Source organism: Agarivorans albus, from assembly GCF_019670105.1.
In the GTDB taxonomy this organism is placed as follows: Bacteria; Pseudomonadota; Gammaproteobacteria; order Enterobacterales; family Celerinatantimonadaceae; genus Agarivorans; species Agarivorans albus.
This window is the reverse complement of the sequence record NZ_AP023032.1, coordinates 146110-261452: the sequence shown is the minus strand read 5'-3', so window position 1 is coordinate 261452 and position 115343 is coordinate 146110. Positions and strand designations below refer to the sequence as shown.

The window sequence follows — 115343 nt, the reverse complement described above, 5'->3', positions numbered from 1 at the left end:
TTAAATCTAGCGTCTCAAAGGAACTATTAGTCACCTACTTCCTCCAGCATTATTCTCCAGTAAGCCCCTTAAACATTAGCAATGAATCGCGCTAAGCTCATCATTTTTCGAAGAAGCTAGGCATTTACTGAGAATCAACACATAAACTGTGGCGGCAGGCACAAAAAAGCCGCTACTGCTTAGCGGCTTTTACGAATATAAGCGCTAAAACTAGTTAGTCGTCTAGGTCTTTGTCGTACCAACCTCGGCTACAATCAACCGCACGTTTCCAACCTTTGTATAAACGTTCTCGTTTCGCCTCATCGCCATCAGGAGAGAAGCAACGATCTGGAGTATTGCTCTCGGCCAAGCTTTCTACGCTATCCCAGTAACCCACTGCTAAGCCAGCTAAGTAAGCAGCGCCTAAGGCGGTAGACTCGATCAGCGAAGGGCGTACCACTTCGGTACCCAGCGCATCAGCCTGAAACTGTAACAAGAAATCATTGGCTACTGCGCCGCCGTCTACTCGTAATTGTTTTAGCGAAATCCCAGCATCGGCTTGCATGGCTTCTAATAAGTCTCGGCTTTGATAAGCAATCGATTCAAGCGCAGCACGAATAATATGGTTACGGTTAGCGCCACGGGTTAACCCTACAATAGTCCCGCGTGCATAAGGGTCCCAGTAGGGAGCTCCTAAACCCACAAAAGCAGGTACTAAGTATACGCCGTTGGTATCGTCTACCTTAGAGGCAAAATATTGGGTATCGGAGGCATCGCGAATCAATCCCATCTCGTCGCGCAACCATTGAATGGTAGCACCGCCCATAAATACACTACCTTCTAGGGCGTAATTAACCTTGCCATCTAAAGAAAAAGCGATAGTGGTGAGCAAACCATGGGTTGATTTAACCGGTACTTCGCCAGTATTCATCAATAAAAAACAGCCGGTGCCGTAGGTGTTTTTTGCCATACCTTTGCGATAACACTGCTGACCAAATAGCGCCGCTTGTTGGTCGCCAGCAATACCGGCGATAGGAATACGCGTTCCACCTTTACCGCCAATATTGGTTTGGCCGTAGATTTCCGAACAGGCTTTCACTTCTGGCAGCATTTGTTTAGGCACACCCAGCATATCTAACAACTTGTCATCCCATTGCAAGGTATGAATGTTAAACATCATGGTGCGAGAGGCATTGGTATAGTCGGTAACATGCACTCTCCCGTTAGTAAGCTTCCAAACTAACCAGCTATCTACCGTGCCAAACAGCAAGTCACCCGCTTCGGCTTTTTCGCGTGCGCCTTCTACATTATCTAAAATCCACTTTAGCTTTGAGCCAGAAAAGTAGGCATCTAAGATTAGGCCTGTAGTATCTTGAATATACTCTTCCCAGCCTTGCTCTTTTAGCTCTTCACATAATTTGGTGGTGCGGCGACATTGCCAGACAATGGCATTATAAATAGGTTGGCCAGTGTTTTTATCCCAGACAATGGTGGTTTCTCGCTGGTTGGTAATGCCAATCGCGGCAATTTGATCACTACGGATACCGGTTTTTGCCAAAACCTCGGTTAAAGATGCACTTTGGCTAGCCCATATCTCCATGGGATTGTGCTCTACCCAACCTGATTTTGGGAAAAACTGGCTAAATTCGCGTTGTACGCTGCCAACAATTTCAGAGTCTTGGTTAAAAATAATCGCTCTTGAGCTTGTTGTGCCCTGATCAAGGGCAACTATATATCGTGCGGTGTCCATTGATATTACGGTTCCAGATTAGCATTTATGTCTATTATGCTCGAAAACGAACATTTTAGAACATTTTTTTAACCAAAGCGTGACAAAACTTTAATTTCATTTCAGCAATTTCTCTAAAAAGCTGCGATGCAGTTTGCGGTATCGCTTTGTTAACCGTGACAAAAACTGCATTTTAAGTAGACTTATGACTGCGCTATAAAATGTATACCAATAAGAGAAACCCAGTTGTGAAGCAGACTCAACGCCATCAACAAATCTTGCAGGTGATTAAAACCCAAGGCTTTGTGGCTACCGAAGAATTAGTAGAATCACTTAATGTAAGCCCGCAAACCATTCGCCGCGACCTTAATGTATTGGCCGAACAGAAGCTGATTCACCGCCACCATGGTGGTGCTTCGTTACTATCAAGTAGCGTAGTGAACGACTCTTATTCCAGTCGAAAGATTAAACAACATCTTGAAAAAGAAAGCATTGCTCAGAAAATTGCAGAGCAGATCCCCAATGGCGCATCGCTGTTTTTGGATATTGGTACCACCGCCGAAACGATTGCAAGAGCCTTATTGGAGCACCGCGATTTACGCATTATCACCAACAATATTCATGTTGCATCACTACTGATGGTTAAAGACGACTTTAATGTGATTATGGCCGGCGGCGCGTTGCGTAATAAAGATGGCGGCATAGTGGGTGAAGCCACCATCGACTTCATAAAACAATTTCGCCTAGATTATGGGGTAGTCACGGTTAGCGGCATTGATTTAGATGGTTCGCTACTAGACTTTGACTACCATGAAGTAAGAGTGACTCAGGCCATTATTGCCAGTTCTCGCAACGTTATTCTTGCCGCAGACCACAGTAAGTTTGGCCGTAATGCGATGATTAACATTGGCAATATTGCGCAGATTGACCATTTGTACACCGACCGGCCAGTGCCACAAGACATCAGCGAAATCCTTAAACAACAAGATGTACAGTTAACACTTTGCCCTACTCAGTTAAGCAGTTAAGCGTTTGCGCAGCAGTTCACCAAGAAAACCTTTATAGCTGGTAGCCTGTTCAGGACATAGTTGCTGCAACTGTTGGAGTTCTGCTTGGCTAATCTTGCCGCCCTCGCCATGAGCCAATAAGTAATTTTCAACTTGTAGCTGGCTAAACCTTTCAATTGAGCTTCGATATTGACGAGGACTGCTGATCGGAAAGGGACAAATCAGCTTTCCTTTGACCCGCAATATACAGTCGGCCACATACAAGGTTTTAGTCGCAGGGTGATAAAGCGATAAGTCACGGTCGGTATGGCCCGGAGTAAACAACACTTGCCAGTCTTCAAAGCCTGGTAGGGTTTGGCCGTCTTTTAGTCGGTGCGTAAATTTGAGTGTTGGCGAATACCATAAGTTAGCTTTAGCGCGCTGATGACGCCTAGCCACATAATGAGCCAAGGCTAAATCCATTAAGTGATTACACCTTCCAGCAATACCTTGATACCACTCGCCGGGGTGCTCTGCACCTGCAATAGAAAGCTGGTAGCGACGCTGCAAATAACTAGCCCCACCGGCATGATCTGGGTGCATATGGGTTACCATCACCAGTTCTAGTTGGCTAAGTGATCGTGCTAACTGTTCACAGATAAAACGCTTAAGCATTGCAACATCAGCGCGGCAACAGCCATCCAGCAAGAGTAATTTGTTCGGATACTCAATCAAAAAAATATTCTGAATATAGCCTTCCAGCTGATGGATCTTCATAGCTTACCGCAAACAATTGTTAACAAGATGTAACAGTTTAGAGCAAATGCTCCATGCAGACAAATCTAGTCGGCAAGCTTAAAAGCGCGTTTTGCACATTTTTTTTACATCGGTAATTGTTTTTTGATCACAAAATGCTCTATTATGCTCGATATCGAAACAAAACGAACTTTACTGAAAGGATCGCTCAACATGGCACAAATAAATGACCCGCATAACTTCGACCTAATCGTCATTGGTGGTGGTATAAACGGCGTGGGCATAGCGGCAGATGCCGCTGGCCGAGGGCAACGCGTTGCTTTGTTTGAGCAAAACGACTTAGCCAGCGCAACCTCTTCTGCTAGTTCGAAACTGATCCATGGTGGCCTGCGTTATTTAGAGCATTATGAGTTTCGTTTAGTGAGCGAAGCCCTCAAAGAGCGTGAAGTATTGCTTAACATGGCTCCTCACCTTGTTGAGCCGATGCGTTTTCGTTTGCCACATCGCCCCCACCTACGCCCTTGGATATTGATACGCATGGGGCTCTTTCTCTACGACAACCTAGCTAAACGCGGCACTCTTCCCGGATGTAAGGGCCTAAGCTTCGCTCAAAGTGATGTACTAAAAAGTGATATTACCAAAGGCTTTGAATACTCTGATTGTTGGGTGGATGATGCTCGACTTGTGATTAGCAATGCCTTGTTAGCAGCTAAACACGGCGCGTTTATTGCGCCACGCCAACAAGTAGTAGCAGCCAAACGCGAAGCCAAGCATTGGTTGGTAGATGTAAAAGACATGCAAACGGGTGTGCAACAACAGTATCGCTGCAACACTTTAGTTAACGCCGCTGGTCCATGGGTTCAGCAGTTCATTGAAGAGAACATGCAACAAACACCACCACGCACCATTCGCCTAGTAAAAGGCAGCCATATCGTGGTGCCAAAAATTCACAACGAACCGCAATCCTACATCTTACAAAACACCGATAAACGCATTGTGTTTGTTATCCCATATCAGCAGCAATACTCGTTAATTGGCACTACCGATGTGGAATATCAAGGCAACCCTTCAGAGGTGGCGATCTCCGACAAGGAAGTCAGTTACTTGTGCGATGTAGTAAACCAGCACTTTACTAAGCAAATAGCGCCAAGTGATGTGATTCATACTTTTTCTGGAGTACGACCACTTTGCCAAGATGAGTCGAACGATCCTTCGGCAGTTACTCGTGACTACACCTTAGAATTAAGTGATGAAGCAGAAGGGGCTCCGCTGTTATCGGTATTTGGCGGCAAGTTAACCACTTACCGAAAACTGGCCGAAGCGGCCTTAGAAATGTTGGCTCCCCGTATTAACGATCTTGGTCCAGCGTGGACTAAAGCCTCTTTCTTACCAGGCGGCGCTATTGGCGGAGATATTCACTCTTATATTAAGCGGCAACAAGCCAACAGCGATTTACCCACAGGGCTAGTAGCCCGCTGGTGCATGCACTACGGTAGCCAAGCCGAACAATTAATACACAATGCTAAACAGCAGGGTTTAGGTGAGCTATTTGGCGGAAACTTGTATCAATTAGAAGTCGACTACCTGTGTGAGCAAGAATGGGCTTACCGAAAAGAAGACATTTTGTGGCGCAGAACCAAACAAGGTTTAGCATTTACCGATGAACAGCAGCAGCGTTTGCAAGATTATTTGAATAACAAGCATCTTCAGCAGGAATCGTTAGAAAACACCGCTCAAGCAAGCTAGTTGGCATTAACCATACCAAGCCTGATTGCTCCGCTCTCAGGCTTGGTTGTCTAAACAAAAGCGCTTAACTTACACTTTTTAGCACTTCGTCAATATTGCACTGGTTATTCTGATAAACCGTTTCGGCTAAAGCTAGCGCTTCTTGTTTGCCACTTTCCTGCTCGACAGCATGTAAACCCATAGATGCCTCACCCAAACCGTAACCTAATACCGTTAGAAATGCTGATGATTCCCGACTTATTTGCTCATCTGGCATGTGCGCAACAATTTGCGCTAAGGCTTGTCGTTCATCTTTATCATGAATATAAGCATGCGCCGCCAAACAGCGCGCACTGCTATTGGCCATATCAACCGCCAGTTGCTTTTGCTCATTGCTTAATTGCCCAGCCGAAGCCGGTAAGGCCAGTACCAAGCTAGCGCTAGCAGCAGTCACCAATGTTAGAATCTTATTCATCACTAATACCCTATACGTTTATGAATTAAGCAGCGGAATCAAATTCAACTGCGTAAGGCTAAAGGCCTTAATGCGGGCATTGTTGCACAACAGCGAGTATTGATTAGCTAGCGAAAATGGTTTGCATCGTTGCATAAATTGGAACAAGCACACTAATTCAAGAAAGCACTTACAAAAAACACCGATATTTACCTAATCAGCACACAAGACCGACGTTTGAGCCTTTCAATAAACCCGCAGCACGGTTAGACTTCATCCACTTTGGTATAGATATGCTGACCGAGAGTCATGGAACAAACATTTTTACCCCTAAGTCGCCCAGCGATTGAACAACAAGAAATCGACGCAGTGGTTGAGGTACTCAAATCCGGTTGGATTACTACCGGTCCTAAAAACGCTGAGTTAGAAAACGCCATAAAAAGCTATACCGGTGCCGAACACGCCGTAGCGCTAAGTAGCGCCACCGCTGGTTTGCACCTCACTCTGGTAGCTTTGGGCATTGGCCCTGGCGATGAAGTGATTACCCCTTCAATGACTTGGGTTTCAACGGTTAACCTAATCACCTTAATGGGTGCAAAGCCAGTATTTGTTGATATTGATGCAGATACATTAATGACCACGGCAGAGCGCATTGAAGCGCAAATCACCAATAAAACCAAACTGATCATTCCGGTTCACTATGCCGGTGCCCCACTCGATTTAGATGCCATCTACGCCCTTGCGGAACAATACAATATTCCCGTGGTCGAAGATGCTGCACATGCTATTGGCTGCGAATATAAAGGTCGACCCATTGGCCAAACCGGTCACTGTATTTTCTCCTTACACGCGATAAAAAATGTAACCACAGCAGAGGGCGGCATTTTTACCACTAATGACGCCGAATTAGCTGAGCGGATTCGTCGCCTTAAGTTTCATGGCTTAGGCGTAGATGCCTTTGATAGAGAAACTCAGGGGCGAGCGCCACAAGCGGAAGTGATAGAGCCAGGCTACAAATACAACATGCCAGACATTTGTGCCGTATTAGGTTTAGGTCAAATGCAGCGCTTAGCCAACATCACAGCTCAGCGCCAAGCCTTAGTTGCGCATTATCGTAAACTGTTGAGCGATGTTGAGGGGATTAGCCCCATGAGCGTGCCATCTTATGTGCATACTCACTGTTGGCACTTAATGATAGTGAGAGTAGAGCCGAGTATTTGTGGTTTTGACCGCGACCAGCTCATTAGCATGCTAAAACAACAGGGCATTGGCGCTGGCATTCATTTTAAAGCCTGCCATAGTCAAAAGTATTATCGAGAGAATTATCAAACTAGGTTTGGTGAGATTAACCCAGATTTAAGTAATACCGAATTTAACAGCCAACGCATTTGTTCGCTGCCATTGTTTCCAGGCATGCAACTAAGTGATGTTGAACGTGTTGTTTCCGCAATCAAACAAAATATTGGACCTTCTCATGAGGCATAAGCAAGACATCAATTTTGTATCCATTGTGATACCGGTTTACAACGAAGCCGATAGCTTACAAGAGCTAATCACACGCACTTGTGCAGCTGCTGACACCATGGGTAAAGACTATGAGTTGCTGCTAGTTGACGATGGCAGTAAAGATAACAGCGCAGATCAAATTGAAGCAGCTGCTGCCCAAGAAGGCAGCCATGTTGTAGGCATTATTCTTAACCGCAACTATGGCCAGCATAACGCGATTATGGCGGGCTTTGAACATGTACGCGGCGACTTGATTGTGACCCTCGATGCCGATTTACAAAACCCACCAGAAGAGATCCCTAATTTGGTGGCGAAAGCCGAAGAAGGTTACGACTCGGTTGGTACGGTGCGCAAAAATCGCCAAGACAGTCGCTTACGCCGTTACCCTTCAATGCTGATCAACAAGATTGTAAAACGCTCCACGGGCGTAGAGATGAATGACTACGGCTGTATGTTACGCGCTTATCGTCGCCACGTAGTGGACGCGATGTTGCAGTGCCATGAGCGCAGTACCTTTATTCCTATTTTGGCTAATGGCTTTGCTCGCCACACCGTTGAAATAGATGTGGAACATAGCGAGCGCCAACAAGGCGAATCAAAATACAACATCATGGGTTTAATTAACCTAATGTTTGATTTACTGACCAGCATGACTACTGCCCCATTAAGAATGCTTAGCATCATGGGTGGTGCAATTGCCGCACTAGGTGGCCTATTTGGTTTAGTGTTACTTTTTATGCGCCTAATCTATGGCGCGGAATGGGGTGTTGACGGGGTATTCCCGCTATTTGCTCTATTGTTTATCTTTATTGGTGCTCAATTTGTTGGCCTAGGTTTATTAGGCGAATATATCGGCCGAATATACTCCGACGTAAGGGCAAGGCCACGCTACTACGTACAAGATGTGCTGGTTGGCGAAGCAACCAAACAGGCCCGTGACAACGACGTTAACGCTGATAACAACGATAACTAATTTACCTATTACAGTTAAGGAATAAGCCATGAAAGCAGTGGTGTTTGCCTATCACAACATTGGTTGTGCTGGTATTAAAAGTCTTCTCGATGCAGGTGTAGAAATCGCCGCAGTGTTTACCCATTTAGACGATGGCAACGAAAATGTCTTTTTTGAATCTGTAGCTAAGCTAGCGGCACGTAACGGTATTCCAGTATTTGCACCGGAAGACGTAAATCATCCATTGTGGATAGAAAAAATTAAGGCGATGCAGCCTGAGGTATTCTTCTCCTTCTACTACCGCTCAATGATCAGCCAAGCAGTACTAGAGCTAGCGCCAAAAGGCGGCTTTAACCTACATGGTTCACTTTTACCACGCTACCGTGGCCGCGCACCGGTAAATTGGGCGCTATTAAACGGCGAAACTGAAACAGGCGTAACCTTACATGCCATGACCAGCAAAGCTGATGCAGGCGACATTGTTGCTCAAGAAAAACTTAGCATTAATGCTGACGACACTGCGGCCACCTTGCATAGCCGCCTAACCGAGCTAAGCAGCCAGTTATTGGCAACTGCCTTACCGCAATTAATCGCCGGTACGCATAGCTTAAGTGCACAAGATGAAAGCCAAGCAACGGTATTTGGTCGCCGCACTCCCGCAGACGGTGAAATAAAATGGGCCGACAATGCGCAAACTATTTTCAACTTATGTCGCGCAGTGACCGAACCCTTCCCAGGCGCCTTTACCTTTTTAGGTGAGCGCAAGGTGATTTTTTGGAGCACTAGTGCCAGCGAGCAAGAGTTTGATGTAACGCCAGGTACTATTGTTGCCACCGCGCCGTTAACCATTGCTTGTACTCAAGGATCTCTGATTGTAAATGCAGGCCAAACCGAAAACGGTTTGTACTTAAATGGCGAACAACTAGCAGCTGAAATGCACTTAGTAGCGGGCATGCGCTTTGGTCCACAAGCCAGCGCTGTTATTGCTGCAAAACGCCGCCAAAAAGTGCTTATATTGGGTGCTAACGGCTTTATTGGGAACCACTTAACCAAGCGCTTACTAGACGACGGTAAATACGAAATTTACGCCATGGACATGAGTGCTAATCAAATTGAACAGCACTTAAGCCACCCAGATTTCCACTTTGTAGAAGGTGATATTACCATTCATAACGAATGGATCGAATACCACATTAAGAAGTGTGACATTGTATTGCCACTGGTAGCGATTGCGACTCCGATTGAATATACCCGTAATCCGTTACGTGTATTTGAATTAGATTTTGAAGAGAACTTAAAAATTGTTCGCGAGTGTGTAAAGTACAACAAGCGCATCATCTTCCCGTCTACCTCTGAAGTATACGGCATGTGTACCGATGATGAGTTTAATGAAGACACTTCACCGCTAATTACTGGTCCAATTAACCGCCAGCGCTGGATTTACTCGACCTCTAAACAGTTATTAGACCGAGTTATTTGGGCTTACGGCAAGAAAGACGGCCTTAAGTTTACCTTGTTCCGTCCATTTAACTGGATGGGCCCACGCTTAGACAGCTTGAACTCAGCACGAGTTGGCTCTAGTCGCGCGATTACTCAGCTAATTTTGAACCTAGTTGAAGGCACACCCATCAAGTTGATTGATGGCGGCGAGCAAAAACGTTGTTTCACTGATATTTCTGAGGCCATTGAAGCCTTGTTCCGGATTATTGAGAACAAAGACGGCTTATGTGATGGACAGATCATCAACATTGGCTCGCCAGACAACGAAGCCAGTATCAAGCAAATGGCTGAAACTTTGGTTGAGAAGTTTGATGCTCACCCACTGCGCGAAAAATTCCCACCGTTTGCCGGCTACCATTTGGTAGAGAGCAAAACCTTCTACGGTGACGGCTACCAAGACGTGCAGCATCGTCGCCCAAGCATTCGCAACGCCAAGCGTTTACTTGATTGGGAACCAAGCATTATGATGGAAGACACCATCGAGGAAACCCTCGACTTCTTCTTAAAAACAGCTGTTGATGAGTAATAATGAGTTCGAAAGACACCATTAAAGTTGGCCTTCGTATAGATGTTGATACTTTTCGTGGCACGCGCTTAGGCGTGCCCAAGTTATTAGACATCTTTCAACGCCACAATATTAAGTCGTCGTTCTTCTTCACCGTTGGACCCGACAACATGGGGCGCCATATTTGGCGCCTTTTGCGTCCTGCTTTCTTGAAGAAGATGCTCCGCTCAAAAGCGGCCAGCTTATACGGTTGGGATATTATCTTTCGAGGCACCTTTTGGCCTGGCCCCGTGATCGGTAAAAAGCTTGCTTCGGTGATTAAAGATACCGACCAAGCAGGTCATGAAATTGGCTTGCACGCTTGGGATCACCACAAGTGGCAGATGAAAACCGACAGCATGTCGCAAGCCGAACTGGGCAAGGAAATCCGTAAGGGTTATCAGCTGCTTGAAGAAATCACCGGAAAAGACGTGCAATGCAGCGCAGTAGCCGGTTGGCGCTGTACCGAAACCACCCTAGATGAAAAAGAAGCCTTTCCATTTCGCTACAACAGCGATTGCCGAGGTGAATCTATTTTTGTTCCCAAACCAGGAATGGCACCACAAATTCCGGTTACCTTGCCAACCTATGATGAATTAATTGGCCAAGACGGCGTAGACGAGAGCAACTACAACCAAGCCATTCTTGAGCGAATTAAAGCCGATGCCTTAAATGTTTACACCATTCACGCTGAGGTTGAAGGCATTGTTTGCGCAGAGATGTTTGAGCAGCTGATTATTAGCGCTAAACAGCAAGGCATTGAGTTTGTACCGCTGTGTGAGTTGTTAGATCAAGATTATGTCACTTGGCCACAAGACAGCATATTAAATATAGAAATGGATGGGCGCGAAGGCTGGTTAAGTCATCAAGCCTCGGTTGTTCGCCCTCATACCAGTTAAACCAGGAAGTACCATGCGCCACTTACGAATTAACCTAGCTACTTGGGTGCCGATATTCTTTATCATTTTGTACCTATTACCCTTGGGTCTGCGTGATCTATGGTCTCCCGATGAACTGCGTTACGCTGAAATCTCTCGCGAAATGGTAAGTAGTGGCGACTGGGTAGTTCCTCGTTTTAACGACTTGCGCTACTTCGAAAAGCCAGTAATGGGTTACTGGATGAACGCGGTCTCACAACTTGTTTTTGGCGAAACTAACTTTGCGGTGCGTGCTGCTTCAGCCTTTAGCGCTTTAGGGGCGGCTTTTTGCATATTTTTGCTGCTCGCGCGCTTTGCCTCTCGCCCGGTTGCTTGGTTAAGCTCTGGCATTTATTTGAGCATGTTTATGGTGTCTGGCGTGGGCACCTACAGCGTATTAGACAGCATGCTTAACCTATGGCTAACCGCCAGCTTTACCGCCTTTTACTTTGCCATTCGCAGCGAAGAGCTGCGGCAACGGGCCAAATATTATGGTTTGGCCGGTTTTTATTGTGGCTGCGCAGTACTTACCAAAGGCTTTTTAGCGCTAGCTTTACCTGTGTTAGTGGTTGTTCCCTATATGTTTTGGGATAAGCAATTTAAAACCATTTTGAAGTGGGGTTGGTGGGTAATGCTGCTGGCCGTTTTAGTTTGTCTGCCATGGGGCTTAGCCATTCATGCTGCAGAGCCAGACTACTGGCACTACTTCTTTTGGATTGAGCATATTCAGCGCTTTGCGGCAGACAACGCCCAGCACTCGGCGCCTGTTTGGTACTACCTGCCATTTTTAGCGGCTGGCGTTTTACCTTGGTTATTTTGGTCGCCCAGTGCAATTGGTCACTTAAAAGGCCAAATGCACTCACCATTGTTACGCTACGCCTTATTGTGGGCGATATTGCCGCTGCTATTCTTCTCCATGGCTAAGGGCAAACTAGCAACCTATATTTTGCCAATAATGGCACCGCTGGCGATCTTGTTTGCCTTTGGTATTCAACAGGCTTTTGCCAAATCCTGTAAGGGTTTAACCTGGGGAAGCTGGTTAAATGCAGTTTTATTTGGATTACTTGCCGTAACCACCTTGGTACTACATTACGCAGGCAAACTGCCATTAGACGCCGAAGAAGCTTACCGCCCATGGTTGCTATTTAGCATCTTTGCTTTTTGGTCGGCCATGGCCTTTATAGCCATTAAAGCCACCAGCTTAAACGGCAAAGTCGCTAGCTACATGCTGATGCCTTTGGGCTTATTCATGCTAGCTTGGGCAACCTTTCCAAATGTAAGTATCTACTCAAAAATGCCGGCTAAGTTTATGCAGCAAATCTCGCATTTAGTAGAGCCGAATACGGTGTTAGTAGCCGATTACCCCGATACTATGTCGGCGTTTAACTGGTACTTTAAGCGTGAAGACGTATACCTAGTCGGTCAAAAAGGCGAAGTGCGTTATGGCTTAGAATACCCAGATTCCCAACATCGCTTTATCGAAACCAAGCACTTAGCTGAGTTTATTGAGCAGCAACGCCAGCATGCGCCAGTAATGGTTTATTATCGCGATAAGCCGGATATGGATGGCACGCTGCCTGAAACCACCGAGCGTATCGATAAAGGCCGCTATACCATCCTTTATTATCAAGCAGCAGCTGACTAAATTATGCTTAATATAATGCTGATTGTGGCGTCTATTGGCTGTAGCTCGTTAAGTCAGTATTGGCAGAAACGTGCGGCTTTGCTGTTTGCCGCTCAACCAAATTTAAGCACGCTCGAGAAACTACTGTCTAAACCTTTATTATTAGGCATTATTTTCTTGGGCTTGGGCGCTATTTTTTGGCTAGGAGTATTAAGCCAGTGGGACGTATCGGTTGCTTACCCGCTGTTAAGCAGCAACTTTGTCATCATGTTGCTTATCTCTAAGTTTGCATTTAATGAAACGGTTACTCCGCGTCAGTGGTGTGGCGTGGGACTGATTGTATTAGGTGTTGCCTTTCTTGGTGGAGTGGAACAGTTTTTATGAAAAACCATCCGCAAAGTGTGGTGCTAGCCTTACTAAGTGTCGCCTTTATTTCGCTGGCTCAGTTAGCCATGAAATGGGGCATGACCCAATTAAGCCTGCAATTTACAAGCTTGCAGGAGCTTTGGCATGCAGCGCAATATAGTGCTTTAGTCTCAGGTTATTTACCTTACTACATTAGCGTAGTAGCTGGCTTAAGCTTTTATGCCTTATCAATGCTGTGCTGGGTTATGGCATTAAAACACCTGCCTCTTTCACTTGCTTACCCCATGCTTAGCTTAAGCTATGTTATCGTGTATGTAGCAGCCATTAGTTTACCTTGGATAGGCGAAGCATTTAGCTGGCCAAAGGCCCTAGGCATAGTGCTGATACTAGCAGGAATCTATCTGGTATTTCCGAGCAAAAAGGCCAAGCAAAGTTAAGCTCTGTGTTTGTTGCGCCTTTATGTAAAAGGGGTGAAGCCCGTGCTGTTAAATATGTGAATACTCAAGTATTGTTGGATAGATACGATAAGTTATTAATAAGTCGCATGGAGTTTGCGCCAATATGAAACGCTTTTTCGACCTGCTTGCCATTGTTTTTTTACTGTTGCTGGCAACTTCGGTCTTTTTCTTATTCTCTTTCCATCCAGATCGCTACAAAAGCGATTTTTTGCATTGGTTCAATCAGCAAAGCGACTGGCAACTTAACTACAACAATACGCAATGGTCACTCAACAAGCCTCTCAGCATAGAGGTATTTGACTTAGAGCTCGCTAAATCTGGCCAAGCAGCCATGCTCACTAAGCAAGCCAAGTTAAACTTTGCCTTGATGCCTTTGCTGCAGGGCAAAATTCAGATAGATAGCCTGCTACTAGAACAACCACAACTAGCGCTTACTCAACAACTGTTTAGCCAAACATCAGACAGCAGCGAGCCTAACGAAGCCAACAACATCAGCTGGTTAAACGCAGTTCAAATCAATCAGCTATTGCTCAAAGACGGCGACTTATTATGGCAAGACCAGCAACAGTCTTACCGACTAGAACGCTTTGAATTAGCGATAGAAGACTGGCAGATTGATCTTAACGAACCCGCGCCAAGCCATTGGCAATTCACCTTGCATAGTTCAGCTCAGCGACTTACAACCCCATGGCAAGACATCATGTTGCCACAGTTAAGCCTTGCCTATGGCCAGCAGCAGTTAGTGATAGAGCACATTGGTGCCGATCTATTACAAGGCTCGGTTTATGCTTCTGCCGAACTGAGCAATAAGCAACTCACCATACGAGAGCTCGCTTTAAACAACTTTAGACTAGAGCACTTTGCTCCAGAACCTAGTGCTCAAGAAAATCAAGCTGCAGCCCCATCAACCAGTGAGCAAGATTGGTTAAATAACTTACCTGAGCTTGCTTGGTTAAGCAGTATTCAAATTGACAATTTATTACTAAACCAACTTAGCTTAGCCACTCAGTTACAAGGCCACAATGTGGTGCTGAACAAACTAACGGCAGAGCTAGAAAACATAGCCAGCCCTTGGCCTTACCAAGCCAACAAACTGCGCGGCGAATATGCTTTTATTGCCGATGAGTTAGGTATTGACCACATTCAGTTCAGCGATCTTACCGCTAGCGGACAAATAAGCGATGGCCTATTTGCCGTAGATGCCTTACGTAGCCAGCTATTTAAAGGGCAGCTAGGTTTGTCGTTAAGTTATCAATGGCAACAGCAAGCGCTGACTCTCCATCAATTGCTGCTAAGCAATAATGAAATTCCGATCCAACCCAATTGGTTACCTGTAAGTGACAGCACTACAACAAGCAACCAAGAAAAAAGCGCTACTAAAGCCCCTGCACCACTACAACAGCTAAACATTGAACAACTTGAGTTGCAGCAAGTGAAGCTGCTGTCTTACGCTGATCAACTTCCCTTTTCAGCTACCGGTTTAAATGTTGAACTGCGTCAACTGCAAGTAATTCAAGATGGTCAGTGGCAAAGCATTGACCAACTTTGGCAGCCACAAAGCCAAGTGTTTATTGAAGCTCCAGAGCTGGCTTATCGCGGTATGCTACTCAGCCATGTCAGCTTCGACTTGGGTGCAGACCAAGAGATTGGTTATTTTAACTTGTATGGTGAGCTACCCTTAGGCCAATTTGAGTTACAGGGACAAGCCTTGTTAGATCAAGAGCACAAACCTTGGCAAGCTGAAATCTCAGGCCTATTGCTCGATATTAGCCCACTGGCGCGCTTAGCCAATAATCGCCAATTTAACTTAGTGGGAGACTTAGAGCTTGCGGGAAAGTTAAGGGGTAAGCTCAATGACTTTGGCTCAAGTATTGATGGCTCGATTGATTTTCACAGTCAGTTAATTCAACTGCCAGGTGCCGATTTAGAAGTGACCCTCGACCAAATTATTGAAAGCCCGCGGCAGTATTATGAAAAACCCAATCCTTTTATAGCCAGTGGCTGGCCGGTGTTTTGGCAAGATCCGCAAAGCTTGCCTAAAGGCATCACCCAATTTACTAACTTGGCGCTACGCGCAGAGTTAGAGCAAGGCAAACTAAGATTAGCTCCTCAAGAATTATCCGGACTACGTTATGGACTCACCCTAACGGGTGAAATTGACCTAGCGAAGCAACGCTACAATCAACTAAAGCTTGTAGTAGCCGACCAACCTTGCTGGCGTTTAGTTCACACGGTACATGGTGCTTGGAGCAAGCCCCAAGTAAGTTTTGATCACTACCTTTCGCCACGCCGCTTCTCAGTTGATCAGCAAGACTTTACCCGAGCTCCCAGCATACCGCAGTGTCGTTACCCGTTAACAGAAGAAAGCTTGCAGTAACAACGATTCACTCGCTTAACGTTGCCAAAGCTAGTGACATAGCATGTTCAATAAAGCAGTCGCGCAGCGGGTTTTGGCTACTGTCTTTGCGCCAAACAAAGTTGAAGCTTTTGCACAAATCTAAGCTACATAGTGTATTTAGAGCAATCAGCTCGCCCGCTCCACAATATCGTACGATTTATTCGTTTAGTGTGGCCAAAGCTAATGACATAGCATATTCGATAAAGCAGTCGCGCAGCGGGTTTTGGCTACTGTCTTTGCGCCAAACGAAGTTAAAGCTTCTGCGCATATCTAGATCTGGTGTATTTAAAGCAATCAGCTCGCCCGCTTTTATCGCCTGCTCCACACTACGTAAAGGTAAGCAACTCAGGTAAGCCCCGTCGGCTACTAAGGCTACTAAACTTGGCACATGGCTATACTCTCGCCATACTTTGAGCTTAGTGATTTTGCCATGAATGGCGCCGTTAAATATGTCTCTAGTCCCAGAGCCTGTCTCACGCAGTACCCAACGCGCTCGGCTTAGCCGAGATAGATTTACTTGCTCTAACTCAGCTAATGGATGCTGCTTACCCGCCACCACGACCAGCTGGTCTTCACACCATACTTGCTGGGCAATCCGGCTATCTGAACAATGCCCTTCAATAATGCCAAGTTGCAAACGGTAGTCGAGTAAGCCTGCTATAACCGCTTCGGTATTGCTGATTTGTGGGCTAATCGCTAAGTCGGGATAAGTTTTATCTAAACCGGCGATGATTTGTGCCAAATAATACTCGGCAATGGTTTGGCTAGCGCCAACACTGAGTTCGCCACTGATCACTTGCTGGCCGGCAAAGCCTTGCATAATGTGCTGACTTTCCATCAACACGCGCTTGGCTCGCGGGCGTAACCAATGCCCCCAGTGATTGAGGCGAAGACGCTTACCTTGCCGCTCAAATAGCTTTTGGCCTAAGCCTGTCTCTAGCTGATTTAAGGCCATGCTGGCAGCAGATTGGGTCATTGCCAGTTGCTGAGCAGCAACACTCACACTGTGGGTTTCGGCTATAGATACAAACACCGATAACTGCTTAAGACTAAAGCGATAAAGATGTTGCATATAAGTTTTCCTGATTGTGTACGCCAAGTATATTTACATACTAAATATACTTGGATTTACACACAAGGATAGCTGGAGGATGTATCTAAACACTTAGCTATCGAGTTCAGCCTGGAGCTTAGGTAGGATGACATAGAAACCTTTGAATTCAGCTGCCACTTCTTTGTTATGGCACACTTGAACAGTCACGGTCATTTTGCATTTTTTGCCTTCAATGAGCGGCAGTAAACTGCCTTTCATTTGGCTCTTCTTCACCTTGGCTAAAGCATCTTGGTCAATCGCTTTACGATGTTTAATTTCCCCTTTAGCCAATACTATGTCACCAGCAAATCCATGCTCTTCTAACATCAACCAAATCATTCCCCAACCCGACAAAACCGCCTGGCTGTAAATGCTGCCAGCAAACATGGTGGAATGCGGGTTGCCGTTTCCGGCAATAGGTAATTTAGTGGTCAACTCGTTACCTGTGTATTGATGTAAACGCACACCCATTTTTTCGCTTAGAGGAATTTGTTGGTTAAACATCTGCTGTAGCTGAGTACATAGCTTGGGTTGCCTTACAAAGCGGTGCTCTGGCGACAACTCTTTAACCATTTGCTGTACTTTAATTTTCACTTTATCGAAGGTAGGATTGCCGGCAGGTTCAAAACCGCAACTGGTAAAAAAGGCTTGCGCATCGCCACGTGCGTTTACCACAATGCGTTCTACTCCTTCATCGTGAGCGGCTTCTTCTAAGGCCATCATCAATAAAGTGCCTAAACCTAGTTTTCGCTGCTCAGGACACACCGCTACATGGCGAATCAGTGCCTCTTTGTTGTCACTTAAAAACAAACGCCCAACCGCTAAAGGTTCACCTTGGCGGTCACGAATCATGCGATGAATACTGTGGTCATCATAGGCATCTCGTTCACTGCCTAGCGGCAGCTGCAAAGGCTTGTTCAATACTTCCCAGCGAAATCGATAATACTTATCCATTTCACCCGATGCATCCGGACAAATTACCTTAAACATGGCGGTTCCCTTCTTGCTTTGCTAGCAGACCTGCTGAAGCTCTCCAGTGTCTTACTATGACACTTGTCATTAACAATAATTCACTCAGCATAGCCTACATTTATTTTGTAGCTGCTTTGCCAACTTTACATATTGCACTTAATTGCAACAATAAACCAACACTTAACATGGTAGTTAGCATGTCCATCACACTGTGGTAGTTCAAAAACCACATCAGCCATAAATAAACAAAGTAAGCCAACCAAGAAACTAAGCGTTGTTTTGGCAAGACCCTATGAATAGCCAGCTGTAGACTAAAAGCAACAGCGGTATGGGTGCTGTAATCTAAGGCTAAACGCGGCCACCATTGCCAGTAGTTATCAGCAAACATCAACGAATAGCTAATCAAAATACTCAGCAATAAAAAACCACTAATTTGCTTAAGCTGCTGCCGAGAGTCACTGCCATCAAAAAGTCGCCATCCCAGCCAAAGCAGCACAACCACTTGCAAGGGCGTGTATAGATCAGCCAATAAGGCTACAAGTTGGTTTAACAAAAAATACTCCAAGTGCTTCAAGCAAGCCGACAAACTTATACCAATCACACTAAGTACGGGATCAGAAATATCGCAGGAAAAATATTCGAGAATAAGGCAGGATTTTTCGATAAGTAGTTATTCTACAATCAAAAATTCTAACGCAGTTATCGAGTATTTTAACCAGATAGAATGAACCGTTACTTAGTACGATTGGTATTACTATTGCTTAGCATTTACATATAGAATGCTTATTCGATAACACGATATTAAAGTAGGTTGCTGCTCAATGTTCAAAAAAAGCGTAGTTTTCTTAACCGTGCTAATGGTTAGTGCTGTTGGAGGTCAATTCTTTAGCCAATACCAATATCAGCGTCAAGTAGAGCAGCTAACCACTAAGCTCAATGAGCAACACGCTTGGTCTTACCAACAAAGCCTAATAAGTAAAGACTGGTTCACTCGCCAAGAGCAATGGCAAATAGAGGGTAACTTTGCAGATCTTGGTTTAGAGCCACAAGCTTTCACCATCATGTTGCAGCATAAAATCAGCTTTTGGCCCCTATGGCTTAGTGGCGAATGGCAAGTGGATGAGCAACAAGGCGACTACCAACAATGGCTGCAGAGCAATCAATTAAACAGTATCCCCCATCTTGGTCAGTGGCAGGCCAACTTACTTACCCAAAATTTAAAGCAATCGCTAAGTATCGATAGCTTCGAGCACAACTATTCGCAGGTAGACTTGCACTTTCATCCCTTGCTGATTACTTCAAATAGCGACCTAGATTTTGCTAAAGGCACTGCCAGCCTAAACTGGCAAGGTATGGAACTAGACGATAGTTCACAAAATGGTGACCATATTCATCTACAGCAAGTGAGCGCTAATGAGCAGTTTAGCCAACGCCAAGGTTGGACACTTGTAGAAAGCGCCAACTGGTCAATTGAGCAACTCACACTACAGCTAGAGCAAGGTAACACCCTGTTAGATTTGCAAAACTTAGTGGTGAGTAACCAGTTTAGCGAACAGCAACAGCGGGCATTTATGAGTGTAGATAGCTCATTAGAGCAATTTAATTTTAAAGAAGCTCAACAAAGATTCACCTTGAATGAACTTGTTTTAACTTCCAAGATCGGCGGCGTTCCAATGCAAAGCTTGATAGCTCTTGCGGGGGCGAATCGACAGCAGCGCTCAGAGCAAGACTTAGATGCCTTGGTGCAAGAACTTATTTCAGAAGGCATAGAGTGGCAGCTAGAACAATTAGCATTAAAGATTAATTCGAATTTTCAAGATCTTGCCATGGTTGGAGATATAAAGCTCTCGGGCAATGCAAAACTTCTGCCCTTTGAGCTAAATGCCGTAAACAGCCCACTGCAGCTACTCCGCTATTTAGATCTGAATGTAGAGCTAGATGCCAATGACAGCTTGTTTAACTACAGCCCCTTATCGGCTTACATTATGGCGCTGCGTAGCGCGGGTTATTTAATTCATCAAGATGGCCGCGACCAGAGTAAACTCATTTTTAATGACAGTGAATTTACAATGAATAGCCTACCGGTGAACTAAAGCTGACTTAACCAAGCAAACACAGCAAGCCTATTGATTTTTTCACACCTAGCCCTGAATTCCTAGCCAAAAAAAACGGCGCACTAGGCGCCGTATAAACAGGGATTAGAAAAAAACACACTTGTGTACTGCACTACTGTTGCTGCTGTTTCTTCAACTGCTCCATAAAATGGGATTGCGCTTTTGAAGATCCGGCACGCTCTGCCTCCTCAACTAGGTTTAAGGCCCTAGAGAGGTCATTCTTTTCTACCGCTTTACTAATCTGCTCAAGATAGAAGTTCTCAGTATCGCTGAGCATCTCTTCTTTAGTTTGGCTAGCCACTACTGCTGTAGTTGCTGTTGCTGCCGCGGCAGTGCTCGCTGACTCAGCTTTTACTGGTGCTGGCTCAACGGGCGTAACATTCTGTTGGGTTGTGCTTGCTGGTGTAGTAACAAAAGACGAACTAAACAACACGTCTACAAAGCGAATATCTAAATTACCAATAGGCGAATGCTTAGAGTAATATTTAAAGGTAGCTGGTAATCCCCCGCCAGTTTTTTCTTCATAAACAGTTTTAGGGTCGATCAATTCGGTTCTTCCAGCAAAGTCAGTTGCCTTGCTATAAACCAGCAAGTAACGAGCACGCTTAGCTTGCTCTGGCAGCAATTCCTGCTTCATGCTGAGGAAGCCTTCCGCATTTAAGGTACTGTCTTCAATTCGAAGCACTTCTTTTAGTCTTTCATCATAGAAAATAACAGTAGGTACAAATACCGTTCTGCCAACAATGCTATCTAAGTAAAAGGTAAACTGGGTAATGTTTTCAGGAATTAACAATGCGGCGGTGTAAGAGTTTCCTTCAGGAAAACGCACTACCGGTGATTTTTCGGTGACATCAATCCGATTAGTTCTATCTAAGGCTAATAACTGGTATTGCAGTTGCGAAGGAAGTAATGGTGAAACATTATTTGATTGCAGATTGGCAGCAATTTTTGCCTCATCTACATATTGGGTGTTCCAAGTGCGAAACGGGTCAGTGACTTCAAAAGGCTTCTCATCACTAGAGCTTGAACAGCCGCTAGCTAATATACAGCCCACAATTACCGTTAATACTTTTTTCAAATTTCCACCTCTTAATTGTGGGCGCTAACAACTTAGCGCCCACTCCTTGGTTGAGTACCTAATAAACTGTACTCAGCTTAGCTGGGTTTACCACCAAGCTTCAACCATGGCACCAATTTTTGTTAAGTCGTACTTATCGGCACCATCTGTTTTAATCTCACCCGTTACCGCGTAGAAGCGAACTACAGGGCGAGACCACATGAAGTGACCCACTTGGAAGTTTTGAGACAAGGTAACTTTCCATGCATCACTACCTTTACCGTCTTGCTCAGTAGCTTGGAAACCAGCTTCTACAGCAGTGGCCATGAACTCATTCCAGTGGTGTTGAGGACGAACCGCAACGCTGTATTCGTTGTTTTCTTTAAAGTTACAGGTTTGACGGCCATCTTCACACTCAATGCGTAACCAGTTGGCGTTGTATTCCATAGCAGTCATTTCGCCGAAGTTAACTGCACCATCTAAAAATACACCGTAGCTGTCTGCGTTAACATCACGAACATTCGACCAGTTGTGACCCGCTGAATTAGAGATGGTTAAAGCTGCAGCATCCGTCTCGTAACGACCGGCTAGTTGGAACCAACCATTGCTTAAACCTTGACGGTAAGAAGCAAAGAACTGGTGAGCTGAATCATTGTCATAAGCATCTTTTTCTGCACCGGTAGCAAAGGCATAGTTATAGCGGAACTTCAAGGCACCCTGCTCGCTTACCTTGATGTCGTGCCAGTTAAGCATTAACTGGTTCACTTGACCGTCGGCAGTACCCGGGTCGCCAGCACCAGAACCCGCTTGAGTCCAACCTAAATCTAGTTGACCTAAACCAACATTCAGATTATCAACACCAGCACCCGAACCATCGGCACTCATCATGAAGTAATCACTTAAACCGCCTTGCTCACGGCCATAGAAGCGTTTACCCGCCCATACGTAAGCATCTGGTTGCGAAGCAAAGATACCTTTACCGCCACCGTAGAACTGAGCTAGACCAATGGTGTCGCCCCAAGTTGGCGAGTAACCAGGAGTGTTTAACATTACATTCATGTCAAACTGCGCGTCACCATTCTCAAAACCTTGAGAAAGCATGAACTCCATCCAGTTACCTTCGTTACCTAGACGGCCAACACCATTAATTACACCGTAATCACCTTTGATAATTCTGATTTCATCGTCAGAAGTTTCTTGAGCATAACGGCCGTAACCAGAGAAATTAGGGGTACCAGCGAATGAGCTAAGTGAGGTTGCCGCGGACGCGACTGCAATTGCAATTGTAAGCGCTTTCATTTTCATTTTGTTCAACTCCGTGTGAATCTTGAAATTTTATTGGAAGCTTTTTTTATATATGGCCAACTAGCCATGGTTTAGCAGTATAGAGCTCAAAATAAGATAAATAAGTGACCTTCATCACTAATGAAAACGCTTGCAAATAGCGGCGATCACAAAATATACAAATTTCATACATTCTGTTTCATGAAATATTCTCGAAATCCACATCGTTTCAAGAAAGCACTTACATACATAAGGCCTTGTATTAAAAGTAAAAAACAACCCAATAATAAAGGCATGAAAGAGCCATGAAACAAATGATGTTTTTTCACATCAAGAAGTTCATTACAAAAATCGAACTATGTGAGGCATATCAAACAATTTTTCCCAAGTAAACATTTGCACATTTTTGAACGCTACCATTAGCGTTAACAAGCGATGTTAACTAGGCATTTCAAGGCTCTCAGTTATTTTCATTTGACCTTTTACTCTAAAAATTAAACAAGAAAGAGTGAAATAAATGTTAGCGCGCACCTCTATTCGCTAAGAGTTCAAACCTCATTGCAGCAGATTTCCCGCTCCGTTAATTAAGAAGAAACTCAACTAATGTTTTTTTGGATGAGCGATAGCCATAACAAGCTAAGAAACTTGTCACGCATGCACTTGGATTAAAAGAAATAGCGAACAAAGGCCGCACTACATATAGCTTACAGCCAGTTAGCAAGTAGGAAGAAACAACACTATCTAACGAAAAATGACAGCTTCTTTCATGGCTTTCCTATTACGAAATCTTTTATTGAAGCGGATCACTTTTTCGAATTGAGGCGCTAAACAAGCAAAGCTCAACTGTTAACATGCCATGTGAAAGCGCTTACACATCAAGGTATTTAGAGAGGTTGAACCAATGTTGCATCGTTATACCGCACAATCCAGTTATCACGGCCAAGTAAACGACTTGATGAGCCCAGGATTAGCGGATGAGTTTATTCAACCTTGGTACGTACCATTAAGTACGACTCCAGCAGATACAGGAATTGCTTTAGGTGGCATTGGCAGTGCTTATACCTTTACGCCAGCGGGTACAACGCCGCTATTACATATGCTTCCCGGCCTGCATTTAAGTGACCAAAAGCGTGATAGCCTGCGTTTAGAAGACTTCTATTTAAGCCAAACTCCGGCCGACCAGCAACAGCTGGTAATTGTTAATCTCAGTGATTTTCAGCAAAAGCAAAAATTCTTTGCCCTAAGCAAGGCTGAACAAGCACCGCTATTTACGCCTGACATGAATGTTGAGCAACAACTTGCCACGCTTCAACTGCTGCTTAGTGAACCAGAGTTCTATCAGTGGAATGCTGCAAACTTAGAGCGATGGAAAGTAGAACTATCCAGCAAGACTCAACAACTGATTACAGCCGCTAAGCAAACCACCAAGCTGAATATAAGTTGGCTATTAGACTTTTACGATGGAGCCTTAGGTCTGCAGCAACAATCACAGCAGGCCTTAATTGGCGATTGGGAGTCAGAACAATACAACGGTGTAGCGGCTTGGCCTTGTGAACAAATAGACTACAGCGCACTGTATCCGGTGGCTAAACAACGGTTTAGCGGCCAACAAGCGATTCAAGTGAGCAAGTATCACTACAGCCCGGTTATTCCTAACCATGAAGATTGGGCAGCGTTACCAATAAGCTATACCCGAGTGGTATTACACAATAGCAGCGGCCAGCGACAAAGCTTTAGCCTAGTGAGATGCCTAGAGAACCTCTCTGGTTTTCAGGCAATTAAACAGCGCCCTGGGGTTCAAGATGCAGCATGTAGTTTGGTAAGAGCAGCCAATACTCAGCAAGCTCATGCCACCAGCTGGCAAACAGAAGGCAAGCATCACTACGCCATAGAAATGACCGGTAAAGCCAGCCCTGGCGTGGATTTTGATGGCCAAAGCTGTATCTCGGTATCAGCGCCAACGCAGTGTTGCGTGAGTGCAAAACCTTATTTTTATAGCGACACCAGTGCCCAACAGGTTGCCGGTGCACTCGCCAGTGGTCGCTTTGCACAGGCGGTTGACCGTGGCATTTATAGCGGGCGCGAACTAAGCTCAAGCGCCTTATGTGTTAGCGGCGAGCTAGCCCCAGGCGAAAGTGTTGAAATCTTATTCTCGCTGGTTCTCGACTTCCCGCATATTCAATTACCCGGCTTAAGCAGCCAGAAAAAATACCGCCAGTTCTACCCTGAGTCGCAAGGCCGCGCCTTAGCTATTTGTAAGCACGCCATTGAAATAGAACCACAAGTGCAAGCAGCCCTAGCGACGGTTAATCAACAATTAATGCCCGATGCATGCTTGGATTCGCTGCCCATGTCCACCAGCGGCAAGGCCGAAACCCGCACGCTAGCGCTAAACACCTTGTCATTTTTGGCTGAAGCTACAGTATGGGATGAACAAGATCGATTCTTAGTACGAGAGTGTGCCGACTATCCATTTTTCAATTCCTTAGACGTTTACTTTTACGGTTCATTCTCGCTGTTACAGTGCTTCCCACGCTTAGATGGGGCAGTAATGCGCCACTTCTCACAGGCAGTATTGGCGGAAAACAACATTGTTCGTCGCCACCACGAATATGTCGGCCTGCCGCATGCGGACCTACCCAACAGCAAAACCGAAGGTCCTCGGGCAGTGCGCGGCGCGGTGATTCATGATCTCGGCAGCCCCTTTGATGCTAAACCCGATGCCTATGATTGGCACAACGTTAAAGAGTGGAAAGATTTAGCCCCTAAATACATCTTAATGCTATTGCGCCATTACCGCTTTCATGGCGATAAGGCTTTGCTGCAAGATTGCTGGGAAGCTTGCCAAGCAGCCATGCATTACCTACAAGCAATGGTTGAGCCTGGGCAGTGTTTCCCATTAACCCGTGGCACCGACGACACCTTTGATAACCTGTCTTCGCACGGCATTTCGGTATATTGCGGTTCTTTGTGGATAGCCAGCTTAGAAGCTTACGCCTGCATTGCAGAACTGCTAAACAAAGCCAGTATTCCACAGGAATACCGCTACCTTGCCAGCCGCGCTCGTAAGCAATTTCAAGCCAGTTTATGGGATGAAAAAGCCGGCTACTTCCACTTTTATGTTACGCCTTTGCAAATTGGTGACGTAACAGAAAAACGGCGCGAGCAACTGATAACCAGCTTACTCAACAGCCCATTTTCTCAGCAGTTAAAGCTAAAGCAAGACAGTTGCTCTGTGGAACTGGTGGAAGCGCTTAACCGCTGGTTATCTACTCCTGAACTGTTAGAACTTGGTGAGCTAACAACAAGCGTTGAGCGCTTGTGGGCTAAGTACCATAGCAGCCAAACTTGGCCGATTGACGCCGAAAATCCAAAATTATGCCGCCAACTTCGTAAATTAGCGCTAGTTGCCTTGGGCGATTTTTGGCAACCCTCATGGTTAGATAAGATAAGCCTAGACAGTGATGACAGCTTTGCCGATCAGCTATTGGCCGATAGCTACTGCCGGATGTTGCAATTGCCTGCAGTCTCTAGCGAGCAACAACAACGCCGCGCCCTAGAGTACGTTTATAAACACAACTACCAAATAAACAGCGCGCGAGTGGGAGCAGCCAATTTAGTTAGCCGCTACGGCGAGACTAAAGAGTGGGATAATTTTCAAGCTCACGATGTGTGGATTGGGGTGCAATACTCTTTAGTCAACGCCATGGCTGCCCTGGGCATGCAACAGCAAGCGGCGGATTTACTCAGCGCCTGCTACCGAAACTTGTACCTAGATGCTCGCGTTCCTTTTGCAGCACCTGAGGGCTTTAACGCCAGTTGCCGCTTTGACGCCAAGCAGTTTGCCCAGCTAGATGAGCCGGCAGCAGTCGAGCTTAGCAAAGCGCTTATCGAGCTAGGTTTACTTTATGCCGATGGCCGAATCGCGGCCGATATCCCGCGCCAACTCAGCGAATTTAAGCTGCGCAGTGCCGCAGTCTGTCAACAATTTCAGTTAGACAGCCAAACGCTGTTTTACGCCCTTCACCATACCGGATTGAAGTACACCGCTGGTCGTTACTTCCGCCCTGGAATGATCTTTTCACTGCCTTTGGTTAGCTCAACAACCAAATCAGAACAGCATTCAGCTTAATAATTTGAGGTAAATATGAACAAGCAATACGGTTACTTCGATGACCAAAACAAAGAATACGTTCTAACTACGCCAAAAACGCCGATAAAATGGGCGAACTACGTAGGAACTCTAGACTTTGGTGGCTTAATTGATACCACTGGTGGCACCGTAGTATGTAAGCAAGATCCGGCATTAAACCGTATCACTAAGTATATTGCTCAGCTGCCTCAGTCTGAGTTCAAAGGCTCAACCATTTACATACGCCGTAAAACTGAGCAGGGCTATCAGCTGTTTTCTCCGTTTTATACGCCGTGTTTAGAAGCCTTAGATAAGTTTGAGTGTCGCGTAGGTTTGTCTTACACCCGCTGGGTTGTGGAAGCTCAAGGCCTGCAAATTGACGTAAAAATCTTTGTACCACAAGGCTCTAGTACCTTATTACAAGATATTAAGGTGACTAATATTAGCCAGCAAACGCAAGCAGTAGATGTAGCGCCGGTGTATGAATTCACCCATTTCGATGCATTAAAGCAGCTGGTTAACGCCGACTGGGTTCCACAAACCATGACCTTGAAAGCGCACGCTGAAGACAGCGGCCATGTAGTGTTAGAGCAATACGCCTACATGAAACGCGATAGCGCTGTTAACTATCTAAGCTGTAACCGCCCTGTTGATTCATGGGAAGGTGATCGCCGAGCATTTTTAGGCGATAACGAATTTGGTTCTTGGTCTAAGCCTTTGTCGTTACAAGAAGAAAGCTTAAGTAATTCTGAATGCGACCGCGGTGATAACGTAGGTGCGTTGTTGGTTAAATTGGGCGAGCTGGCACCAGGACAAACAGAGCGAGTAATCACTCAACTTGGCCAAGTACCTAGCTTGCAAGAAGCTGAAGCAGACATTGCCTTATACCGCAACGAACAAGCCGTTGACCAAGCCTTTGCCGAGCTAAGCAACTTCTGGGAAAACTACCTTGATGTAATGCAAGTAGACACCCCAGACAACGCCATGAACTCTATGCTAAACGTGCATAATCCGCGTCAATGTCATACCACTAAAAACTGGTCACGTTACTTGTCGCTTTACCAGCTAGGTTATGGCGCTCGAGGTATTGGTTTCCGTGACTCCTCGCAAGATTTAATTGGGGTAATGGCGCATATGCCGCAAGAAGCACGTGAGTTTGCCGAACGCTTGTTGTCGGTACAGCTAGAAAACGGTTCTGCCATGCACCAGTACTTCCCACTCACTATGGAAGCCAATGAAGGTGACTCACGTGAAGAGCCTGATTGCCCAGATTACTACGGCGATGACCACTTATGGATTGTGCTTACTGTTGCGCAATACTTAAAAGAAACTGGCGATTTAGAGTTCTTAAACAAACCCATTACTTACTACAGCAAAACTCTGGAGCTGGCCGACCGCAGCCAAGGTAGTGTTTACGAGCATCTACTAAAATCCATTGATTTTACTTGGAACAACATTGGTGAGCATGGCCTACCGCTATTAGGCTTTGCAGATTGGAACGATACGGTTAACTTACCAAGTGGCGCAGAATCTTTATTTGTAGCCAACCTATTTGGTAAAGCCTTAAAAGAGTTAATCGACATTGCGTCAGCCATTGATGATAAAGCCAATCTAGAGCTACTTAACGGCTACTACCAAGAAATGAAACAACGAGTGAACCAACATGCTTGGGATGGTGAGTGGTGGGTACGCTACTTTACCAACGAAGGCGAGCCTATTGGTTCTCATAAAAACCAGCATGGTAGCTTGTATACCAACGGACAGTCTTGGCCGGTTATTTCAGGTTTTGCCGAAGGCGACCGGATGCTGGCAGGCCTAGATGCAGTAAACCACAAACTCAATACCAAGTACGGCATTATGTTATCGGGCCCTGGCTACAATGGCTTTGATCCTCAGCTTGGTGGGGTAAGTACTTACCCACCGGGAGCAAAAGAAAATGGCGGCATTTTCCTGCACTCTAACCCTTGGGTAATGATGGCTGAAACCATTGCTGGCAACGGTGACCGAGCCTTTGAGTACTACAACCAAATTAACCCGGCTTTCCATAACGACAACTTAGATGTGTTCCAATCAGAACCTTACTGTTACCCACAAAACATTCTAGGTGCAGAGCACAAACAATTTGGTATGGGGCGCAATGCTTGGTTATCTGGCACCTCAGCTTGGACTTACGTGGCGGGAACCCAATATATACTAGGTATTAAACCTACTCTGGTAGGCCTAGAAATTGACCCATGTATTCCTAAAGCTTGGCCAAGCTTTAGCGTGAAACGTCGCTACCGTGGCGCCCAGTACAATATCACAGTGAGCAACCCTCAAGGCGTTAGCTCAGGCGTAGCAAGCATTAAAGTTAACGGTGAAACAATTAGCGGTAAAGTGCTTCCGGTATTTAACGATGGTGAACATCAAGTAGAAGTGGTGCTAGGCTAAGCCTCGCAACAAACACAAAAAAGCCAGCGTAATGCTGGCTTTTTTATTTTGTGTCATAGCTTAGAGAATATTAAGGCTGAGCTAAAGACTCTTGTGTTTCACCATCAAATAAGTGTACGAAGGTGGCATCTAAAAAGATGTCTAATTCACTGGGTAATTTAGTGTGCTCAGCCGGCGCTTCAATAATAATGCTCTGTCCACCAAGCTCTGCTTTAACATGCATAGTTGCGCCCAATAGCTCACTATCTGTGAAAGTCGCTTTGGCAGCAATCACATGGCTAGGCTCTAGCTGCTTTTCATGCAAATGAATATCGTTAGGACGAATGCCCAAGATTAGCTCTTGGCCTTCTTGCAACTTCCCAACAAACTTCTCAGGAGCTTTAATCTCTTGGCCTGCTAACTCCAGTAGCCACTCACCCTGCACCTGCTTGGCCTTAGCTGGGATCATATTCATTGACGGAGAACCGATAAAGCCGGCAACAAACTGGTTTTTAGGTTGGGTAAATACTTCGTAGGGCGTGCCGATTTGAGCGGTAACGCCTTTGTTCATTATCACAATGCGGTCGGCAAGAGTCATTGCCTCGACCTGGTCGTGAGTCACGTATAAGGTGGTTACACCCAATTTGTTGTGCATATCTTTGATTTCTGCACGCATTTTGCCACGCAGTTTAGCATCTAGGTTAGACAGCGGCTCATCAAACAAAAATAGCTTAGGTGTGCGCACCATAGCACGCCCCATAGCAACTCGCTGGCGTTGACCACCCGACAGCTGCTTAGGTTTGCGATTAAGGTAATCAGTTAGCTGCAGCATCTCGGCGGCCCACTCTACCGACTTCTTAATCTCTTCTTTCTTAACTCCTTGAACCTTGAGCGCAAATGCAATGTTTTCATACACTGTCATATGCGGGTAAAGCGCGTAGCTTTGAAACACCATCGCTAAATCACGGTCTTTCGGGTCAACATCATTCAGGCACTTATCGCCCATTTTGATTTGACCCGAAGTGATGGTTTCCAAGCCGGCTACCATCCTTAAGATGGTTGACTTACCACAACCCGACGCACCGAGTAATACAACAAATTCACCATCACTCATCTCTATGTCGAAACCTTTTACGATTTCGACCTTACCGTAGCTCTTACGAAGATCTTTAAATGACAGTGACGCCATAATTATGCTCCTGCGCGTTGTTTTAGAAACTGCTGAAAGTAAGTAGCACTTTGTTTAGGTACCCGTTGCTGGGTATCGTAATCGACATATACGATGCCAAAACGCTTTTCGTAACCAAAGGCCCACTCGAAGTTATCCATTAAGCTCCAAGCAAAATAACCTTTTAATTCAACCCCTTGCTCAATGGCATCGGCAACCGCATTTAAATGTGATTGGTAATAATCACAGCGCTGCTGATCAATCACCTTGCCATCTTCTAGAGTATCTGCCCCTGCCATACCATTTTCAGTAATAAAAATTGGCGGGAGTTCATAGCGCTCATTTAGCTTGGTGAGTAAGCCAGTTAAGGCTTGTGGACACACTTCCCAACCCATGTCGGTACGCTCAACCCCCTCTAGGGTCACCTGTTTAGGGCCATCATCGGTGGCTTTTATCACATGGCGGGTGTAATAGTTGATACCCAAGTAATCGATGGGCTGTTTTATTAGCTCTAAATCACCCGGCAGAATGGTTGGCCACCAAAGCGGCTGCTGCTGGCGAATAGCCTCAGGATATTGTCCCTCGATGATTGGCTGCAAAAACCAGTGAATGCCCTGCTGTTCATCAAAGTCGGCAGCTAATACATCTGCAGCATTATTCGGATCTGCTGGATAAGCCGGAGTGAAGTTAAGCACGATGCCATGTTCGGCACTTGGGGCATTCTCACGCATCTTAGGCAAGGCTAAACCATGGGCTAAAAGAATATGGTGGGCAGCCTGAAAGCCAAACTTATCTTCAGTTAAACCTGGGGCATGTTGACCATAACGATAGCCTAAAAAGGCACTACATAAGGGCTCATTAAAGGTGGCATAGCTATAAACATCATCACCAAGCGCTTTGGTCATGATGTCGGCAAATTCGGCGAATTTATACGCAGTTTCACGACTTAACCAGCCACCTCTGTCTTCGAGGTATTGCGGTAGGTCCCAGTGATATAGGGTCACAAACGGCTTAATACCTAGTTGTTTAAGTTTGGCAATTAGCTGTTGGTAAAATGCGATACCTTTGTCATTAACTTGACCTTCTACCGGCATAATCCGTGGCCAAGCAATTGATAAGCGATAGGCATCAACACCTAGCTCTGCAATCATCTCTAGATCTTCTTCCCAGCGGTGGTAGTGGTCACAAGCAATGGTGCCATCATCACCGTTGGCTACTTTTCCTGGGGTGGCGCAAAAGCGATCCCATATGGATTCGCAGCGCTCATCTTCTTGGTTAGCACCTTCAATTTGGAAGGCAGCTGTCGCTACACCAAAAATAAAGTCAGAACGGCGAAACGGGGACGACTTTGGAAAATCAAAAGACATACAACAACCTCAAACTGCGCCCAATGGGTCGCATCTTACACATTTTATGGGATTAAAAAGACGACCAGTTTTCACTGGAGATCGATGTTAGCTATAAATTTGAAGAAACCTATAGCTAACACCAAGCAAGGAGTCGTTTAATGCTGGGGGGGAATAATCACATTCAAACTCCTTACATATAGATAAGCTTGTTAACTAACTGGTGGGGCAGTAGATTCACGCACAATAAGCGAGGGCTCTAATTGCACACCGTTTACTAAATTCTTGTCGGCCAAATTTTGCAGCACCATATTGGCGGCAATAGTGCCCATTTCCTCAATCGGGAAACGAATGGTGGTAAGCTTAGGGCGCAAATAACGTGAATAGAACATGTCATCGTAGCCTACCACCGAGATACGCTCAGCCGGTGATTCGTTATCTCGCGACAAAATGTCATAAACACTAATAGCGATGTTATCGTTACCACACACCACACCAGTAAAATCGATGCCACGTTGAAATAACTTAGCCGCCGCTTTAGTACCACCATCTTCTTGATACAAACCTTCAACAATAAGTTGCGGATCGTATTCTATGCCTGCTTCACTAAGCGCATTTCGATAACCTTGCAGACGCTCACGAGCATCAAAGTGCACCAATGGACCGGTGATCGAAGCAATCCGAGTATGGCCTAAATCAATTAAATGCTTGGTGGCCAAATATCCACCTAACTCATTGTTCAAATAAATACAGCGATGCGCTAGCTCTGGCACATAGCGGTTTAATACAAATACATTTGGGTTGCGGGTACACAGCTCAATCAATTCGTCATCACTCATGGCTTGAACCACCAGCAATATGGCGTCAACACGGCGCGAATTAAGAAAACGAATCGCTTCACGCTCTTGCTCGATATTGTCGTGCCCACTAGTGGCAATAAGGTGCTGACCTTCTTTGCGTAATACCGACTCAATACTGTGCATCATGGGACCGAAAAATGGGCCCGATAAAGTACCTACTACAATCCCAACACTGTAAGAGCGGTTGGTAGCCAGAGCCTGTGCAAAAGAGTTAGGTTGGTAACCCAATTTGTCCATGGCGGCCATAACTCGCTCACGATTAACATCGGAAACTTTGTTATTACCGTTCATTACTCTGGATACGGTTGCTTGCGAAACACCCGCTAGATCAGAGACTTCCTTGATTGTTGCCATTATTACTATAGCCTCTCTGTATTTGTAAGCGCTCTCACACAAAACCTTTCTGGGCACAGTCAGATTTTAAGTTTACTCGTGAAAGCGCTTTCTCTTAATATGACCGATTAAAGTCATTTGTGTCAATTGCCTTTCTAGGCAGCAAATCTGATATGTGAGCCGCCGCAAAGTTTCGATTTTATTGATGAAAATTAAACCTGCAGCCAAAAAGTCATAGGCCCATCATTGACCAAAGATACCTGCATATCGGCAGCAAATTCACCTGTTTCAGTAGGCATTCCGCGGTCACGACAAGCGCTAACAAAGTATTCATAAAGGTGATTGGCCTGCTCGGGACTGGCGCCTTTAGAGAAGCCTGGGCGTAAACCTTTGTCGGTGTCAGCCACCAAAGTGAACTGAGATACCACCAATAAGCTGCCACCCGCTTGCTGCACGTTAAGATTGGTTTTGCCTTGTTGGTCAGCAAAAATACGGTATTTAATTACTTTTTCACAAAGCTTGGTGGCCTTTGCTTGGTCATCACCTTGCTCAACACCCAACAACACTAATAAGCCAGGTCCTATTTCACCAATAGTTTGATCAGCCACACACACGCTGGCTTGTGTCACCCGTTGAATCAACGCAATCATTCAGACTCCTCAATGATACTACTGCTATCTTGTACTTGTTGGCCCTCGGTAAATTCGCCTAAAGCGGCGGTAATTTCGGCGCCAATTAACACCACTATCCAACTCACATATACCCATACAAATAAAATGGGTATGGTGGCGAGAGCACCATAAATAACTTGGTAGGAAGGGAATGAGGCAACATAGAAAGCAAAACCTCGTTTACCCAGTTCAAACAACAAGGCCGCCACCACAGCGCCACTTAAACCATGGACAAAACGGATCGGCTTATTTGGCACCAGCAAATACAACAAACAAAATGCCCCTACAGAAAATAACAACGGCACCGTGCGAAGCATTTTATTCCATATGCCTAATAATGTTTCATCGGCAAACAGTTGCATGGAGAAGATGTAAGAACTTAGCGCCAAGCTGCCGCCCATTAACAAGGGGCCTAAAGTTAGAATCATCCAATACATAGGAAAAGCACTACGCCAACGGCGTTTTTCCTCAACCCGCCAAATCATATTCAGGCTCTTATCAATCGCCGAAATGAGCATTAAGGCCACTACGGCTAAAGCTGCGATACCTACTGCTGTCATTTTCGATGCGTTTTCAACAAAGCCACGCAAGCTCTGCTTCACCACTTCACCAGAAGCCGGTACAAAGTTACTAAACACAAAATCTTCGATTAAGGTTTGAAAGCCGGAAAATACTGGGAAGGCGCTAATAATTGAAAACGTTACTGCTACTAAAGGCACTAAAGACAGCAAGGTAACGTAAGCTAATGAGCCGGCGATCATGGTCAGTTTTTCTTGTTTTATCCGCTCAAACAAGAAAAGCGCAAACGCTTTGCTTTGCTGGAAAAGCGCTTGCCAATTAGGCGTGTTTTTCTGCCCGCTCATGATTCATTTCACTCCTTTGCATTATCTCGCTAAAGGATGAACTAGTTAATGACGCAACTCAAGTTTAACAAGGGCTTAAGCCACAAACTTGGCTAAAAAAAGCTGAACAAAAGCTGATGTTTTTTTGAACTGAATCACATTAAGTGCTAGACTCCCGCCCCATTTCCTTTCGTTCTTTATTGGATCCTAAGAACATGTTTGAATTTCCTAAATTTCGGGGAGCAACAGTCAAAAATGACTTACTCTCCGGTTTAACGGTTGCGCTAGCTTTAGTTCCTGAAGCAGTTGCCTTTGCCTTTGTTGCCGGCGTAGAACCTTTAGTAGGTTTATATGCAGCATTTATGGTGGGGTTAATTACCGCTGTAATTGGTGGCCGTCCAGGTATGATCTCGGGTGCAACTGGCGCGCTAGCGGTAGTAATGGTGGCCTTAGTCGCAGATCACGGTGTGGAGTATTTATTTGCCACTGTGGTGCTCATGGGTATTTTGCAGGTCTTAGCTGGGGTCTTCCATTTGGGTAAGTTTATCCGCATGGTGCCACACCCGGTAATGCTAGGCTTTGTAAACGGCTTGGCTATTGTGATTTTCTTGGCTCAGCTTGGTCAGTTTAAAGTGCCCAATGCCTTTGGCGAACTAGAGTGGATGCAAGGCAGTCAGCTTTGGATCATGTTAGGCTTGGTGGCTATCACCATGGCAGTTATTCACTTCTTGCCAAAACTTACCAGCGCAATCCCTGCTTCTTTGGTGGCGATTGTGGGTGTTACCGTAGCAGTGCAGGTATTAAACTTAGATACCCGCACAGTGGTAGATTTTGTACGCGGTATGACCGGTGACGCTAACGCAACTATTGCTGGCGGTTTACCAAGCTTCTCTATCCCAAGCGTGCCATTCAACTTAGAAACACTGAAAATCATCTTCCCTTATGCCATCGTACTGGCGGCTATCGGCTTAATTGAGTCACTACTAACCTTAACCGTAGTTGATGAAATGACCGGTACCCGTGGACACGGTAACAAAGAGTGTATTGGCCAAGGTGTGGCTAACGTAACCACTGGCTTCTTTGGTGGTATGGGTGGTTGTGCAATGATTGGCCAGAGCATGATTAACATTCGCTCTGGTGGTCGTGGCCGCTTATCGGGCATCACCGCGGCACTAGCACTACTGGGTTTCATTCTATTTGGTTCTTCTCTGATAGAGATGATTCCTCTCGCCGCTTTGGTCGGTGTAATGTTTATGGTTGTGTTAGGCACCTTTGAATGGGCCAGCCTGCGCATGATTAATAAAGTGCCTAAAGCTGACTTCTTTGTGATTGTGCTGGTATCTGTCGTCACCGTATTTACCGACTTAGCGGTAGCGGTGGTGATTGGTGTAATCGTATCTGCGTTGGTATTTGCTTGGAACCACGCTAAGCACATTTACGTAACGACCACTAGCGTAGATGACGACCATAAAGTTTATGAGTTGGATGGCCCCTTGTTTTTTGGCTCAACGGCTAACTTCTTAGAGCTGTTCAATCCAGCTAACGATCCAAAAGATGTAGTGATTGATTTTGCCAAGTCGCGAGTAAGTGATCACTCAGCGATTGAAGCCATCGATACCTTGGCAGAGCGTTACGAAAAAGCCGGTAAAACTCTTCACCTTAAGCACCTTAGCCCAGAGTGTCGTAAACTGCTAACTAAGGCAGGAAGCGCGGTGGAAGTTAACTTAATAGAAGATCCAAGCTATAAAGTGGCCACCGACACCCTCGACAACTAAGCCTATCAGTAACTAAATCTAAAGCCGCTACTCGTTTGAGTTAGCGGCTTTTTTGTGCCCTTCATGCTAAGTTATCAATAGGTTTTTTATCTAAAGGCCAAACGGTGACGAATACCTACTTATCCGACTTAGGGTTGCTCATTTATGCCTTGCTAATTGTCGCGGTGGCGCTGCAAGTAATGCTAAAGCGCCGGCCTGTGGGAATTACTTTAACTTGGCTACTGCTGATATTTGCACTGCCACTAGTAGGTATTATCTGTTATCAACTGTTTGGCGAACGTTACCTAGGGCGGCTGCGAGCCAAACGTGCTCGCTTAATGGAAACTAAGTACAAGCAAAGCGTTCACCTGTTTAATCGCTCCCCCCACGTAGTAAAACAATCCTGTTCCGATGTAGCGGAGCCGCTGAATCAACTTACCCGCCGCTTACTGGGTTTGCCAATTCTAGGGGGGAATCAACTTACCAACTTCGAAGACTCTTTGGAAACGTTAACCCAGCTCACTAAAGACATACAGCAAGCAAAATCTAGCATCTACATGGAGTTTTACATTGTTCAGCAAGGTGGGTTGCTTGACCCTTTACTTACTGCTCTAGCCGAAGCAGCTCAACGAAAGGTGAGTGTTTACTTACTGGTAGATTCGGTTGGTTCCAGTGAATTTCTTAAGTCTAGTGCTTCATCTCAGTTATTGAATGCCGGCGTAAATGTAGTAGAAGCACTGCATGCCAACCCAGTGCGCATGTTGTTACAACGTATCGACTTACGCCTACACCGAAAAATTGCAGCAATAGACCAACAGGTTGCTTATACCGGTTCAATGAACTTAGTCGACCCACGCTTTTTTAACCAACAGCGCGGTGTCGGACAGTGGATAGATCTCATGCTAAGAGTAGAAGGCCCTGCAGCTTTGAACCTACAAGCGGTAGTTGCCTACGACATAGAAATGGAAACCGGCGAAGCACTTATCGAACAGCTTGATTTGCTTTCTACTACGGCTTCGGTAGGCCAACAACGCATGCAAATAATGCCATCAGGGCCGGGTATTTTTGGCGATCACATTATTCAGCTGCTACTTACCTCGCTATACCTCGCTAAAAAACAAATAGTGCTCACCAGCCCTTACTTTGTGCCTGACGAAAGTTTACAAATGGCGCTGGTTACCGCGGCTAGCAGAGGCGTTGAAGTTAACCTGATCCTACCCGCTAGGAACGATTCATTTTTGGTCCGCTACGCAAGCCACTCTTTCTACCAGCAGCTACTAAATGCCGGGGTAAACATCTACAAATTTAACGGTGGCTTGTTGCACACAAAAAGCCTGTTAATAGACCAACAAGTTGCTCTAGTGGGGACGGTAAACTTAGACATGCGAAGTTTGTGGCTAAACTTTGAGGTGACGTCGATTATCGATGACAAATCCTATGCTGAAGATCTAGATCGCATCATGCAGCATTATCTTCAACAAAGTACACGTATTAATGCACTCGCTTGGCGAAAACGGCCAATTTACCGTCGGCTATTAGAGAATATCATCCATATATTCAGCCCATTGTTATAGAAACCTGCAATCAAAAGCTCTAGTCGGACCAACTCAAAAACGCATAAATATGCACCAGCATTCGTTTCCGCCCCCACTATTCCAAACCCTCTCGAATAGCTAAAAGTGTTACACAGTTCCCAGCAAGGCTAATCGCACTACAATATGCCAATAAAATGAATAAGGCTTTCATAACACCAAATATGCGCTAGGACACATTTGTAGACAATAACCATCCATAAAAAGTGACTAAATTCATAAAAACCACTCTAATTGATAATAATGTAACTATGGTGAATGACTAGCCTTGCTAGACATTTAAGGGACTAATTAGGTTTACTTGTGAGTTATCAACAACCCAGTGCAATTGCTCCTAGAAAATTGCAATTATCAGCATCGTCAGTAAAGCAACTAGCTATACAGCATCAAGCGGACGAACTCGCGCAACGTTACCAACGTTACTTTCAAGCCAGTATTGCGAGCAATCAGGAAGAGGTAACCAAAATCTATCAATTACGGCATCGCGTTTACTGCGAAGAGTTTCAGTTTGAGCCAAGTAATAACCAGCAAATGGAGCGCGATGTTTACGATAGTTATTCCCATTACTGCCGAGTTCAGCACCTTAACTCCGGCTTAGATGCAGGATGCCTAAGAATGGTTAGCCCCAGCAAGCAGCAAAGCATACCTTTGCTAGACACTGGCCAATCAGTGATTAGTCATCAAGAGCTACACCCCGATAACTTTGCTAAAGAGAGCATTTGTGAAGTATCGCGGGTGGCCCTAGACACCCAGTTTCGTCGCCGAAAAATCGATCTCAAAAATGGCGCTGCACCAGCTGGAGCGGGTTTAAGCGTATTTAGCCAAAAGGAACTGCGAACTTTTCCCTATATCACTATGAGCTTGTATTTAGCGGCATCAATTGTTGCCGAGCAGTGCGGAATAAAACATGCGTACGTAATGGTTGAGCCCAAACTTGCTCGCAGCCTTTCTATGTTCGGCATTAAAATGACCAGAATTGGGCCAAATATCGATTATCATGGCATCCGCGCGGCTTACCATATTACGGTCGAACGTTTCCAAGAACACTTACCGCTGTTATATCAACCCTTGTTTGAACTAATAAAACAAACGGTCAACCCCAGCCCTGCACTATTAGCGAGCACTAATCAGTTAGATGCTGTGAGCCAGAATAGATAGTTACTTCAGGTATAAACATGCAATAAAAAAGGCAGCCTAGGCTGCCTTTATAAATCTTAGTTCACCTTAAGCTTTAGGCGGGCGAGATGCACGTTTACGCTCATTCTCAGTTAAGTGGCGTTTACGAATACGGATGTTCTCTGGTGTTACTTCTACCAACTCATCGTCATCAATAAACTCAAGCGCTTGCTCAAGGGTCATTACGATTGGCGGCGTAAGTACTTGCGCTTCATCGGTACCAGATGCACGAACGTTAGTTAGCTGCTTACCTTTCAAACAGTTTACTGTTAAGTCGTTGTCACGAGCGTGAATACCCACAACCTGACCTTCATAAACTTCATCAGCATGCTGAGTAAACAAACGGCCACGCTCTTGAAGGTTAAACAAGGCGTACGTTAAGGCTTTACCGGTTGCATTAGAAATAAGCACACCATTTTGACGCTGACCAATTACTCCACCTTTGTGTGGACCGTAATGATCGAACGTATGGTAAAGCAGACCAGAACCTGAGGTTAAGGTCATAAACTCGGTTTGGAAACCAATCAAACCACGTGATGGGATCATAAAGTCCATACGAATACGGCCTTTGCCATCTGGCGCCATGTCAGTTAGCTCGCCTTTACGCAAACCAAGCTGCTCCATAATGCTACCTTGATGCTCTTCTTCAACATCAATAGTCACTACTTCATAAGGTTCTTCTAACTGCCCATCTACAGTGCGCAGAATTACTTCTGGGCGTGATACCGCTAGCTCGAAGCCTTCGCGACGCATGTTTTCAATCAAAATACCTAGGTGTAGCTCACCACGACCAGAAACACGGAACTTATCTGGATCATCAGTCTCTTCAACACGTAGCGCAACGTTATGCACTAACTCTTGTTGTAAACGCTCAAGAATGTTTCGAGAGGTAACGTACTTACCTTCTTTACCAGCAAACGGAGAAGTGTTTACTTGGAAAGTCATGGTTACGGTAGGCTCATCCACTGACAAGGCAGGCAATGCTTCTACATTGGTTTGATCACAAATGGTGTCAGAGATTTTTAACTCGCCTAAACCAGTAATAGCGATGATGTCACCGGCGTTAGCTTCGGTTACTTCATGGCGATCTAGGCCTAAGTAACCTAATACTTGACCCACTTTCCCGTTACGGGTTTTACCATCGGCACCCACAACAGTGATTTGTTGGTTTGGTTTAACACTGCCGCGTGATACACGTCCAACACCAATAACACCAACATAAGAGTTGTAATCAAGCTGAGAGATTTGCATTTGCAAACCTTCGCCTTCTTTCGCTTCAGGTGGAGCAACGTTATCAACGATAGCTTGGAACAACGGTTCCATGTTATCAGTTTCTACGCCTTCTTCTGAGCTAGCCCAGCCGTTTAACGCTGATGCGTAAACCACTTGGAAATCTAACTGGTCATCGGTAGCACCTAAGTTATCGAACAAATCAAATACTTGGTCCATTACCCAATCAGGACGAGCACCTGGCTTATCGATTTTGTTGATTACCAGAATAGGTTTTAAACCTTGAGCGAAGGCTTTCTGAGTAACAAAACGGGTTTGCGGCATTGGGCCTTCTTGGGCATCTACCAACAACAATACAGAGTCAACCATAGATAAAACACGTTCTACCTCACCACCGAAGTCGGCGTGTCCAGGGGTATCTACGATGTTGATGTGGTAATCGTTCCACTCAATCGCCGTGTTTTTTGCCAAAATGGTAATACCACGTTCTTTTTCAAGATCGTTTGAGTCCATTACCCGCTCTTCAGCATCACCACGCGTTTGTAGGGTTCCAGATTGCTGCAGTAATTTGTCTACCAGGGTAGTTTTCCCGTGGTCTACGTGAGCAATAATGGCGATGTTTCTTAACTTATCTAGCACGGCTTTCAGCCCTTTTTATTGTGAGGTAAAAGTAAAAAGTGCGCCATTGTACATATAAACGGCAAATTCTCATAGTTTTAAGTTGATCACGGTTTTTCCGCTACCCAATTAGGGTATGATAGCTAAGGCCAAAAACTCACTGCACCAAAATGGACAAGAATAGCACCAACAAAGTGCAAAGCTCTGCACTAAATTGATGCCTAATCAATTTTTAGCCATTAAAATCAGCACCTTATGTGTTGGCATAGTTTTAGCTTGATGCAACACAACCACGATTATTCGTATAAATAACTATTAAATCGATTGAACCATCAATTTTGATGACACTGGAGGTTAAAAACATGTCTGCAGAAGTTTTAGCTTTGCTTAAAGAGCAAGAAGTTAAATTTGTTGACCTACGCTTTACTGATACTAAAGGTAAAGAGCAACACGTATCTATTCCATCTCACCAAGTTGACGAAGATTTCTTCTCAGACGGTAAAATGTTTGATGGCTCTTCAATCTCAGGTTGGAAAGGCATTAACGAATCAGACATGGTATTGATGCCTGATCCAGCTACTGCTGTATTAGACCCATTCACTGAAGAAGTTACACTAAACATCCGTTGTGACATTCTAGAGCCTTCTACAATGCAAGGTTACGACCGTGACCCACGTTCTGTAGCTAAGCGTGCTGAAGAGTACATGCGTTCTACTGGTATTGCTGATGCAGCATACTTTGGTCCTGAGCCAGAGTTCTTCTTGTTTGACGATGTTAAATACAAAACTGACATGTCAGGTTCTATGTACAAAATTGATGCTGATGAAGCATCTTGGAACTCAGACAAGCACTTCGAAGACGGCAACACTGGTCACCGTCCTGGCGTTAAAGGCGGTTACTTCCCAGTAGCTCCAGTTGATTCTTCACAAGACCTTCGCTCAGCAATGTGTCTAGTTCTTGAAGAAATGGGTCAAACTGTTGAAGCTCACCACCACGAAGTAGCAACAGCTGGTCAGAACGAAATCGCAACTAAATTCAACTCTATCGTTGAAAAAGCCGATGAAACTCAGGTTCTTAAGTATGTTGTTCATAACGTAGCTCACGCTTACGGTAAAACAGCAACCTTCATGCCTAAGCCAGTTGTTGGTGATAACGGTAGCGGTATGCACGTTCACCAATCAATTTGGAAAGACGGCGAAAACTTATTTGCTGGCGACCTATACGGCGGCCTATCTGAAACTGCATTGTTCTACATTGGCGGTATCATCAAGCACGCTAAAGCCATTAACGCTTTTGCTAACGCTTCAACTAACTCTTACAAGCGTTTGGTACCAGGCTTCGAAGCGCCAGTTATGCTAGCTTACTCAGCGCGTAACCGTTCAGCGTCTATTCGTATCCCAGTAGTACCATCGCCTAAAGCGCGTCGTATTGAAGTACGTTTTGCGGATCCAACAGCCAACCCATACTTAGCATTCTCTGCAATGTTGATGGCTGGCCTTGACGGAATCAAAAACAAAATCCACCCTGGCGACGCTATGGACAAGGATTTATACGACCTACCTGCAGAAGAAGCGGCTGAAATTCCACAAGTGGCAACTTCACTTGAAAATGCACTAGCTAACCTAGATGCTGACCGTGAATTCTTAACTGCTGGCGGCGTATTCAGCAACGATTACATCGATTCTTACATCGCATTGAAATCTGCTGACGTTGAGCGCATCAACATGACAACTCACCCACTTGAGTTCGAATTGTACTACAGCGTATAAACAAAACGTTACACGGCTTAAAAAACCCGCTTTAAAGCGGGTTTTTTTATTGCTTTTCAATACGTTTTTGCCCACCTTTAGCAAGTTGAATGGAGGAATTATTAATGAGCAAATGGTTTGCTATAGCTTTATTAATCAGTGGCGTAGTCTTTGGTGCCCAAGCTGCTGACAAAATTTACCAATGGGTTGATCAGGATGGTGTAACGCATTTCTCAGACCGCCCTCAGGTTGGTGCCACTGAACTCAAGGTAGACGTTGCTCCGCCAGCCACTGAAGGCCCTATTGTGACACCGCGTACCCCACTGAAAAAGAAACAAAAGCCAATTCAGTATCAAGTGAACATCACTAGCCCGAGCCATGAGCAAACCATTCGTGATAACGAAGGCAAGATCTCAATCAGTGCTAGCTCTACCCCGCTTCCCTTAAACAGCATGGGCTACAAATTGGTGCTTGACGGCGTGCCACAGGGGCAAATCACTAAAATGGGTAGCTTCCAGCTCACCAACATTGATCGCGGCGCCCATACAATTCAGGTGCAGCTAGTTGATGATTCAGGCAAGGAAATTGCATCGTCTAAGCCCATAACCGTATTCTTGCACCGCGCTAACGCATTTGGCGCTGGAGCGGCCGCAGCAGGGGGAGGCTAATTAGTCACTCTCTGCTTTTTGAGGTTAAACTCAGTGCAGGAGCACCAAAATGGTGCGCATCATTCAGGAGAGAGTAGTGTTAGATATTTCTGGGCTCGAGCGCTTAGTATTGGAAAATCAAGTAACTGCCATAGTGCTGCTTGATGCAGAGCTAAAGATTCAATACGTTAATGCTTCAGCCGAACAACTACTCGGTCAAAGTGCTAAGCGGCTTATAGATGAGCCGCTGGCCACCCAAGTAAAACATAGCTCACTGGACCTTAGTAAACTAGGCACTGTGTGTAGCTCTGGGCAAAGTTTTACCGATAATGAAGTGACCTTGGTTTTCGATAGTCATCATGCGCTGGTTGAGCTTTCTGCTACGCGCATCAACAACCAAAACCAAAATTTACTGATGCTGGAAATGCGTGCCATTGGCCAGCAAAAGAAGATCTCTCAAGAGCTTTATCAACACGCCCAGCAACAAGCAGCGAAAGAACTGGTTCGCGGCTTAGCTCATGAAATTAAAAACCCGCTTGGCGGCTTGCGTGGCGCAGCGCAGTTGCTGGAAAAAGAGTTAGTTAACCCAGAGCTAAAAGAATTCACCGGCATTATTATTGAGCAAGCTGACCGCTTAAGAAAACTGGTTGATCGCTTGCTTGGTCCACAGCGCCCAGGCTTGCATGAACTGCACAATGTGCATTCTGTACTCGAGAAAGTACGCCAGCTGGTTAAGCTTGATCTACCAGAAGGCATTAGCGTTGAGCGTGACTACGACCCCAGCATTCCAGATTTTGAGATGGACCATGAGCAACTGCTACAGGCTTTCCTCAATATTGTTCAAAATGCCGTTCAAGCCTTGGGAGAAAAAGGCGGGAGTATCAACATTATTACCCGTACCGCTCATCAAGCAACAATTGCCGGCCAACGCTTTAAATTGGCTGCAGAAATCAGAATTATCGACAATGGACCAGGCATTCCAACCGAACTGCTCGATACCCTTTTCTATCCAATGGTAACTGGGCGAGAAGGTGGTACTGGTTTAGGATTGTCTATTGCACAAAATTTAATTAATCAGCATAAAGGGAAGATTGAATGTGCCAGTTGGCCAGGTCATACCGAATTTACCATTCACCTTCCTCTCAGACGTTAAGGAAGTACTAACATGGCAGCAACAATATGGGTCGTTGATGACGACAGCTCCATTCGGTGGGTGTTAGAAAAAGCGTTAAAGACTGCGGGTTACGACTGCTTGAGTTTCGCCGACGGTGAAATGATGCTTCAGCAGTTAGATTATGAACAGCCCGACGTAGTGATCTCAGACATTCGCATGCCTGGTATGGACGGTTTGAGCTTATTGGAAAAGATCCAAAGCCATTTCCCTGAGATGCCGGTTATTATTATGACCGCTCACTCAGACCTAGATAGTGCTGTTAACGCTTACCAGCGCGGCGCTTTTGAATACTTACCTAAGCCCTTTGATATCGATGAAGCGGTGGCCTTAACCGAGCGCGCAGTAACGGTTTCTCGTGAGCAAAAAGGCAATAAAGCAAATAACAAACCTAGCTCGCCAGCGCCAGAAATCATCGGCGAAGCGCCTGCAATGCAGGAAGTCTTTCGCGCCATAGGACGCTTATCTCGCTCGAGTATCTCGGTGCTGATTAACGGACAATCAGGTACCGGTAAAGAGTTGGTAGCCCACGCGTTACATAAACATAGTCCTCGTGCCAGCGGCAGTTTTATTGCGTTAAACATGGCGGCCATTCCAAAAGATCTTATTGAATCAGAGCTATTTGGCCACGAGAAAGGCGCGTTTACTGGCGCCAACAACATCCGCCATGGCCGTTTTGAGCAAGCCAATGGTGGCACCCTGTTTTTGGATGAAATTGGCGATATGCCGCTGGATATTCAAACCCGCTTGTTACGTGTTCTGGCCGATGGGCAGTTCTATCGCGTAGGTGGCCATTCACCAGTGCAAGTCGATGTGCGAATCATCGCTGCTACCCACCAAAACCTTGAGAAAAAAGTAGCCGAAGGCGACTTCCGCGAAGACTTATTCCACCGCCTAAACGTAATTCGTATTCACTTGCCGTCGTTATGTGAGCGCCGTGAAGACATTCCGGCTTTAGCTAAGCACTTCTTAGAAATAGCCGCAAAAGAATTAAATGTAGAAAGCAAATTACTGCACAAAGATACTCAACGCTTTATGATGCAGTTAGCGTGGCCAGGTAACGTTAGGCAACTAGAAAACGTTTGTCGTTGGTTAACTGTAATGGCCAGTGGCCAAGAAGTACTACCAGCGGACCTGCCACCAGAATTGAGCCAACCAGTAGTGGCAGAAACAGGTGAAACAGCCGATGCTAATTGGCGTTCGCTGTTAAAAAGCTGGGTTTCTCAACAGTTAGTCTCCGGCCAAATAGACATTCTTGGTGAAGCAATGCCTGACTTTGAGCGAATCATGCTAACTACCGCCTTAGAGCACACTCACGGTCATAAACAAGAAGCAGCTAGGCTTCTGGGTTGGGGGCGCAATACTCTCACCCGCAAACTTAAAGAGCTAGACGTGGAAGCCTAGAGCACGACCAGTAGCAAAAAGGAGAACAATGAGTTCTCCTTTTTTGTATGAACGCTTACAACTACCGATATTGCTATATCTCCACCAAAGGCGCGCTTTTATAGCTGCAGGATTTTTGCGGGCAAACTTCTCGCTTACCAGCTGCGGTTTTCTTAATGACTAATAACTTCCAACCACAATCCGGGCAAGGCTTGGCGATAGGCTGGTCATTCACTGCATAGGAGCATTTAGGGTAAGCGTTGCAGGCATAAAACGTTTTACCATAGCGGGATTGTCTCGCGGCTAGCTTCCCCTTATTGCATGATGGGCAGTTTATTTCAGGCGTGCTTTGTGCCTGCGGTTGAGCCGATTCAATATGCTGACAGCTAGGAAATGCACTACATCCAATGAACATGCCGTAACGCCCTTGGCGCAGCATTAACTCTTCACCGCATTCTGGACACTCTGTCCCAGGCAGTACTTTATCCAAAGAATGATCTTGCTGGTGCAAAGCTCGGCTATAGTCGCAGCTCGGATACTGGCTGCAGCCTAAGAAGGGACCTGATTTACTATTTCGATGCTGCAGCTCACCGCCACATTTAGGACAAACATCGTATTCTTTTTCTAAGGCGTGTTCGTGGGCAGAAAATAACTTTGGATCTATCTTTGACATGCTGACACCTCGTTAAACTTTGCTAAGCATAACAAAATGGCGCGAATAGGCTATTGATTCGACGCAAGCACAGCCTTTATCGAAGCAATAATTGGTGCACAGCCCTAATTGCAGCGCACCTTTTATCGTTGAGTCAGTGTTTAATGCAGCGGACCATCACCCAAATCGAATAATAACTCTTCCATTTGCTGATAAGCCGACTCACTGCCTGGAACATTAAATAGCACCATTAAAATGACCCATTTTAAATCTTCCAGTTCTAACTCTGGTCCATCAAGTTCCATTACGCGGTCAATTACCATTTCGCGAGTTTCCGCATTAAGTACCTTCATCTGCTCTAAGAACAGTAAAAAGCCTCGGCACGGTACGTCCAACTTGGCGATTTCTGGTGCGGTATACACCCGTAATGAGGGAATCTCAGAAGGATTTAAATAAGGCTGTTTGTCGCTATCTTGCAAAGCTGCAAGCTGCTCCAACCAATCTAGTGCCTTATAGATTTCTTCTTTATGAAACCCTGCGCGACTGAGCTCTTCTGTAAGCTCATCGTGATCCATCAACAGCTCTACATCACTATGAATGTAGGTTTCGAACAGATACATGAGGATATCAAACATAGTTAGTTCCTCCTCAGCTTGACGTAACCACCTGGCACAACGGCCACAACACCCAATATCTCTAACTCAGTTAACTGAGCCAGTACAGCATCAACAGGTTGTTGAGTGCTTAAGACTAAGTCATCAATTGTTGTAGTCTCATAAGCTACGTTATCCAACAATTGCCGATAAGGCAAATCTTGTTCTTGCATATTTTGCTCCACCGCATGCAACGGTAAAGCTGTTTGCCCAGAAAAAACGCCTAACTCTTCTATTATATCGACCGGACAAGTCACCAATTTAGCTCCTTGTTGAATCAAATGATGACAACCGGCATGTAAGGGATCATCAATAGAACCCGGCATAGCAAATACATCACGGCCTTGTTCAGCAGCGTAATTCGCAGTGAGTAAAGAGCCACTGGGTAACCCCGCTTGCACCACTAAGGTTGCCAAACTTAAGCCACTAATAATGCGATTACGTCTTGGAAAATGATTGGCTTTGGCGGCTGTACCGGGCCAAAACTCGCTCACGATTGCGCCCTGTTCACTGATTTGATGCGCTAGCGCCTGATGACGCTTTGGATATACCCTATCTAAACCCGTTGCCACAACCGCAATAGTGGCATCAGGCTTTGCTATCAGCGCTCCTTTATGCGCGGCTGCATCAATTCCCAACGCCATACCACTAGTAATGGTGATCCCTTGCTCTGCAAGTTGCTGAGCAAAACGCTTGGCATGATTTAATCCCGAAACACTAGCATGACGACTCCCGACTATTGCTAGCTGAGGTTTATCTAACAGTGCGGGATTACCACGCACAAATAGCAACAGAGGCGGGCGTTGGATATTGCGTAAGCATTCCGGGTAGCGTGGATCAAAACACCCCAATAAATGGCAATCGTTTTGTTCAAGCCAGGTTAGTGCTTGTTCAATGCGCGCCTGTTTGGGTTGCAGTAGTGCAGAAATTTGCGGAGGGCTAAATTGCCAAGCAGCCAATTGGCTGGCATCAGCAGCAAATAACTGCTCGACACTGCATTGGCTTAAAGCAGCTTGCAAACGTGCCGTCGAGAAACGGGGCACGCCTGCAAGTTTAAGATATTGAACTACCGATAAATTCGGTAGCAACTATAGGTTCTCCACCAAATAGTGTGGGCGAAGAATAACTTTACTATCGGTAATAATCGCGTAGCTCAATTTCTCATAGCTCTTAAATACCATCAGCTCACCCACTTTCTCATTAGGCAGCGATACGCGCTCGTCATCGCTATTAAAGGCACGGTCGAAGTGATTAGCGGTTTCTTCGTAAGACTTGCGTCTTACTTTATCAATCATCACTTTACCTGGCTGCGCCACGGCAAACATATCACCTGGGGCCACGTTATCGCGAGTACCTTTGTTTATCACCACTACATCGTAACGGCTCATTACTGAGGTATCAGTTGCAGCAGAAAGAATGTAGCCACTGCTTTCCAACTGTTTGTTATTTGGAATGAAATAAGCAGGCAAACGATCTTGGTCTGGTAGCTCCAGCATAATATCGCCTTGGCGAATTTCTTTTAATACCTGCGTCACCTTAAACTGAGTGATGTTGTCTTCATGCTGGCGCTCAGACACCCCAACACCAATAAAGTTAAGCACCTGGCCTAGCTCTTCTTTAGTTTCCGGATCATAGTATTTATCCGCAACACGATATATTCCGTAGTATTGGCCTGGCTTAGTTTCACCACGAGCATACATTGCACGACCAATGGCAATACGCGACTGCGCATCATTGTCACCAAGCACGTAAGGTGCGCCTTTCAGCATATCTTCATCGGCAATGTGGTCATGTGATAAAAATGCGCTAATTGAGGCCAGAGGCACAGTAGGAATAGGGCTAGCCTTTTCTTCAATGCGTGCCTTAGGTGTTACTTTTACAATACGCTTACGTACTAAACGAGGCTCACCGTCTTCATAAACTAACGATAAACGATCACCTGGATAAATCAGGTGCGGATTCTCAACTTGTGGGTTGTATTGCCACAAGCGCGGCCAAAGCCACGGAGAATGTAAATACAAGGCAGAGATATCCCATAAGGTATCGCCTTTTTTCACAACATAGACTTCGGGAAAATCCTCCTTTAGTTTCAGTGTGTCAGCAATAGCACCTCCCACTAAAAACAACAAAGAGGCCCAAAGCCAAACTAATTTTTTCCCTTTCATAGTGTCTCCCAGCGACATCCCTATATCCAAAGCTGTTTTTTAGTCACATAAATGACTAGAATTACCGACAATCTACCAAAACCTGATTGAAGACAGAAGTTATGGCTGTACTTGAAGTATTGCGTTTTCCTGATGAACGCCTGCGTACTATAGCGCAACCCGTTAATAATATTGACGATAAAGTTAAAACTATAATCGAAAACATGTTTGAAACCATGTATCAAGAGGAAGGAGTTGGCCTAGCTGCGACACAGGTCAACATTCACCAACAAATTGTAGTGATTGACGTATCAGATACGCGAGATCAACGACTTGCGTTAATTAATCCTGAAATCATCGAAACTGATGGCGAAGCATTAAATGAAGAAGGTTGTTTATCGGTTCCTGAATATCGTGCCCAAGTGCCAAGAGCAGAAAAAATCAAAGTGAACTCTTTGGATGCCGACGGTAACGAGCAAATATTTGAGGCTGAAGGCCTACTGGCTATTTGTGTGCAACACGAACTAGACCACTTAAAAGGTAAATTGTTTATCGATTACTTGTCGCCTCTTAAGCGCCAACGAGTAAAAACCAAACTCGAAAAACTTGCTCGTCGCAAGTAAGCAACCACAAAGGTACAACACAGCATGACGCCATTGCGGATCATATTTGCCGGCACGCCGGATTTTGCGGCGCGCCATCTAAGCGCATTAATTGCCAGTGACCACCAAGTCGTTGCCGCCTACACCCAACCAGATCGCCCGGCGGGTCGCGGTAAGAAGCTGCAAGCTAGCCCGGTAAAGCAGCTAGCGCTTGAGCACGGCATTGCAGTTTTCCAACCAGAAAACTTTAAGAGCGAAGAAGCACAGCAGCAGTTAGCCGCGTTAAACGCCGATTTGATGGTTGTAGTGGCTTACGGTTTGCTACTTCCTCAAGTTGTTTTAGATACACCGCGTTTAGGTTGTATTAATGTGCATGGTTCTTTATTACCCCGCTGGCGCGGAGCGGCACCGATTCAGCGCTCAATTTGGGCTGGCGATAGCCACTCGGGCGTGACCATCATGCAAATGGACATTGGTTTAGATACCGGTGACATGCTGTTATTAGATGAAGTTGAAATCGCCAAAAATGAAACCAGTGCATCACTGTATGACAAACTGGCCGAAGTAGGCCCGCATTCACTGGTTAAAGCTGTAGAAGGTTTGGCCAACGGAGCGTTGAGCGCTACACCGCAAGACGATAGCCAAGCAAATTACGCCAAAAAGCTTAGCAAAGCAGAAGCCTGTATTGATTGGCAACAAGATGCCGAATTTATCGAACGCTGCATTCGCGCCTTTAATCCTTGGCCAATGAGCTACTTCACCCTAGCAGATAAAAACATCAAGGTATGGCAAGCCAGCGTACAGCAGCACTCTGGCCAACAAGCTCCAGGCACTATCATTGCGGCAGATAAACACGGCATTGTAGTGGCCACTGGCAAAGATGCATTGCGCCTTGAGCAAATTCAAATCCCAGGTAAAAAGGCCTTAGCCGCCGCTGACGTACTAAATGCTCGAAAAGAGTGGTTTGAACTTGGTACTAAGCTGGAGAGTGCTAATGGCTGAACAGCCAAAAAATAAGCAAATAAATGCCCGTGCAGCCGCTGCAAACATTTTGTATCAAGTAGTAGACCAAGGCCAGTCACTAAGCCAAATGCTGCCACGAGTATTGCCTCAAGTAGTAGCGCGCGATCACGCCTTGGTAAAAGAGCTATGTTTTGGTGTGCTGCGTTGGCTACCGCGTTTTGAAGCGGTTTTGCAACAGCTAATGGATAAACCGCTAAAAGGCAAAATCCGTAATGGTCACTTTTTGCTAATGGTTGGCTTGTACCAGCTGTTCTATATGCGAGTGCCAGCTCATGCTGCGGTGTCGGAGACTGTATCCGCCACCAGCCAGTTAAAACTGCATAGCCTAAAAAAACTGGTAAATGGTGTATTACGCAATGCCGAACGCCAACGCGAGCAATTAGAGCCCCAGCTAACTGCCAACGATAGCCTAAAATATTGCCACCCGAGCTGGATAAGCAAACGTTTAAAAGCCGCTTATCCTGAACAATGGGCGCAAATACTCGAAGCTAATAACCAACATGCTCCAATGTGGATAAGGGTAAACGCTCTACAAGGTGAACGCGATACTTACCAAACAGAGCTTGCGGCTTTAGAGATCGCCAGCCAAAGTTCCACTCTGGCGCAGCAAGCCTTATGTTTAGACAAAGCACAACCCGTGCATAAACTACCTCGTTTCACCGAAGGTGCATCTTCGGTGCAAGATGGCGCCGCGCAAATGGCAGCCAGTTTATTGGATGCGCAGCCCGGTGAGCGTGTATTAGATGCCTGTTCTGCACCAGGCGGTAAAACTTGTCACATTCTAGAACTACAACCGGCATTAGCTGAGCTAGTTGCGGTAGATACCGAACAAGCACGCTTAAACCGTGTAACAGAGAATCTTGAGCGAATAGGTTTAAAAGCTACTTTGCATTGTAACGATGCCAGCAAACCAGAACGGTGGAATGATCAGCCTTTCGACCGGATTTTGTTAGACGCCCCCTGCTCGGCCACTGGCGTTATTCGCCGCCATCCCGACATCAAATGGTTGCGCCGTGATAGCGATATTGCAGAGTTAGTGAAGCTACAAAAAGAAATCTTAGAGGCACTTTGGCAGCAGCTAAAACCAGGTGGAGTTATGCTTTACGCGACCTGCTCGGTGTTGCCCGACGAAAATAGCCAGCAAATTGCGGCATTTTTGCAACAAACCGCGGATGCTGAACTGGTGCCAATTAACCAAGATGAAACAGCAACTCAACCTGGTTGGCAACTTTTACCCGGCAACAATAACATGGATGGTTTTTATTATGCTCGACTACGGAAAACCCTTCCTTAGGCTTGCCTTTCACGCCATCAAGAGTAACACTAAAAAATAGCAATAAACGCTTAAGGTATTGTTAGCAAATGAAAATCATTATTCTTGGAGCGGGCCAAGTAGGTGGCACGTTAGCGGAAAACCTCGTGGGTGAGAAATCAGATATCACCCTGGTAGATACTAACCAAGACCGCTTGCGAGAGCTGCAAGATAAGTTTGATTTACAGGTTGTATTTGGTCATGCCGCCCACCCCAGCGTATTACGTGAGGCGGGTGCGCACGATGCCGACATGTTAGTCGCGGTAACGAACAGCGATGAGACCAATATGGCGGCTTGCCAGATTGCTTACACACTGTTTAATACGCCAAATAAAGTGGCGCGAATTCGCTCTGAAGAGTTGCTCGCCGAGAAAGAGGCACTGTTTTGTAATGAGGCGGTTCCGCTCGACCACTTGATAGCGCCCGAACAACTGGTTACCGACTACATCAGCCGTTTAATTGACTACCCTGGCGCATTGCAGGTGATGCAATTTGCCCGAGGTCGAGTAGGTCTGGTAGCGATTAAAGCCTACTACGGCGGTCCTTTGGTAGGTAATGCCTTATCGGTATTACGCGACCACATGCCCGATATTGAAACCCGAGTAGCAGCAATTTTCCGCCAAGGCCGCGCAATTCGCCCTCAAGGCACCACTGTGATTGAAGCAGATGATGAGGTGTTTTTTGTAGCAGCCAGCGACCATATTCGCAAAGTAATGGCCGAATTGCAGAAGCTTGAGAAACCCTATCGGCGCCTAATGATTGTTGGCGGCGGTAACATTGGCGCCGCGCTAGCTAAGCGCTTAGAAAGCCAATACAGCGTAAAACTTATCGAACGCAACCAACGCCGCGCCGAGCAACTGGCAGAAATGCTAAACAATACCATCGTATTTTGTGGTGATGCATCCGACCAAGAGTTGCTCAGCGAAGAGAACATCGAACAAGTTGATGTATTTATTGCGGTAACTAACGATGATGAAGCTAACATCATGTCGGCCATGTTAGCCAAACGCATGGGCGCTAAAAAAGTGATGGTGCTAATTCAACGTGGCGCTTACGTAGAGTTAGTACAAGGCGGCACTATCGATATTGCCATCTCACCGCAGCAAGCGACTATCTCAGCCCTGCTTACCCATGTTCGACGTGCCGATATCGTAAATGTTTACTCACTGCGCCGCGGTGCAGCCGAAGCCATTGAAGCCATCGCGCATGGCGATAGTAATACATCAAAAGTGGTGGGACGAAGCGTTGGTGAGTTAAAGCTTCCTCCCGGTACAACCATTGGTGCAGTAGTGCGCGGTAACGATGTGATCATTGCCCACGACGATACGGTGATTGAGCAAGATGACCACGTAGTGATGTTCTTAGTGGATAAGAAATTTATCCCTGAAGTTGAGCGTTTATTCCAGCCTAGTCCGTTCTTCCTGTAGGTTTTTTCACATGATGATTGCCCCCGATCTCAGGCCCATCATGTTTGTGACGGGTTTGGTATTGTCCAAGCTCAGCCTACTAATGCTAGCGCCCTTAGCCATAGGAATGGCTTACGACGAAACGGATTACGTCGAATTTTTCTATACCATCGTCATCACTCAATCTGTGGCTTTTGCCCTCATTCGCTGGGGGAAACGGCCCAATTTTAAACTCTCGGTGCGTGGCATGTTTTTGCTTACCACCACAGTTTGGTTAATCGCCTGCATATTTGGTGCACTGCCTCTTTATCGAATAGACCACATTAGCTTTACCGATGCCTTTTTCGAAACCATGTCTGGGCTTACCACCACTGGCTCCACAGTGCTGGCGGGCTTGGATGAGATGCCCAAAAGTGCGTTGCTGTGGCGCTCTATGCTGCAATGGCTCGGTGGAATAGGCTTTATTGTTTTAAGTGTAGCGATATTGCCATTTTTGAATGTTGGCGGAATGCGTTTATTCCAAACCGAATCATCTGATTGGTCTGATAAAAACACCCCAAAAACCAAAAATGTCGCCAGCAACATGCTCAAAGTGTATTTGTTGCTATCCATTCTTTGTGCCGGTGCTTATCACCTAACTGGCATGGACTGGTTTGAAGCGATTAATCATTCAATGACCACCATTTCAACTGGCGGTTACTCCACCTCCGATGAATCAATGGCGCATTTTAGCAATGCCAGCCACTGGGTAGGCAGCGTATTTATGTTACTAGGCGGCCTTCCCTTCTTGCTCTTGGTGCAATCGATTCGCCATAAAGATCCTCGCTACATCTGGAAAGACGCTCAAGTTAGGGGATTTGTGAGCTTAATTTTGGTGGTGGGTGGCATGATGAGTATTTGGCTATGGATGCACGGTACCTTTTCACTATTGGATGCGCTGCGCATCAGCATCTTTAATATCATTTCAATTGTTACCACCACCGGTTACGGACTCACCGACTTTAGCCATTGGGGTAACTTCACCACCGTGTTATTTATCTTTTTAATGCTGGTTGGCGCTTGCTCAGGCTCTACGTCTGGGGGAATAAAAATATTTCGTTTTCAACTGGCTAGCGGATTATTTTCGCGCCAACTAAAACAGCTAGTTCACCCTAATGGCATTTATCCACACCGCTACAATGGCCGTTTAGTCAGCGAGCAACACATTCGCTCCTTGGTGGCTTTTATTTTTGCCTTCTTCTTTACTCTTATCTTGTTAGCCAGCGGTTTAGCCTTGCTGGGTTTAGATCCAATAACGGCATTGTCAGGCGCAATGACTGCTTTAGCTAACGTTGGCCCAGGTTTGGGTAGAGTAATTGGCCCCGACCATAACTTCGACTTACTGCCAGACTCAGCCAAGTGGCTGCTGTCTTTAGGAATGTTATTAGGGCGATTAGAAGTGCTAACAGTACTGGTGTTGTTTCTGCCAGCCTATTGGCGTTACCGTTAATTTTGGCGGCGATTTCGCGCCAAATAGGGGTTTAACCACCACCATAAGCCAAGGTAAACCAAGTACAAACCTACAATTATGGTTTTATGTTGGTTGGTGCCTGTATCCACAATCTCAAAATCTACGTTCATAATGTGGCAATACAACCAAGCAATCACAATCGAGCTGTAGATAATCGAGAAGCGCCACAAAGTAAGTAACAATGAACGCAAAGCACCAAGCAGCATAAGCAATACCTAAGCAAATAAGCCCAACGGAGAGCGACTAAAAGCCACTACGAGTATTTGGGCAAATACAGCAATAGCGGCTAAACCGGCCAATATTCTCACTAGCTGATTTGGCGCGCGCTTAAGAGCAAACATCCCCAACACAATGTACACCACCAAAAGCACCACTTTAGCGGTCAGCCAATCTTGTGCGATGGGGTATTGCTGCAGCATCACGCAAAGCAAAATAGCCGCAACCAGCAAGCCAGTATCAATAATATGCGGTAGCACTTTTAACCAAGTACGCTTGAGTAATGACGAACCAAATAAGGCAAGAATCCAGCGAAAAATAAAGCCTAATATGCTTAGCATTGCCAAGGTCATATGTAGGTGTTTTACCATTGGATAGTATTCGAGCATTGCTTGTCCTTTCTGTATTCGCAAATTTTAGTCCGACCAGTGTATTAACTTGCATTTAATACCACAAACCTTTTTCTTAAGTAACAAACTCACAACATCTGCTAGGTAGCTGATTAACAAAAGAATAACTGGACAACAGTCACACCATAGCAGCAATACTGTTGTTTTATTCATCAATCCATCGCTAATAACGTGATCTAGCTCTCTTGGGGGATCTGCTAAACTGTGGGAGAGTGTCGCCACTATCTTATCTTTTTATTAACAAATGCCGGAGCTGGCCATGTCAGAAGCACCCAATATGCTACCTGCCATCGACATATTAATGTGTCATACAGGAGCCTCGTTTTTAGATGCATGCCAAGAATTAGGCGTAGACCCTAACGAAATGGCAGAATTTGGTTCCGCAGACCCAATAGACTCACAAGAAAATTAAGTAAAAGGCAGCGTTAGCTGCCTTTTTCATTTATAACACCGCCTAATTCCCCGCCTAAAAATTCAGCAATGACTAAATAAAATTATACTTAAAAGGCTTTTACAACATAGTGTTAGCTTAATTTGCAAATAAATGTAAATAGCTCACTTCTTCACTAGCTTTGCTTTCGTTTTTACAGGTACAATCGTTTGGATTTCTGCCTATTTGTAGGTATTTTTAACCAATACTTCGCTTTAAAAATGGATTAAACGGGTATCTCATGTCACAGCTGTATCGAGTGAATTTCATCTGTAACGGCAAAACCTACGAGCTGTATGCTAAACACGTAAATCAAGCCAGTTTATTTGGTTTTATTGAAGTAGGTGACTTTGTATTTGATGCCCGCGCCCAGTTGGTCGTTGACCCCAGCGAAGAAAAGTTAAAAACAGAGTTCTCTGGAGTAAATCGCACCATGGTACCTATGCATAACATCTTACGAATTGATGAAGTGGACAAACTAGGTAAATCTAAAATCCATGAAGCCAGCAACATAACGCCCTTTCCTTCTGCCATTTACACGCCTAAACCATGAACCAACAAAGCCCTATAGATTGGTTTAAACTAAAAGCGCAGTTTGGTAACGAACAGTTGCTTAAAGTGTGGTTAACAGATGTTGTTAATGGCAGCGAACAAGAAGCTCAACAGATTAGACAGGCCATTGAAGAGGGCAAAGTAAATAGCGGCTTATTACAACAGCTTCAAGGCATAGCCGCCTTGGTTTGTAGCCCGGCGCTTAGTACCTGGGTTAAGCAGCTGAAGCAGAGTGAACAGCCCCAGGCAGATCTTGAAAAGTGCTTAACTTGCTACCTTGAGGTAGTAGCTGAAATCACTCACTACCTCAAGCAACACTAGGGTCTGTTGATCTTTGCTGATGGTTTTTGCAGCAATTTATTAGCCATTTAGGCAAGGCAGTGAGTGTGCAGTTAAGTGGGCTTAATAATCCACCCGCTAACGTTGAATAAATGGCTAAGAAATGCTGCCCGAAGGGTTCGGATAAGCGAACTTTACTCTTTGTTAAGCACTTCTTGCTTAGCCCACTATGCTTCTAAGTGCTCGCCGCGATTAAAGCCCGCTTATCTCGAACAAAATTTCAACACCAAAGATCAACAGACCCTAACTACGCTGTAAATGTCGTAGTTAAGGTTTCTTCACCCAATCGCCCGAAGGAGATTGAATATAAGCGCCACTATCACTGCGCTCAATCGCTTTTTTGCCCGCCAGTGCGGCCACTTGTTGCTCGGTTAAACCGTTCTCTTTAGCAATTTGCTTGTATTTGGTTAAACGCTTTTGGTTAATACCATCGACTAAGGCCTTTACTTCAGCATTGTGGCTAACAATGCCTAACAAACCATTGGTTTGCTCACCCACCCAGCCATTATTCTTTGCTTCACCTAAATCCAAGGCCGCCACAGAAAAGCTAAGGCTTAACAGTAAGGCTAGTATCCAGCTATTCCTTTTCATCATGCTCTCCTAAAACAGTCCGCTTTCATCACTAAATAAATCATCAAGTTGCTTATCAACGCGCACTCGAATTTCATGATCAATTTTTACATTTAGATTAACCGTAATCGGCTTATCTACCGCTACCTCTACCTTAGGTGTACAGGCCGCTAGGCCTAACACTAAAACTAGGGGGAAGAAGAAGTATCGTCTATCCATTGCTGCAGTTGTCCTGACAGTTGTTCGCCAATACGCAAACTACGTAGTAGCTGATAAATGTTTTCTTGGTGACGATAATTCAATGTCACCAACCGTGGGCTAACCTGCTGATTGCGCCCAATAAGTTTTACCTGCATGTCGAGTTGCCCATCTTCGGCAAAATCGACTTCAGCTGCAAGTGTTTCATAATCAAAGTCTTCTAATAAGCTTAACGCAAAATCGAGCGATGGGTGTTGTGCTTTAATCGCCACCAGCGATTGGTGAGTAAGTGCAATATGCCCTCTTGGCTCCTCAACAGCCAGCCTCCCTTCAGCAATCGCGATGCCTTGCTCAGCAAAATGTACTGGTAGATTGCCCGATACCGACCCTTGCATGGTTAAGCCTAGTTCGGGATAAAGCTTCACTAACTCAGCGAGTTGCACCTTTTCCAACTCAAGATTGGCGACATTAGGTAATGCTAGCGCTAGCTGAGCTACCCTCGCTTCGCCGCCCAACACCTTAAAGCCAATATTTCGCATCATTATGCTCTGCCACTGCGCCAATGGAGCAAATTCTGTTTGCTGCCAATTAAGAGCTAACTGCGATAAAGGTATGCCAATATCCCATTGCGCTAAGGTGAATACTCCAGAATGCTGCCAGCCCAACTGAGGCTGAAATTTGAATTCGCTAGTTAACTCTCCACCGTCAAAGCGGAGTTCTCCCCATAGGGCATTAATATTCTGAGCTTTAAGCTCCCCATTAAGCTGCTTATTCTTCCAAGTAAACTGCAGTTCAGCCGCTGCTGACAATAGATTGGCTAGTTTAGGTAAGGAGTAAAAATGCTGCTGAAGCGCAATTAAGTCTTCACTGTTTAAGCGGCCATTAATCACCAACTCAGGCTGCAGTTGCCAACGTCCTTCCCCTATAAGCTGCCACTCTGAAACGTTCAGCTGCCATTTATGCTGTTCAAACTGCCAATCGGCTGCCGGTAGTGCTATTTCATCAATGCTAAAACCAGAGTGGGAAGCGGCTAACTGCCAGTTTTCCCAGCCAGACAACTGCGCATCGAGTGTAGCTGCTAAGCTTGGCAGTTTTAGATTGGCGTTAACCAGTAGATCATTCGCAAAGTTCGCCGCAATAGAAAACTGTAGCTTGGCCAAGCGCTCATCAGCTAACCAAACTTGATCAAAGTGCTGAGCTAAAGTGTTCAGCAGTAGCGGCGCTAGCTGCCCGCTTAGCTGCATGGTCTGTGCTTGCGCAGCAACGCTTAGCTCAATTTGACTGCCTTGTGTTTCGCTTAAGCTCAACTGCCATTGCTGATCTTGCTGGCTTAGCTTTAGCTTTCCTTCAACAAGAATTTGCTTACTGTGCTTTATAGTTAGCTGCTCAACTTCGATGCGGCTGCCATTAAACGCCACAGGAATACTGAGAAGCTGGGTAAATAGTTGTTTAACCGGTGCTTGCCATTGGGCAGGTTCAAAGGTGGCGCTTCCCTGCTTGCCTGAGCTCAGCAAACAACTCACATCAAGCTCTAGATGTTTAACCCTTAATAACAGGGGAAAGCTGCTTACCTTAAGCCCTTCAATGTTTAGCTGCGGGCAAGCTCCCCAAGCGCCCTCACCTAATGCGGCTTCCATTTTAGGGTTTGCGTAACAGGCAGCAGTAAACAACACGCTAAGCACCATGCTTAGTTGTAAAAATGTAGAGAAGCCCAAGAATAGGGGCTTGTGGTAACAACCACCCAAGCTAGATTCCTTTATTGCTATATCTCTAGCAGGAATACTAAGCGCTTTTGAGTGGAATAACGAGAAAACAAACAACACAATAAGCATTTGGGCTTGACGAATTGGGACTATCCGACAAAAACTTAGTAAAACCAGCAGCTAAGGCTGCAAAACAGAAAACAACTATGGTTATACCACTCACCCTAAGTAAGTGATCAGCAATAAGGCAGGAAGAATACTCGAGAACAAGGCAGGATTTTTCGATAAGTAGTTATTCTACAATCAAAAATTCTAACGTAGTTATCGAGCATTTTAAGCAGGTAGGATGAACAGTTACTTAGTACGATTGGTATTACACAGCAAAGCAGGAGGAAGCGCTAATGCCTTGGTGGTGGTTTTTAGTCATGCTCATCATCGTGGGCATGGTGGTATATCAATTATGGCGTAATGTTCAGCAGCGTCGCTGGGACTCAGCCCAACCGCTACACAGCCTTTGGGTAACTGTATCAAAACGCGATGAGATCCCCATTACTCGTCCCGGTAAAGAAAATGAAGACAGGCATAAGCGTTATCGTTATTTTGTGGAATTTACCCCAGTGGAAGGCGGTGAGTCGCGCCGCTTTCAAATAAAACGTAAACAGTTTCAAGATCTTACTCAAGACTTAACCGGTGAGCTCACCATTCAAGGAAGCCGACTAGTGAGTTTTGAAGCTGGCGAACCGCCCGCGGATAGCAGCGAAGGGCAGTAGCGCTACCAGTAAGCCAGCGGCGATTAGCAATGCCCCTAAAGCATGATAAGCCGCTAGTTGCTCACCCAAAAAAGTCACGCTCAACACGGCGCCAAATAAGGGCATTAAGTGAATGTATTGGCCAGCGATATTGGCTCCCACGCTTTTAACGCCATAATTCCAAGCTAAATAAGCCAGCAGAGATGGAAAAACCGCTACATAAGCCAATGCTGCAATAGCATCATTAGTTACCTCAAACGCAGCCTCAGGTAAATTTAGCCAATAGAATGGACTCAGCACTAAGGACCCAACAACCAGCGTGCAACCTAGAAAAGCTGCTCCACCTAGCTCGGCAGGTTTATAGCGTAAGCCAATGGAATAAAGCGCCCAAACTAAAGAGGATAAAACAATCCAACCATCGCCTTGGTTGATGCTAAAAGTCGCCAACTGCTGCCACTGCCCTTTCACCAACAAAGCCAATACACCAACAAAAGACAAGACAATGCCCGCCATTTGCCGCAGGGTAATCCGTTGTTTGAGCCACACCCAACTCACCAGTAAAATAAATATCGGAATCATCGAGTTAATAATCAGTGCGTTAGTGGCGGTGGTATTTTGTAAACCGATATAAACACAGGAGTTAAACCCCGCCACACCCAAGCAGGCCAAAACCGAAATACGTAGCCAATTTTGGCTAATCACTTCTCGCTGACGCCACATACTGCGATAAAGCAAGGGCATGGCAATCAGCATGGCTAAAGTCCAGCGCCAATAAGACAAAGACATCGCTGGCACTTGTTCTGAAATATAACGCCCAGTAACAAAATTTCCGGCCCAGAATAGTGGCGGTAGAACCAGCAAGCCATAAGCCAGTAGCTTTCCTTTCATAAAACCTTCCTTCTCCACTCTAGACGTCAGCGACTTAGGGCTGTTAGGGTATAGCATCGGGTTGGGATTTGCAGTACTATCCGCCATCGCGCGGTAGCGCTTTCTAAAACATTACTATTTCATGGATAACGATCAATGAGTCTAATAGAGGCGATTAATGCAGGACTGCATGTGACAGCAATTATTTTGCTGGCAGGTGCGCTGTACTCTGAAGCCTTTTTGTTCCGCCGTGGAATGACCCAAGATGATGTAAAAAAGTTGCTGTTGGCCGACGCCACCCACGCTTTTTCTACGGTATTGATTTTTATCACCGGCGCTTTACGGCTGTTTTTGTTTCACAGCACTAGCCATACTTACCTCGACAACCCTTTCTTCGCCTTAAAAATGCTGTTGTTTTTTGTTGTAGTGCTGTTGTCTCTTTATCCTTCAGCCACCTTTTATCGATGGCGCAAAGCCTTAAAACAAGGCAAACCCTCGATGATTAGCTATCGCCAACACTCCTCGGTTATTTGGTTAATTCGCCTTGAGCTAGGTGTATTGTTACTAATCCCAATGCTAGTTACGCTAGCACGTGCCGGTTTTGGCAGCTAAGAGTTACCTTGCGAAAACACCGCTGCCCTGCTTAAGCTAGCTTGTATTTGAACCAACTGGCCACCACCAAAACACCACTAATGAGCAACAGCCCCTAGATATTTCTGTTCTTATACATACGCTTGTTGTATAGATAAATGCTGATATTTAACCAGCAGGGGTTAGCACTATGAGTACATCCAATTATCAACTCAGCCAAGAGCATGAGCTGGCCACGGTGTACCCAGAAAAAATTCAACCTTACTGGGCTAAACATGCCAGCGAAGCCAGCTTTGTTGGCGCGCAAGGCTTAAGCATAAAGTATCTAAAACTAACGGCCGCCGAACCCAACAACAAGGTAATTGTGGTTTCGCCAGGGCGAACCGAAGCCTATTTAAAATACGATGAACTAGCTTACGACTTCGCCCAACAAGGCTACGATGTGTTTATCATCGACCATCGCGGCCAAGGCTTATCTGACCGTGAAAGCGCCCGCTGGCAACCCGGTGATGTAGCCAGTTTTCAATACTACGTTGATGATTTAGCCACGCTTATTGAACAGCAAGATTTGCTAGCTAATTACCAACAGCGGTTTATATTGGCGCATTCGATGGGCGGCGCTATCGCCGCTCATTACTTACAACAGTTTCCCAATACCTTTACTGCTGCCGCTCTATCTGCACCAATGTTTGGTATTAATCTAGGCATGCTACCTAAGCCAATTGCCACCAGCTTAGCAGCGATTATGAGCAAACTTGAACGGCAATTTAAACTCGGCCCCTACTATGCGGTTGGCCAATCAGATTACAAACACTGCAGCTTTAATAATAACCACTTAACCCACAGTGAACAGCGCTTTAAGCAGATGCAAGCCGTGTACTTGGCCCATCCCAAAATTCAGCTAGGCGGACCAACCAATCGCTGGTTAGATCAAAGCTTTACCGCTATGCAACAAATCATCGAACGTGCCAACACAATCAGCGTTCCACTACTATTATTACAAGCAGAACAAGATGAAATTGTAACCGCTGTAGGCCAGCGCGCTTTTTTTCAAGCACTAGGGCCTACAAGCGCGGCATCGGCACAATTCAAGATTATTGCTGGCGCAAAACACGAAATACTGTTCGAAAGCGACTCGATGCGAAACCCTGCTTTAAGCAGTATTCTCAACTTCTTCGAACAGCACGCTAATTAAGGGCTAGGTCGCTTTTGCGGGCTAGCTAAGGAGCATCACTATGTATCAGCTTATAGCCACCGATCTCGATGGCACATTGCTCAACGGCGAGCACCAAATCTCAGAATACACACTGCAAACCATTACCCGTTTGTACCAACAAAACGTTAAATTTTTAATCGCCACGGGTCGCCATTACATAGATGTGCGCCCCATTGCCGATCAATTCGATTTTCCAATGTATTTAATCACTTCTAACGGTGCCAGAGTTCACAATAAGCAAGGTGAAGTGCTATTTAGGGCCGACTTAAATTCACAAGAAATCGACCGCATTTTGGATATTTCTTCTCGATACACACTACATCGAAATATTTACCATGAAGATAACTGGTATGTAGAAGAAGAAAACGAATATGTCCGCTCGTTTAATCAACATTCAGGCTTTGATTATCAGTTAACCGACTTCTCCACCTTAGAACACCAACATATTTGCAAATTATTTTTTGTGGCCGAACACGAGATATTGCTCAAGCTAGAAAAAGACTTCATCGAAGCCTTTGGCGATAGCCTAAATATCACCTTTTCACTACCCGATTGCTTAGAAGTAATGGCGCAAAAAGCCAATAAAGGCGAGGCGCTAAAAGCGGTACTGGCACAGAAATCGATAGCGCCAGAGCACTGTATTGCCTTTGGTGACGGCCTTAATGATAAAGAAATGCTTAGTCTAGTAGGAAAAGGTGTGATCATGGCCAACGCGCATGACCGTTTGAAGTTGACTTTACCTCATTTAGAACAAACACTTAGCAACAAAGAAAATGGAGTTGCTGAATATTTAATCGGCACTTTTAAGTTGTAGTTGTCATCTTAAGGAAAGGTAATGAGGCTTGTTAAAACACTTAGCTTAGCAATTTTTAGTTGTATCACATTGTTAGGGTGCTCCCAAACGCCTCCGCCGGAACCGCCAAAAAAAGTAGAGCCCGTTAAGGTACCAGTAAAACTTAACCCGCTTACTCCGCTAAAAGGGAACCTCACCCTTAGCGCACCAGGCGCTATCTTCACTCCTTGTCAGGGAGATAAACAATACTGGGTTGAGCTGTCTTCAACAGATAAACAAGTACTTGGCCGTTTTGCAAACAACGCAAGCATCTACGTAGAGCTGATGGGCCGTTTTGCCAACGTAGGCAAGCAAGCGCCTCAAGCCGATTACTTGGCCAAGATCACCCCTGATGAATGGCAATACTTGGCTTCTGAAGGCCCAGGCTGCAAGCTTGATATTGCCGAGCTTAGTGCTTGGGGTAATGAGCCAGGTTGGCGAATAGATATTGAAGACAACAAATTGTTACTCAGCACACTGTCGGGCGCAGCCAATAAAACCATTACACGCAGTGGCATTGATAAGGGCCTGCACTACTGGCAAGCCGGCAGCGAACTCTACCTCAGCGTATCTAAACATCAGTGTTTAGATACCATGGCGGACAGCGTTTATTCCTATAGTGCCGAGTTAACCTATAAAGGCAAAATCTACCAAGGTTGTGCACGACGCCCATTCCAACAGAATGTGGAGCAACTTGCTGGCTACTACAAAGTTAAGCTTCCCACTGCATCTGGCTCTGGTCGCGTAGTAGATTTAAGCCTAAACGCCGACTTTAGTGCCGAACTGCAAAACACCTACCTTGAAGAAGAAAAAACCTTTAGCGAGAAAGGCTACTGGTACCCGCTTAATGATTCCAGCTTGGCCTTAACCTTAAGCCAAAGTAACCACCAGCAAGTGAAAAGCGACATGATATTTGACTGGGACGGGCGACTACTGCGTTTACGTAATCCAGAATCACAACAGCAAGGCAGTGCTGGGCTAAACATGATGAAAATGGATGGCCCCGCAGTAGCTTTAGGCACCAGCAAAAAAGTCTACCACCAACGTACCTTTGAACCTGCCACCTTAATGGCCAGCAGCGACTACGACCCTGAAGTTGAAGCAGCCTTAAAACAATACTTTAAGTTGCACCGCACCGAACTAAACGGCACCAAATACCAATGGTGGAAGTTTGATCTAAATGGCGATGGTAAAGACGAAATCATTACTTTTGTAGACTGGTGCGGCAGCGGCGGATGTAGTTTATTGATATTTGAAGCCAAAGATAACAATCACCGTTTCTTAAGCAAAACCACACTGGTACACAGCCCCTTCTTTTTGGCTACGTCTAGCAATGCTCGCTGGCAAGATTTACTACTAGAAGTATCTGGCGGCGGAGCCACTCCAGGTCTGCGTTTACTGCGCTTCGACGGCCTAAGTTATCCACTTAACCCAAGCATGCAACCAGAAGCACCACAGCCAGCTCCAGTAAGCGGGATTACCTTCCATGCAGAAGCCTTTAGCAAAGGGGCCGGACGAGCGTTAAACTAAGCTCACATCATTTGCTAGCTCAATACCTAGGCTAGCGGTACAATGCCCCTGATTTTTCAGGGGCAAGCTATGACACAGCAATTCGACGTTATCATTATTGGCGCAGGCGCCGCAGGCTTAATGTGTGCGGCTACCGCCGGCTATCGCGGGCGCTCGGTTTTGGTGATTGATAACGCCAAAAAAGCAGGTCGAAAAATCCTTATTAGTGGCGGTGGTCGTTGTAACTTTACTAATCAGAGTGTTAGCCCAGACAACTTCTTATGTGGTAACCCCCACTTTGTTAAATCCGCTCTGGCACGCTACCCCTCAAGCAATTTTATAGAGTTGGTCGAGCGCCACGGCATCGAATACCACGAACGCGACCATGGTCAATTGTTCTGTAACGACAGTGCTAAAGACATCGTTGACATGCTGCTCACCGAATGCGATTGGGCGGGCGTTACCATTAGCCTACGTAGTGAAATCAAGTACGTAAAACAGCTCGATGAACAACAGTTTGAAGTGCACGCTGGCGGTCAATGCTACCAAGCCAATTCCTTGGTAATCGCCACCGGCGGGCTATCTATGCCTAAACTGGGTGCCACTCCATTTGGCTACAAATTGGCAGAACAGTTTGGCCTTAAGGTACTACCCACTAGAGCCGGTTTAGTGCCATTTACTTGGCATAGCGATCAAAAAGAGCACTTTGAAGCCCTCTCGGGCATCGCGGTGCCAAGCTGCATTACTGCCGCTAACGGCAAACAATTTAGCGAAGCGCTATTATTTACCCACCGCGGCTTATCAGGCCCCGCTATATTGCAAATATCTAACTACTGGCAACCCGGTGAAGCGGTAAGCATCAACCTATTACCCAAGCAAGATGCCGCCTCCTTGATCGAACAGGTATTATCGCAACATCCCAAACAAAGCCTAAAAAACACCTTAAGCCAATGGCTGCCCAAACGCCTTGTTGAAGCCTTATTTGATGAAAACACGCTAGCCAAAGCGCTTAATCAGCTAGGCCATGGCGAACGCGACAGTATTGCAGCCAAGCTAAACAACTGGCAAATAACCATGAATGGCACCGAAGGCTACCGCACCGCCGAAGTCACCCTTGGCGGCGTAGACACTAACGAACTCAGCTCCAAAACCATGCAAGCCAATAATGTAAAAGGCCTCTACTTTATTGGCGAAGTAATGGATGTAACCGGTTGGCTGGGGGGCTTTAATTTTCAATGGGCATGGGCCAGTGGCGTAGCCTGCGGCCTAGATTGTTAAATATCGGGAGTACAAGCTCTGCCAACAATTAGCAGAGCTTGAAATAGGCTTAATTTGCTTTAAGTGCTGCAATAATAGGATCTTCAGCAGCTTCCATTACTTTTGGATTCACACCGTAGTGACGAGTAGTGAAAGTAAAGTTAGCCCCTTTTGTATCAATGTTATTCTTTGCGCTCTCACCGCAGTTAAACGATACCGTAATGCTACCATCCTGATTTTCCACCCAAGTATGGGAGTTAACATTACTCACCCCTTCCATTAAGTACTTATCGCTATCATAGGCGGTAATAGACGTAAAAAATTTGTTCTGTGGATTTTCAAACGTCGAGCTGTAACAAGTATCCGCCTGCAATTGAGGGCTGTTCGAGTATTTATTACCAACGTAAGCTTCTGGACTAGCACCACCCCAGCCTGCCGCATTTTCTAGGTTCCACTGGTGCTGGTCAGTCACTAAATCGCTCGTTCTAGGGAAGGTGTAAGTAAAGCGATCCATTTGATTTACTTCTTGAGTATATTTGCTCACCCAAGCTTCAACTTCAGCGTAATCATATGGCTGGACCTGATAATCAGTGGCAAAATTAAAATCTGCGGTGTTTACTTTTTCTAGTGCTTGACGAGAAGCATCAATTCCATTCTCGGTTCCTGAACGATAAAGAATAAACGCGTATTCTGATTCTACCGGCAGCTGATAGTGGCCATCTTCAACAACATAGTGCTGGCCGTGTCCGCGCTCAGTTACCACCTGAACAGCCATGTAATTGTATGTTTGGGGAATAGAGAAGGTAACCTCGCCATTCACCGCTTTTACAATCGCTACACCGTAAAGCGTATCATCATTCATTTGCACTGTTGGAGCAGCCTTACCGCGTGGAGGAAGACCCTGCATAATAAAAAACTCGTGAGTTGCCCCCTTGCTTCCCCAGTTACGGAAGTTACGAGCCGTCTCTGCATGAGTAAAGTTCTCTTTCGTAACAGTCAATTTGCTCACTTCGGCAGTTTCTGTCGATGCTGAATCAGCTGAAGAACATGCTGATAAACCTATAACCACAGCAGCAAGGGCACTTATCTTAAATGTATTCATAGAAATTCCTCTAAGCATTAATTTGTTCATTGCACGTTCGCCCCAATTATTAACTAATTAATCATTTTCGTGTAAGAGTTTATTAAACAAGTTAAAAACCACCGAACAAAGGTGTCAAACCACCCATATAATAAAGACATATATTTGCTAGAACCGAAATAACAAAACTAGGTGAAGTAATACAGGTGCCTTAAACCTATCGCCTCAAGTAGCATCGTCACCACCTTGGAGAGCAGTAAGCGGCTCCCTCTTCTATTCACTCAATGTATGAGCACCAGCGACACAAAATTGACAAATTGCGACTGTAATAGCTTTAGAAGATAAGCCCAGGTTCCACACTATAAACGGATCTCTTAAGAACATGGTTTAACAAGTTGAATTTAAGAATGCATACTTTTAGCTTTAGAGCTTATGAGGAGTAGCCAGAACATGGACAAAGAAAACTACCTAGCATTTTGCAAAACAGAGCTGCGTAGCGTGTTTTTGAGCACCAAAGCGGGTAAACCAGATAACAAACTAAAGTACCGAGTTGAGGGCCTGTTTCACGCAGCAAAGTTACTAGGTTTACTCAGCACTGACCAAGCAAACGCCATCATAGAATCAGAACACCAAGCTGTATTTGGCGAAAGCATAGGTGAAAGGCTCAAGCGTAAAACTCAGCTCAAGCAACTAAGAGAAAGCGACCCCGATGCCTACTTTAATATTCCAACGATAGAGCGCCTTTAAATGCTGTTTAGCTTAAACACACGAATGATATAATATTAGAACAACACTTTAATTGATTAATGCTGCCCTAAAGTTACTCCAACTTTAACTCGAGCTATTATCAAGGCTTGGGAGGAGACTCAAGCTTTCCCCACCGCACTCAAAATACTGCTTCTTATCGTTTTTTATTAAGGTAACACTCAACTCGTCGGTAATCTCACCTAGCTCTTCACTATGATAATCGCTAACGGTAATGCTCGTGCCCTGAACTTGGAACGCTACGCTATGCTCATCCACCATAGAACGATGATAACTAGTCTTTAAAAATTGAATAGGTTGTTGGCTTAAATCAATTTGTTCATCACCAACAATAAACTGCTCAAGATAATAGCCTTTATAATCTTCACATAACTTTACCGCTAATGGCGTTGGCTCTTTCGTATAACAAACAAATACTTCTTTTTCACACGCAGTCTCTGCGCTACACGACACACTTAAAAGTGAGGCTCCAAGAAATGCAATGATGTTTAATGCTCGTAGTTTACGCATACTTTTTATAAGCCTTTTCTAACTTTATATCGTACTTATTTACCTGATATTGAGAGCCATTGTAACCTTTGGCAAAAGCAGCCCAATCTTTAGACTGAATATGTTTTGTAAGGTGTGACTTATCCACAAATGAAACAAACGCATTAAGTTGCTTGCGCTCGGATCCAAACATCGCTGAAACCAATCGTTCTGCAGTTGGGAATCCTGCGAGTTTGTAATTGAATCCCATAATCTGAAAACGCCCCCACGAGGCAGATTGAATAGCAGCATTAGAATTTAAGGTAATGGCTTTTTCTAAGCGTTTGTATTCAGCAATCCCACCAACATACAAACTACGGTTCCATTTTCTACTTGAAATATCTGGGTGGCTAGAATCAAAGACGCGCTTCGTTAGTTTAGAAAAGATGTGAGCCTCAAACAATATCTTAGGTCGACCGTTGCTGAAGAACGCGTCACCTGAACTTTCTACCTCGGCAACCGCTTTAATCGCAGCGACTTCACAGCCAAGTTGTTTAGCTACAGCCTCAAAATCAGACTCTAGAAGTGGATCGCTATTCCCAATCGGAGGCAACTTATAACTTTCGACAACGTTAGCCGTTAGCTTCTCATTGAACTTTCGATGGCTGCGTCCATTTGTATCAATTTTCCCATCAGGGCGAACCATACCCACAACTTTATTTTGAAAAGCTTTAATCGCCGCTACGGTTTTAGAATTTTCTGGTTTTGAGCCCAATTTGCCGTCCTCCACCAACTTATTAGTTGATGGAATGAGCCCCAGTAGTTGATTTAACGCCGCTTGCACTGCTTTTATGTCATTAGGTTTATTTACACCACCTAAACCTACTGACTGGGTGATTTGTAACTTAGCCATTGTTGTTCCTTGTGCAAAGCTATTCCAAAAAAATTCTACGTTAAAACCGTGACTTTAAAGCATATAAAACATCGCATGAGCAAATTAGTTTTTAATACGATTACAACAACCACTATAGGCGTTCTCACCCATGGCAAACGTAACATCATACTCATAAGCAAAATCAGACATATCATCTGAACATTGCTCTGTTTTACTAAGTGAAATTGTAATTTTTCCTTCTTTAGAATCAGCACCCTGTATAATCCAACGATTAGTGTGATTGATCGAAGCTAGCTTTTCCTTTAGTTCAAACATGGTGATATTGTCATCAATGTCACTATATTGAATCACTCCACCTTCTACATCTAAACCCCAAAAAGGCTCAGTACCTAAGCATTGCAATTGGGTCGCACTCGACGATGCTACTCCCATGAAGCTTAGGACCACAATTCCTAGACAAGTGCTTAGAACAGATACGACTTTTCTCATACTATAAACCTTAAATTAGTTGACCAGCTGAACGACCAAAAAGCTTTTCTTTAGTTTTCTTCCCTGCAATTCCATCATTCTTTAGCTTGTTGCTTAACTGAAATGCTTTAACTTGTTTTTCTGTACCAAGACCGAATTTACCGTCCGCCAACAGTTTGTAGCCTTTTACGGTTAGTTGTTTTTGTAGTAACTTCACCGCATTACCTTTACAGCCTTTTTTCAGAGTCCCCATTGCTTCTAGAGTTTTAGGTCCTACTATTCCATCAGCTTTTAAACCTACTGATTTCTGGTACGCTTCTACGCTTTGCTGAGTAGCTTGACCAAAAACACCATCTTTTTTTGTTGGAAAGCCAGCATCATTTAAGAAGGTTTGTAGCTCTTGAACTTTTTGTCCTTTCGCAAATAACTCCAGAATACCATTGAAGATAAATTGGCTACTTAAGTAACTTGAGATGGTTCCCGAAGTCTTAGTTATTTTGCCATTCTCATCTAGGCTCAATACTTTTTTGTAATCAAATACAGGGCATGTTTTAGCTGACACTTCACAGTGTCCTCGGAACACTATTTTCTTTTCTCCATAGCTACTCTCTATTTGTGAGCATAAAGATTTTAGAGAAGAAAATTGAGCTTCGGTAAACTTTGCAACATCTAAACCATGCAAACAAATAGCAATACTTCCAGTGTTATGACCTTTCTGAGCAGCAGGTACTTTTTCTATACTGCGTCCTTCATGAATATCTCCATTCTTACTAATAAAGAAATGATATCCAATTTCACTAAAGCCACGTTTTACGTGCCAAGATTGCATCGTTTTTACGTTATCATGAGCAGCGTTATCTGAAGCGCTACAATGCAAAAATACTGAATGAACGCTTCTACTTGGCCTCTTAAAAGAAAAGCTTCCTGCCGACATATAGATCTCCTTAGTTTTTAAAAATCAGTTATTTAATAGTTCAACTGGCACCATCACATGCTCACGAATAGCATTTGCTGGAATACAGAAAAGCGAGGCAACTAAGCTTGCTTCAAAGCACCAGTAACCAACGTAATAGTCGGTATATTCAAATTCGCAATCGCACAAATGATTATCATACCAATCTGCATCTTCTAGGCTGTCGTACCACTGTCGAATAAACACATTAAGATGCTCTGCCTGAACCTCTCCATCACTGTTGATGGCATCCAATAGAGGTTGATAAACAGTGGGGTAGTAAACTGTAGGAGACATGGGACGGTCTGTATCAACTAGCCTGCTGGCAATGCTATCTAAAAGTGCATCATTTCCTTGTTCACCAATTATGTCTAAAGCTTGTTGAATATGTGCTTTCTCTGCACCTACAGCAACCAACAAGGCTAACCACCATAAAGCATAAACATAGCGATTAACATTAGCCGAACCGCAAGCTTCACCCACACCACCTAAACGCTCAAAATCATGGCGGTAACACTGGTGTGCTGCGGGCAGTTTATCTGCAGTAGCACTTAGCTGTTGGCGATAAGGCAATATCGCCAACACAGATGACTTAAGAGAGGCCATATCGCTGCCATAAGAGTAATGGCTTACTGCCCGCATGATGGCAAGTTGATAGAGCTGCTGAGCAACATCGACTTGCTCACTGAGTGACGTAAACTCGCCGCTATCTAAAGCTTGTTGGGTTTCTGCTAAGGCATCATCTAAATCGCTTAACAGCTCGCTAAAATAGGCTTCGTCACGGCGTTGGTCTCGAATCACTGCTCACTCCAGTGAACTAGGTCTTTAGGGTAGTATTGATGGTCGATATACAGACTGTCGTCTATCTCATAAAGCTTAGTGACTAATGCCGCTTCCCAGCACCAGTAGCCTTTGTAAGTATCTGTATCCATTAAATGTAGCTCAGGGCTACCTTCTAACTTGTACCATGCCTCTAAGTAAGCCAACATCAGCTGAGGGCGCTGCGCAGGCTCTGCTTCAATTACTTTATACAGTTTATTGAAGCGGCGTTTGAACAAGACGCTCTCTGCCACTTCGCGCTCGGTATCGCCCAACTTAACGGCGATATTGTCGAACAAGGCATCACGACCTTGGTTTCCAATTAAATCTAAGACCTCTTGGTAGTAGGTTTGACCCATGTTTAGGCAATAAGCAAAACTCAACCACTTCAGAAAAATATTACGCATGTAATCTTCGCGAATTTCTTCCCAGCCTATACGGTCTTTTTGCTCCTCAGGGGGCAAAGCATCAGCAAAATATTTTTGCTGTTCTCTGCAATGTAAAACCTTTTTCAAGTGAGCCTTAAACAGGCTTAAGTCATCGCCTCTCGCATAACGAACATGCATCAGCCCCATAAATAAATTAACTAGACCAAAAGCAACCTTCATCTGAACAACGATTCGGCTATCAACGGTAGAACTTAGTTTTTCTAAATCCTCTTGAATACAGTCTTCTTCAAAATCAACGTATTCATCATAATAAGCTTTATCTCGTAGAGCTTCTCTTAGCATCACGTTTCCTTAAAAATTCAACTCTAATCCACTACTTGCAATCTTTGCATCAGCATCTAATTTTTTAACAACCAACGAGCCATCTGCTTTGTTGCGGATTAACAGTTTTTCTACCTTACCATCACCATCTCGCAAGCTACTTAAAACTTTACGCTGCTGCTTTCTCGTCATCCCTGCATTATCCAAGCGCTCATCTGTAACCCAATCATCACTCATCTGCTTGCCATCTTTGGGTTTTCCTAAGCGAGACTTGCCGTACTTGGCTTCAATGATAACAAAATCAGGAGGACGCTTTTCTACTGGGGGTTGGTAAATACCATCTATCCCCTGCTTTCCGGGGCTATATTTACCATCGGTTTTGCCTAAAGGTATATAACCCTTTTCTTTCATCAAAGCATGGGCATTATACTCACCCGCCGCCGCTTTTTGGTGATTGAGTGAACTAAACTCATCGGCAAATGAATCCGGTGAACGGCTATCCGTTGGCCGATGAGAAACATCTCTTGGGGGACTGGCTTTTCTTGTTTTGCTTGTTACTTGCGCTGCATCACCACCCGTATCAACGGCTTTAGCCGCTTTACGCAACTTCGCAGCTTTCCCCCCAGGAACTACATCTAAAGCACTGGTCGGCATCACTGCGGCTAAACTTGCATAAGCAATACCAGTGGCAACTCTACCGAAACTACCCTCTGGGTATTGGGAGCCATGCTCAACAGCAACATCGAGCGCATCATCTAATACTTCATTTAGGGCTTCTATTTCTAGCGCATCTAAGCCATCAAGTATTGCTTGGCCTGCTTTAGCTAAGGGACTTTCACCTGGCGCGTAAGGTTTGCTAGGCTTCCGTACTCGGCCAATGTTTTTGTTACCCTCTTTACAGGCTAAGCCTAAGGGGTCTACCCAGTTAGTTGGGCTTGGGGTGTATTGATAAAGGTTTAAGCCACCGAGTAATTCAATTGGGTCTTGTTGTATGTACCTGCCCTGCTGCGGGCAGTAGTAGCGGTGAAAGTTATAGTGAAGACCGCTCTCTTCATCAAAGTATTGGCCTTGAAAGCGCAGTGGGTTATCTATTTGCTTAACGCTTAACTGTTCTATCGAACCATAGGCTTGGTAATGGGCTTGCCATACTATCTTGCCTTGCTCGTCCGTTAAGCGAATTGGGGTACCGATATGGTCCAGATGGTAATGATAAACCTGACCCTGTTTAATCATCACTAAAGGGCGGTGACTATTAGGCTCGTAGACATACCAGGTATACTGGCCTTGGCTATGCTCACCAATTAGTTGATTACCTTCCCATAAATAATCGGTTTGCCCTTGGGCGGTAAGTTTGCAGCTGCGGCGACCTAGAGCATCGTAGTGATAAACGGTGTTGTCGCGGCCTTGGCTAAGCCTAACCAATTGGTTTAAGCCGTTAAATGCGCGTTGCTGACGCACCTTACTTTGGCTGGCGAGTACTTGGTTACCGTAGCGGTCATAACGGTAGCTACACTGCTCATCACCTAGCAGCTTGTCACCTAACATGTCGGCTTGTTTGGGGTTGGCAAAACTATCTAGCTCAAATTGCTGGTTATTGGCATTGTGGCTAGTAGCCTTGGTGAGTTGGCTAAGTGCATCGTAGCTGTAGTTATTATCTCCCAGCTCGCTGTCACTCACGCCTAAAAGTTGATCGCCCGCATCAAAACGGTAATGACGCTCAATACGGCTTGGTGCTTGTTCATTTTGTTCTAACTGCCATTGTTGGCTTAACAAGCGGCCTTGTGCATCATAGTGATTATGCAATTGGTGGCGCTTGCTTAGCTCGCGGCTTACCTCTTCACCCGCAGCGTTAAAGCTGCGACTTATCACAGGCTGCTGGTTAAACCATATCGCAGATAAACGCCCTTGTTCATCGTAGCGATAAGTTAAGGCATTGCCGTCGGGAAGTTGAGTATGGCTGCGCAATCCTTGTGAATTCAATTGATAAATAGATTGCCAATTGTCTTGCCAGTTTTCTTGCAACTGGCCATTAGCGAAGTAGCTAAACCGTAGTTTGCGCGCAGCATTGTTGGCTTGGCTCAACTTACCTTGTAAGTCATAGGTAAAATCGTTAATCAGGGTAATGCCATTAGCGGTGCTGCGCTGCTCGGTTACTTGACCTAGAGAATTGCGTTTTAGCTGAATCAGCCGCTCACTATTTTCGGCAACTTGAGTAAGCTGACCCGCTAGGTTGTATTGGTAATGCTGCTCGCGGCCATCAAAACCAATGGTTTTGCTAATACGTTCGCAACTGTCATATTCCAGTTGATAAACCTGCTCGTCACTGCGGGTAATGGCGGTAAGGTTACGTTCTTTATCGTAAGAAAAAGCTAACCATGAGCCGTCGGGGTTAATCTGTTTAGCTGGCTGCGACAAGCCTTGATATTCGTAGCTTGTACTGCGCCCTAGCGAGTCGCTCACCTTAGTAACACGCCCCGCATCGTCATGGCTATAGGCCCTACGCTGACATTGCTCTGGCGCATCCTGATGATAAGACAAGACCTCAATAATGTTGCCACGCTCGTCGCGTTTGAATTGGCCAACCCAGCCCTTTCCATCTACTTCGCCATTGCACTCACCAATGGCGTTATAGCTATAGCGAATTAACGCATCTCCCACTTGCTTGGCGCTCAACAAGCCTTGCTCATTCCACCAAAATTGTTGATTAGGCTGGTTACTAGCAGTTTTACTCACCAAACGGCTTTGCGCATCGTAGCGATATTCGGTCACCACACCTTGTACATCGGTTTCTGTGGTTAACAAACCAAGGCTGTTGTATTCACGCTTAAGCGATGAGCCGTCGGCATAGTCAACCTGTGTAACAAAACCCAAGCGATTATAGCTATAACGAGTAAGATTTTGATTTGGCGCTAGCTCAGCGTCTAACTGGCCGTGCGCATTGTAATGGTAACGAGTTGTGGCGCCATTTGGGTCTGTTTCACTAATTTTGCGCTGTAGTTCATCGTATTCAAATAACCAACAAGCGCCGTCGGGCGAAACTTTTTTAAGGATTTGACCTTGTGAATTATGCCAGTAAGTCCAACAGTTTCCGTAACTATCAAAGCTGCGGCTAAGGCCTTGCTCTAGCTCATACTCAAATCGATAGTGATAATGCTCGTTATCGCCCCATTGTTCTATACAACGCGCGTTTTGCTCACTGCCATCCCAAGAAAAGTAGTGAGAAAACCCCGAAGCGCGGGTTCGTTGAATCAATAAACCTTGCTGATAACGATACTGTTCTTGCTGACCCAAACGGTTGGTCGCAGTACTTAAATGCCCCTGTTCATCATAGGTATAACTTGCATAGCTTTGCGCTGTTTCGGCTTTAGAGCTGAGTAACTCAACCAGCCGACCTTCTAGGTCATAGCGTAGGAACAGTTGTTGGCTATGGTTGATTTCAATCTGGGTTAAGCGAGGAGCAACGGAGTAGCTAAGTCGATAATGCGTATCGACACCATCACTGATTTTGGTAAGCAGCCACTGTTCTTGCTGTTTAGAAAACTGCAAAGTTTTGCCATTGGCACTGCTAATAACAATGTTTTCAAGCTGATGTTGCAACACCATGCCCGATTTAACCTGGCTACTTTTAGCGCCGACAACCACATGAGGAAAATGCTGCTGATGCCCTAGTGCATCGGTAAACAACCAACCCGCTTGCTCACCCTGTAACTGTTCCAAACTGTAGTGAAAATTACTTCGCCAGCCTAAACCTAAACCCACATCTTGATGCGAAAGACTTGAGCGATAAGTGCGCTGCCAAACTAACTCACGATGACCTTGCAAGCATACATCGTCTAATTGCAGCACTTCTTCACCGCTGCTCATTACAATGGGGTCACCGCAAGTTTGGATATCGGGGTGGTCAACAGCTTGAGTGATGTCATCACTGCTATTTTGGTTTTTGCCTTGCTGTTGGGTCTTCGAGCGCCCTCCTGGAGCTTTGGGTTCATTTGGGACGGATGAACTCCAAGAGGGCCTCGAAGCTGGAGAATGTTGAGGAATAGCTTTTTCAGCTTGGCGCTGAAACCACACCTCACCATTCGTTAACGCGGTAATTAATTTCTGATGCGGATCGCCAGCCGGCGTAGTAGTGACCAAACGGTATAAACGGCGTAAACCTTTGCCGTTGCTATCAGCAGCACCTGCAAAGTTAGCTAAAAATGCTGCTGCTTTTTCGGCATCACTAAACGCAGGCTTGTTGCCCACATTACGTTTGCCGGTAAAAAAGTCATAAGCAAAGCCGTCAATTCCAGTGACTACTTCTTTTTGGGTTCCATCCATACTGCTGTTTTACACCACTAGGCGACCCACGCGAGCATCATTGCACTGCGGTAAGTCTGATCAGAAATATCCAATTGAAAACTCAAACCAGCATGTTTTTGCTGCTGATAGTGAGTAAATAAATGACACAAATTAAACAAGCCAGTACAGGCCGCTAAGTCCCCGACTCTGGCGTCAGCAAATATCACTTGGCTGCGCGAACCAACGCTATTTTCAAAACATTGAAAAGCCGCTAACCAACCATCCATTAAGTCACTGCTTAAGGCACTTGGCATATAGCATTGAGTTAGCTCTTGTCCGCACTGGCCACGATAACGTTGGATTAACGCCGCCACTGTTGCAGCAATGCTTTTATCTGAGGTTTGCACCTCATAGCTGGCCCAAGGCACAGCAAAACCACGCTTAGCCGGCTGTAACCGAGCAGCGATGAAACACTCACTAGCAATGCTAGCGGTTTGCTCAAGCGCTTGCGTTGCAGCTAAACGCTCATCTTGATGATAAGCCAGCACTTGAATTGAGCCCGCCAACTGCTGATTAAATAACTTAAGCGCTTGGCGCAGCGCTAATTGCATGGCGCAGCGACCATAGGGAAACAAATACACTTTTTTGCTTTGCGCTAACTGAGGCACCAATGCCAAAGTATCTTGATAAACTTGGCTTTTTGCCTGCTCTAGAGGCGCTTCAGGCAGCAATACAAACACCGCATCAGCATCGACTTTTAGCTTGGCTAGCTCGGCTCGACCTGCTTCATTAAAGCTGTAGTGACGTAGAGCCTGCTCGCCCTTAATGCTTACGGTTGCGGCAATCTCATCATCACTTAAACCAAAAATAGCGTTTGAATCGCTGTATTCACCAAGCTGCAGGGCCTCAATGTCTAGCTGCAAGTTCATGCCTAGCCTATTAACACCGTAGGGTTACCTACTACAATTTTGCCACCATGGGCAGTTGAATCACCTAATCGCGCTACTGCTTTACCACCAACCGTAACCGAAGAGGAACCCGACTTAATCGTATCTGGCGGTCCAATACACACCAACTTATCGCCCACGCAGGCAACCGGCATTCCGCCAGCGGTTACCGTACCGTTGCCGCCAACCACTGGGCCACCAACATGCGGTACTTTATTTTGCACTTTAGGACATACGTGAAATGACCCGAGCATTGCTACTGGCTTACCCATTATGTCCCTTAGTTCAGTGAAATAGCTGGCGCTTTAAGCGCGATAGAGGTGCCGTTAATCGATACCGAGGTACCTTTGATATCAATATTGCCGCCACTTGAAAGGGTGATAGAAGCGCCACCCGCTTTAATGGTGATTTTACTACCAGCCACTAAATCGATATTTTTGCCAACATCTATTACTAGGTTCTTACCTATTTTCTCAGACTGGTTTTCGGCAACCTCAATGCTAAGATCTTTACCAATTTTTTCAGTTTGGTTTTGTTTGATTTCGGTTTGCAGATCTTTCTCTGCCTGCATGTAAAGCAGCTCTTTACCGGCATCGTCATCAAAACGTATTTCGTTAAAGTTACTCTCGCCACCGCCTTTGGTTGAGCGAGTCTTTATTCCAGACTGCGATTTTTTACTAGGTAAGCCATAAGGCGGCATCTGGTCGCCGTTGTATAGCGCACCTGTAATCACCGGTTGGTCAGGGTCGCCTTCTAAAAAGCTAACCAGTACTTCCTGGCCCACTCTTGGCAAGAAGAATGCGCCGTAACGGCTGCCTGCCCAGTTTTGCGAAACCCGAATCCAACACGAGCTGTTACTGTCGCTTTTGCCTTCGCGATCCCAGTGGAACAGCACCTTAATACGGCCATATTTATCTACATGGATCTCTTCACCCGGATCACCCGTCACCAAGGCTGTTTGGGCGCCATGAATCACCGGCCGAGCCGTGGTTTGGGATGGTCTGAACAATACGTCAGCCGGGATGCAAGAGAACTGATTGTGTAGCACTTGGCCGCTGTTTTTAGCTGCGCCAGTTTGGCTGGTAATGGCAACACTCAAACTAAGTTGAGTAATTAAGTAGCTTTTCCCTACCTGAGCGGGATCTTCATGTGATTTAAAACCAAAGTACTGACCAGCGCTAAAAGTAGCGCAAGTACTGCCACCTCGGCACACTAAGGCATCTCGCTGCATTGCTTCTAAAGCTACGTTAGCAGCATTTTGCAAAGCAGGGTTAAATTCGGAACCGGCATAATACTCAAACACTTCGCCATTTTGCTGTTGTTTGGTTAACGCCGTATTTTGCTGTTCACCCTTTGGTTTTGCGCTTGGTTTTATAAAGTCGTAACCGCCTTTACTCGCAATACCCGGAGTGATGTTTAGGTTACCACTCCAAGAGAACACGTGAGATTCTGACAATGAACCGGTGGTAAAGGCTACTTTGCTTTCTTCTGCTTCGCGGTAGGCACTCAAAGCATCAGCCAATACAACACTGTGCTTGGCCTTACTATGTTCAATAATGTAAAAGATGCCTGCTTCTTCAAGCAAACGATGCACAAAGGCAAAATCACTTTCGTTATATTGAACTTTGTAACCCAAAGTTGGGTAACTGCCCTTAAGTTCACTTTTTACTTGCACGCCGTGTTCTGCAAAAATCTTTTTTACGATTTCGTCAGCGGTTAAGCTTTGAAAAATTCGGCAATTACTGCGCTGCTTAAGAAAGTGTAAATTCGACACGATCTGTAGTTGGTAATCTTGGTATTTTTCGCCTTCTGCTTCACTAGGAACACGACTACCTAGAGAAGTAATACTGGCAACAACGCCATTAAAAAAACGGGTAACACTGGCTTTACCTTTTAGATAATCTAAATTAATGGTAACCGGTTTTCCAATAACGTCGGACTCAGATATTATCTGTCCATTTGTATAACAAGAAACATTAATAGAGAAAGGTGAAGATATACCTTCCTGAATATCAAACTGAGTAAGATGTAATACATCTTTACCCAATGGCGTTTCTATTTGAATGATATTCTTACTTTGACTTGCCTTTTCCATATGCTTCATGTTCACGCTAGTTAAAAAAATAAGCGGGATAGATTAACTACCCCGCAGAAAGCCAATTACATTTGTTGGCCTTTAACACCGCTGTAACCGTAAACAAGCGGAGCTTGAACATTGTTTTGGTCATCGGTAGGTGTAACAGTCATCATCATTTCTGTGTAAGAAATAGTGATGTTTTCAACTGGGCGGTCATCTTGAATTGATACTGAGTAGCTAGAAATCATTGCGTCAGTCAGTTCAATTTTCATGATTTCTTCGATTTTCTCACCTTGTTTAGTAATGTGGAAAACCGCTGGCTTACCCTTACCAATAGTGGCTTCTTTGAAAAGATCTGGAGAAGCTTTATCTTGCATTTTAGTGATGTTGATGTCACATAAACGCGTTGCACTCGCTTCACGATCTTGAGCAGTACCAGTGTGAGAAGAGATTTCACGTGCTACTGACCAATCTACAGACAAAAGAGTAATTAAGTCTTTGTACTGTTCAGCTGTCGCTTCACCCTTGATATCGCCGTACTTCAAATAAGTATTCGCTTGCATGCTAATTTCCTTTAGCTAATTAAGTAAAAATAACCCTAATGGGTATGTTTTAATGCAGCGTTTTAACACGCGCAATTTTATTAGTCGAAACCGTAAAACAATTTAATAAATGTCAAAAACATCAAAAACTGAATAACAATCACAACCCAATTAAGTGGTACATTATAAATATTTTGATCAATAGTGAAAACACTAATTACAACATTTCGACACAATAAGTATCTTCAACTAAATCTACGCTAATTTTCTCTATATTAAGGCGTTGAGATATGGCTTCTAATACCTTATTAGAGATCACAGGCAACAATTCATTTTGAATATTATTTTGAATTGCCCTTGCGCCAACATCAGCATTTTGAGACTGGCTGTTTAGGTGTTCGATGACCGATTCAGAAAAACTTAATTCTGCTTGGTAATTTCGAGCAAATCGCTGCTCAACTCTACCTAGCTGTAAACGCACAATTTGATTTAGCGTGTCGCGGTTAAGTGGCACAAATGGGATGAGATTTAGGCGACCAATAAAGGCCGGCTTAAATACCGCGAGCAAATCATCACTTAGAGCGTGTTTTAGCCCTTCGATATCAGGAGCTGTTTCTTCATCTTCAAATAAACCGGTGGTAGTTTCGGTACCCACGTTAGAAGTCATGATGATGATGGTATTTTTAAAGTCGATGTCTCGACCTTCGCCATCTTTGATGGTGCCTTTATCGAACACTTGGTAAAAAATATCTTGCACGCCCGGATGGGCTTTTTCCATTTCGTCTAGTAGTACTACGCTGTATGGCTTACGGCGCACGGCTTCAGTTAGAACACCACCTTCACCATAACCTACATAGCCAGGAGGTGAACCCACCAACAGAGAAACTTTATGTTCCTCTTTAAACTCCGACATATTGATAACCGTTAAGTTATCTTCGCTGCCGTATACTTGCTCGGCTAGGGTTAACGCTGTTTCTGTTTTACCAGTACCACTTGGCCCGGTTAGCAAAAACACACCGTTTGGCTTGCGCTCATCACTTAGCTGAGCACGCGCTGTTTGCACCACTTTACTAATGAGTTCTAGTGCGTGGCCTTGACCAACAATTCGCTCGCCCATTTTTTGTGGCAAACCCAAAATGGTTTCTACTTCGTCTGATTGCATGCGGCCCAGTGGTATACCAGTCCAATCGGCAATAACTTCGGCGACTAGCACTTCGTCTACTTCTAAAAACACCATTGGTTGGGCAACTTCTGCCAAGCTCGCTTTAATCTCTACCAGCTGCTCTCGGGCATTTTCTTCGGTTTCTTCCTCGGTATTGAGAATGCTATCGGCATGTTGTTTAGCTTGAAGCACCATACCCTGCTCGTCTCGCCAAGTAGCTTCTGCTTGTTCAAAGGCACTTTGGGTATCAGCTAATTCTGCATTGAGCTGCTGCAACAATTCTTGGTGTTCAGAACCCGTTAACTGTTCGCGTTCCAATTGCTCAATTTGCGCAACCAACTGTTGCTGTTTGCGCTGTAAACGCTCTACTTGGCTAGGGGTAGCGGCTTGGCTCATCGCCACGCGGGCACAGGCGGTATCAAGCAAAGCAACGGCTTTGTCGGGTAACTGGCGAGCATTAATGTAGCGGTTAGATAAACGCACTGCGGCTTGCAAGGCTTGGTCGCTAATTGATACGCGATGGTGCTTTTCCATCACAGGTAGTAAGCCGCGTAACATCACAATGGCTTTTTCTTCGCTTGGCTCTTCTACTTTAACCACCTGGAAACGACGCGTTAATGCTGCATCTTTCTCAAAGTACTTTTTGTATTCGGCCCAAGTAGTTGCCGCAATAGTGCGCAGTTCACCACGCGCCAGCGCGGGTTTAAGCAGGTTGGCGGCATCATTTTGGCCAGCTTGGCCACCGCTACCAATTAAGGTATGCGCTTCGTCGATAAACACAATAATAGGTGTAGCCGAATTCTTCACTTCACTGATTACCGACTTAAGACGATTTTCGAACTCGCCTTTCATGCCCGCACCAGCTTGCAGCAAGGCTAAATCTAAAACATGAATTTTTACATTTTGCAGTGATTCGGGCACATCGTTATCAGCAATACGCTGCGCTAAACCTTCTACAACTGCAGTTTTACCTACACCGGCTTCGCCAGTAAGTATCGGGTTGTTTTGGCGGCGACGGGTTAAAATGTCGATCATCTGGCGAATTTCTTCGTCGCGACCAAGTATTGGGTCAAGCTTGCCAGAGCGTGCTTGCTCGGTAAGGTCGATAGTAAACTGATCTAAACTTGGTGTTTTGCCCGAGCCTTTAACTTGGCTTGCAGTTGCAGCTTCGGCATTTTGATTAAGCGTCGGCCATACATGCGCCAACTGAGCTGGGTCGATGTTTTCTAACTGCTTCAAGAAATGCATGGTGCTAAAGCTAAGGGTATCGTCGTTTAGCAAGGCATGAATAATGTGGATAGGCGCGATATTGTCTGCGTTGTATTCAATAGTGGCAGCCATCCAAGCGGCGCTCAATAAGCTGACAATTTGCGGCGATAAACCAGGAGTTTGCTGATTACCGGTTTTAGCCCGCTCGAGATTGCGATTTAGATCGGCAGTTAATGCATCAATATCAACCGCAAAATGCTCGGCCACCAACATAAGATCTTCGGTTTGGCCTTCGCACATCGCTAATAACCAATGCTGGATCTCTACACTAAAATGACTGCGGCTATTAGACAGCGCAGCGGCCGCTTCTAGGCTCTGCTTGGCTGTGGGCGATAGCTTCTCAACCATTGATTTTAAAGTCATTGTCGACATCTGTATTTCCTATAATCCTTTAAACAAAATCTACTACGCGATGGGGATTTTGGTTTGTTCGTCCATTCGCTTACTGTTAATGGTTAGCGCGCTACCTTGACCTAAGCCCAAACCGGTTTTACCTAAACGCGAACTAGGCATATCTCGATAACGGGCCATTAAGCTCCAACGAGGACGCACGTGCGCGGGCAAGTATTCGGCGACGGTTTCTTGTAATAATGAAAGTGTTTTACTGCCCGGCAGAAGTTGCTGAGCCCCTTGTGCATTGGCCGCATGAATTTCAATTTCTAAAGCAGAACCTACATCCCAAACCTTGCTGCCAATGGTGGCACTGCGTCCTAGTTGCGCATGCTGCCCCTCTGGATTAACCCGGCTCGCTAAGCTGGTTTGCTCTTCATCACTTAGCGATAGCCATTGTCCTAAATGCTCATTAATCACAACCTTGCAGCCTGAAATAAGCTCTACAATTTGCTTTAAACCTTGAGCACTACGAATAGACTGAGCAAACAAACCACCTAGGTATTGCTGGGTATGATTTGAAGTACCAGATAAAGAGTGCAAGGCACTAGAAATAGGGTCTTTCTTGTTGGTTTGTTGCTGACGCTGATACTGCAGTGGGAACTGATATTTCTCCCAAGCGCGGTGATACAAAGAGATCAGGCGATGATGGAAAATATCCAGAAAGTCTCGCATCGATTCGTCTTTCTGCTTGCAACGATCCATTACCCATTCACTGTAATGACGGGGCATCACACCACTTGGTCCAGTTAAACCAAAAAAGTTAACAAACACTGAATAAGGCTGGTTTTCAGAAACAGGCGCTTCTACCCGCTCCAAAGCTTTACCCGGAAAACCTAAGTTTTGCGGCACTTTAAAACGTAAGGCCTCATTTTTGGGTAAAGTATCAGAACCCACACCGTTGTGTTGTGCACCTCGACCAGCTTGAATAGCAACCACGCTGTGGTGGAAGTCTTGCTCGCTGCCACTATTTAAGGTGTCAAACAGCTTCATATTAGCTCCTTGTCACCAGCCATGGCTGGCCAACGGTGTAATACATTGCTGGCCCCCAAATGCTTAATCGATAAGCGAGTGAAGCTGTTTATGGTGGTGTACTGAGCGAAAAAGTGCGCCAATACATTGCCAAAAAAGAACAAGTTAATACCGGAGAGTTCTTGATTAACAAATTCCAAAATAATGTCTGAACCGTGGCAAAAACCCACTCGGCCGTTTTGCACAACCCGAGCTGTTGCCCGCTCGATGTTTACCTTAGCGATAGCTTCAATCAATACTTTGGTTTGTGGTGATTGCTTAAAATCGTAAAGCTGTAATAGCTCTTGGAGCAACTTAACCGCGTTAGGCTGGGCAAAGTGATTAAGGGTTAGATGACTAGCCAACTGCCAGCGAGAAGCATCAAACATAGCGGGGCGAATAGGCTCGCTAAAGGGCAATAAACAACGGACATTTTTAAGCGAATCGGCACGGCTTGGCACCACTATCGATGGCTGTCCACCACCAAAAGGCAAGCGCGCTGGCAAATTACGGTTACTGCACAATGCTTTAGCCGAAACCAACCACTGTTCATGCTGCTCGATATCTAAGGCTTTAGCGTCACCATCAACCACTGCTAAGTAGCTTTCAACACCAGGCTCGTCGTGTCCACCAGCCCATTTATTTAGTTCACGGCGTAGCGTCCAGAACAAATTTCCCGCTTGAGGGTAATGTGGTAATTGGCTACCGTAAAACGGCGTCACATCTACACTGTTATCGTGTTGATCGAAGGCTTCAACTTCGGTCACTCGCACTACTTCTGAAATATCTGCATCTCGATAACGAGGCACCAAACGGTGCTCAAAACGAGCGGGGTCTAAGCGTAAAGGCTCCAGCTCATCTTCAAATAGGTTTATCACTGGCACACAGCCCAGCAAAATATTATCGGCGGTTAATTGCTTCGCCAATATGTCTGAATCGCTATCAAGATAAATGTAAAGGTCCACCTCATGCTGGTCACCAAACCAACTAGGATCTAAATCTTGTAGCTCAAAAAACATGAATTTTTCAGGGCAAAGAAAGTGCTCAACCAGCAAGCGATAGCCATTAAAAGTTCGCTGATCATAAGGCACCACTTTTTCATCATCAGCAAAACCCACCGCACTAATATGACGGGCCTGCAAGTAGTGATTAGCTTGTAAACTGCCCGGAGAGGCAAACGCCAATCCCACACTAGATTGGAAAATAAGTTGATAAAGCTTGTAGCTAAGCTGCGGTTGTCCGTGAATGTAGAAACGCATTTTTTGCACGCCCACATCACTAAAGGCCACATCATCAAATTCACAGCTTAAACGCAGTTTTATTACCGCTGCAGCATTCTTTTGAAAGTTAGGGCGTGGCGCTTTAAACGGCGCACCTTCAAAGCTCGCTTGAGTAACTTCTACTGGCCACATTTCGGTATCGTAGCAAGTATTAAAACGACAACTTTTGTAACCCGGCACTTGAGTTTCTAACTCGGTGCCTTTGGGGATCATCAAGCTATAGTCAGTAACATTTTGGGTGCTCATTTTGATTACCGACATCGACGGAATTGGCGCGTGGTAATCGGGATATAATTGCCCTAACAGAGCTTCGGTTAGCTCTGGAAAACTGTCATCAAGCTTTTGTCTTACCTGTGCCGTAAGTAACGACACTCCTTCGAGTAATCGAGAAACATGTGGGTCTTCCACACTTTCTTCGCTCATGCGCAAACGGCCAGCCACCTTGGGATAGCGCTCGGCAAACTCAGCCCCCATGTGGCGTAAGTAAGCTAGTTCGCGGTTGTAGTACTTTAACAGCTCGTCACTCATGCTCTACTCAACTATTTTTATGCCAAGGCATACCGGTTCAACTTCAGAGTCAAAGGTCATTTCCTCTGGCTCAGGATCGGCATGACAAAGAGCATGAATACGCAAGCGCAATACCCGATCAAGCGGTTGCTCTTCACTTACGGTTGTCACCGATAAATCAATAAAACGAGGTTCAAATTTACGAATGGTTTGCTCAACAATTTGACACAACATCTCGCGGCCATCTTGGCTGCTCAAAGGCATAGATGAGAAGTCTGGCAAACCATAACTAAACAGTGATTTGTCCAACTCGCTGTACCATTCAGGCCAGGTATGCCAATGCAACTTGGCGTTGAGCAAAGCCTCTAAATCACGGCGAATACTGCGCCGATAAGCTTGTCGCCCATAGCTTGAATAGATATCACTGCTTGCAGCATTCTCATCCAAGTTATTACTTAACCTGTCGAGTAGTGAAAGCTGCAAAGCGGGTTGAACAGTGCTCATTACTCAGCAGCCTCGGTGGCTGTTTCTACAGAGAACGATTCCAACTGAGAAACAGCTAATGCGTCATCATTTACTAACCACATTTTTTGCCCTCGTCCTTGGTAAAACTCAGAGCCTAAAATGGCTTGCCAATCGGTTTCTCTACCCAGCTTTTCTGCATCGCTTTGGCTGTTTACATAGGTCATTGGCAAGAACACTTCGCCTGAAGGGCCATCTTTAATGTCTAACTCGGCGCGGCGCCAAATGTGCTCAAACAAGGTGGTTTCGGGCAGTAGTTTTAACCAAGTGATGTCAGAAAACGGCACAAAGTAATACAAACCATTAGAGCCAAATACTTCTAGGTAACCCGCTAAGCTGTCATCTAAATCACGCAGCTCGTTACAGTTTTTACCGTTAATCTCTACTTCAGCTGATTGGCGTAAGCTTTCTAGTTGCTGAGCAGCTTGTTCAAACTCAGTTTTGTTGTCACTTAACTGTGCCAAGCGCACTTCCACCAAAGGCGCTAAAGTTTGCGACGCGCCCGTCACCAAGCTTGCGGTATCTCCACCAGCAGCAAAATCTACCCGCGATTGCGCGGCATGCACTAGCTGGCGCATGTTTAAAGCACCAGGAACACACTGTGGATGCTGCTTAACCAACAAGTCCAACTGCTGATCAGCACGCTCTAGCTGGCCATCAATACATAACAATTCAATAAAACTGCTGCGTGTATCTAAGTCCTTAGGCATCACTTTTAGGTGGGCAATGGTTTGGGCGATTGCTTCACTTAATTGTCCTTGTTGAATCAACTGCTTTATTTGTTGTTGCATCTGTTTATCCTGCTTGGTTATAGCTTGGAGATAACTCAGTTATCAGGCGAATACTGGAGATCATTTGGTCGAGCTGAAAGTGCGGACGCAAATGGATAATGGAGTAATAATGGCCGGGCTTACCGGCTTGTTCTTTAACTTGAATCTTGGCTTCGTTTAGCGGATAACGCGCTCGAATCTCGTCGGAGGCTTCATCAGAGGCGGTGGTGTAAGCATGCAACCAACTTTGCAGGTCACGCTCAATCAAGTTAGCGTTATCAAATGAACCGACTCGATCTCGCCCCATCACTTTTAAGTAGTGAGCAAAGCGAGAAACACACAATACGTATTGCAACATCGACGATAAGCGCGCATTTACCGCTACCGATAAACTGTCGTAGTTTTTCGGTAAGTTGACGGAGGCATTGCTATACAAAACTAGGTGTTCTGTATGCGGAACTGTAGACACAGGGATAAAACCGCTGTCAGACAATTGCTTCTCTAAACGGTCGCCAACTTGCAAATTCACCGAGGGCTTAGCCGAGCGCATATGGCGCGAAAACTTAAAGCGAGAACTGGGTAAATCGAATACCAAACCATGCTTGTATTGGCCTGGCTGCAAGCCACGAATTTGGCTAAACCAGCCAGATTCTTTAAAAGCACGTAAGGCCACGGCAGCAACACCATATGCGGCGTTGCCCCATAGGTAGTCACCTTCGGCATCGTTAACTTGCTCAACAAACATAAAGCCTTCTTGGCGACGGCCATCTTGTTGATAGGGCTCACGCATTAGAATATTGGGCGCGGTAATGCCTAAAAAGCGGGAGTCTTCTTGGCTACGCAGCTTGCGCCAATTGATGTATTCAGCTTGCGAAAACTGCGCACTAATATCTCGAACTGATGCCAGCTCACTGAAGAAATCGACACCAAACATTGATGGCGCAGCGCCAGTTACAAAAGGCGCAAACGCGGCAGCTGCTGCATGGCTAATTGCCCGCAGCGCATCAATGTCGTTAGTAGGCATGCCACGTTTGGCTTTGTGCGAGATTTGGTAGTCACCCACAATCATGCCAAAGGGCTCACCGCCCGGCATGTTGAACTCATTGGTATAAATAAGCTTGAACAGTTCACTTTGATCAAACTCGATGGCACGTGATACATCGCGGCAAAGCTCGCGCCAGTTAAGGCTAATTAACTTAACCTTGGCAACCAGGCTGTGATCTTGAGTACCTGAATGCTCTGTAAGGTATTTCACCCCGCGCCAACTGGCTTCTAAGTCCTGAAACCGTTGATGGTGAATAATCGCGTTCACTTGGTCATTTAAACGCTCATCAATGTCACGAATGGCACGCAGCAAAATCGGCCTTAGGGTTTCCGCCGTCCAGGCCGCGTCATACTGTTGATTGTCACGTTCTAACCAAATTCGCAGTGCTAGATAGGCGTCTTCTGCCGCTAAAAACTTATCCACCACTTGGCTCTGGGCACACCAATCCACATCAACATGTTGAGTATCTAACTCAACTTGATGCAGGCTCTGGCTATCCACAAAACTCAGTGGTGGTAAAGTTTGGCTCATGGTCATAGTAATAAGGCGGGCCTTGCGACCCGCAATCTAGTTATCCGCCGATTTCAGGGATTTTTGCGACTAAGCGCAGTGAAGTAGTCAGTTCTTCCATTTGTAACCAAGGACGTAACCACGCAACTGCGTTGTACGAACCAGGCGCACCCGGAATCTCTTTTACTTGAACTTTGGCGTCAGCCAATGGGTATTTAGCTCGGATTTCTTGACCGCCGCCCTCAGAAGCATTCACGTAATTAAGAATCCAGCGGTTAAGCCAGTTTTCAACGTCTTCGGCTTCCATAAAGCTACCAATCTTGTCGCGCGCCATTACTTTTAGGTAATGGGCAAAACGAGAGGTGGCCATCATGTAAGGCAGGCGAGATGAGATAGCCGCATTTGCTGTTGCATCTGGGTTATCGTATTTCTTCGGTTTTTGACAAGTCTGCGAACCAAAGAACACCGCGTAATCAGTATTCTTGTAGTGACAAAGCGGTAAGAAACCTAACTTGCTAAGCTCTGCTTCGCGACGGTCGGTAATACCAATTTCGGTAGGACACTTAAGATCTGGGTCACCGTCGTCAGATACAAATAGGTGAGAAGGTAAGTTTTCAACTTTACCGCCACCTTCAGCGCCGCGAATTGCCGTACAGAAACCATATTTAGCGAAGGCCTCAGTCATACGTACACCCAGTACGTAAGAAGCATTCATCCAACAGTACTCGTCGTGCTCGGTGGTTTGTGCCATACCGGTTTGCTGATCAACTTCGAATTCTTCGTAGTTGAACTCTTCAATTGGTGTAGTTGCTTCACCGTAAGGTAAACGTGCTAATACACGAGGCATCGCTAAGGTTACAAAGCGTGAATCATCGCTTTCGCGGAATGAACGCCATTTAGTGTATTCAAGAGACTCAAATACTTTTTCTAAATCACGAGGCTTACTAAGTTCTGTCCAGTTATCAAAACCAAACAAGGCTGGCGAAGAAGCTGATAAGAACGGCGCAAAACCAGCGGCAGCAACGTTCGACATTAAGCTTAACGATTCAATGTCTTCTGGGTGATTGGTAAATTCGTAATCGCCCACCAAGGCACCATAAGGTTCGCCGCCTGGCGTGCCAAATTCAGATTCGTACACTTTTTTGAAGATCTGGCTTTGGTCAAACTCAACCGCTTTACTTAAATCTTTGTGCAGCTCTTTTTTACTCATGCTAAGCACACGGATCTTAAGTGTTTGGCTGGTTTCAGAGTTCATCACCAAGTAGTTAAGACCACGCCAAGAGCCTTCTAGCTTTTGAAAGCTTTCGTGGTGCATCACTTCAGCAAGCTGCTTAGAAATTAGCTCATCAATACCAGCAATGGCTTCTCTAAAAGTTACAGTTAAGTTTTTGTTCCAACTCACTGTTCCTTTTAACGCTTCATCGGTAAGCGTACGTAATAATTCTTCTGAACGAGAACTATCTGTTTGCTTAGTGGCACCAATCGCTTGTTCTAAAATTGAACCTTGTGCTTCTTCAACACTTGGATCTAGAGTAGTTTGGCTTTCTACGCTCATTCTGACCCCTCCGCACTAGGTTCTTTTTCAAGCTCACCTTTTAGCTTCTGCAGAGAATCAGTATTGTTAAGCACTTCTTCTAAGATGTTTTCCAGATCTTCTGAGCGGTCAACCTTAGTCATTAAGTCACGTAGTTTATTACGGGTGTCCATTAACTTACGTAATGGCTCAACTTGGTTAACTACCGCTGCTGGATCAAAATCTTTCATTGAGCTGAACTCAAGCGCTACTGACATTTGTGAATCATCATCAGCCAGCTTGTTATCAACTTTAAATTCCAGTTTAGGATTCATGCGCTTAAGTACGTCATCGAAGTTATCACGGTCAATTTGGATAAAACGACGGTCTTTTAGTGGCTTTAAGGCTGCGGTGTTGTCACCCGCAAAGTCGCCCATAACACCTACTACAAAAGGTAGTTCCTTTTTAACTGCAGCCCCTTCAGTTTCTACATCATAAGTGATGTGAACTCGTGGCTTGCGTACCCGAGACAACTTGCCGTGGATACTGTCCATATCAATCTCCTTGTTCTTGATTAACACGCAGAGCGCTAAGCACCACGTTAGTCCTGTGATTCCGATGAAATACCAGTCAATCGGAAATAACCGGTCCGAGCATCGTTGTCAGAAATCAGTTCTTGCAATAGATCTGGCAAGCTCATTCCACTCCAACGAACCACTTGTTCAATGGCATAAGCCATTGGCGAGTGAGGCTCGGTTTGCTTAAAGAACTCAGCAATCTTGCCGAGTTGTTGGATCGCGTCTGCGCGATTTCTTAGTTGATTACTGGGTCCTTCTGGCACTGCCTCACCGGACTGTTCATCAGATTCTGTTAGTGTTTCTTCAGTTACCGTTTCAAGCTCAACCGCGCTAAGTTTGTCGGCAGCCAAGTAACGCACTGCCTCCATGCAATCGGTTAAACGCTTAACTATGTGCGAACTAGGTTGTGGCTCACCCACCGCTTCATCCATTGCTGCAGATAACTGCAAATAGGCTTGAGAAGCCGCTTCAATGTCTTGCAGTAATTCTGTGAAAAACGCGGTACTGGTGGCTTTTACTGTGAGGGTGATGTCTTCAAGCTTTACTGCGCCAGAAGCATGGCGCTGGTTGCGCTTAGTTTCTTCTAAACGCTCAACTTCACTGGCTTGTTCAAACTCCCACAGCGAATACGGCTGCTCTTCGATTAGGTCAGTGAGTGGCACGCAGGCAATTGGCATTAACAGAGTGCCTTCGCCGTCGTAGCCGTTTAGGCCAACTAACGGAGCAACACGTGTCACTAAGCCATCTTCATCAGGGCTTGGATATAAATGTTCCCAATGGTTTTCAATTAAGGTGCGGGCAATATCAAAGCCTTGGCGTAAGCCTTTAAAGCCTTTGCGGCGCACTAAACCTTCGATTAACCAAGCCGCTAACTCTAAGTCTTTACAGCTTTCAACCAGTACTTCAGGTACTTGATTGATAATCGGGTCCCACTCATTAGCAAAGCTAAGTAAGGGTTCGTTATCCACCAAAGCATTACGTTCCGCGGCGCGAGCCGTATTACGCACATCTTTGAGGGTAAAATACGTAGATAAAGGTGACGCATCTAAACGTGGGTCTTCACCGGTTGGTAAGTCTTCTGACACAGGCTGTGCAAGTTTTTCAAAATCAATATCAGACAATTCTTGAAACATTCGCTTAGCCTCTCACCGAATTACGACGATTAAAAAACACCGGCACGGTGTCATCACAATGCTCTTCTTCGCTATCAGCATCGCTTTGGCTCACCTTAACCAGTACACAGCTCACGTTATCGCTAGCGCCTTTTACCAGTGCTGAATGCATTAAAGCCAAGCCAATATCAGAGACGCTATTTGCTTGCATGCACATGGCTAAATCGGTGTCGTTAAGCTCTTTAGTTAAACCGTCTGAGCACAATAAAAACTGGTCGCCAGGCAATAGCTGACCAGAATTTTGGTCAACGGTGAGTTCATCACTTACGCCAATGGCGCGAGTAATAACATTTGAAAGAGGATGATCTTCCGCTTCAGACTCAGGGATTAACCCCTGCTCCACCATGTCCATTACTTGGCTATGATCGCGGGTTTTACGCTGTAAATGATTTTGGCGCATCAAGTAGATACGGCTATCACCCACCCACAAGCAATGATAAAAACCATCGCGCACATGCAGTAAAACAGCGGTACTGCCAGCGGTTTTTCCATCGAGGTGTTGCTGCGAAAAATTGATGATTTGCTGGTTAGCTTGCAACAAGGCCTTACGTAAACAATCGATGCTTAAGCTGGCTGCTGGGGTTTGCTCAACACACTGCTTCACACTATCAATCACCATTTGGCTAGCAACATCACCCGCTGCATGTCCACCCATGCCGTCGGCTACTACCCATACGCCTTCTTCACGTAAATCAAGCACTGCATCTTCGTTGTAAGGGCGAACCTTGCCAGGATGGGTTTGCGCAAAACTAACAAAAAATCCATCCATCAGAGTTGGACTAGCTACCATCCCCATTGCTCCCATTGACCATCTAACATGGCTGAAAATTGGCTCACTAATGGCAAACTTTCGCTCACCAAACTGCACTCAGGAACTAGCTCAGAGCCGTTAGTCCACCAGATGCAGTAACGATCTAAACGCTTACGTAATTGCTGATGCAGTAAATGTTCAGCGCTAATCGCCTGCTCACTTTGCAACACTAATTGCTCGCTCTGCTTAGCATGGTTAAGCAATGGGTTAGCGGCTTTGATGCCATCTAACCAATCCAGTTCTGCCACGCTTTCTGCCCAGCGAACTACGTCGGTATCATCATCCAGCAGCTTTAATACTTTTTCTTCACTTAGCTCGCTCCACTCACGCTGCTGCCATACATCAACCGGTACTTGGTTAATCGGTTTGGCCATAGTGAAGTAAAAGTGTCGGCCTACTTGGTCAACACTCGGCATTAAGGTGCCAGCAATGGCAGACTCACCACATACCCCAGCGGAGAGAGCAAAGTGCCAAATAGGACTGGTTAGGTAGCAATCTAACCAACGCTCGCCTTGCTGCTCACGGCTTACCGCGATAACGGCCTGCAACCATTCACTCCAGCTGGCAACAAAATCACTCGGTAAATGGCTTTGAATAAAGTCACCACGTGCTGGCACTTTGCCAAAATAACCAAAACCATTTACAGCGTTACTGGACATGAGAACCTCGCTAAGTCTTTAGACCAGAATGGGTGCATAGCGGTTGTTGGAATCAACTCCAACTGCACTTTGTTACCCTTGAACTCAATATCCAACACGTTATCTTTACGTGAGTCAGGGCGCTGCTTAGCTAAACCATCAAGCATGCGGAACAAGCCCCAATGCCCTGGGTAAGTCTCTGAAATAGAGTGACCCGATTTAGGCGGTACAAAAGCTAAACGGGTACTACGGCTAGAGTCAGTTGGCCAAATAAAGTGAGAGGTACGCTGCGGACCATGGCGATATACCAATTCTTGTTCGCCCAACTCAACCCGGAAGTTATTAATGTGGCCATCTAAGTAAAGCGGCTTAAGGCCAAACTCCACCCGCGGCGTTTGCGAGCCAGGCTCAAAAAATACGTCGCGAATACGGCGAGCTTGTTGGAACACTTTTAGTGAGCCTGGGTCGATGCCTACCGAACGCTCTAACTTCCAGTTACGTTTGCTGGTATCAACGGAAGACTTCAAGTAACGCTCAAAGAAGGTATCCATTGTGCCGCCATAACCAAAGAAGCGACCAAAGTCTTTTAGGCGAACTTCATCAGCCGCTTTGCTATCAAAGGGATACTTTCCACGAATCGCTGCGCGATATTCTTTGTAAACACTGTCTTTCCAAATCGCATTAACATGTACCTGAGCGCCACGTTTAGCCAACGAAGAGGTTTGGCTAGAGAGCTCGCCTAGCATGGTTGAAAACGGCGCCGGTAAATCTTTGCGAGAGCGACGTAACGCACTAGTAACAGCAGCTTGGCTGTTGTCATCCATCAAACTGGTGTAAGCCCGTTTGTTGTTTGACTCAGACAGTACTTCTAGATAGTCACGTAGTTGCAGTAAAGAGACATGCATGCCTTCTAGATCGGCTTCGCTAATGTTCAAGAAGTCTTCAAATTCTGCTTCTACTTCTGCGCCAGGTAAGGCTAATTTTGCCTTGGACATATCGTTTGGTAAGAAACGGTTAATCCGTGCTTTTTGATTTTTCAATGCAACGTCAGCAACATTGCCAGCCACTTCACCGGCCATTTTAGTGTTGTCACTCATTGCCACTTCGGTAAGGCGTAGCTCTTTCTGTACAGCCAGAATAAAGCTTTGCAGAGGTCGCTCAGAGCCAGTTAAGTTCTTAGCTAGCACTGCGCCATCTTTAGCTGAAGCGTAAGGGCGAAGTTGCACGTCGGCCAGCAATTGCTCCCACTCAAAAACGTAATCTCGGAAGTAACGCTCACTCACCGCTTTAACCACTTCATCACGGGTTGCTTCATCTATCGATAAGCTGTCGCCATATACCCAGCTGTCTTCCATCAAGCGTTTTACAATGCGGTTATTTTCAATGCGGAACAAACCGTGGAAGCCGCTGTAGGTATAAAGGCCAGGAATGCCTTCATGTAACGGCTCACCGCTATTGCGGATGAATACTTGGCGGCCTTGGCGACCAAACACATCACTCAATCTAAAGTCGGCTACGTGGCTAGACAAAAACTCTATACGTAAACGTTGATAGGCGCGTTCGGCCAAAGGCATACGGGTTAACACGCTACGCGCTTGAGCAATCGAGTTGTCATTAACCGGGATAAGGTTAATTCCTTCAGCAAACAGGTTGCGAGTATGAGCCATTAAGTCTTGGCGAAGGCCTTGGTTAATTTCACCCGGTAAACGGCGCTCGTAAAAAATCTCAAACCAGCTATATATTTGTTCAATTTCACGGTGCTCGGCATCGTAAATCATCAAATAGGTTTTAAGCGTTTCGTAGAGGTACTCGAGGTATTCTTCGTTCTCGGCCAGCTCATGAGTAAGCGACTCAGTTAAGTAGGTAGCAAAGAAACCTTGCAATGCTCGCTGATAGGCCATTTGTGCCGGTTGGCCAATTTTTTCACCCTGATAAAGCCCCATGCGATGAACATCTTCATTCACCAATTGCTGGCTAAAGCCGGCCGGTAAATCGCGTAAAGCGTTAAGTGCCTGAACCAAGGTAATTACGTCGGTATCGGTAGACAAACCAGGTTTAACAATGGCCTTATACTGATCTACAGCCGCTTCGCTGGTATCAACCAATTGTTTGTTCCAACTGTAACTGTTGTACCACAGCAAACTACAGGTAAGTAAGCTAACCACACAGCCGCCAGCAACAATGCGTCGTGTCCACATTGAATGTTTTTGGTGGTGACGATTCACCGAACCAACAAATTTTTCTGGGAAAATCACGTCTTCAAGCAAACGCTTAATGAAGTAGCCCTTAGTTTCTCCACCTTGCTGTTTTAGCGGTACTTGCCCTAAACCCAAGCCATTTGAGGTTTCGGCCATAACCCGGTCAATCGGTTTACCCTCTTGGGTAGCACTCGCAATATACAAACCGCGCAACATCGGCGCTTCTTCAAAGGCATTTGGCGAGAATATTTCCTTTAAGAAATCATCAATGCTTGATTGCAACAGATGCATTTGCTTAGGGAATTCGTACATTAAAGTACGCTTATCAATATCGCGCTCTTGCTGTAAACGAACGTTTAAGCGAGTTTGAATGCGTTTCAAAAGACCGTGGAATTCACGATTAAATAAACCCACTACGCCAGTGTCAGCATTCTCAGCAGTAAGCGGGAAAGTAATCCCCCAAATTTGCTCACGTTCGTTAGCGTTTAAGTCGGCGAAAAACTCACTAAAGCCGGCAATCAAGTCAGCTTTGGTAAGCACCACATAAACCGGGAACTGCATACCTAATTGGTTCTTAAGCTCCTGAATACGTTGCTTAATCGCACGCGCATGCAAGTTGCGTTCGGTACGAGTTTGTTGAATTAGGCTAGCCAAGCTAACGGTAACAATTGCGCCGTTAATCGGACGTTTAGTACGGTATTTTTTAAGTAGGCCTAAAAAACCTAACCAAGCTCGAGAGTCTTTAGCGCTGTTGCTGTCTTGGGTGGTATAGCGGCCGGCGGTATCAATAAGTACCGCTTTGTTAGTAAACCACCAATCACAATGGCGGGTACCACCAACACCAGCTAATGGGTCATCACCTAGCTTGTCTTTTAGTGGAAACTCTAAACCTGAGTTTTGCAGCGCGGTTGTTTTGCCAGTGCCAGGAGGGCCGATCATAATGTACCAAGGAAGCTGATATACCCCTTGGCCCTTAGCCAAACTTGAATTTTTAAGTACGTCTAAAGCGGTAACTACGCGCTCGCGTAAGGTTTCAACCTCACGGCGGCTTTCTTCGTCATCGCCATGCTCATCTTGACCATCTAGTAACGATTGCACCGCTTCTTGATTTTGCTTAGTGCTACGAACGTGCTGCCAAAACTGATAGATAATGCAGATTAATGCCAGCGTAATGATGGTGAACCATCGAGCACTGGCGCTACCTAAAGGCTCGGCACCTGCAATCGCAATCAATGGTCCGCCAAACCAGATCAAAAAGGCCAGCGCCAAAAAACCCAGCAAGGTAATTGCCCATTTAGATTTAAGCATTTGTACTAAGCGTTGAAAAAACAAACTGTTAAACATTTCTCAATCCTTTAAGTTTGCTTAATAAAGCAAATCAATCTCTACTCGACGGTTCAACGCACGCTCAGATTCGGTGTTGTTACTCGCTCGAGGATCTGAATCACCTCGCCCTTCTGGCCATAAGCGCCCTTGTAGCAAGGTGCCTATCGACATACTGTTGGCAACGGCAGTGGCGCGAGCCAAAGATAAGTGCCAATTTGAAGGGTAGCGACTAGTGAAAATAGGTTGGTTATCGGTGTGGCCGGTAATCAGCACTCGGCCAGTGGTGGACTCAAGCGCCCGCGATAGCTTTTGCAGAACAGGAACTACCGAAGACTTCACTTCGGCGCTGCCAGGGCTAAATAGCTCACTTGAGTTGATGGTGATCCGAATCCGGTCACTCAGCGGTACAATCTCAAGCAGCTGGCGGTCTACTTCAGTTTGCAAGCGTTGTTGCAACATCAATACTTGTTGTTCATCAACTTCAGCAGTATTGGTGGTGGTGCTTTCCCAGCGGGCTAAGGTATTAATTTGGTTGAAAACTTGGTCTGAGTAGCTGTTAATGAAATAGCTACAAGCCATATAGATAGACAACAGCAATACACCAAATATTGCGGCAATCACCCAGATAGGTAATCCGCCATTAGCTTCACTGCCAATGCTCACACTGGCTTGGCTTTTGGGAGAAAGCTCAATATCGGCTTCGCCATGAATAGCTTGTAAACGCTCAAAAGCCTGCTGGCGATATTCTTCAAGTTTGTCTTGGCCGCGTTCTTCTACGCGCATTTTGCCAACAAAACCGAGTGACAAGCACAAGTATTGCAGCTCAAGCAACTGAGGTTTAGCGTGCGGTGCAGCAAGGTTTTCATCTAACAAAGTAAAGAAGTGTTCACCGCCCCACGTTTGCGAATGAAACGTAGACAACAGGCTATCGCTGGCCCATACCGACTGGCCACCCCAGTTGGTGTTTAATACCGTTTCATCAATAAAACAACATACGCAGTAGCGAGAAGCTTCGATAATTTCGGCACTCACCTGCTGGTGACGTAAGTTGGCTTCGTAGTCACGAATTTTATCGATACAAACCTGACGCAATGAAGCGATGTCGCCGTGTTTTACGGTGCAACGAATCTGTCCCACCATCGACAAAAGTGCACTAGCTTCATCAATCAGCGGGTTATCGCCAAACTTTGGCAATTGCACACCACGCTCTTTGTTTTTAGAAGGCGTAATCACTACGGTGCATTCAGCCTCTGCTGCTGAAGCTGCAATTTTGCCCAAGTCGCTTACTGGCTTATTGCCACCGCGACTCCCAGGTCGAGGCTTCATTACTGTCGCTTCTGACATCTTATTTCATCCTTGGAACATTAATTACTGGCTAATTGCCCAAATTTGCATTTCAAGCTCGGGATAGTTACCCGACAGATGGATGGCTACGCCACCACTGGCACTAAGCCGTGACCAGTAATCGTTGCTTTTATCCAATTTGAAATAGTGAAAGCCGGCGTGATATGGAATTTGTCGCGGCGCTACCGGTAAGCCAATGGCAGAAATACCTGGCAACTGGTTATTCACCAAATCTCGAATGTGTTCAACCGGTCCGATTTTCACTTGAGCAGGGAAGCGCTTGCGCAGTTCATCCGGGCTGATGTTGGCGTTTACCGCTAACACGAATTCGGCGCGTTCTAATAAACCTTTGTCTTGAACTTGAGCAATTCGGATACCGTAGTTGGTTTCGTCCAGTGCAATTTGTACTGCCGTTTGCTCCAGTACCATGCTCATAAACTGGTTAAGCACCACCATCACATCGCCAAATACACGAGTGAGTTCATCGTGTTGATAACTAGGGAGCTGTGGAGCGCGTTTATCTTTGCTAGAAAAAGTGGCTAACTCGCCGGCCAAACCCGCTAACTCCTGGAACAATCGTTCTGGGTGTAAGCCGTTAGTTGCTAGAATGTGAGCAATCAATGCGTCGTATCGGTTTAATAACTGCAACATTAAAAAATCTGCAATTGAGCTGGCACTGCCCTGGCCTGCGCCAATACGTGCAGCTAAGGCTTCAGCACGTTGGCGTAACATGCCATGCACTTCGGCCAATTGTTGCTTAAGCACCGAGTTAGCTTGCGCATTTAAACTTGCGGGAATAAATTTCTCGTCGAGGCTAACTTGCCCCTCTTCCGAAACTTCAATGATCTTAGCGATAGCTAAGGTGTCGTAGCCCGATAAGTTGTCACTTTCTAACTTAAGCTCAAAGCCAGCCTGGGCTAGTTGCAACACTTCCACCGCGTCGTTACCAATGTTGGTATCTACCACTTCATGATCAACAAAACGGTAGCGAGTCACACTACGACCTTGTGCCGATACATTCAGTCCATTGGACTTTTCGGTAGGTAACGCCAAATACACCAACTGATCTCGAATACTGCTGTCCAGCGATAACGCTTCCGGCAAAGGATCACGAGTGGGGCTAACCATTGCCGCACCATCTTGCAAACACGCCCTAATACTACTTAAGCCGAATTTACCGTTACTTAGTAGGGAGCGGTCTACACTTAGCTCTGTTACTCCCCAGTAGTAGCTGGATTGCTGCAACAAATTCTGCTGCAACTGAAAATTCAAACTGCGTTCTTGCTGCTGAAAGTGTTGAGGACGCAAAAACATCCCCTCGCTCCACGCGACACGACAAAAGTCACTCATGTTTAATCCCGAAATACTGCTTATGGATTGCCAACAAATACAGCGAGCTCACCTACGTGAACATCAAAGGTTTTGTAATTAGTAGGGTCGACAGTGACCACTTCACGCCAGCTGGCGGTGTCAATGTCTCGGTAGGCGACAAGCACGCCGGCATAACGAACGCCAGGCGATAAAGAAAGCTTGTATTCAAATTGGCTACCGGGTTCAAACTCAAACTCGGTGCGATTGATTAGATCAGGGCCAAGCACTTGTGAAGCGTCATCGTACAAGGCGAAGAAATCTTGGCTATCAAACAAGGTGCGTGAAGACAGCTCAAATACTTTAACCACCACAGGCGAAGCTCGGCCGGTGATATCTGGGTTAACATTGTTGGCTACATGAAACTGTAGCTTTGAATATGGTTCGACTACGTAGTTGGCTACAGTACAGCCCAACATTGACATACTCAGTAGCACACTAAGTACTAATTTCCCTACTTTGCTCATCGTTGTCCCTTTTGCTCTATGCTTTTTAAGGTTGATTCATAAGCCTTGGCAAAATCTTCCATGTAGAAGGCATTGCTGTTTTGGCTAAACTCATTTTCCAAATCACTGTAGATCGAACAGTAACGGTTCCAGCTTTTATGCTTTTCTATTGCCGAATACATCTTGGCAATCCCTTTGGCGTTCTGATCTTTGGATTCTATCGATTTAGGGTCGAGCAGCTGCATAACACCTGCTACTGCACCTTCAACCCCAGATAACAGCGCATACTCGTGGCGCTCTAAATCGATAAACGCTTCTTTAACGGCTCGTTCTGGCGGTAAAAATCCAGCCGTTTTGCGTTGTAATAAGTTATGAATGGCATCTTCTGCATTAGTAGAAAACTTAAGCGGGTTGTTTTCATTCCTTCTGAAAGTCGTTTGATTGATGCGACTGTTCTCTTTAAAGGCTGCGCGATTGTGTAAGGTATTCATGATGCCATCAAGGGAGTCGCGAGTTATCACGCCCAACTGATGCCACCAACGTACAGGGTTATCCTGAGAAACTAGCTCGGGAGATATTCCCATTCCTTCCAAAAATGCGGCCAGATGAGCTTGCTCATCTGCGCTAGAATACTGTGGTTTAACGGCAGCTGCAGGCGCTGCCGGAGTAGCTTGCTTGGTAGTAGCAGCTGCAAAAGCGAGTGGATCATTGGCCATTGTATTTGCTACTGCAGCAACTGGCTCTGCTACCGCAGGCTGCTTAACTTCAGGAACAGCAGCACTTGGCACGGCAGCGGGTTGCTGCGGAGCGCTAACGGCAACGGGTTCTTGTGGAGCGGGACTGGCAAACAAAGCATTCCAATCTTCCGGAATGCTGGACTGCTCATCATTCATCGATTGCGGCAATGCAAAAGCGTCATCAAGATTGGCATTAAGCTTAGCGTCTAAACTACTGCTGTTGTTTGCAATAGGCTCTGGTTCAGCCAATACACCAAAATCTTCTTCAAGATTAGTTGCTGGCATTGCAGCGGGAGCTTGAACAGTAGGAGCAGCTGTGGCTACCTGAGCAGAGCTTGGCGCTTGCTGAGCAATAGCTTGAGCGGATATCGCCACTTCTATTTCGTAGTCGCCAATTGCTAAGGTATCACCGTCGTTAAGCTGATAAGGCTGGTCTTTTGCTAAGGCCTCTACCGAGCGGTTAACAAACACGCCATTGGTAGACGTATCGTATAGCCAAAACTGCCCATTGTTTGACTCAATACGCGCGTGACGACTAGAGATAACTCTTTCTGGATCGAGCAAACACCAAGAGCATTGGCTTGCCCTACCAATGGTAATAACTGACTCCCCTGACGTAGTAGAGAGCGTCTTCTTCTCTTCCACACCAGAGGTAAATCTGTGATAACTAATCACAGATAAACTCAAATTCATAATCTTCCGTCCCTTAGAAGTCTTTTTATTTTGAGAAGAACCCATTCCCTCAAAAATACTAGTGATTTAGATATCACTAGAAAAAGAGCCGCTATTATTACACTTAATAAATAATCCAATCAATAGAGATTATAATAATTTTAACAATAAAATTTTTCTGGCTTTCTTTGTGTTTTGATATTTTTATTGTTAGCATCCAAGCCTTTGTTTTAGCTGCATTGAGTGTCGGATTTCTTTACAGTGAACAAAAAACAAACAAACGCAATAGTCATTTTAAATAACATGAATATTGTTCTTGTATGGCTACAAGTAATTTAAAAGTAATATAAATAACAAGATCTAAAGAATTCTAAATAAACGGTAAAATTTAATTAATATATTTGTCATGCATTATTAAAGTAATGTATATGGCTAGCGAATTAGGGTAGTACTCATGGATGATGCAAACAAAGATCAAGCTGCTTCGCCAAACACCAAGGCTGAAAATAAAACTGCAAGCTCAACGGCATCAGATAAAACCGTTGTAAACAACACCGAAACAGCAACAAGCAAAAAAACCAATGCACGCTCCAACAAAGAGCAAGTGATAAATCGGGTGATTAAAAAGCGCTACCAAATCGAAGACCTAGTGGGTCATGGTGGCATGTGCGATGTTTACCGAGCAAAAGACTTGTTGCTAGAAGCAGCTGGTGACAGCCAACCTTATGTAGCCATCAAATTGCTGCAGAAAGAATTTCATGACCAGCCAGATGCTGCTCGAATTCTTATCCGAGAAGCACGCAAGACTCAGCGCTTAAGCCACCCAAATATCATCCGAGTACATGACTTCGGGGTAGATCAAGAAGATTACTACCTGGTTATGGAATGGTTAGATGGGCAAACACTTGATGAAGTCATTAAAAGTCATCGCCCCAATGGCCTTACCTTTAAAAGCAGCTTGGCGCTGCTCACTCAGTTAACCTCGGCGCTTCGTTATGCCCACCAAAATGGCGTAGTACACGCCGATTTAAAACCGGGTAACATCATGTTATCGCGAGATGGCACCATTAAGATTTTTGACTTTGGTGTATCTCGCGCACTCAACCTAAATGCCGATCAATACGCTGCCGACAAACCTGAAGAAACTTCACCAGTTAGCGGATTTACACCAACTTATGCCTCGCCAGAGTTGTTAGATGGCGCCGCACCAAGCATTGCAGACGACGTATTTGCGTTTAGTTGTATTGCCTACGAGTTGTTGTCGAGTAAACACCCCTTCAATCGCAAAACCGCTAACCAGGCGGCTAAAGAAAACATTACTCCTAGTAAGCCAAAGCATGCGCCTTTGTTACGTTGGGGTAAGTTGAAGCGCGGTCTCAACTTCAATCTAAAACAACGAGTAACCGATTTAGACCAAATCGAAAAAAGCCTTACCCAAAGCTTTTTAAAGCCCAGCTTAAGTGTGATTGCCATTGTTGGTGTTGCCGGTGCGCTCAGTTATGGTTTCCAGCAAATGGATGGTCAGCTAAAGCATAGCCAACAAGAATTAAGCCGACTACAGCGAGAGAACTCAGCCAATCAAGACTTAGTGAGCTTAAGCCCGCAGCAGTTTTTGCCTATGCTAAATACCATTCCGGCAAAACAGCATGTGCCAAAACAAGCCTTGCTAAGAGACAAGCAACGTTTGGTGATCGATTTTTACGAGAAACAAATCGACGATTTACTTAATAATCGCCAAAACGCTTACCCAGATTATTACGCTATCCAATCTTTGCTGCAGGAAGTAAACCGCATTTACCCAGATTCATACAGCTTGGCCTTAATTGCTGAAGACGTGAACCAAGGGTGGATGGGCACGGTTGAAGCATTGGTTCAGCGACTCGACTTACATTTAGAGCAAGGTCGTTATCAACATAGTGAAGATGGCGATGACGTTTACACGATTTACCAAGATTTGCTGCAAGTGAGAACTGACTACCAGTTTGCGCCTAACGAAAAATCTGAACAGGTATTTACTCAGTTATTTGATAAAGCGGCCGACCAGCTTGATGTGGTTGCGTTAGCGCAAATGATTGAAACAGGTGAAACCTTCTTCGCCAACAGCGAACAACAGCAAGAGCGTATTGCTCGAGCACTTGAGCTAAAAACGGCCATTGCAGCTATGGCTAGCTACAAACAAGCTATCGCCGATGAGCAAGAAGCAGAGTTTCCCTATCAAGCTGCTGAAGTGTTTTACCAAAACCACTTTAGTCAATTACAAGAGCGTATCAATGGCCTTACTCGGGTGAAAACCCTAGATAAAATGGCCAAAGAAGTAGACAGCATGGCTAAAGACTTGCCCGACGATTTTTCTCACTTAATTGAAACTCGCCAAACAATGGCTAACAAATACCTTCGCTTCTCTGATTACTTGCTGAAAAAACGCCGCACCAAAGAAGCTGGCGCAGTAATGAAGAAAGCCCAAGACTTGATGACGAAGGTGCAAGATGCACGAGTGGCAGATAATGCCTAACAACGCTGTTGCCCGTTAGTTCAAAATAAAAAGGCCGAGAAATCGGCCTTTTTTCATTCCGCGTCGCCCGTATTTTATCTCCTTTCAGCCAAAGGTAGCGCCCCTAGCTTCGTTGGCTATCTGCGGATAAAAGCCATTACCTTTTAATGATTTACAAAAAAAGTTACCCGCTAAAGCCCCTTTCAGAGTGTAGCCATATTCAGGTCTTTTAACATGTATAAAAGGTGTTCAAAAACGCGAGAATGCTCACAGCACACCGCGGTTAAATTATATAATAATACAATTAATCTGGAGAGACGTTATTAGTAACTAAAGGGACTACCTATGCGCATACAAAAAAAATTAGCTTTAAGTGCCACCATGTTTACTGCTTGTTTAGCATTTTCGGCTCAGGCCTATGTTCAAGATCCGCAGCTTACCGAGTACCGTGCAGATAAAGGTAAAAGCTCGGTTTGGTTGTCTCATGAAGACTCAAGTGGCGGCTTAGGTGATGTTGGTAGCTCTAAAGATAGTGCCTTTGGTGACGAGGGTTCTTCTCGTTTTCGCTTTAAGCGAGACGTATCAAACCATGACTTCAACTCTAAACCGGGCTTAAGCCAAATTGTTAGTGGTTTACCTGCCAATACCGATATGAGCTTCTCACTTTATTACTGCGACAAAAAAGGCGCTAACTCTCCTACTCAATTACACTTTGGTGTTCGCGAAGTGATCCCCAATGCGCCTTTGGCAGGCACCGTGTTAGCTGATGCTAAAGCGCACGTAAAAGACCTAGCACTTGCGCCTCAAGGCGATAATAAAAAGTGTTTCAGACAGGTCGCGGTAGATTTCAACACTGGTAACAATACCCAAGTGGAGATATTTAGCTTATTAGAAGTCGACACTAGCCAAGAACTTAGCTTAGACAAAGAACTTGAAGTTCGAGTCGATGGGTTCGCAATAGAGAAAAAGTAACCTCGATATTCTAAGCGTAGTGACGGCTTTCCTCGTTTAAGCCATCACTATGCTTATGCCAGATCTGCTCCTCAAAATCCCGCATACATTTTATAATTTTAGACGCTCAATGAAACCGGTTACAAATGTTTTATCACATCAGGTGATGTTTATTCATTTAGAAAAGCGCCATTTGTAAGACCCTGCTCACAAGCCATTAACAATTACACCGATCAAGGTCACAGACACTTAACCTTAGGTGGTGATTTTGTAGCCGCCGCAGGAAAATTAAAGTGAGATAAACATTCAGGCTTTAGATTTAAATAACTGAAATAAAACAAAAAATTAGATTTAGAACCCTTTTTTAGCGGCTGACTACGAGTTAGCACAGCTAATCAAACTAAATGCGAGAGATATATGGACATACAAAAACCGCAACTCAGCCTGTTACGCTGCGCACTCATTGCTGGAGCAAGTTTAATAGTCAGCAATGCTTACGCTGCAGGAAAGCCAAGCATACCTGTTGATGGTAAACGCTTATTTATTTTAGGTCAGGACCAAGTCTCTATCGAGCAATACATGGCCGACCCTTCATTACCTCGTCCACATGGTTTTACCATGTACACCACCCTCACCCGCGGGGCGACCGAAGACGTCACCAACTACTGTTTTAAAGGTTTAGATGGCTTAAAAAACCTCGACAACTACAACTCCAATCAAGCCCAAGGCTGTGCCGATAGTGAGCGCCGAAACCAATGGGGATCAGGAGTACAAAACGCGCAATGGGTGATTGAAAACTATCAACCTGAAGTAGTAGCACTTGGCATGTTTTGTCCTGGAAACGCGCAAGCTCCCAGCTTATATAACGACGGCGCTTATGACGACCTGTTAATTGAGTTAGCTGATTTTTTCAAACTTCACAATGAAACCGGTTTCTTTTTGCGAACCTGTTATGAATTTAATGGCGATGCCCATGGTTTAAGCTTCGAACATTTCCGCGGCATTTTTAAACACGTACGCAGCTTTTTAGACGCGCAGGGAGTAACTAACGTTGCTCATGTTTGGCAATCAGACGCCTACCACGGAACTGGACGTCCGAGTAATCAGGCTCTGGGCAATACCGAACAGGGGTATTGGCCCGGTAAACAATATGTAGATTGGGTGGGGGTATCGCAATTTAACAGTGATATTAACGAAGAAGCCGAGATTGCCGAAATTGAAGGCTTACCGCTGTTTATTGCCGAAGTTACTCCACATGGCGATCTAGGTGTGCAGTACGACTACAAACTTCCCTTCAATTCGAGTCAGCAAGTTGCTCAAGGCAGTGCTAACCCAGTAACTATTGTTAATAACCTCGATTGGTTTACTGAAAAAAATGCCGAAATCATGCGTACAGTCAATAAAGCATGGCATTACATCAACGCAGACTGGACCGCTCAACCGCAGTGGGAAAGTGCTGCCGACCAAGCGGGCGCTAACTTCTTTAAATACACTGACTCTCGTGTGCAACAAAACCCTGAAATTAAGCTGCACTTTATTGATTTAGTCAGTTCAGAAAATGGCTTTATTTTGGCAGGTGAGCAAAACAATGGTCCAGTATTCTCAAATTGTTCTGCACAGCCCAGCAGCCCAATTAACCAGGGGCAAGATCTCAACTACAGTTGCACCATTGTTGATAGCCCAGAGGGAGTAAGTCTAGTTGACCTAAACATTAACGGTATTGCCTACCCTAGCCAAAATCTTGGCAATTCAGTTTACAACTGGACTATCGCCGCTAGCAACTTACAAGCTGGCAGCAATAATCTAACGATTACAGCCGTAGACGCAGCAGGCTCTAGCAGTAACCACAGTGTTAATCTTGAAGTGATTAGTGCCAATACCCAAGTGGCAATTCAAGCCAGCGGCAATATCGAAATTGTGCGTGGCCAATCGACAGAAGTAACAGTGAGCGCTAGCGACAGTGATGGCATAGCCTCAGTTAGCTTGCTGGTAAATGGTCAAAGCCAAGCAAACTTGGTAGCAACTACCGCCCCCTATGTTTTTACTCTTGCCAGCCAAGTTGATGGTAACGATGTAAGCAGCATTCAAGCACTAGCCACAGATATCACTGGCGAAACCACTTTAAGTGAAGTGGTAAACGTAGTAATTAAAGATGTGCCAGTGGCAGAGCCAAAACCAGCTTTTGGCATTAGCTATATAGACGACACCACCATGCGTGTTTATCACCTCGACGAAGGCTGGACTGCGACTTGGAACTACTTGTGTATTAACGGTGATTGTCGACCAGCTACGCTAGAAAATGGCGAATACTACCGCGAAGTAAGTGCCACTTTAGGCCAAAGCTACGACATCGAGTTTAAAGTTCAAGATGCGGTACTGAGCCAATACATTGTGAGCGATACAGCAGTATTTGAACAAGGCACAGGTGGTGGCGAAACGCCACCTAGCAATCAACCACCTACTGTGTCTGTATCCGCTCCTAACGGTTCGCTAAACGAAGGTGATGATGTCACTATCACCGCAACAGCTAACGACAGTGATGGGTCGATAAATTCAGTCAACTTTTACCTAACGGCTCCTGGGGCAAATGAACAGTTGCTGGCCAGTGATAACGCTGCCCCTTACCAAACAAACATTACCAATCTAAGCGCTGGCACTTATCAATTGCGTGTTGTAGCCAGCGATAACCAAGCGGTCACAGCAAGCGACAGCACTAGTTTCTCGGTGAACACTAGCGAACAACCTGAAGAGCCTACGGAAGAATTTGGCATAAGCTATATCGATGACAATACCATGCGGGTTTACCATGTTGATCAGGGCTGGACGGCTGACTGGAACTACCTATGTATTAATGGCGATTGCCGCTCAGCAAACTTAGACAGCGGCATCTACTATCGCGATGTCTCTGGTGCACTCGGCCAAAGCTACGATCTAGAATTTAAAGTTCAAGACAATAGCCTAAGCCAATTTATTGTTGAGCGAAAAGGCGTAGTGTTTTTAGCAGGCAATACCCCGCCAAGCAACCAAGCTCCCAGCGTCAGTTTAAGCACTAGCCCAACAAATACCGTGCTTGCTGGTGAAACACTTGCTTTAAGCGCGACAGCAGAAGACAGCGATGGCAGCATAACAAGCCTAAGGTTTTACGCTGCAGCACCCAACGCAACAGAAAGCTTAATTGCAGAAATCAATAGCGCGCCATATACAACAACTATTAGTAATGTGATTGCTGGCGTTTATCAACTTCGTGTAGAAGCTAGCGACAATGATGGTGCGACAGCAGAAGATTCTGCAACAATAGAAGTACAAGCAGGTAGCCAGCCAAGCATTAACTTAAGCGGCCCAGCAACGATTAAGCAAGGCGAAGACTGGATTATTACGCCAAGCCTTAGCAACTGGCCAATTGCCGAAGGCGAGCAGCACTTCCACTTAGTTATTGATGGCGAAGACTTAGGGCCTCAGTATTCAAGTGCAGCCATCACCATTAGTGACCTCGCAGTAGGCTCTCATACTGCAGTAGCAAAATTAGCCAACGCTGACCACAGCTTTACTGGAGTAGAAGCGAGTTTGAGTGTAAACGTTGAAGCCTTTATCAACGACACGGTAACTCTAGTTAATGACCCGGTATTAGGTAATTACCTAAGTGCAGGAAGCGATGCCAGCCAGCCAGGGCTAACGCTTTACACCTTTGATGTTGATAATGCAGGTGCCAGCCAATGTAACGGTAACTGCGCCACCACCTGGCCTCCATTTATCGTGAACTCAGCCAGCGAGATTAAAGCCCCCAGTGGCGTAAGCGGATTAGGTGTTAGTGCCCGTCAAGATGGCAGTTTACAACTCACCTTAAACAATGAACCGCTTTACTATTTCTCTGGAGACAACAATCTAGGCGATACCTCCGGCCACGGCATTAATAGCGTATGGTGGGTGGCAGACTTGCCTAGCGCAAGTTTCGCCGACAATACTTGGCAGAAATCGGTAGTGCCAGCCTGCGCAGATATGTACAGCGGAGGCTCTATCCCAATCTATGGCTACCATATCTATACCCAGAATAACCAAGTGATCTTCCAAGCGGGCTCGGAACTAGCCAGCAAAGTATGGGGGAGCAATGCCCGTACGGTATTCTTCCGCAACAATAGCGAAGGCCGATTAAAACTGCTTGGCAGTGTTGAAGCTACGCGTAACGGTGACAGCGCAGCCATGACCGTGCCTAGTGATTGGCTCACAGGCAACAGCGTTTACTATGTGTCTTTTGAGCGCCTAGTCACACCACTAGAAAATGAGTTAGGTGATGCGCTTGCTTACCACGACAGTGCTTTATATGGCTTAAACAAAGGCTGCGTGAATGGTGCTTACACCGGCGAATCAGAAGACTTTGCCGGCTGGTTACGCTTCCAACACCCACAGGGATTTTTTAACGACCATAACGTATTTAACGAGCGTATCGATCCCGTCAACCAAAGTGCTGGCCATTTTAAAAATGTTCCACGCTTCACGATTAGTTTGTTGCAAGACGAACCCGGTAAAGACTTGTTGTTCCAAGTGGATTTAACTTACGAGTCTTACTCAACCCTCGACTCAACCATTGATATTACCTGGTCGGGCATTGAAGGTAGTGAAGAACGTGCCGGCGGCGGCAGCCCTCGTCATTCTTTAAGCAATCAATGTGCACCAAGCGATGCCAGTGGCAACATCGCCATCTGTAACCTTGGTCAAGGCCTGTCTTATGGGCAAAACATTGACTGGGAACTACGCGTTATTCCAAAAGACAGCGCCGACTTTAACCTTTACACGCAAATGCTTTACTACGTGAAAGGCCATGGTTGGGCAAAAGAATCGAGCGATCCACGCGCCTTACTCGGTGGCGAGGCAAGTATCGATGCCTTTGGTGCTAACGAGTTTGAACGCGCAGCCGCATTTATGCAGCACGAGCACACTTCATCGTTAAAAGTTGTTCGAGACTTTGTTGAACAACACGAAGACTTACGCGTAAACATTGGCGACGATGTTAATCCAGGCTTTAACACCTGTGAAAGCTGCCATATTAACGATGGCCGTAGCCAGGTGATCTTTGATGTGCCCAATGTTGGGCCACGTATTGCGCCGCCACTTATTGGTTTGGGTTTGTTAGAGCAAGTTAACTTTGCCGGTAAAGCAGGGTTTGGCTGGGAAGGTAATCGCGCCACGATTGAAGACTCTGTGCGTTTTGCCCTAACAACCGACTTTGGCGTGAGTAATCCTGACGCCACTATGGTGGAACGCCTCACCAACTACAGCCAATTTGTTGGGGTGCCACAGCGGGATAAGAGTTTGTTGTTTGATGCTGATGTATTGGCTGGTGAAGACTTGTTCAACAACGCTATGCAATGTAGCGGCTGTCATACCGAAACACAGATAACAGCCAAAGGTGATGTGATTCGCCCATATTCAGACTTACTCACCCACGACCTTGGTGATGGCTTGTTTAGAACGACGCCACTGTGGGGTTTAGGCCGCACCGCTGATGTTGCCGCATTTAGTATGGATATGATCGTAAATGGCCAGAAAAATGCTGCACATGCGGTCGCTCAGCGTGAATCTCGCCCAGCCGACGAGAGCACGGTGCTATTTATGCACGATGGTCGCGCCAAAGGATTAGACGCAGCAGTGCGCGCGCACAATGGTGAAGCCAGCGCAGCACGAGAGGCTTTTGAAACGGCCACACCAGCAGAGCAAGAGCAATTGCTGAAGTTTTTGCGCTCTCTGTAGTGAGCATAATTTAAGCTAGCCCCCGTTTTTGCTTATTCACATCAGCAAGAGCGGGGCTTTTTAATAGGAGCATGTAATAATGCTTGCAACATCAAATAGCCGCCAGCCATTTCATAGCCAACCGCTAAGAGAGCGCCTAGTGAAAAAAATTGCCGTATTCGCCGATGTACAAAACATCTACTACACCTGCCGAGAGGCCTACGCAAAACAATTTAACTACCGTAGGTTATGGCAACAATTGCAAGAGCAGGGCAGCATTGTTGCAGCCTACGCTTACGCCATTGATCGCGGCGACAATCAACAACTTAAGTTTCAAGATGCATTAAAACACATTGGTTTTGATGTAAAACTAAAACCCTTTATCCAGCGCAGTGATGGCTCAGCTAAAGGTGATTGGGATGTAGGCATTACTATTGACGTGCTAGAGGCAGCACGAGAGGTAGACATGGTTGTATTGCTATCTGGCGATGGCGATTTTGCCATTCTGTTGGACAAAATAAACCAAGATTATGATGTAGAAACACTGGTGTATGGTGTGCCTAGCCTTACCGCTCATGCCTTGATCAACTCCGCCAGTTTATACCAAGCCATCGAACAACCGCTGCTTCAATAGCAGCTCAATCCACTCGGCTTTTAGCAGTTTTTGCCACTTACTCTTCCTAAGCGTCTCCAGCACTTTTGACAAAAAGTCCCCTTAGCGTGAAAAACTTGCTATTTTTTACCCAATTGTTCGCGTTTTCGGCTATTATCCCGCCCCCAATGCTAAAGCAGCAGCGGTAACACTTTTATTTTTCCCTCGAAGAGGACGCCATTGTGAGCCAAACAGATTTTTCCACTCTTGCCCTACACCCCGATCTACTTAAAAACTTAGAGACTCTGGGTTATAGCTCAATGACGCCAATTCAAGCGCAAAGCCTACCGCTGATTTTGGACGGTAAAGATGTGATTGCCCAAGGTAAAACCGGCTCGGGCAAAACCGCTGCCTTTGGCCTAGGCCTGCTAAATGCCTTAGAGGTAAAACGCTTTCGCATTCAAACCCTAGTATTGTGCCCAACTCGCGAACTGGCCGACCAAGTAGCCAAAGAAATTCGCAAATTGGCGCGTAGCATTCACAACATTAAAGTACTTACCTTATGTGGCGGCATGCCTTTTGGCCCGCAAATCGGTTCTTTAGAACACGGCGCGCATATTGTAGTGGGCACGCCAGGGCGTATTGAAGAGCATTTACGCAAAGGCACATTACGTTTAGACAACGTGAAAAACTTAATCTTGGATGAAGCCGATAGAATGCTGGAAATGGGCTTTCAATCGGCCATTGATGCGATTATTGAGCTGGCTCCCAAACAGCGCCAAACCTTGTTATTTAGTGCCACCTTCCCCGAGCAAATCGAAAGTATCGCCAACAATATTATGCACCAGCCAGTGCGAGTAGAAGTGGCCAGCACCCACGACAATAGCTCTATTAGCCAACACTTTTTTAAAGTAGATGATAATGAACAGCGCATGCTAGCTTTGCGTTTATTGCTATTACAACACCGCCCTAAATCCAGCGTTGTGTTTTGCAATACCAAGCGAGAAGCTCAAGAAGTGGCCGATGAACTGAGCTTACTCGGTTTTAGCGCTTTAGCCCTACATGGTGATTTAGAGCAGCGCGAACGAGACCAAACCTTAGTGCAATTTGCCAACAACAGTGCGGCAATTTTAGTGGCAACCGACGTAGCAGCTCGTGGCTTAGATATTGACTCTTTAGATGCAGTATTCAACTACCACCTAGCGCGCGATACCGAAGTGCATGTGCACCGCATTGGCCGAACCGGTCGTGCCGGCAGCAAAGGTATTGCCTGTTCTTTCTTTAGCGATAAAGAGCACTATAAAGTGGCCTTACTTGAAGACTACCTTGGCCGCAGCATTAATGATGAAGAGCTTCCATCAATGGCTTTGCTTAACAAAAAGCCAGCCGCTCCACTTATGGCTACCTTGCAAATTGATGGCGGTAAAAAGCAAAAAGTGCGTGCTGGAGATATTCTTGGCGCGCTCACCGGTGAAAATGGCATTGCAGGCGCACAAGTAGGCAAAATTAACTTGTTTGATAACCGCGCCTATGTGGCTGTAGAGCGAGAAGCACTTAAACGTGCACGCAAAAAACTGGAAGACGGTAAAATGAAAGGACGCTCTTTTAGAGTTCGCCACCTGCCTTGCTAATAGTTGCCAACAACTCGCCAGTTTTTCCTGGCGAGTTGTTTAGGGTCTGTTGATCTTTGCTGATGGTTTTTGCAGCAATTTGTTAGCCATTTAGGCAAGGCAGTGAGTGTGCAGTTAAGTGGACTTAATAATCACTCGCTAACGCTGAATAAATGGCTAAGAAATGCTGCCCGAAGGGTTCGGATAAGCGAACTTTACTCTTTGTTAAGCACTTCTTGCTTAACCCACTAGGCTTCTAAGTGCTCGCCGCGATTAAAGCCCGCTTATCTCGAACAAAATTTCAACACCAAAGATCAACAGACCCTAGTAAGTATTGTAATTAAATACTAGGCTGCCGCCTTTCAGCACACTGCCATAATTAAACAGCAAACCTATACTCACATTATCTAACCAACCTTCGCCGTAAGCGCCTGTTCCCATTAATAAATCAAAACCAAACTCGTAATAATGCGGAGTTTGAAAGGCCTCGTTAGTATTCCCCCCTAGGTCTACACGCGAAGCAGAAAGCTGCCCGGCAAAAGAAATATCCAACATTCGCCCAATAGGATGAGAGTAATACAGCGTATTTCGCCAAGAACTGGCCGCAATGTCTACTTGGTGCGAGGGCACATCAGCGCCAAAGCTTTCACCGTACATATAAGCAAAGCGCGAACGATACTTAAGTTTGTGTTTGGTCCAACGCTTTTGATACTGCAGGGCTAGACTGGGCTGTAACATCCAAGCGTTCAGCGAAAAGTTAGTTAACACCCCATCGAATAACGGCTGAAAAATCTGACTAATCGAATTGTTGTAAATATACTCTTGCTCTAAGCGTCGGATACTGCCTCCCAACTCGGCCGTAAATCGCCAATTCTCAAGGCCATCCCAATGCGCACCACCAGCTAAGAAGCCAGAATAAACTTTAAGTTTTTCATGGTCGCGAGTGGGGTCTAACTCTTCGTACAAGGTAATGTCGTGAAAACGTTGGGTATAACCCAAACGCCCGGTTGCGTAACTTTCCCACGCTCTTCCATGCCAAGGTAAAGCCAGCGTTAAGGGTAAAGTGATGGTTTTCAGCTCATTTTTCAGCCGGTTAGCGTCATCACCTCCCAAGTTGTCATCATCAATGGGAATAAAGCCAGAAGGGTCAAAGTTAACAAAACCAATGGTTACCGTTTCACGGTCGTGAATCACCGCATCGGCGGCAAAGGTGCCTGCCAAGTTACGCTGCAATACCGGCAATATCTCATCTTCTAAGTGTCCTTCTACCAATGCGGCTTGGCTATAGCTTGCGGACAACAACAAGCTACCAGCAAGCCAATAGTGGCTAGCTTTCCGAATATTCATCCATGAATAAAACTGCAACGACGTCTCCTGTTTAACGGTGAGTAATTAGCGTTTTCGTTTATCTAAATGATAGCGCAGAGCCATAGCAATACAGATCCGCAACTCTGCCAAAGGCCATTCGGAGTCTAAAGGGAGCAGCAAAGCGCGCTGCTTTTGATAAACAAACAATCCCGGAAACAAGGTTTGGTAGCTGTTCACCAAGCTAGTTTTACAGTTTACATATAAACCCAAATACTCGGCCTGCTTGGCGTTCCATGCAACCCGTAAAGTACTGCCCGATTTACTTTGTTCGGTCACAAAGGACAGTTCTCCCCACTTTAAGGTTTCTAGCAGCTCCCCCACCCCTTCAGAACCTGCAGCAACTTCCAGTATCTCGGCCCTTAGCCTTAATACTTGTTGCTGCACCGCTGCAGGATAGCGTGCAATGGCGGCCTGCAATTCAGGCTTTAAGGGCTTATCCATTACCACTGCTTCGCTGTGTTTATCGCTCGCTGAAATAGCGGCCAAGAAATAAGGTGCTGCTGGTAACGCCCCGCGGCCCCTTCTAACTCGATGCCATAGTTGGCTAGGCGTAAAGCCATTACCGCATAAAAAGCATCTATAGCGCCGGCTTTATTAAAGGCAAAGCAGCCGTCGAACTGCTGCCAAATCTCGCTCAAACGTGCGATTTCAGTATTAATCTCAGCAGATAAGCTGGCTGGCCGTGCTTGTTTTTCAAACTGAAAAGGTAAACCTTGACGAATTGCCGCAAAGCCAGCATGTAGCTCCGCTAAATAGCTACGAGCTTGAGCACGCAAATCGGCTTGAACAGGGTAAATCTTGCCTGAGGCTTGTTCATTTAGGTACTCACTAATGGCCAAAGAGTCATGAATGACCAAATCATCGACATGCAACACCGGTACGAGTTTACTGGGTGACAACTTAGCGAGTTGCTGCTGATAGCCCGCTTCACCAAGTGCGATGGCATTGCAGCTAAACTCAAGCTCTGCCAACTGCATACAAAGGTAAGCCCGCAATGACCAAGTAGAGTCTCGCCCTACAATGAGTTGATAATGTTGCGCCATATTAGCCTCCTTGCACAGCGGCTTTTAGTCCTCGCTGGCGACTGTAAATAGTGAG

The 115343-nt window shown here is 45.5% G+C and carries 97 protein-coding genes (2 of these 97 only partly in view); 40 read left to right on the top strand and 57 right to left on the bottom strand.

The annotated features are described in order from the left end of the window. Together K5620_RS01210 and glpK are read right to left on the bottom strand one after the other, a co-directional pair. Positions 1–34: the 5' portion of a LysR family transcriptional regulator gene (locus tag K5620_RS01210; protein ID WP_016399863.1), read on the bottom strand. The gene continues 908 nt to the left of window position 1, outside the view; the window shows 34 of its 942 coding nt (coding positions 1–34); its start codon is at positions 32–34; its stop codon lies beyond the left edge, outside the window. A 180-nt stretch (positions 35–214) separates the two neighbouring features. Then, complete coding sequence (glpK, locus tag K5620_RS01205) at positions 215–1729, bottom strand: glycerol kinase GlpK (RefSeq protein WP_016399864.1); 1515 nt, start codon at positions 1727–1729, stop codon at positions 215–217. Between the two features lie 227 nt (positions 1730–1956). On the opposite strand from glpK, the gene K5620_RS01200 reads away from it, so the two are divergent. Further along, entirely contained in the window at positions 1957–2736 is a 780-nt protein-coding gene (locus K5620_RS01200) for a DeoR/GlpR family transcriptional regulator (protein WP_016399865.1), read from the top strand. On the opposite strand, the gene K5620_RS01195 is transcribed toward K5620_RS01200, so the two are convergent. Then, positions 2725–3471 carry an MBL fold metallo-hydrolase gene (locus K5620_RS01195; protein WP_051147539.1) on the bottom strand — a complete coding sequence of 249 codons (747 nt, stop codon included), beginning with the start codon at positions 3469–3471 and terminating at the stop codon, positions 2725–2727. The genes K5620_RS01200 and K5620_RS01195 overlap by 12 nt on opposite strands. Before the next feature lie 192 nt (positions 3472–3663). Here K5620_RS01195 and glpD point away from each other — a divergent pair, with 192 nt between their 5' ends. Continuing rightward, a complete protein-coding gene (glpD, locus tag K5620_RS01190; RefSeq protein ID WP_016399867.1) occupies positions 3664–5196 on the top strand; it encodes a glycerol-3-phosphate dehydrogenase in 1533 nt (510 codons plus the stop codon). Between the two features lie 64 nt (positions 5197–5260). On the opposite strand, the gene K5620_RS01185 is transcribed toward glpD, so the two are convergent. Continuing rightward, on the bottom strand, positions 5261–5650 hold the full coding sequence (locus tag K5620_RS01185; protein ID WP_040306589.1) for a hypothetical protein: 390 nt from the start codon (positions 5648–5650) through the stop codon (positions 5261–5263). A 288-nt stretch (positions 5651–5938) separates the two neighbouring features. Between K5620_RS01185 and arnB the strand changes: the two genes are divergently transcribed. The 8 genes from arnB to K5620_RS01145 all read left to right on the top strand — a co-directional run bounded on the left by arnB (position 5939) and on the right by K5620_RS01145 (position 15873). Continuing rightward, a complete protein-coding gene (gene arnB / locus K5620_RS01180) occupies positions 5939–7114 on the top strand; it encodes a UDP-4-amino-4-deoxy-L-arabinose aminotransferase (RefSeq protein ID WP_016399869.1) in 1176 nt (391 codons plus the stop codon). Continuing rightward, the gene (gene arnC / locus K5620_RS01175; protein ID WP_016399870.1) at positions 7104–8108 is read left to right on the top strand and encodes an undecaprenyl-phosphate 4-deoxy-4-formamido-L-arabinose transferase; all 1005 of its coding nucleotides are present in this window, start codon (positions 7104–7106) and stop codon (positions 8106–8108) included. Before arnB ends, arnC begins: the two co-directional genes overlap by 11 nt. A gap of 28 nt (positions 8109–8136) precedes the next feature. Then, positions 8137–10113 carry a bifunctional UDP-4-amino-4-deoxy-L-arabinose formyltransferase/UDP-glucuronic acid oxidase ArnA gene (arnA, locus tag K5620_RS01170; protein ID WP_016399871.1) on the top strand — a complete coding sequence of 659 codons (1977 nt, stop codon included), beginning with the start codon at positions 8137–8139 and terminating at the stop codon, positions 10111–10113. Positions 10114–10115: 2 nt separating this feature from the next. After that, positions 10116–11030: a 4-deoxy-4-formamido-L-arabinose-phosphoundecaprenol deformylase gene (arnD, locus tag K5620_RS01165; protein ID WP_016399872.1), complete on the top strand. Its 915-nt coding sequence runs from the start codon at positions 10116–10118 to the stop codon at positions 11028–11030. Between the two features lie 13 nt (positions 11031–11043). Continuing rightward, entirely contained in the window at positions 11044–12693 is a 1650-nt protein-coding gene (gene arnT / locus K5620_RS01160; RefSeq protein ID WP_016399873.1) for a lipid IV(A) 4-amino-4-deoxy-L-arabinosyltransferase, read from the top strand. Positions 12694–12696: 3 nt separating this feature from the next. Next, positions 12697–13056 (top strand): EamA family transporter, encoded by a 360-nt coding sequence (locus tag K5620_RS01155; protein ID WP_016399874.1) that lies wholly within the window; start codon positions 12697–12699, stop codon positions 13054–13056. Further along, positions 13053–13475 carry a 4-amino-4-deoxy-L-arabinose-phosphoundecaprenol flippase subunit ArnF gene (gene arnF, locus K5620_RS01150; RefSeq protein ID WP_016399875.1) on the top strand — a complete coding sequence of 141 codons (423 nt, stop codon included), beginning with the start codon at positions 13053–13055 and terminating at the stop codon, positions 13473–13475. Before K5620_RS01155 ends, arnF begins: the two co-directional genes overlap by 4 nt. Positions 13476–13599: 124 nt before the next feature. Then, positions 13600–15873, top strand: a complete 2274-nt coding sequence (locus tag K5620_RS01145; protein WP_016399876.1) for an AsmA family protein — start codon at positions 13600–13602, stop codon at positions 15871–15873. Between the two features lie 178 nt (positions 15874–16051). On the opposite strand, the gene K5620_RS01140 is transcribed toward K5620_RS01145, so the two are convergent. The 3 genes from K5620_RS01140 to K5620_RS01130 all read right to left on the bottom strand — a co-directional run bounded on the left by K5620_RS01140 (position 16052) and on the right by K5620_RS01130 (position 18512). Further along, positions 16052–16966 carry a LysR substrate-binding domain-containing protein gene (locus tag K5620_RS01140; protein WP_016399877.1) on the bottom strand — a complete coding sequence of 305 codons (915 nt, stop codon included), beginning with the start codon at positions 16964–16966 and terminating at the stop codon, positions 16052–16054. Positions 16967–17059: 93 nt separating this feature from the next. Continuing rightward, on the bottom strand, positions 17060–17977 hold the full coding sequence (locus K5620_RS01135) for a bifunctional GNAT family N-acetyltransferase/hotdog fold thioesterase (RefSeq protein ID WP_016399878.1): 918 nt from the start codon (positions 17975–17977) through the stop codon (positions 17060–17062). A gap of 100 nt (positions 17978–18077) precedes the next feature. Then, positions 18078–18512, bottom strand: a complete 435-nt coding sequence (locus tag K5620_RS01130; RefSeq protein ID WP_016399879.1) for a hypothetical protein — start codon at positions 18510–18512, stop codon at positions 18078–18080. Between the two features lie 268 nt (positions 18513–18780). Between K5620_RS01130 and K5620_RS01125 the strand changes: the two genes are divergently transcribed. Further along, the gene (locus tag K5620_RS01125; RefSeq protein ID WP_016399880.1) at positions 18781–20052 is read left to right on the top strand and encodes a YdgA family protein; all 1272 of its coding nucleotides are present in this window, start codon (positions 18781–18783) and stop codon (positions 20050–20052) included. 133 nt (positions 20053–20185) lie between these two features. Here K5620_RS01125 and K5620_RS01120 read toward each other — a convergent pair whose 3' ends face one another. Next, positions 20186–21151 carry a MalM family protein gene (locus tag K5620_RS01120; RefSeq protein WP_016399881.1) on the bottom strand — a complete coding sequence of 322 codons (966 nt, stop codon included), beginning with the start codon at positions 21149–21151 and terminating at the stop codon, positions 20186–20188. 87 nt (positions 21152–21238) lie between these two features. Further along, entirely contained in the window at positions 21239–22435 is a 1197-nt protein-coding gene (locus K5620_RS01115; RefSeq protein ID WP_016399882.1) for a carbohydrate porin, read from the bottom strand. Positions 22436–23315: 880 nt separating this feature from the next. Here K5620_RS01115 and K5620_RS01110 point away from each other — a divergent pair. Together K5620_RS01110 and K5620_RS01105 are read left to right on the top strand one after the other, a co-directional pair. Continuing rightward, positions 23316–26546, top strand: a complete 3231-nt coding sequence (locus K5620_RS01110) for a GH116 family glycosyl hydrolase (RefSeq protein ID WP_016399883.1) — start codon at positions 23316–23318, stop codon at positions 26544–26546. 15 nt (positions 26547–26561) lie between these two features. Beyond that, positions 26562–28976, top strand: a complete 2415-nt coding sequence (locus K5620_RS01105) for a glycoside hydrolase family 94 protein (protein ID WP_016399884.1) — start codon at positions 26562–26564, stop codon at positions 28974–28976. Positions 28977–29046: 70 nt separating this feature from the next. Here the strand turns inward: K5620_RS01105 and K5620_RS01100 are convergent, their stop codons facing one another. The 5 genes from K5620_RS01100 to K5620_RS01080 form a co-directional block, all read right to left on the bottom strand. Continuing rightward, a complete protein-coding gene (locus K5620_RS01100; RefSeq protein WP_016399885.1) occupies positions 29047–30144 on the bottom strand; it encodes an ABC transporter ATP-binding protein in 1098 nt (365 codons plus the stop codon). 2 nt (positions 30145–30146) lie between these two features. Beyond that, positions 30147–31490, bottom strand: coding sequence for a GH1 family beta-glucosidase (locus K5620_RS01095; RefSeq protein ID WP_221077439.1), 1344 nt, complete (start codon positions 31488–31490; stop codon positions 30147–30149). Between the two features lie 191 nt (positions 31491–31681). After that, entirely contained in the window at positions 31682–32683 is a 1002-nt protein-coding gene (locus tag K5620_RS01090; RefSeq protein WP_016399887.1) for a LacI family DNA-binding transcriptional regulator, read from the bottom strand. Positions 32684–32874: 191 nt separating this feature from the next. Continuing rightward, positions 32875–33312, bottom strand: coding sequence for a D-aminoacyl-tRNA deacylase (dtd, locus tag K5620_RS01085; protein ID WP_016399888.1), 438 nt, complete (start codon positions 33310–33312; stop codon positions 32875–32877). Next, positions 33309–34196 (bottom strand): virulence factor BrkB family protein, encoded by an 888-nt coding sequence (locus tag K5620_RS01080; protein WP_016399889.1) that lies wholly within the window; start codon positions 34194–34196, stop codon positions 33309–33311. Before K5620_RS01080 ends, dtd begins: the two co-directional genes overlap by 4 nt. A gap of 194 nt (positions 34197–34390) precedes the next feature. Here K5620_RS01080 and K5620_RS01075 point away from each other — a divergent pair, with 194 nt between their 5' ends. From K5620_RS01075 to K5620_RS01065, 3 genes are all read left to right on the top strand, one after another. Continuing rightward, on the top strand, positions 34391–35950 hold the full coding sequence (locus tag K5620_RS01075) for a SulP family inorganic anion transporter (protein WP_016399890.1): 1560 nt from the start codon (positions 34391–34393) through the stop codon (positions 35948–35950). 104 nt (positions 35951–36054) lie between these two features. Then, on the top strand, positions 36055–37503 hold the full coding sequence (gene cls, locus K5620_RS01070; RefSeq protein ID WP_016399891.1) for a cardiolipin synthase: 1449 nt from the start codon (positions 36055–36057) through the stop codon (positions 37501–37503). 321 nt (positions 37504–37824) lie between these two features. Beyond that, the gene (locus K5620_RS01065) at positions 37825–38679 is read left to right on the top strand and encodes a PEP-CTERM/exosortase system-associated acyltransferase (RefSeq protein WP_016399892.1); all 855 of its coding nucleotides are present in this window, start codon (positions 37825–37827) and stop codon (positions 38677–38679) included. A 66-nt stretch (positions 38680–38745) separates the two neighbouring features. On the opposite strand, the gene typA is transcribed toward K5620_RS01065, so the two are convergent. Further along, entirely contained in the window at positions 38746–40566 is a 1821-nt protein-coding gene (typA, locus tag K5620_RS01060) for a translational GTPase TypA (protein WP_016399893.1), read from the bottom strand. Positions 40567–40907: 341 nt separating this feature from the next. Between typA and glnA the strand changes: the two genes are divergently transcribed. From glnA to glnG, 4 genes are all read left to right on the top strand, one after another. Next, positions 40908–42314, top strand: a complete 1407-nt coding sequence (glnA, locus tag K5620_RS01055) for a glutamate--ammonia ligase (protein ID WP_016399894.1) — start codon at positions 40908–40910, stop codon at positions 42312–42314. 104 nt (positions 42315–42418) lie between these two features. Next, positions 42419–42961 (top strand): DUF4124 domain-containing protein, encoded by a 543-nt coding sequence (locus K5620_RS01050; protein WP_016399895.1) that lies wholly within the window; start codon positions 42419–42421, stop codon positions 42959–42961. 49 nt (positions 42962–43010) lie between these two features. Further along, a complete protein-coding gene (gene glnL / locus K5620_RS01045; RefSeq protein ID WP_016399896.1) occupies positions 43011–44093 on the top strand; it encodes a nitrogen regulation protein NR(II) in 1083 nt (360 codons plus the stop codon). A 12-nt stretch (positions 44094–44105) separates the two neighbouring features. Continuing rightward, positions 44106–45515: a nitrogen regulation protein NR(I) gene (glnG, locus tag K5620_RS01040; protein ID WP_016399897.1), complete on the top strand. Its 1410-nt coding sequence runs from the start codon at positions 44106–44108 to the stop codon at positions 45513–45515. A gap of 73 nt (positions 45516–45588) precedes the next feature. Here the strand turns inward: glnG and K5620_RS01035 are convergent, their stop codons facing one another. The 4 genes from K5620_RS01035 to K5620_RS01020 all read right to left on the bottom strand — a co-directional run bounded on the left by K5620_RS01035 (position 45589) and on the right by K5620_RS01020 (position 48964). Further along, on the bottom strand, positions 45589–46167 hold the full coding sequence (locus tag K5620_RS01035) for a DNA topoisomerase family protein (RefSeq protein ID WP_016399898.1): 579 nt from the start codon (positions 46165–46167) through the stop codon (positions 45589–45591). A 140-nt stretch (positions 46168–46307) separates the two neighbouring features. Beyond that, entirely contained in the window at positions 46308–46781 is a 474-nt protein-coding gene (locus K5620_RS01030) for a DUF494 family protein (RefSeq protein WP_016399899.1), read from the bottom strand. 2 nt (positions 46782–46783) lie between these two features. Then, positions 46784–47887 carry a DNA-processing protein DprA gene (gene dprA / locus K5620_RS01025; RefSeq protein ID WP_040306592.1) on the bottom strand — a complete coding sequence of 368 codons (1104 nt, stop codon included), beginning with the start codon at positions 47885–47887 and terminating at the stop codon, positions 46784–46786. Continuing rightward, positions 47888–48964 carry a LysM peptidoglycan-binding domain-containing protein gene (locus K5620_RS01020; RefSeq protein WP_016399901.1) on the bottom strand — a complete coding sequence of 359 codons (1077 nt, stop codon included), beginning with the start codon at positions 48962–48964 and terminating at the stop codon, positions 47888–47890. Positions 48965–49065: 101 nt separating this feature from the next. Between K5620_RS01020 and def the strand changes: the two genes are divergently transcribed. The 5 genes from def (at position 49066) to K5620_RS00995 (ending at position 54775) form a co-directional block, all read left to right on the top strand. Further along, positions 49066–49566 (top strand): peptide deformylase, encoded by a 501-nt coding sequence (def, locus tag K5620_RS01015; protein ID WP_016399902.1) that lies wholly within the window; start codon positions 49066–49068, stop codon positions 49564–49566. Between the two features lie 24 nt (positions 49567–49590). Next, positions 49591–50547: a methionyl-tRNA formyltransferase gene (gene fmt / locus K5620_RS01010; RefSeq protein ID WP_016399903.1), complete on the top strand. Its 957-nt coding sequence runs from the start codon at positions 49591–49593 to the stop codon at positions 50545–50547. Continuing rightward, positions 50540–51862 carry a 16S rRNA (cytosine(967)-C(5))-methyltransferase RsmB gene (gene rsmB / locus K5620_RS01005; protein WP_016399904.1) on the top strand — a complete coding sequence of 441 codons (1323 nt, stop codon included), beginning with the start codon at positions 50540–50542 and terminating at the stop codon, positions 51860–51862. The genes fmt and rsmB overlap by 8 nt, the downstream gene beginning before the upstream one ends. A 68-nt stretch (positions 51863–51930) precedes the next feature. Then, on the top strand, positions 51931–53307 hold the full coding sequence (gene trkA / locus K5620_RS01000) for a Trk system potassium transporter TrkA (RefSeq protein ID WP_016399905.1): 1377 nt from the start codon (positions 51931–51933) through the stop codon (positions 53305–53307). Between the two features lie 10 nt (positions 53308–53317). Beyond that, positions 53318–54775, top strand: coding sequence for a TrkH family potassium uptake protein (locus K5620_RS00995; protein ID WP_425514906.1), 1458 nt, complete (start codon positions 53318–53320; stop codon positions 54773–54775). On the opposite strand, the gene K5620_RS00990 is transcribed toward K5620_RS00995, so the two are convergent. After that, a complete protein-coding gene (locus K5620_RS00990) occupies positions 54772–55002 on the bottom strand; it encodes a hypothetical protein (RefSeq protein ID WP_016399907.1) in 231 nt (76 codons plus the stop codon). The genes K5620_RS00995 and K5620_RS00990 overlap by 4 nt on opposite strands. A 9-nt stretch (positions 55003–55011) precedes the next feature. After that, complete coding sequence (locus K5620_RS00985; RefSeq protein ID WP_016399908.1) at positions 55012–55401, bottom strand: SirB2 family protein; 390 nt, start codon at positions 55399–55401, stop codon at positions 55012–55014. Positions 55402–55681: 280 nt separating this feature from the next. On the opposite strand from K5620_RS00985, the gene K5620_RS00980 reads away from it, so the two are divergent. The 3 genes from K5620_RS00980 (at position 55682) to K5620_RS00970 (ending at position 56725) form a co-directional block, all read left to right on the top strand. Further along, positions 55682–55834, top strand: coding sequence for a hypothetical protein (locus K5620_RS00980; protein ID WP_016399909.1), 153 nt, complete (start codon positions 55682–55684; stop codon positions 55832–55834). A 259-nt stretch (positions 55835–56093) separates the two neighbouring features. Continuing rightward, positions 56094–56405, top strand: a complete 312-nt coding sequence (locus K5620_RS00975) for a DUF1820 family protein (protein ID WP_016399910.1) — start codon at positions 56094–56096, stop codon at positions 56403–56405. After that, positions 56402–56725, top strand: coding sequence for a hypothetical protein (locus K5620_RS00970; RefSeq protein WP_016399911.1), 324 nt, complete (start codon positions 56402–56404; stop codon positions 56723–56725). The genes K5620_RS00975 and K5620_RS00970 overlap by 4 nt, the downstream gene beginning before the upstream one ends. A 285-nt stretch (positions 56726–57010) precedes the next feature. Here K5620_RS00970 and K5620_RS00965 read toward each other — a convergent pair whose 3' ends face one another. The 3 genes from K5620_RS00965 to K5620_RS00955 are packed head-to-tail and all read right to left on the bottom strand — an operon-like array spanning position 57011 to position 59256. After that, positions 57011–57337, bottom strand: a complete 327-nt coding sequence (locus tag K5620_RS00965) for a YdbL family probable chaperone protein (RefSeq protein WP_040306593.1) — start codon at positions 57335–57337, stop codon at positions 57011–57013. 6 nt (positions 57338–57343) lie between these two features. Continuing rightward, positions 57344–57532, bottom strand: a complete 189-nt coding sequence (locus K5620_RS00960; protein ID WP_016399913.1) for a YnbE family lipoprotein — start codon at positions 57530–57532, stop codon at positions 57344–57346. Next, positions 57502–59256 carry an intermembrane phospholipid transport protein YdbH family protein gene (locus K5620_RS00955; protein WP_040306595.1) on the bottom strand — a complete coding sequence of 585 codons (1755 nt, stop codon included), beginning with the start codon at positions 59254–59256 and terminating at the stop codon, positions 57502–57504. Before K5620_RS00955 ends, K5620_RS00960 begins: the two co-directional genes overlap by 31 nt. 359 nt (positions 59257–59615) lie before the next feature. On the opposite strand from K5620_RS00955, the gene K5620_RS00950 reads away from it, so the two are divergent. Next, positions 59616–59984 carry a DUF2500 family protein gene (locus K5620_RS00950; RefSeq protein WP_040306597.1) on the top strand — a complete coding sequence of 123 codons (369 nt, stop codon included), beginning with the start codon at positions 59616–59618 and terminating at the stop codon, positions 59982–59984. Here the strand turns inward: K5620_RS00950 and K5620_RS00945 are convergent. After that, positions 59931–60851 (bottom strand): DMT family transporter, encoded by a 921-nt coding sequence (locus K5620_RS00945; RefSeq protein ID WP_016399916.1) that lies wholly within the window; start codon positions 60849–60851, stop codon positions 59931–59933. The genes K5620_RS00950 and K5620_RS00945 overlap by 54 nt on opposite strands. Before the next feature lie 135 nt (positions 60852–60986). On the opposite strand from K5620_RS00945, the gene K5620_RS00940 reads away from it, so the two are divergent. The 5 genes from K5620_RS00940 to K5620_RS00920 all read left to right on the top strand — a co-directional run bounded on the left by K5620_RS00940 (position 60987) and on the right by K5620_RS00920 (position 66256). Then, positions 60987–61442, top strand: coding sequence for a DUF2214 family protein (locus K5620_RS00940; RefSeq protein ID WP_016399917.1), 456 nt, complete (start codon positions 60987–60989; stop codon positions 61440–61442). Between the two features lie 169 nt (positions 61443–61611). Beyond that, a complete protein-coding gene (locus tag K5620_RS00935; protein WP_016399918.1) occupies positions 61612–62616 on the top strand; it encodes an alpha/beta fold hydrolase in 1005 nt (334 codons plus the stop codon). 40 nt (positions 62617–62656) lie between these two features. Further along, positions 62657–63451 carry a Cof-type HAD-IIB family hydrolase gene (locus K5620_RS00930; RefSeq protein ID WP_016399919.1) on the top strand — a complete coding sequence of 265 codons (795 nt, stop codon included), beginning with the start codon at positions 62657–62659 and terminating at the stop codon, positions 63449–63451. A 21-nt stretch (positions 63452–63472) separates the two neighbouring features. Beyond that, positions 63473–64999, top strand: a complete 1527-nt coding sequence (locus K5620_RS00925) for a copper resistance protein NlpE N-terminal domain-containing protein (RefSeq protein WP_221077438.1) — start codon at positions 63473–63475, stop codon at positions 64997–64999. 69 nt (positions 65000–65068) lie between these two features. Then, a complete protein-coding gene (locus K5620_RS00920; protein WP_040306599.1) occupies positions 65069–66256 on the top strand; it encodes a BaiN/RdsA family NAD(P)/FAD-dependent oxidoreductase in 1188 nt (395 codons plus the stop codon). Positions 66257–66305: 49 nt separating this feature from the next. On the opposite strand, the gene K5620_RS00915 is transcribed toward K5620_RS00920, so the two are convergent. Then, positions 66306–67337, bottom strand: a complete 1032-nt coding sequence (locus K5620_RS00915) for a DUF1214 domain-containing protein (RefSeq protein WP_016399922.1) — start codon at positions 67335–67337, stop codon at positions 66306–66308. 429 nt (positions 67338–67766) lie between these two features. Between K5620_RS00915 and K5620_RS00910 the strand changes: the two genes are divergently transcribed. Beyond that, positions 67767–68063, top strand: a complete 297-nt coding sequence (locus tag K5620_RS00910; RefSeq protein ID WP_016399923.1) for a hypothetical protein — start codon at positions 67767–67769, stop codon at positions 68061–68063. Positions 68064–68147: 84 nt separating this feature from the next. On the opposite strand, the gene K5620_RS00905 is transcribed toward K5620_RS00910, so the two are convergent. The 27 genes from K5620_RS00905 to tagH form a co-directional block, all read right to left on the bottom strand. After that, positions 68148–68591: a hypothetical protein gene (locus tag K5620_RS00905; RefSeq protein WP_016399924.1), complete on the bottom strand. Its 444-nt coding sequence runs from the start codon at positions 68589–68591 to the stop codon at positions 68148–68150. Then, on the bottom strand, positions 68584–69462 hold the full coding sequence (locus K5620_RS00900) for an N-acetylmuramidase domain-containing protein (protein ID WP_016399925.1): 879 nt from the start codon (positions 69460–69462) through the stop codon (positions 68584–68586). The genes K5620_RS00905 and K5620_RS00900 overlap by 8 nt, the downstream gene beginning before the upstream one ends. A gap of 84 nt (positions 69463–69546) precedes the next feature. Beyond that, entirely contained in the window at positions 69547–69933 is a 387-nt protein-coding gene (locus tag K5620_RS00895; RefSeq protein ID WP_215426312.1) for a hypothetical protein, read from the bottom strand. Between the two features lie 10 nt (positions 69934–69943). After that, on the bottom strand, positions 69944–70846 hold the full coding sequence (locus tag K5620_RS00890) for a peptidoglycan recognition protein family protein (protein ID WP_016399927.1): 903 nt from the start codon (positions 70844–70846) through the stop codon (positions 69944–69946). 24 nt (positions 70847–70870) lie between these two features. Next, the gene (locus K5620_RS00885; RefSeq protein WP_016399928.1) at positions 70871–71665 is read right to left on the bottom strand and encodes a PoNe immunity protein domain-containing protein; all 795 of its coding nucleotides are present in this window, start codon (positions 71663–71665) and stop codon (positions 70871–70873) included. Further along, positions 71662–72414 carry a PoNe immunity protein domain-containing protein gene (locus K5620_RS00880; RefSeq protein ID WP_016399929.1) on the bottom strand — a complete coding sequence of 251 codons (753 nt, stop codon included), beginning with the start codon at positions 72412–72414 and terminating at the stop codon, positions 71662–71664. The genes K5620_RS00885 and K5620_RS00880 overlap by 4 nt, the downstream gene beginning before the upstream one ends. Before the next feature lie 9 nt (positions 72415–72423). Continuing rightward, positions 72424–76713: an RHS repeat-associated core domain-containing protein gene (locus K5620_RS00875; protein ID WP_016399930.1), complete on the bottom strand. Its 4290-nt coding sequence runs from the start codon at positions 76711–76713 to the stop codon at positions 72424–72426. A gap of 17 nt (positions 76714–76730) precedes the next feature. Beyond that, entirely contained in the window at positions 76731–77603 is an 873-nt protein-coding gene (locus K5620_RS00870; protein WP_016399931.1) for a hypothetical protein, read from the bottom strand. A gap of 2 nt (positions 77604–77605) precedes the next feature. Continuing rightward, positions 77606–77893: a PAAR domain-containing protein gene (locus K5620_RS00865; protein WP_016399932.1), complete on the bottom strand. Its 288-nt coding sequence runs from the start codon at positions 77891–77893 to the stop codon at positions 77606–77608. 8 nt (positions 77894–77901) lie between these two features. Next, positions 77902–79716: a type VI secretion system Vgr family protein gene (locus tag K5620_RS00860; protein WP_016399933.1), complete on the bottom strand. Its 1815-nt coding sequence runs from the start codon at positions 79714–79716 to the stop codon at positions 77902–77904. 65 nt (positions 79717–79781) lie between these two features. Continuing rightward, positions 79782–80261: an Hcp family type VI secretion system effector gene (locus K5620_RS00855; RefSeq protein ID WP_016399934.1), complete on the bottom strand. Its 480-nt coding sequence runs from the start codon at positions 80259–80261 to the stop codon at positions 79782–79784. A 196-nt stretch (positions 80262–80457) separates the two neighbouring features. Next, positions 80458–83043 (bottom strand): type VI secretion system ATPase TssH, encoded by a 2586-nt coding sequence (tssH, locus tag K5620_RS00850; protein WP_040306600.1) that lies wholly within the window; start codon positions 83041–83043, stop codon positions 80458–80460. 33 nt (positions 83044–83076) lie between these two features. Next, the gene (gene tssG / locus K5620_RS00845) at positions 83077–84054 is read right to left on the bottom strand and encodes a type VI secretion system baseplate subunit TssG (protein WP_016399936.1); all 978 of its coding nucleotides are present in this window, start codon (positions 84052–84054) and stop codon (positions 83077–83079) included. Next, positions 84051–85880 carry a type VI secretion system baseplate subunit TssF gene (tssF, locus tag K5620_RS00840; protein WP_016399937.1) on the bottom strand — a complete coding sequence of 610 codons (1830 nt, stop codon included), beginning with the start codon at positions 85878–85880 and terminating at the stop codon, positions 84051–84053. Before tssF ends, tssG begins: the two co-directional genes overlap by 4 nt. A 3-nt stretch (positions 85881–85883) precedes the next feature. After that, positions 85884–86363 carry a type VI secretion system baseplate subunit TssE gene (tssE, locus tag K5620_RS00835; protein WP_016399938.1) on the bottom strand — a complete coding sequence of 160 codons (480 nt, stop codon included), beginning with the start codon at positions 86361–86363 and terminating at the stop codon, positions 85884–85886. Further along, a complete protein-coding gene (locus tag K5620_RS00830) occupies positions 86363–87172 on the bottom strand; it encodes a type VI secretion system accessory protein TagJ (protein WP_016399939.1) in 810 nt (269 codons plus the stop codon). The genes tssE and K5620_RS00830 overlap by 1 nt, the downstream gene beginning before the upstream one ends. 4 nt (positions 87173–87176) lie before the next feature. Next, positions 87177–88733, bottom strand: a complete 1557-nt coding sequence (tssC, locus tag K5620_RS00825) for a type VI secretion system contractile sheath large subunit (RefSeq protein WP_016399940.1) — start codon at positions 88731–88733, stop codon at positions 87177–87179. 34 nt (positions 88734–88767) lie between these two features. Continuing rightward, positions 88768–90261: a type VI secretion system contractile sheath large subunit gene (tssC, locus tag K5620_RS00820; RefSeq protein ID WP_016399941.1), complete on the bottom strand. Its 1494-nt coding sequence runs from the start codon at positions 90259–90261 to the stop codon at positions 88768–88770. Beyond that, positions 90258–90773: a type VI secretion system contractile sheath small subunit gene (gene tssB / locus K5620_RS00815; protein WP_016399942.1), complete on the bottom strand. Its 516-nt coding sequence runs from the start codon at positions 90771–90773 to the stop codon at positions 90258–90260. Before tssB ends, tssC (K5620_RS00820) begins: the two co-directional genes overlap by 4 nt. 47 nt (positions 90774–90820) lie before the next feature. Continuing rightward, complete coding sequence (gene tssA, locus K5620_RS00810) at positions 90821–91930, bottom strand: type VI secretion system protein TssA (protein ID WP_016399943.1); 1110 nt, start codon at positions 91928–91930, stop codon at positions 90821–90823. 4 nt (positions 91931–91934) lie between these two features. Next, a complete protein-coding gene (locus K5620_RS00805) occupies positions 91935–92759 on the bottom strand; it encodes a PP2C family protein-serine/threonine phosphatase (RefSeq protein WP_227981479.1) in 825 nt (274 codons plus the stop codon). After that, positions 92753–93439, bottom strand: coding sequence for a type VI secretion system-associated protein TagF (gene tagF, locus K5620_RS00800; protein ID WP_016399945.1), 687 nt, complete (start codon positions 93437–93439; stop codon positions 92753–92755). Before tagF ends, K5620_RS00805 begins: the two co-directional genes overlap by 7 nt. Continuing rightward, positions 93421–96960 (bottom strand): type VI secretion system membrane subunit TssM, encoded by a 3540-nt coding sequence (tssM, locus tag K5620_RS00795; protein ID WP_016399946.1) that lies wholly within the window; start codon positions 96958–96960, stop codon positions 93421–93423. The genes tagF and tssM overlap by 19 nt, the downstream gene beginning before the upstream one ends. A gap of 21 nt (positions 96961–96981) precedes the next feature. Continuing rightward, complete coding sequence (tssL, locus tag K5620_RS00790; protein ID WP_016399947.1) at positions 96982–98286, bottom strand: type VI secretion system protein TssL, long form; 1305 nt, start codon at positions 98284–98286, stop codon at positions 96982–96984. Between the two features lie 24 nt (positions 98287–98310). Continuing rightward, entirely contained in the window at positions 98311–99636 is a 1326-nt protein-coding gene (gene tssK / locus K5620_RS00785) for a type VI secretion system baseplate subunit TssK (RefSeq protein WP_040306601.1), read from the bottom strand. A 20-nt stretch (positions 99637–99656) separates the two neighbouring features. Beyond that, positions 99657–100121 (bottom strand): type VI secretion system lipoprotein TssJ, encoded by a 465-nt coding sequence (gene tssJ, locus K5620_RS00780; RefSeq protein WP_016399949.1) that lies wholly within the window; start codon positions 100119–100121, stop codon positions 99657–99659. Next, entirely contained in the window at positions 100118–101530 is a 1413-nt protein-coding gene (tagH, locus tag K5620_RS00775; RefSeq protein ID WP_221077437.1) for a type VI secretion system-associated FHA domain protein TagH, read from the bottom strand. Before tagH ends, tssJ begins: the two co-directional genes overlap by 4 nt. A gap of 433 nt (positions 101531–101963) precedes the next feature. On the opposite strand from tagH, the gene K5620_RS00770 reads away from it, so the two are divergent. From K5620_RS00770 to dbpA, 5 genes are all read left to right on the top strand, one after another. Then, positions 101964–104021: a serine/threonine-protein kinase gene (locus tag K5620_RS00770; RefSeq protein ID WP_016399952.1), complete on the top strand. Its 2058-nt coding sequence runs from the start codon at positions 101964–101966 to the stop codon at positions 104019–104021. A gap of 324 nt (positions 104022–104345) precedes the next feature. Further along, positions 104346–104972, top strand: a complete 627-nt coding sequence (locus K5620_RS00765) for a hypothetical protein (protein WP_221077436.1) — start codon at positions 104346–104348, stop codon at positions 104970–104972. A gap of 396 nt (positions 104973–105368) precedes the next feature. Then, positions 105369–110696 carry a family 31 carbohydrate-binding protein gene (locus K5620_RS00760; RefSeq protein WP_016399954.1) on the top strand — a complete coding sequence of 1776 codons (5328 nt, stop codon included), beginning with the start codon at positions 105369–105371 and terminating at the stop codon, positions 110694–110696. Positions 110697–110835: 139 nt separating this feature from the next. Next, positions 110836–111309: an NYN domain-containing protein gene (locus K5620_RS00755; protein ID WP_040306697.1), complete on the top strand. Its 474-nt coding sequence runs from the start codon at positions 110836–110838 to the stop codon at positions 111307–111309. 200 nt (positions 111310–111509) lie between these two features. Continuing rightward, complete coding sequence (dbpA, locus tag K5620_RS00750) at positions 111510–112898, top strand: ATP-dependent RNA helicase DbpA (protein ID WP_016399956.1); 1389 nt, start codon at positions 111510–111512, stop codon at positions 112896–112898. Positions 112899–113201: 303 nt separating this feature from the next. Here dbpA and K5620_RS00745 read toward each other — a convergent pair whose 3' ends face one another. The 4 genes in view from K5620_RS00745 to K5620_RS00730 are tightly spaced (at most 27 nt apart) and all read right to left on the bottom strand, a layout consistent with a single transcriptional unit that may run on beyond the window. Continuing rightward, positions 113202–114242: a Solitary outer membrane autotransporter beta-barrel domain gene (locus K5620_RS00745; protein ID WP_016399957.1), complete on the bottom strand. Its 1041-nt coding sequence runs from the start codon at positions 114240–114242 to the stop codon at positions 113202–113204. A gap of 27 nt (positions 114243–114269) precedes the next feature. Further along, a complete protein-coding gene (locus K5620_RS00740; protein WP_016399958.1) occupies positions 114270–114686 on the bottom strand; it encodes a DUF1801 domain-containing protein in 417 nt (138 codons plus the stop codon). Continuing rightward, the gene (locus tag K5620_RS00735) at positions 114686–115288 is read right to left on the bottom strand and encodes a glutathione S-transferase N-terminal domain-containing protein (RefSeq protein ID WP_016399959.1); all 603 of its coding nucleotides are present in this window, start codon (positions 115286–115288) and stop codon (positions 114686–114688) included. Before K5620_RS00735 ends, K5620_RS00740 begins: the two co-directional genes overlap by 1 nt. A 1-nt stretch (position 115289) precedes the next feature. Next, a protein-coding gene (locus tag K5620_RS00730; RefSeq protein ID WP_016399960.1) for a DMT family transporter crosses the window boundary here: on the bottom strand, positions 115290–115343 show its 3' portion. The gene runs 831 nt beyond the window's last position; 54 of the gene's 885 nt are visible here — the last part of the coding sequence; its start codon lies beyond the right edge, outside the window — the gene reads right to left on this strand; its stop codon occupies positions 115290–115292.

Coding starts and splice junctions, on each gene's coding strand:
- tssG (WP_016399936.1), bottom strand. CDS start 84,054: ATGAAGCTGTTTGACACCTTAAATAGTGGCAGCGAGCAAGACTTCCAC.
- arnB (WP_016399869.1), top strand. CDS start 5,939: ATGGAACAAACATTTTTACCCCTAAGTCGCCCAGCGATTGAACAACAA.
- K5620_RS01195 (WP_051147539.1), bottom strand. CDS start 3,471: ATGAAGATCCATCAGCTGGAAGGCTATATTCAGAATATTTTTTTGATT.
- K5620_RS00985 (WP_016399908.1), bottom strand. CDS start 55,401: ATGCTCGAATACTATCCAATGGTAAAACACCTACATATGACCTTGGCA.
- K5620_RS00760 (WP_016399954.1), top strand. CDS start 105,369: ATGGACATACAAAAACCGCAACTCAGCCTGTTACGCTGCGCACTCATT.
- K5620_RS01140 (WP_016399877.1), bottom strand. CDS start 16,966: ATGCAACATCTTTATCGCTTTAGTCTTAAGCAGTTATCGGTGTTTGTA.
- tssJ (WP_016399949.1), bottom strand. CDS start 100,121: ATGAGCAAAGTAGGGAAATTAGTACTTAGTGTGCTACTGAGTATGTCA.
- K5620_RS01035 (WP_016399898.1), bottom strand. CDS start 46,167: ATGTCAAAGATAGATCCAAAGTTATTTTCTGCCCACGAACACGCCTTA.
- K5620_RS00970 (WP_016399911.1), top strand. CDS start 56,402: ATGAACCAACAAAGCCCTATAGATTGGTTTAAACTAAAAGCGCAGTTT.
- K5620_RS00735 (WP_016399959.1), bottom strand. CDS start 115,288: ATGGCGCAACATTATCAACTCATTGTAGGGCGAGACTCTACTTGGTCA.
- K5620_RS01030 (WP_016399899.1), bottom strand. CDS start 46,781: ATGTTTGATATCCTCATGTATCTGTTCGAAACCTACATTCATAGTGAT.
- K5620_RS00940 (WP_016399917.1), top strand. CDS start 60,987: ATGAGTCTAATAGAGGCGATTAATGCAGGACTGCATGTGACAGCAATT.
- K5620_RS01155 (WP_016399874.1), top strand. CDS start 12,697: ATGCTTAATATAATGCTGATTGTGGCGTCTATTGGCTGTAGCTCGTTA.
- glpK (WP_016399864.1), bottom strand. CDS start 1,729: ATGGACACCGCACGATATATAGTTGCCCTTGATCAGGGCACAACAAGC.
- K5620_RS00870 (WP_016399931.1), bottom strand. CDS start 77,603: ATGAACTTGCAGCTAGACATTGAGGCCCTGCAGCTTGGTGAATACAGC.
- K5620_RS01145 (WP_016399876.1), top strand. CDS start 13,600: ATGAAACGCTTTTTCGACCTGCTTGCCATTGTTTTTTTACTGTTGCTG.
- fmt (WP_016399903.1), top strand. CDS start 49,591: ATGACGCCATTGCGGATCATATTTGCCGGCACGCCGGATTTTGCGGCG.
- tssC (WP_016399941.1), bottom strand. CDS start 90,261: ATGAGCGTAGAAAGCCAAACTACTCTAGATCCAAGTGTTGAAGAAGCA.
- tssH (WP_040306600.1), bottom strand. CDS start 83,043: ATGTCGACAATGACTTTAAAATCAATGGTTGAGAAGCTATCGCCCACA.
- K5620_RS00910 (WP_016399923.1), top strand. CDS start 67,767: ATGGACAAAGAAAACTACCTAGCATTTTGCAAAACAGAGCTGCGTAGC.
- K5620_RS00855 (WP_016399934.1), bottom strand. CDS start 80,261: ATGCAAGCGAATACTTATTTGAAGTACGGCGATATCAAGGGTGAAGCG.
- trkA (WP_016399905.1), top strand. CDS start 51,931: ATGAAAATCATTATTCTTGGAGCGGGCCAAGTAGGTGGCACGTTAGCG.
- tssB (WP_016399942.1), bottom strand. CDS start 90,773: ATGGACAGTATCCACGGCAAGTTGTCTCGGGTACGCAAGCCACGAGTT.
- K5620_RS01185 (WP_040306589.1), bottom strand. CDS start 5,650: ATGAATAAGATTCTAACATTGGTGACTGCTGCTAGCGCTAGCTTGGTA.
- K5620_RS01110 (WP_016399883.1), top strand. CDS start 23,316: ATGTTGCATCGTTATACCGCACAATCCAGTTATCACGGCCAAGTAAAC.
- tagF (WP_016399945.1), bottom strand. CDS start 93,439: ATGTCCAGTAACGCTGTAAATGGTTTTGGTTATTTTGGCAAAGTGCCA.
- K5620_RS00770 (WP_016399952.1), top strand. CDS start 101,964: ATGGATGATGCAAACAAAGATCAAGCTGCTTCGCCAAACACCAAGGCT.
- dtd (WP_016399888.1), bottom strand. CDS start 33,312: ATGATTGCGTTGATTCAACGGGTGACACAAGCCAGCGTGTGTGTGGCT.
- K5620_RS01095 (WP_221077439.1), bottom strand. CDS start 31,490: ATGTCTTTTGATTTTCCAAAGTCGTCCCCGTTTCGCCGTTCTGACTTT.
- K5620_RS00950 (WP_040306597.1), top strand. CDS start 59,616: ATGCCTTGGTGGTGGTTTTTAGTCATGCTCATCATCGTGGGCATGGTG.
- K5620_RS00980 (WP_016399909.1), top strand. CDS start 55,682: ATGTCAGAAGCACCCAATATGCTACCTGCCATCGACATATTAATGTGT.
- K5620_RS01080 (WP_016399889.1), bottom strand. CDS start 34,196: ATGAGCGGGCAGAAAAACACGCCTAATTGGCAAGCGCTTTTCCAGCAA.
- K5620_RS00890 (WP_016399927.1), bottom strand. CDS start 70,846: ATGTCGGCAGGAAGCTTTTCTTTTAAGAGGCCAAGTAGAAGCGTTCAT.
- K5620_RS01075 (WP_016399890.1), top strand. CDS start 34,391: ATGTTTGAATTTCCTAAATTTCGGGGAGCAACAGTCAAAAATGACTTA.
- K5620_RS00945 (WP_016399916.1), bottom strand. CDS start 60,851: ATGAAAGGAAAGCTACTGGCTTATGGCTTGCTGGTTCTACCGCCACTA.
- tagH (WP_221077437.1), bottom strand. CDS start 101,530: ATGAATTTGAGTTTATCTGTGATTAGTTATCACAGATTTACCTCTGGT.
- arnF (WP_016399875.1), top strand. CDS start 13,053: ATGAAAAACCATCCGCAAAGTGTGGTGCTAGCCTTACTAAGTGTCGCC.
- rsmB (WP_016399904.1), top strand. CDS start 50,540: ATGGCTGAACAGCCAAAAAATAAGCAAATAAATGCCCGTGCAGCCGCT.
- K5620_RS01115 (WP_016399882.1), bottom strand. CDS start 22,435: ATGAAAATGAAAGCGCTTACAATTGCAATTGCAGTCGCGTCCGCGGCA.
- glnL (WP_016399896.1), top strand. CDS start 43,011: ATGGTGCGCATCATTCAGGAGAGAGTAGTGTTAGATATTTCTGGGCTC.
- K5620_RS00895 (WP_215426312.1), bottom strand. CDS start 69,933: ATGAGAAAAGTCGTATCTGTTCTAAGCACTTGTCTAGGAATTGTGGTC.
- arnD (WP_016399872.1), top strand. CDS start 10,116: ATGAGTTCGAAAGACACCATTAAAGTTGGCCTTCGTATAGATGTTGAT.
- glpD (WP_016399867.1), top strand. CDS start 3,664: ATGGCACAAATAAATGACCCGCATAACTTCGACCTAATCGTCATTGGT.
- K5620_RS00975 (WP_016399910.1), top strand. CDS start 56,094: ATGTCACAGCTGTATCGAGTGAATTTCATCTGTAACGGCAAAACCTAC.
- K5620_RS00930 (WP_016399919.1), top strand. CDS start 62,657: ATGTATCAGCTTATAGCCACCGATCTCGATGGCACATTGCTCAACGGC.
- K5620_RS01100 (WP_016399885.1), bottom strand. CDS start 30,144: ATGGCGTCACTGTCATTTAAAGATCTTCGTAAGAGCTACGGTAAGGTC.
- K5620_RS01020 (WP_016399901.1), bottom strand. CDS start 48,964: ATGAAAGGGAAAAAATTAGTTTGGCTTTGGGCCTCTTTGTTGTTTTTA.
- def (WP_016399902.1), top strand. CDS start 49,066: ATGGCTGTACTTGAAGTATTGCGTTTTCCTGATGAACGCCTGCGTACT.
- K5620_RS00925 (WP_221077438.1), top strand. CDS start 63,473: ATGAGGCTTGTTAAAACACTTAGCTTAGCAATTTTTAGTTGTATCACA.
- tssC (WP_016399940.1), bottom strand. CDS start 88,733: ATGACCATGAGCCAAACTTTACCACCACTGAGTTTTGTGGATAGCCAG.
- K5620_RS01135 (WP_016399878.1), bottom strand. CDS start 17,977: ATGTTTAAGGTAATTTGTCCGGATGCATCGGGTGAAATGGATAAGTAT.
- K5620_RS00900 (WP_016399925.1), bottom strand. CDS start 69,462: ATGGCTAAGTTACAAATCACCCAGTCAGTAGGTTTAGGTGGTGTAAAT.
- tssK (WP_040306601.1), bottom strand. CDS start 99,636: ATGAGTGACTTTTGTCGTGTCGCGTGGAGCGAGGGGATGTTTTTGCGT.
- K5620_RS00880 (WP_016399929.1), bottom strand. CDS start 72,414: ATGCTAAGAGAAGCTCTACGAGATAAAGCTTATTATGATGAATACGTT.
- tssA (WP_016399943.1), bottom strand. CDS start 91,930: ATGTTTCAAGAATTGTCTGATATTGATTTTGAAAAACTTGCACAGCCT.
- K5620_RS00995 (WP_425514906.1), top strand. CDS start 53,318: ATGATGATTGCCCCCGATCTCAGGCCCATCATGTTTGTGACGGGTTTG.
- K5620_RS00765 (WP_221077436.1), top strand. CDS start 104,346: ATGCGCATACAAAAAAAATTAGCTTTAAGTGCCACCATGTTTACTGCT.
- K5620_RS00965 (WP_040306593.1), bottom strand. CDS start 57,337: ATGATGAAAAGGAATAGCTGGATACTAGCCTTACTGTTAAGCCTTAGC.
- arnT (WP_016399873.1), top strand. CDS start 11,044: ATGCGCCACTTACGAATTAACCTAGCTACTTGGGTGCCGATATTCTTT.
- tssL (WP_016399947.1), bottom strand. CDS start 98,286: ATGTCAGAAGCGACAGTAATGAAGCCTCGACCTGGGAGTCGCGGTGGC.
- K5620_RS01090 (WP_016399887.1), bottom strand. CDS start 32,683: ATGGCAACAATCAAGGAAGTCTCTGATCTAGCGGGTGTTTCGCAAGCA.
- K5620_RS00875 (WP_016399930.1), bottom strand. CDS start 76,713: ATGGATGGAACCCAAAAAGAAGTAGTCACTGGAATTGACGGCTTTGCT.
- K5620_RS01050 (WP_016399895.1), top strand. CDS start 42,419: ATGAGCAAATGGTTTGCTATAGCTTTATTAATCAGTGGCGTAGTCTTT.
- tssF (WP_016399937.1), bottom strand. CDS start 85,880: ATGAGTGACGAGCTGTTAAAGTACTACAACCGCGAACTAGCTTACTTA.
- arnA (WP_016399871.1), top strand. CDS start 8,137: ATGAAAGCAGTGGTGTTTGCCTATCACAACATTGGTTGTGCTGGTATT.
- K5620_RS01125 (WP_016399880.1), top strand. CDS start 18,781: ATGTTCAAAAAAAGCGTAGTTTTCTTAACCGTGCTAATGGTTAGTGCT.
- K5620_RS00805 (WP_227981479.1), bottom strand. CDS start 92,759: ATGGTAGCTAGTCCAACTCTGATGGATGGATTTTTTGTTAGTTTTGCG.
- K5620_RS00920 (WP_040306599.1), top strand. CDS start 65,069: ATGACACAGCAATTCGACGTTATCATTATTGGCGCAGGCGCCGCAGGC.
- glnA (WP_016399894.1), top strand. CDS start 40,908: ATGTCTGCAGAAGTTTTAGCTTTGCTTAAAGAGCAAGAAGTTAAATTT.
- glnG (WP_016399897.1), top strand. CDS start 44,106: ATGGCAGCAACAATATGGGTCGTTGATGACGACAGCTCCATTCGGTGG.
- K5620_RS00960 (WP_016399913.1), bottom strand. CDS start 57,532: ATGGATAGACGATACTTCTTCTTCCCCCTAGTTTTAGTGTTAGGCCTA.
- K5620_RS00740 (WP_016399958.1), bottom strand. CDS start 114,686: ATGGATAAGCCCTTAAAGCCTGAATTGCAGGCCGCCATTGCACGCTAT.
- K5620_RS00935 (WP_016399918.1), top strand. CDS start 61,612: ATGAGTACATCCAATTATCAACTCAGCCAAGAGCATGAGCTGGCCACG.
- K5620_RS00830 (WP_016399939.1), bottom strand. CDS start 87,172: ATGCAACAACAAATAAAGCAGTTGATTCAACAAGGACAATTAAGTGAA.
- arnC (WP_016399870.1), top strand. CDS start 7,104: ATGAGGCATAAGCAAGACATCAATTTTGTATCCATTGTGATACCGGTT.
- K5620_RS00905 (WP_016399924.1), bottom strand. CDS start 68,591: ATGCGTAAACTACGAGCATTAAACATCATTGCATTTCTTGGAGCCTCA.
- K5620_RS00915 (WP_016399922.1), bottom strand. CDS start 67,337: ATGAATACATTTAAGATAAGTGCCCTTGCTGCTGTGGTTATAGGTTTA.
- K5620_RS01105 (WP_016399884.1), top strand. CDS start 26,562: ATGAACAAGCAATACGGTTACTTCGATGACCAAAACAAAGAATACGTT.
- tssE (WP_016399938.1), bottom strand. CDS start 86,363: ATGAGCACTGTTCAACCCGCTTTGCAGCTTTCACTACTCGACAGGTTA.
- K5620_RS00990 (WP_016399907.1), bottom strand. CDS start 55,002: ATGCTGCTTGGTGCTTTGCGTTCATTGTTACTTACTTTGTGGCGCTTC.
- tssM (WP_016399946.1), bottom strand. CDS start 96,960: ATGTTTAACAGTTTGTTTTTTCAACGCTTAGTACAAATGCTTAAATCT.
- K5620_RS00865 (WP_016399932.1), bottom strand. CDS start 77,893: ATGGGTAAGCCAGTAGCAATGCTCGGGTCATTTCACGTATGTCCTAAA.
- K5620_RS00860 (WP_016399933.1), bottom strand. CDS start 79,716: ATGGAAAAGGCAAGTCAAAGTAAGAATATCATTCAAATAGAAACGCCA.